This window comes from Mesorhizobium sp. M0045 (genome assembly GCF_040323385.1).
In the GTDB taxonomy this organism is placed as follows: Bacteria; Pseudomonadota; Alphaproteobacteria; order Rhizobiales; family Rhizobiaceae; genus Mesorhizobium.
In genome coordinates, this window is record NZ_JAMYUY010000003.1 from 307,501 (window position 1) to 420,225 (window position 112,725).

The 112,725-nt window shown below is 63.1% G+C and carries 108 protein-coding genes, 1 tRNA gene, 2 rRNA genes and 1 pseudogene (2 of these 112 cut by a window edge); 55 read left to right on the plus strand and 57 right to left on the minus strand.

Translation table 11 applies throughout. The features are described 5' to 3' along the window. The 3 genes from NKJ72_RS06520 to NKJ72_RS06530 all read left to right on the plus strand — a co-directional run. Positions 1-1,418: ribosomal RNA gene (locus NKJ72_RS06520) — 23S ribosomal RNA — on the plus strand (it extends 1,389 nt beyond the left edge of the window). A 96-nt stretch (positions 1,419-1,514) separates the two neighbouring features. Then, positions 1,515-1,629, plus strand: a 5S ribosomal RNA gene (rrf, locus tag NKJ72_RS06525). Between the two features lie 130 nt (positions 1,630-1,759). After that, positions 1,760-1,836, plus strand: a tRNA-Met gene (locus tag NKJ72_RS06530). Between the two features lie 564 nt (positions 1,837-2,400). On the opposite strand, the gene NKJ72_RS06535 is transcribed toward NKJ72_RS06530, so the two are convergent. The 6 genes from NKJ72_RS06535 to NKJ72_RS06560 all read right to left on the minus strand — a co-directional run bounded on the left by NKJ72_RS06535 (position 2,401) and on the right by NKJ72_RS06560 (position 8,367). Then, positions 2,401-2,907 (minus strand): L-2-amino-thiazoline-4-carboxylic acid hydrolase, encoded by a 507-nt coding sequence (locus NKJ72_RS06535; protein WP_254816721.1) that lies wholly within the window; start codon positions 2,905-2,907, stop codon positions 2,401-2,403. Then, complete coding sequence (locus NKJ72_RS06540) at positions 2,904-3,695, minus strand: ATP-binding cassette domain-containing protein (protein ID WP_254816722.1); 792 nt, start codon at positions 3,693-3,695, stop codon at positions 2,904-2,906. The genes NKJ72_RS06535 and NKJ72_RS06540 overlap by 4 nt, the downstream gene beginning before the upstream one ends. After that, positions 3,692-4,678: an ABC transporter ATP-binding protein gene (locus tag NKJ72_RS06545; RefSeq protein ID WP_352476326.1), complete on the minus strand. Its 987-nt coding sequence runs from the start codon at positions 4,676-4,678 to the stop codon at positions 3,692-3,694. The genes NKJ72_RS06540 and NKJ72_RS06545 overlap by 4 nt, the downstream gene beginning before the upstream one ends. After that, positions 4,675-5,505, minus strand: a complete 831-nt coding sequence (locus NKJ72_RS06550; RefSeq protein WP_352476327.1) for an ABC transporter permease — start codon at positions 5,503-5,505, stop codon at positions 4,675-4,677. Before NKJ72_RS06550 ends, NKJ72_RS06545 begins: the two co-directional genes overlap by 4 nt. Continuing rightward, positions 5,502-6,488, minus strand: a complete 987-nt coding sequence (locus NKJ72_RS06555; RefSeq protein WP_352476328.1) for an ABC transporter permease — start codon at positions 6,486-6,488, stop codon at positions 5,502-5,504. The genes NKJ72_RS06550 and NKJ72_RS06555 overlap by 4 nt, the downstream gene beginning before the upstream one ends. A 268-nt stretch (positions 6,489-6,756) precedes the next feature. Continuing rightward, a complete protein-coding gene (locus NKJ72_RS06560) occupies positions 6,757-8,367 on the minus strand; it encodes an ABC transporter substrate-binding protein (protein WP_352476329.1) in 1,611 nt (536 codons plus the stop codon). Between the two features lie 363 nt (positions 8,368-8,730). Here NKJ72_RS06560 and NKJ72_RS06565 point away from each other — a divergent pair, with 363 nt between their 5' ends. Then, positions 8,731-9,918, plus strand: a complete 1,188-nt coding sequence (locus tag NKJ72_RS06565; RefSeq protein ID WP_352476330.1) for a M24 family metallopeptidase — start codon at positions 8,731-8,733, stop codon at positions 9,916-9,918. Positions 9,919-9,924: 6 nt separating this feature from the next. Here NKJ72_RS06565 and NKJ72_RS06570 read toward each other — a convergent pair whose 3' ends face one another. Genes NKJ72_RS06570 through NKJ72_RS06580 form a run of 3 tightly spaced genes read right to left on the minus strand, consistent with a single transcriptional unit; the run spans position 9,925 to position 12,422 of the window. Next, positions 9,925-10,350, minus strand: coding sequence for a cupin domain-containing protein (locus tag NKJ72_RS06570; protein ID WP_352476331.1), 426 nt, complete (start codon positions 10,348-10,350; stop codon positions 9,925-9,927). 24 nt (positions 10,351-10,374) lie between these two features. After that, entirely contained in the window at positions 10,375-11,214 is an 840-nt protein-coding gene (locus NKJ72_RS06575) for a phosphoenolpyruvate hydrolase family protein (RefSeq protein ID WP_254816729.1), read from the minus strand. Between the two features lie 11 nt (positions 11,215-11,225). Continuing rightward, on the minus strand, positions 11,226-12,422 hold the full coding sequence (locus NKJ72_RS06580) for a Tm-1-like ATP-binding domain-containing protein (protein ID WP_352476332.1): 1,197 nt from the start codon (positions 12,420-12,422) through the stop codon (positions 11,226-11,228). 106 nt (positions 12,423-12,528) lie between these two features. On the opposite strand from NKJ72_RS06580, the gene NKJ72_RS06585 reads away from it, so the two are divergent. From NKJ72_RS06585 to NKJ72_RS06620, 8 genes are all read left to right on the plus strand, one after another. Continuing rightward, positions 12,529-13,191, plus strand: a complete 663-nt coding sequence (locus tag NKJ72_RS06585) for a TetR/AcrR family transcriptional regulator (protein WP_352476333.1) — start codon at positions 12,529-12,531, stop codon at positions 13,189-13,191. A gap of 393 nt (positions 13,192-13,584) precedes the next feature. After that, positions 13,585-14,901 (plus strand): ABC transporter substrate-binding protein, encoded by a 1,317-nt coding sequence (locus tag NKJ72_RS06590; protein ID WP_352476334.1) that lies wholly within the window; start codon positions 13,585-13,587, stop codon positions 14,899-14,901. Positions 14,902-14,993: 92 nt separating this feature from the next. Further along, positions 14,994-15,899 carry a carbohydrate ABC transporter permease gene (locus NKJ72_RS06595; RefSeq protein ID WP_254816733.1) on the plus strand — a complete coding sequence of 302 codons (906 nt, stop codon included), beginning with the start codon at positions 14,994-14,996 and terminating at the stop codon, positions 15,897-15,899. A 1-nt stretch (position 15,900) separates the two neighbouring features. Continuing rightward, positions 15,901-16,860, plus strand: coding sequence for a carbohydrate ABC transporter permease (locus NKJ72_RS06600; RefSeq protein WP_352476335.1), 960 nt, complete (start codon positions 15,901-15,903; stop codon positions 16,858-16,860). Beyond that, positions 16,857-17,078 (plus strand): hypothetical protein, encoded by a 222-nt coding sequence (locus NKJ72_RS06605; RefSeq protein ID WP_352476336.1) that lies wholly within the window; start codon positions 16,857-16,859, stop codon positions 17,076-17,078. The genes NKJ72_RS06600 and NKJ72_RS06605 overlap by 4 nt, the downstream gene beginning before the upstream one ends. Then, the gene (locus NKJ72_RS06610) at positions 17,075-18,178 is read left to right on the plus strand and encodes an ABC transporter ATP-binding protein (protein ID WP_352476337.1); all 1,104 of its coding nucleotides are present in this window, start codon (positions 17,075-17,077) and stop codon (positions 18,176-18,178) included. The genes NKJ72_RS06605 and NKJ72_RS06610 overlap by 4 nt, the downstream gene beginning before the upstream one ends. Then, positions 18,178-19,281, plus strand: a complete 1,104-nt coding sequence (locus NKJ72_RS06615) for an ABC transporter ATP-binding protein (RefSeq protein WP_023675181.1) — start codon at positions 18,178-18,180, stop codon at positions 19,279-19,281. Before NKJ72_RS06610 ends, NKJ72_RS06615 begins: the two co-directional genes overlap by 1 nt. A 249-nt stretch (positions 19,282-19,530) precedes the next feature. Continuing rightward, a complete protein-coding gene (locus tag NKJ72_RS06620; protein WP_352476338.1) occupies positions 19,531-19,812 on the plus strand; it encodes a hypothetical protein in 282 nt (93 codons plus the stop codon). A 21-nt stretch (positions 19,813-19,833) separates the two neighbouring features. Here the strand turns inward: NKJ72_RS06620 and NKJ72_RS06625 are convergent, their stop codons facing one another. Continuing rightward, positions 19,834-20,805, minus strand: a complete 972-nt coding sequence (locus tag NKJ72_RS06625) for an AraC family transcriptional regulator (protein ID WP_352476339.1) — start codon at positions 20,803-20,805, stop codon at positions 19,834-19,836. A gap of 90 nt (positions 20,806-20,895) precedes the next feature. Here NKJ72_RS06625 and NKJ72_RS06630 point away from each other — a divergent pair, with 90 nt between their 5' ends. Continuing rightward, positions 20,896-22,119, plus strand: a complete 1,224-nt coding sequence (locus tag NKJ72_RS06630; RefSeq protein ID WP_352476340.1) for an MFS transporter — start codon at positions 20,896-20,898, stop codon at positions 22,117-22,119. Here the strand turns inward: NKJ72_RS06630 and NKJ72_RS06635 are convergent. Next, the gene (locus NKJ72_RS06635; protein WP_352476341.1) at positions 22,116-22,463 is read right to left on the minus strand and encodes a GFA family protein; all 348 of its coding nucleotides are present in this window, start codon (positions 22,461-22,463) and stop codon (positions 22,116-22,118) included. The genes NKJ72_RS06630 and NKJ72_RS06635 overlap by 4 nt on opposite strands. 119 nt (positions 22,464-22,582) lie before the next feature. On the opposite strand from NKJ72_RS06635, the gene NKJ72_RS06640 reads away from it, so the two are divergent. Continuing rightward, complete coding sequence (locus tag NKJ72_RS06640; RefSeq protein ID WP_352476342.1) at positions 22,583-23,878, plus strand: amidase; 1,296 nt, start codon at positions 22,583-22,585, stop codon at positions 23,876-23,878. A gap of 14 nt (positions 23,879-23,892) precedes the next feature. Here NKJ72_RS06640 and NKJ72_RS06645 read toward each other — a convergent pair whose 3' ends face one another. Genes NKJ72_RS06645 through NKJ72_RS06665 form a run of 5 tightly spaced genes read right to left on the minus strand, consistent with a single transcriptional unit; the run spans position 23,893 to position 28,129 of the window. Then, on the minus strand, positions 23,893-24,276 hold the full coding sequence (locus tag NKJ72_RS06645; protein ID WP_352476343.1) for a hypothetical protein: 384 nt from the start codon (positions 24,274-24,276) through the stop codon (positions 23,893-23,895). 40 nt (positions 24,277-24,316) lie between these two features. Continuing rightward, positions 24,317-25,297: a hydroxyacid dehydrogenase gene (locus NKJ72_RS06650; protein WP_352476344.1), complete on the minus strand. Its 981-nt coding sequence runs from the start codon at positions 25,295-25,297 to the stop codon at positions 24,317-24,319. Position 25,298: 1 nt separating this feature from the next. Beyond that, the gene (locus NKJ72_RS06655) at positions 25,299-26,015 is read right to left on the minus strand and encodes a FadR/GntR family transcriptional regulator (RefSeq protein WP_254816743.1); all 717 of its coding nucleotides are present in this window, start codon (positions 26,013-26,015) and stop codon (positions 25,299-25,301) included. 1 nt (position 26,016) lies between these two features. Then, positions 26,017-27,186 carry a mandelate racemase/muconate lactonizing enzyme family protein gene (locus NKJ72_RS06660; RefSeq protein WP_254816744.1) on the minus strand — a complete coding sequence of 390 codons (1,170 nt, stop codon included), beginning with the start codon at positions 27,184-27,186 and terminating at the stop codon, positions 26,017-26,019. A gap of 55 nt (positions 27,187-27,241) precedes the next feature. Next, on the minus strand, positions 27,242-28,129 hold the full coding sequence (locus tag NKJ72_RS06665; protein WP_023675190.1) for a sugar phosphate isomerase/epimerase family protein: 888 nt from the start codon (positions 28,127-28,129) through the stop codon (positions 27,242-27,244). A 392-nt stretch (positions 28,130-28,521) separates the two neighbouring features. Here NKJ72_RS06665 and NKJ72_RS06670 point away from each other — a divergent pair, with 392 nt between their 5' ends. The 3 genes from NKJ72_RS06670 to NKJ72_RS06680 all read left to right on the plus strand — a co-directional run bounded on the left by NKJ72_RS06670 (position 28,522) and on the right by NKJ72_RS06680 (position 31,951). Continuing rightward, positions 28,522-29,577, plus strand: a complete 1,056-nt coding sequence (locus tag NKJ72_RS06670) for a sugar phosphate isomerase/epimerase family protein (protein WP_352476345.1) — start codon at positions 28,522-28,524, stop codon at positions 29,575-29,577. 138 nt (positions 29,578-29,715) lie between these two features. Then, positions 29,716-30,921: a Gfo/Idh/MocA family protein gene (locus tag NKJ72_RS06675; RefSeq protein WP_352476346.1), complete on the plus strand. Its 1,206-nt coding sequence runs from the start codon at positions 29,716-29,718 to the stop codon at positions 30,919-30,921. Between the two features lie 178 nt (positions 30,922-31,099). Next, positions 31,100-31,951, plus strand: a complete 852-nt coding sequence (locus tag NKJ72_RS06680) for a sugar phosphate isomerase/epimerase family protein (RefSeq protein ID WP_352476347.1) — start codon at positions 31,100-31,102, stop codon at positions 31,949-31,951. Between the two features lie 27 nt (positions 31,952-31,978). On the opposite strand, the gene phnE (NKJ72_RS06685) is transcribed toward NKJ72_RS06680, so the two are convergent. The 12 genes and pseudogenes from phnE (NKJ72_RS06685) to phnG form a co-directional block, all read right to left on the minus strand. Then, complete coding sequence (phnE, locus tag NKJ72_RS06685) at positions 31,979-33,346, minus strand: phosphonate ABC transporter, permease protein PhnE (protein WP_352476348.1); 1,368 nt, start codon at positions 33,344-33,346, stop codon at positions 31,979-31,981. A 67-nt stretch (positions 33,347-33,413) separates the two neighbouring features. Further along, a complete protein-coding gene (gene phnE / locus NKJ72_RS06690) occupies positions 33,414-34,370 on the minus strand; it encodes a phosphonate ABC transporter, permease protein PhnE (protein ID WP_254816749.1) in 957 nt (318 codons plus the stop codon). A gap of 53 nt (positions 34,371-34,423) precedes the next feature. After that, complete coding sequence (gene phnD / locus NKJ72_RS06695) at positions 34,424-35,332, minus strand: phosphonate ABC transporter substrate-binding protein (RefSeq protein WP_352476349.1); 909 nt, start codon at positions 35,330-35,332, stop codon at positions 34,424-34,426. Between the two features lie 88 nt (positions 35,333-35,420). Next, entirely contained in the window at positions 35,421-36,269 is an 849-nt protein-coding gene (gene phnC, locus NKJ72_RS06700) for a phosphonate ABC transporter ATP-binding protein (protein WP_352476350.1), read from the minus strand. A 145-nt stretch (positions 36,270-36,414) separates the two neighbouring features. Continuing rightward, positions 36,415-37,124 (minus strand): annotated as a pseudogene (locus tag NKJ72_RS06705) (DUF1868 domain-containing protein). Between the two features lie 553 nt (positions 37,125-37,677). Beyond that, positions 37,678-38,295, minus strand: a complete 618-nt coding sequence (locus NKJ72_RS06710; protein ID WP_352476351.1) for a DapH/DapD/GlmU-related protein — start codon at positions 38,293-38,295, stop codon at positions 37,678-37,680. Next, positions 38,292-38,999 carry a phosphonate C-P lyase system protein PhnL gene (gene phnL, locus NKJ72_RS06715; protein ID WP_352476352.1) on the minus strand — a complete coding sequence of 236 codons (708 nt, stop codon included), beginning with the start codon at positions 38,997-38,999 and terminating at the stop codon, positions 38,292-38,294. Before phnL ends, NKJ72_RS06710 begins: the two co-directional genes overlap by 4 nt. Positions 39,000-39,001: 2 nt before the next feature. Next, complete coding sequence (gene phnK, locus NKJ72_RS06720; RefSeq protein WP_352476353.1) at positions 39,002-39,778, minus strand: phosphonate C-P lyase system protein PhnK; 777 nt, start codon at positions 39,776-39,778, stop codon at positions 39,002-39,004. After that, a complete protein-coding gene (locus NKJ72_RS06725; RefSeq protein WP_352476354.1) occupies positions 39,775-40,686 on the minus strand; it encodes an alpha-D-ribose 1-methylphosphonate 5-phosphate C-P-lyase PhnJ in 912 nt (303 codons plus the stop codon). The genes phnK and NKJ72_RS06725 overlap by 4 nt, the downstream gene beginning before the upstream one ends. After that, complete coding sequence (locus NKJ72_RS06730; RefSeq protein WP_352476355.1) at positions 40,683-41,795, minus strand: carbon-phosphorus lyase complex subunit; 1,113 nt, start codon at positions 41,793-41,795, stop codon at positions 40,683-40,685. Before NKJ72_RS06730 ends, NKJ72_RS06725 begins: the two co-directional genes overlap by 4 nt. 1 nt (position 41,796) lies before the next feature. Further along, entirely contained in the window at positions 41,797-42,408 is a 612-nt protein-coding gene (gene phnH, locus NKJ72_RS06735) for a phosphonate C-P lyase system protein PhnH (protein WP_352476356.1), read from the minus strand. Continuing rightward, entirely contained in the window at positions 42,408-42,869 is a 462-nt protein-coding gene (phnG, locus tag NKJ72_RS06740; protein WP_352476357.1) for a phosphonate C-P lyase system protein PhnG, read from the minus strand. The genes phnH and phnG overlap by 1 nt, the downstream gene beginning before the upstream one ends. Positions 42,870-43,002: 133 nt before the next feature. Here phnG and phnF point away from each other — a divergent pair, with 133 nt between their 5' ends. Continuing rightward, positions 43,003-43,746, plus strand: coding sequence for a phosphonate metabolism transcriptional regulator PhnF (gene phnF, locus NKJ72_RS06745; protein WP_352476358.1), 744 nt, complete (start codon positions 43,003-43,005; stop codon positions 43,744-43,746). An 18-nt stretch (positions 43,747-43,764) separates the two neighbouring features. Here phnF and NKJ72_RS06750 read toward each other — a convergent pair whose 3' ends face one another. The 5 genes from NKJ72_RS06750 to NKJ72_RS06770 all read right to left on the minus strand — a co-directional run bounded on the left by NKJ72_RS06750 (position 43,765) and on the right by NKJ72_RS06770 (position 50,298). Continuing rightward, the gene (locus tag NKJ72_RS06750; RefSeq protein ID WP_352476359.1) at positions 43,765-44,781 is read right to left on the minus strand and encodes a zinc-binding alcohol dehydrogenase family protein; all 1,017 of its coding nucleotides are present in this window, start codon (positions 44,779-44,781) and stop codon (positions 43,765-43,767) included. 70 nt (positions 44,782-44,851) lie between these two features. Next, on the minus strand, positions 44,852-45,817 hold the full coding sequence (locus NKJ72_RS06755; protein WP_352476360.1) for an ABC transporter permease: 966 nt from the start codon (positions 45,815-45,817) through the stop codon (positions 44,852-44,854). Beyond that, the gene (locus NKJ72_RS06760) at positions 45,814-47,367 is read right to left on the minus strand and encodes a sugar ABC transporter ATP-binding protein (RefSeq protein ID WP_352476361.1); all 1,554 of its coding nucleotides are present in this window, start codon (positions 47,365-47,367) and stop codon (positions 45,814-45,816) included. Before NKJ72_RS06760 ends, NKJ72_RS06755 begins: the two co-directional genes overlap by 4 nt. Before the next feature lie 100 nt (positions 47,368-47,467). Beyond that, complete coding sequence (locus NKJ72_RS06765) at positions 47,468-48,463, minus strand: ABC transporter substrate-binding protein (protein WP_352476362.1); 996 nt, start codon at positions 48,461-48,463, stop codon at positions 47,468-47,470. Between the two features lie 329 nt (positions 48,464-48,792). Next, complete coding sequence (locus NKJ72_RS06770; protein ID WP_352476363.1) at positions 48,793-50,298, minus strand: UxaA family hydrolase; 1,506 nt, start codon at positions 50,296-50,298, stop codon at positions 48,793-48,795. A 256-nt stretch (positions 50,299-50,554) separates the two neighbouring features. Here NKJ72_RS06770 and NKJ72_RS06775 point away from each other — a divergent pair, with 256 nt between their 5' ends. The 6 genes from NKJ72_RS06775 to gnd all read left to right on the plus strand — a co-directional run bounded on the left by NKJ72_RS06775 (position 50,555) and on the right by gnd (position 56,365). Next, positions 50,555-51,457 carry a GntR family transcriptional regulator gene (locus NKJ72_RS06775; RefSeq protein WP_352476364.1) on the plus strand — a complete coding sequence of 301 codons (903 nt, stop codon included), beginning with the start codon at positions 50,555-50,557 and terminating at the stop codon, positions 51,455-51,457. A 119-nt stretch (positions 51,458-51,576) separates the two neighbouring features. Further along, positions 51,577-51,933 carry a DUF2946 family protein gene (locus tag NKJ72_RS06780; protein ID WP_352476365.1) on the plus strand — a complete coding sequence of 119 codons (357 nt, stop codon included), beginning with the start codon at positions 51,577-51,579 and terminating at the stop codon, positions 51,931-51,933. A gap of 99 nt (positions 51,934-52,032) precedes the next feature. Beyond that, on the plus strand, positions 52,033-52,569 hold the full coding sequence (locus NKJ72_RS06785) for a copper chaperone PCu(A)C (protein ID WP_352476366.1): 537 nt from the start codon (positions 52,033-52,035) through the stop codon (positions 52,567-52,569). 25 nt (positions 52,570-52,594) lie between these two features. Then, complete coding sequence (locus NKJ72_RS06790; protein ID WP_352476367.1) at positions 52,595-53,110, plus strand: YcnI family copper-binding membrane protein; 516 nt, start codon at positions 52,595-52,597, stop codon at positions 53,108-53,110. Between the two features lie 52 nt (positions 53,111-53,162). After that, positions 53,163-54,800, plus strand: a complete 1,638-nt coding sequence (locus NKJ72_RS06795) for a copper resistance CopC/CopD family protein (protein ID WP_352476368.1) — start codon at positions 53,163-53,165, stop codon at positions 54,798-54,800. Positions 54,801-54,940: 140 nt separating this feature from the next. After that, on the plus strand, positions 54,941-56,365 hold the full coding sequence (gnd, locus tag NKJ72_RS06800) for an NADP-dependent phosphogluconate dehydrogenase (RefSeq protein ID WP_352476369.1): 1,425 nt from the start codon (positions 54,941-54,943) through the stop codon (positions 56,363-56,365). Between the two features lie 192 nt (positions 56,366-56,557). On the opposite strand, the gene NKJ72_RS06805 is transcribed toward gnd, so the two are convergent. The 3 genes from NKJ72_RS06805 to NKJ72_RS06815 form a co-directional block, all read right to left on the minus strand. Continuing rightward, entirely contained in the window at positions 56,558-58,276 is a 1,719-nt protein-coding gene (locus NKJ72_RS06805) for an adenylate/guanylate cyclase domain-containing protein (RefSeq protein WP_352476370.1), read from the minus strand. 416 nt (positions 58,277-58,692) lie between these two features. Continuing rightward, complete coding sequence (locus NKJ72_RS06810; protein ID WP_352476371.1) at positions 58,693-59,121, minus strand: YybH family protein; 429 nt, start codon at positions 59,119-59,121, stop codon at positions 58,693-58,695. A gap of 317 nt (positions 59,122-59,438) precedes the next feature. Further along, on the minus strand, positions 59,439-60,488 hold the full coding sequence (locus NKJ72_RS06815; RefSeq protein ID WP_352476372.1) for a LacI family transcriptional regulator: 1,050 nt from the start codon (positions 60,486-60,488) through the stop codon (positions 59,439-59,441). 393 nt (positions 60,489-60,881) lie between these two features. Between NKJ72_RS06815 and NKJ72_RS06820 the strand changes: the two genes are divergently transcribed. The 8 genes from NKJ72_RS06820 (at position 60,882) to NKJ72_RS06855 (ending at position 69,184) form a co-directional block, all read left to right on the plus strand. Then, positions 60,882-62,120, plus strand: a complete 1,239-nt coding sequence (locus NKJ72_RS06820; RefSeq protein ID WP_352476373.1) for an ABC transporter substrate-binding protein — start codon at positions 60,882-60,884, stop codon at positions 62,118-62,120. Between the two features lie 107 nt (positions 62,121-62,227). After that, complete coding sequence (locus NKJ72_RS06825) at positions 62,228-63,121, plus strand: carbohydrate ABC transporter permease (protein ID WP_352476374.1); 894 nt, start codon at positions 62,228-62,230, stop codon at positions 63,119-63,121. After that, the gene (locus NKJ72_RS06830) at positions 63,114-64,049 is read left to right on the plus strand and encodes a carbohydrate ABC transporter permease (RefSeq protein ID WP_352476375.1); all 936 of its coding nucleotides are present in this window, start codon (positions 63,114-63,116) and stop codon (positions 64,047-64,049) included. Before NKJ72_RS06825 ends, NKJ72_RS06830 begins: the two co-directional genes overlap by 8 nt. A 5-nt stretch (positions 64,050-64,054) precedes the next feature. Continuing rightward, on the plus strand, positions 64,055-65,185 hold the full coding sequence (locus NKJ72_RS06835; RefSeq protein WP_352476376.1) for an ABC transporter ATP-binding protein: 1,131 nt from the start codon (positions 64,055-64,057) through the stop codon (positions 65,183-65,185). A 104-nt stretch (positions 65,186-65,289) separates the two neighbouring features. Further along, the gene (locus NKJ72_RS06840; protein WP_352476377.1) at positions 65,290-66,036 is read left to right on the plus strand and encodes a sugar phosphate isomerase/epimerase family protein; all 747 of its coding nucleotides are present in this window, start codon (positions 65,290-65,292) and stop codon (positions 66,034-66,036) included. 12 nt (positions 66,037-66,048) lie between these two features. After that, a complete protein-coding gene (locus tag NKJ72_RS06845; protein ID WP_352476378.1) occupies positions 66,049-67,197 on the plus strand; it encodes a Gfo/Idh/MocA family protein in 1,149 nt (382 codons plus the stop codon). 130 nt (positions 67,198-67,327) lie between these two features. After that, positions 67,328-68,374 (plus strand): L-glyceraldehyde 3-phosphate reductase, encoded by a 1,047-nt coding sequence (gene mgrA / locus NKJ72_RS06850; RefSeq protein WP_352476379.1) that lies wholly within the window; start codon positions 67,328-67,330, stop codon positions 68,372-68,374. Between the two features lie 117 nt (positions 68,375-68,491). Beyond that, entirely contained in the window at positions 68,492-69,184 is a 693-nt protein-coding gene (locus tag NKJ72_RS06855) for a molybdate ABC transporter substrate-binding protein (RefSeq protein WP_352476380.1), read from the plus strand. Between the two features lie 55 nt (positions 69,185-69,239). Here the strand turns inward: NKJ72_RS06855 and NKJ72_RS06860 are convergent, their stop codons facing one another. Beyond that, positions 69,240-69,569 (minus strand): DUF2934 domain-containing protein, encoded by a 330-nt coding sequence (locus NKJ72_RS06860; RefSeq protein ID WP_352476381.1) that lies wholly within the window; start codon positions 69,567-69,569, stop codon positions 69,240-69,242. Between the two features lie 190 nt (positions 69,570-69,759). Here NKJ72_RS06860 and NKJ72_RS06865 point away from each other — a divergent pair, with 190 nt between their 5' ends. Beyond that, complete coding sequence (locus NKJ72_RS06865; RefSeq protein ID WP_352476382.1) at positions 69,760-70,110, plus strand: hypothetical protein; 351 nt, start codon at positions 69,760-69,762, stop codon at positions 70,108-70,110. 67 nt (positions 70,111-70,177) lie between these two features. Here NKJ72_RS06865 and NKJ72_RS06870 read toward each other — a convergent pair whose 3' ends face one another. After that, positions 70,178-71,272: a S1 family serine peptidase gene (locus tag NKJ72_RS06870; protein WP_352476383.1), complete on the minus strand. Its 1,095-nt coding sequence runs from the start codon at positions 71,270-71,272 to the stop codon at positions 70,178-70,180. Between the two features lie 391 nt (positions 71,273-71,663). Between NKJ72_RS06870 and NKJ72_RS06875 the strand changes: the two genes are divergently transcribed. Further along, the gene (locus NKJ72_RS06875; protein WP_352476384.1) at positions 71,664-72,746 is read left to right on the plus strand and encodes a trypsin-like serine peptidase; all 1,083 of its coding nucleotides are present in this window, start codon (positions 71,664-71,666) and stop codon (positions 72,744-72,746) included. Between the two features lie 151 nt (positions 72,747-72,897). On the opposite strand, the gene NKJ72_RS06880 is transcribed toward NKJ72_RS06875, so the two are convergent. The 3 genes from NKJ72_RS06880 to NKJ72_RS06890 all read right to left on the minus strand — a co-directional run bounded on the left by NKJ72_RS06880 (position 72,898) and on the right by NKJ72_RS06890 (position 76,283). Further along, positions 72,898-73,602, minus strand: a complete 705-nt coding sequence (locus tag NKJ72_RS06880) for a DUF4760 domain-containing protein (RefSeq protein WP_352476385.1) — start codon at positions 73,600-73,602, stop codon at positions 72,898-72,900. Continuing rightward, entirely contained in the window at positions 73,599-73,979 is a 381-nt protein-coding gene (locus NKJ72_RS06885; RefSeq protein ID WP_352476386.1) for a hypothetical protein, read from the minus strand. The genes NKJ72_RS06880 and NKJ72_RS06885 overlap by 4 nt, the downstream gene beginning before the upstream one ends. 102 nt (positions 73,980-74,081) lie before the next feature. After that, the gene (locus tag NKJ72_RS06890; protein WP_352476387.1) at positions 74,082-76,283 is read right to left on the minus strand and encodes a caspase family protein; all 2,202 of its coding nucleotides are present in this window, start codon (positions 76,281-76,283) and stop codon (positions 74,082-74,084) included. 207 nt (positions 76,284-76,490) lie between these two features. On the opposite strand from NKJ72_RS06890, the gene NKJ72_RS06895 reads away from it, so the two are divergent. Further along, the gene (locus NKJ72_RS06895; protein ID WP_023675234.1) at positions 76,491-76,895 is read left to right on the plus strand and encodes a Fur family transcriptional regulator; all 405 of its coding nucleotides are present in this window, start codon (positions 76,491-76,493) and stop codon (positions 76,893-76,895) included. Positions 76,896-77,005: 110 nt separating this feature from the next. Here NKJ72_RS06895 and polA read toward each other — a convergent pair whose 3' ends face one another. Then, complete coding sequence (gene polA, locus NKJ72_RS06900) at positions 77,006-79,954, minus strand: DNA polymerase I (protein ID WP_352476388.1); 2,949 nt, start codon at positions 79,952-79,954, stop codon at positions 77,006-77,008. Between the two features lie 442 nt (positions 79,955-80,396). Between polA and NKJ72_RS06905 the strand changes: the two genes are divergently transcribed. The 5 genes from NKJ72_RS06905 to NKJ72_RS06925 all read left to right on the plus strand — a co-directional run bounded on the left by NKJ72_RS06905 (position 80,397) and on the right by NKJ72_RS06925 (position 86,159). Continuing rightward, entirely contained in the window at positions 80,397-81,782 is a 1,386-nt protein-coding gene (locus NKJ72_RS06905; protein WP_352476389.1) for a M20/M25/M40 family metallo-hydrolase, read from the plus strand. Positions 81,783-81,885: 103 nt separating this feature from the next. Then, on the plus strand, positions 81,886-82,506 hold the full coding sequence (locus NKJ72_RS06910; protein WP_023675237.1) for a ribonuclease D: 621 nt from the start codon (positions 81,886-81,888) through the stop codon (positions 82,504-82,506). Between the two features lie 43 nt (positions 82,507-82,549). Further along, on the plus strand, positions 82,550-82,801 hold the full coding sequence (locus NKJ72_RS06915; protein ID WP_352448348.1) for a hypothetical protein: 252 nt from the start codon (positions 82,550-82,552) through the stop codon (positions 82,799-82,801). Positions 82,802-83,092: 291 nt separating this feature from the next. Beyond that, positions 83,093-85,345, plus strand: coding sequence for a transglycosylase domain-containing protein (locus tag NKJ72_RS06920; RefSeq protein ID WP_352476390.1), 2,253 nt, complete (start codon positions 83,093-83,095; stop codon positions 85,343-85,345). A 61-nt stretch (positions 85,346-85,406) separates the two neighbouring features. Beyond that, positions 85,407-86,159, plus strand: coding sequence for an SDR family NAD(P)-dependent oxidoreductase (locus NKJ72_RS06925; protein ID WP_254816795.1), 753 nt, complete (start codon positions 85,407-85,409; stop codon positions 86,157-86,159). Positions 86,160-86,283: 124 nt separating this feature from the next. Here the strand turns inward: NKJ72_RS06925 and NKJ72_RS06930 are convergent, their stop codons facing one another. Beyond that, positions 86,284-86,733, minus strand: coding sequence for a baeRF12 domain-containing protein (locus NKJ72_RS06930; RefSeq protein WP_254816796.1), 450 nt, complete (start codon positions 86,731-86,733; stop codon positions 86,284-86,286). A 428-nt stretch (positions 86,734-87,161) separates the two neighbouring features. Between NKJ72_RS06930 and cysG the strand changes: the two genes are divergently transcribed. The 6 genes from cysG (at position 87,162) to NKJ72_RS06960 (ending at position 92,900) form a co-directional block, all read left to right on the plus strand. After that, entirely contained in the window at positions 87,162-88,613 is a 1,452-nt protein-coding gene (gene cysG / locus NKJ72_RS06935; protein ID WP_352476391.1) for a siroheme synthase CysG, read from the plus strand. Beyond that, complete coding sequence (locus NKJ72_RS06940) at positions 88,610-88,915, plus strand: DUF2849 domain-containing protein (RefSeq protein ID WP_352476392.1); 306 nt, start codon at positions 88,610-88,612, stop codon at positions 88,913-88,915. Before cysG ends, NKJ72_RS06940 begins: the two co-directional genes overlap by 4 nt. A 73-nt stretch (positions 88,916-88,988) precedes the next feature. After that, on the plus strand, positions 88,989-90,659 hold the full coding sequence (locus tag NKJ72_RS06945) for a nitrite/sulfite reductase (RefSeq protein WP_352476393.1): 1,671 nt from the start codon (positions 88,989-88,991) through the stop codon (positions 90,657-90,659). Further along, positions 90,634-91,398: a phosphoadenylyl-sulfate reductase gene (locus NKJ72_RS06950; RefSeq protein ID WP_352476394.1), complete on the plus strand. Its 765-nt coding sequence runs from the start codon at positions 90,634-90,636 to the stop codon at positions 91,396-91,398. The genes NKJ72_RS06945 and NKJ72_RS06950 overlap by 26 nt, the downstream gene beginning before the upstream one ends. A 208-nt stretch (positions 91,399-91,606) precedes the next feature. Next, entirely contained in the window at positions 91,607-92,143 is a 537-nt protein-coding gene (locus NKJ72_RS06955; protein ID WP_352476395.1) for a DUF934 domain-containing protein, read from the plus strand. 136 nt (positions 92,144-92,279) lie between these two features. Beyond that, a complete protein-coding gene (locus NKJ72_RS06960; RefSeq protein ID WP_352476396.1) occupies positions 92,280-92,900 on the plus strand; it encodes a DJ-1/PfpI family protein in 621 nt (206 codons plus the stop codon). A 149-nt stretch (positions 92,901-93,049) separates the two neighbouring features. Here the strand turns inward: NKJ72_RS06960 and NKJ72_RS06965 are convergent, their stop codons facing one another. Continuing rightward, positions 93,050-94,072, minus strand: coding sequence for a fatty acid desaturase (locus NKJ72_RS06965; RefSeq protein WP_254816802.1), 1,023 nt, complete (start codon positions 94,070-94,072; stop codon positions 93,050-93,052). Between the two features lie 125 nt (positions 94,073-94,197). Further along, complete coding sequence (locus NKJ72_RS06970; RefSeq protein ID WP_254816803.1) at positions 94,198-94,398, minus strand: hypothetical protein; 201 nt, start codon at positions 94,396-94,398, stop codon at positions 94,198-94,200. Between the two features lie 238 nt (positions 94,399-94,636). On the opposite strand from NKJ72_RS06970, the gene grpE reads away from it, so the two are divergent. Further along, positions 94,637-95,272, plus strand: coding sequence for a nucleotide exchange factor GrpE (gene grpE, locus NKJ72_RS06975; RefSeq protein ID WP_352476397.1), 636 nt, complete (start codon positions 94,637-94,639; stop codon positions 95,270-95,272). A gap of 95 nt (positions 95,273-95,367) precedes the next feature. Here grpE and olsB read toward each other — a convergent pair whose 3' ends face one another. From olsB to NKJ72_RS07010, 7 genes are all read right to left on the minus strand, one after another. Continuing rightward, positions 95,368-96,243, minus strand: coding sequence for a l-ornithine N(alpha)-acyltransferase (olsB, locus tag NKJ72_RS06980; RefSeq protein WP_023675251.1), 876 nt, complete (start codon positions 96,241-96,243; stop codon positions 95,368-95,370). Positions 96,244-96,392: 149 nt separating this feature from the next. Next, the gene (locus NKJ72_RS06985) at positions 96,393-98,681 is read right to left on the minus strand and encodes a PAS domain-containing hybrid sensor histidine kinase/response regulator (protein ID WP_352476398.1); all 2,289 of its coding nucleotides are present in this window, start codon (positions 98,679-98,681) and stop codon (positions 96,393-96,395) included. Positions 98,682-98,765: 84 nt separating this feature from the next. Continuing rightward, on the minus strand, positions 98,766-99,755 hold the full coding sequence (gene acuI / locus NKJ72_RS06990; protein ID WP_352476399.1) for an acrylyl-CoA reductase (NADPH): 990 nt from the start codon (positions 99,753-99,755) through the stop codon (positions 98,766-98,768). A 51-nt stretch (positions 99,756-99,806) separates the two neighbouring features. Then, positions 99,807-100,283 (minus strand): signal peptidase II, encoded by a 477-nt coding sequence (gene lspA, locus NKJ72_RS06995; RefSeq protein WP_352476442.1) that lies wholly within the window; start codon positions 100,281-100,283, stop codon positions 99,807-99,809. 26 nt (positions 100,284-100,309) lie between these two features. Then, on the minus strand, positions 100,310-101,173 hold the full coding sequence (locus NKJ72_RS07000; RefSeq protein ID WP_352476400.1) for a TrmH family RNA methyltransferase: 864 nt from the start codon (positions 101,171-101,173) through the stop codon (positions 100,310-100,312). Next, complete coding sequence (locus NKJ72_RS07005; RefSeq protein WP_352476401.1) at positions 101,174-102,235, minus strand: RsmD family RNA methyltransferase; 1,062 nt, start codon at positions 102,233-102,235, stop codon at positions 101,174-101,176. It abuts the gene before it with no gap. A gap of 89 nt (positions 102,236-102,324) precedes the next feature. Beyond that, complete coding sequence (locus NKJ72_RS07010) at positions 102,325-102,810, minus strand: anthrone oxygenase family protein (RefSeq protein WP_352476402.1); 486 nt, start codon at positions 102,808-102,810, stop codon at positions 102,325-102,327. A 123-nt stretch (positions 102,811-102,933) separates the two neighbouring features. On the opposite strand from NKJ72_RS07010, the gene NKJ72_RS07015 reads away from it, so the two are divergent. Further along, positions 102,934-103,617: a helix-turn-helix transcriptional regulator gene (locus NKJ72_RS07015; RefSeq protein ID WP_352468341.1), complete on the plus strand. Its 684-nt coding sequence runs from the start codon at positions 102,934-102,936 to the stop codon at positions 103,615-103,617. Positions 103,618-103,703: 86 nt separating this feature from the next. Beyond that, positions 103,704-104,072: a VOC family protein gene (locus tag NKJ72_RS07020; protein WP_352476403.1), complete on the plus strand. Its 369-nt coding sequence runs from the start codon at positions 103,704-103,706 to the stop codon at positions 104,070-104,072. Between the two features lie 74 nt (positions 104,073-104,146). Here NKJ72_RS07020 and lhpI read toward each other — a convergent pair whose 3' ends face one another. The 4 genes from lhpI to sppA all read right to left on the minus strand — a co-directional run bounded on the left by lhpI (position 104,147) and on the right by sppA (position 106,870). Next, positions 104,147-105,115, minus strand: a complete 969-nt coding sequence (gene lhpI, locus NKJ72_RS07025) for a bifunctional Delta(1)-pyrroline-2-carboxylate/Delta(1)-piperideine-2-carboxylate reductase (protein ID WP_352476404.1) — start codon at positions 105,113-105,115, stop codon at positions 104,147-104,149. Between the two features lie 52 nt (positions 105,116-105,167). Continuing rightward, on the minus strand, positions 105,168-105,500 hold the full coding sequence (locus NKJ72_RS07030) for a LapA family protein (RefSeq protein ID WP_352476405.1): 333 nt from the start codon (positions 105,498-105,500) through the stop codon (positions 105,168-105,170). A gap of 47 nt (positions 105,501-105,547) precedes the next feature. Then, the gene (locus NKJ72_RS07035) at positions 105,548-105,832 is read right to left on the minus strand and encodes an integration host factor subunit beta (RefSeq protein WP_023675261.1); all 285 of its coding nucleotides are present in this window, start codon (positions 105,830-105,832) and stop codon (positions 105,548-105,550) included. An 81-nt stretch (positions 105,833-105,913) separates the two neighbouring features. Beyond that, positions 105,914-106,870, minus strand: a complete 957-nt coding sequence (gene sppA / locus NKJ72_RS07040; protein ID WP_352476406.1) for a signal peptide peptidase SppA — start codon at positions 106,868-106,870, stop codon at positions 105,914-105,916. 305 nt (positions 106,871-107,175) lie between these two features. Here sppA and lptC point away from each other — a divergent pair, with 305 nt between their 5' ends. The 6 genes from lptC (at position 107,176) to ptsN (ending at position 112,425) form a co-directional block, all read left to right on the plus strand. Then, positions 107,176-107,889, plus strand: coding sequence for an LPS export ABC transporter periplasmic protein LptC (gene lptC, locus NKJ72_RS07045; RefSeq protein ID WP_352476407.1), 714 nt, complete (start codon positions 107,176-107,178; stop codon positions 107,887-107,889). Then, on the plus strand, positions 107,876-108,484 hold the full coding sequence (locus tag NKJ72_RS07050) for an LptA/OstA family protein (RefSeq protein ID WP_254816816.1): 609 nt from the start codon (positions 107,876-107,878) through the stop codon (positions 108,482-108,484). Before lptC ends, NKJ72_RS07050 begins: the two co-directional genes overlap by 14 nt. Continuing rightward, on the plus strand, positions 108,484-109,302 hold the full coding sequence (gene lptB, locus NKJ72_RS07055) for an LPS export ABC transporter ATP-binding protein (protein ID WP_023718959.1): 819 nt from the start codon (positions 108,484-108,486) through the stop codon (positions 109,300-109,302). The genes NKJ72_RS07050 and lptB overlap by 1 nt, the downstream gene beginning before the upstream one ends. 197 nt (positions 109,303-109,499) lie before the next feature. Then, entirely contained in the window at positions 109,500-111,026 is a 1,527-nt protein-coding gene (rpoN, locus tag NKJ72_RS07060) for an RNA polymerase factor sigma-54 (RefSeq protein WP_352476408.1), read from the plus strand. Between the two features lie 291 nt (positions 111,027-111,317). After that, on the plus strand, positions 111,318-111,902 hold the full coding sequence (gene hpf / locus NKJ72_RS07065; protein WP_023675267.1) for a ribosome hibernation-promoting factor, HPF/YfiA family: 585 nt from the start codon (positions 111,318-111,320) through the stop codon (positions 111,900-111,902). A gap of 58 nt (positions 111,903-111,960) precedes the next feature. Beyond that, positions 111,961-112,425, plus strand: a complete 465-nt coding sequence (ptsN, locus tag NKJ72_RS07070) for a PTS IIA-like nitrogen regulatory protein PtsN (protein WP_023675268.1) — start codon at positions 111,961-111,963, stop codon at positions 112,423-112,425. 111 nt (positions 112,426-112,536) lie between these two features. On the opposite strand, the gene NKJ72_RS07075 is transcribed toward ptsN, so the two are convergent. Beyond that, positions 112,537-112,725 carry the 3' portion of a BQ00720 family protein gene (locus NKJ72_RS07075; protein ID WP_023675269.1) on the minus strand. The gene runs 69 nt beyond the window's last position, so 189 of the gene's 258 nt are visible here — the last part of the coding sequence; its start codon lies beyond the right edge, outside the window — the gene reads right to left on this strand; its stop codon occupies positions 112,537-112,539.

Here is a 112,725-nt window from a genome sequence, read left to right on the forward strand (position 1 = left end):
TTAGCCGGCCCCTAAGTCGAGGCAGAAATGCGTAGACGATGGGAACCACGTTAATATTCGTGGGCCTGGAGGAAGTGACGGATCATTGAGGTAGTCCAATCTTATCGGATTGAAAGGGCTGCTGCGTGGTTCCAGGAAATAGCTCCTCCTTATAGACCGTACCCGAAACCGACACTGGTGGACTGGTAGAGTATACCAAGGCGCTTGAGAGAACTATGCTGAAGGAACTCGGCAAATTGCATGCGTAACTTCGGAAGAAGCGTGACCCTTTCATGCGCAAGCATGGGAGGGTGGCACAGACCAGGGGGTAGCGACTGTTTATCAAAAACACAGGGCTCTGCGAAGTCGCAAGACGACGTATAGGGTCTGACGCCTGCCCGGTGCTGGAAGGTTAAGAGGAGGGGTGCAAGCTCTGAATCGAAGCCCCAGTAAACGGCGGCCGTAACTATAACGGTCCTAAGGTAGCGAAATTCCTTGTCGGGTAAGTTCCGACCTGCACGAATGGCGTAACGACTTCCCCGCTGTCTCCAGCATAGACTCAGTGAAATTGAATTCCCCGTGAAGATGCGGGGTTCCTGCGGTTAGACGGAAAGACCCCGTGCACCTTTACTATAGCTTTACATTGGCATTCGTAGTGGCATGTGTAGGATAGGTGGTAGGCTTTGAAACCTGGGCGCCAGCTCAGGTGGAGCCACCCTTGAAATACCACCCTTATCACTATGGATGTCTAACCGCGGCCCGTTATCCGGGTCCGGGACAATGTATGGTGGGTAGTTTGACTGGGGCGGTCGCCTCCTAAAGAGTAACGGAGGCGCGCGATGGTGGGCTCAGAACGGTCGGAAATCGTTCGCTGAGTGCAATGGCATAAGCCTGCCTGACTGCGAGACTGACAAGTCGAGCAGAGACGAAAGTCGGTCATAGTGATCCGGTGGTCCCGCGTGGAAGGGCCATCGCTCAACGGATAAAAGGTACGCCGGGGATAACAGGCTGATGACCCCCAAGAGTCCATATCGACGGGGTTGTTTGGCACCTCGATGTCGACTCATCGCATCCTGGGGCTGGAGCAGGTCCCAAGGGTATGGCTGTTCGCCATTTAAAGCGGTACGTGAGTTGGGTTCAGAACGTCGTGAGACAGTTCGGTCCCTATCTGCCGTGGGTGTAGGAATATTGAAAGGATCTGTCCCTAGTACGAGAGGACCGGGATGGACGGATCTCTGGTGGACCTGTTGTGGCGCCAGCCGCATAGCAGGGTAGCTATATCCGGACGGGATAACCGCTGAAGGCATCTAAGCGGGAAACCCACCTTAAAACGAGTATTCCCTGAGAACCGTGGAAGACGACCACGTTGATAGGCCGGGTGTGGAAGAGCGGCAACGCTTGAAGCTTACCGGTACTAATAGTTCGATCGGCTTGATCGTTCTCATTCCTAATGCCCATTTCTGGCGACAATCCTTCGATTGCGCCGAGATGGATGGCACAGAAAACAGCTTCTCGAGCAACGTGCGTTTTGCCGACCTGGTGGTTATGGCGGAGCGGCTGCACCCGATCCCATTCCGAACTCGGCCGTGAAACGCTCCAGCGCTGATGGTACTTCGTCTCAAGACGCGGGAGAGTAGGTCGCTGCCAGGTCTGCCAAGCGCACGTTGTTTAATCTTCTCCTTACAAACAGGCCCGCCAACGGGACTCCGGGCCGCGCAAGCGGCCTTTTCATTTGGCGGAAGCTTGAATACGGTGAGCCAAGGCTTACCTTTAGGGTTGACGCGGGGTGGAGCAGCCCGGTAGCTCGTCAGGCTCATAACCTGAAGGTCACAGGTTCAAATCCTGTCCCCGCAACCAAAATACGAAAACGGCCCGCCTTGTGCGGGCCGTTTTCGTATGCGCTGAAGTGCCGCGACAGGACACTTAGCATTCCGCCGCCAATTTTTCGCGTATGTGCTCCGATCCACCTCTCATACGTCGGGCGAATGGCCGATCGGGATTTACGACGCGCCAAAAGGGCGCGCTGCCGTCTTGACTGATATGCACCAAGTGCCGCCGCACAGTCACCGGGCAGCAGGCGTCTGCTCCGTATTTTGCCGCGAGCTTACGTCGTAGCTCTGCAAGGTCCGACAAGTGGCCAGGTCGTGCAGCCCGGAGCTCGTCAGCGACCATTTTCTCGGTTGGGATCAGCATGCTCTGCGTAAGGGTCTTGCCTTTGCGTCTCGTTTTGACTACCGGCAATGCGCTCATAATTCACCTACAGGAACTCCCCTACAGAAGACGAACAAGGATGCCGCAATCCGACAAATCTCGGATTGATTTGATTGCCGTGGCCTTATGCCGCCGGGAGTTTTTGTTGGCTCCGTGCTGCCCAACGGAACGGAACTCTACGTCTTCGCCGACATGGCTCGAGTTGCAGCTCTAACCGGCATCCCGGTTGGTCAAAGCGATGTGGCAGCAGCCGAAACCGTGGCCCGGTGTCCAGGTGACATTGTCGAAGCGTACCCCGGTGGCCTCGAACAGGCCGCGATCGAAGGCGCCGGCGATGCGGCAGAGCGTGGCGAGTTTCTCGTCGTCGACGCCGGCTTCGAGCCAGGCGTCCTTCAGCGGGCAGCGCCTGACCTTGAAGGCGATGCGGTCCGGACCGCGTTCGACGTCGGTCGGATACATGCGACCGCCATCCGGGCTGACGGCCAGGAACGCCTCGCCGATCGCCGGTGCGTCGTTGGGGCCGAAATCGGCGAAGGCCGCCGCCGCAACTTCCCTGCCTCGCCGTTCAATGGTGCGGATCATGATCGCCTCAGCCTTTTCCGCGCCAACTTCCGCAGTTAGCTCATCGAGCAACAGACGATAGAGATCGGCGCGGTTACGGAAGGCGGAATCGAGTTCGCGCGACAGTTTTTCGGCTCGGGCTTCGGCGTCGGTCATGATGCGTCCCGTTCGATCCTCGACAGTTTTGGCGCTGCCGCCACCAGCGCCTTGCCGATCGCGGATTGCGGCGCGTCGATGACGGTGCGGGCATCGCCGCTCTCGGCAATCCGCCCGCCGTCCAGAATGGCGATGCGGTGGGCGATGGCACGGACGACGCCGAGATCGTGCGAAATGAACAGATAGGCGATGCGCTCCTCGCGTTGAAGGTCGAGCAGCAGCCGCAGGATCTGCGCGCGCACCGAAACGTCGAGCGCCGACACCGCCTCGTCGAGCACGACCAGCGACGGTTTCGTGGCGATGGCGCGGGCGATTGCAACGCGCTGGCGCTGACCGCCGGAGATTTCGTGAATGGCGCGGCCGGCGAGACCGGCGCTGAGGCCGACGCGTTCCAGCAGAGCGACGATACGGCGCGGGCGTTCGGCGCGAGAGGCGATGTGATGGATGCGCAAGGGGTCGTCGAGCACACGCGCCACCGTGGCGCGTGGGTTCAAGGCGGCGAGCGGATCCTGAAACACCATCTGCAGATGAGCGCGCCGGTCGCGCAACGCGGCGCCGTTCAACGACAGGAAATCACTGCCTTCAAATTCGATTCGGCCAGCATCGGCTTCGATGAGCCGCAGTATGAGCCGAGCGATCGTCGATTTGCCGCTGCCGGAAGGTCCGGCCAGCGCCAGCGTCTCGCCATGCTCGATGTGGAAGGAAACATCGTCGGCCGCGGCGATGATCTTGCCGCCGCTACTGTATCGTTTGGTCAGGCCGGAAACGGCGAGCAGCGGACTGGTCATGTTCGCTGCAGCAGCGGCTCGGCGTCGAGACCGAGATTGGCGTCGAGCAGCGCCCTTGTGTACGCGTGACGCGGCGCACTGATCACCTGCGCCGTCGCACCTAGCTCGAGCAGCTCGCCATGCCGGAACACGGCGATGCGCTTTGCCAGTTCGGCGGCCAGCCCGATGTCGTGGCTGATGAACAGCAGCGTCATGCCGTCCTCGGACACCAGTCGCCGGATCAGCCCGACGATCTCGGCCTGCACGATGGTGTCCAGCGCGCTGGTCGCCTCGTCGGCGATCAGCAGTTTCGGCCCGGCCGCGATCGCGGCGGCGATCGCCACGCGCTGCTTCTGGCCGCCGGAGAGCTGATGTGGAAAGGCGCGCAAAGCGGCATCGGGGTCGGGCAGACGGACGCGTTCGAGTAAGATTTTTGCTCTGGCATAGGCGTGTCGCCAGTCAAGTCCGAGATGCGTGCGCGCGACTTCCGCGATCTGCTTGCCGATTGGCATGACCGGATCGAGACTGGCGGATGGGTCCTGGAAAACGAAGCCGATATCACGGCCTCCGGGGGGAACGAACTTAGGCCGGCGTTCCGTCGCACCCCCCTCTATCCTGCCGGACATCTCCCCCTCAAGGGGGGAGATCGGCAGTTCCGCAGCCGGTTCCTTTCGGCCAGCTTCAGTGATTGGCGAAGGCAGAGATGAAAGCGCAATCTCCCCCCTTGAGGGGGAGATGTCCGGCAGGATAGAGGGGGGTGCCTTGGCACCAAACATTGGCGGCGGGCGCAAGAGCCAATCGATATGGCCTTCGATCTTGGCAGTGGCCGGCAGCAGCCCGGCAATCGCCAGCGCCAACGTGCTCTTGCCCGAGCCGCTCTCGCCGATGATGGCGAGGCGCTCGCCAGCGGCGACATCGAAGCTGATATGCTTCAGCGCCGCCACCTCGGCGCCTTCGCGGCGATACGTCACCGTCAGATTGCGGATCGAAGCAAGCGCCGTCACGACAGGCTCCTCCTCACCGATGTCGTCTCGACGACGCCTTCGCCGGCGAGATAGACGCCGAGCACGGTCAGTACGAGTGCTATTCCCGGAACGATCGAGAGGAAGGGCGCGGTGCGCAGCACGGCGCGGCCTTCGGCGATCATGCCGCCCCAGGTAACGCGGTTGGGGTCGCCGAGGCCGAGAAAAGACAATGCCGCTTCGGTGAGAATAGCCGCGGCGACGATCACCGACGACAACGCCAGTACCGGCGGCAGCGCGTTGGGCAGCACCTCGCGAAGGGCGATCTCCAGCGGATGCATGCCGATGACGCGGGCGCCGGCAACAAAATCGCGCTCGCGGATCGACAGCACTTCGGCCCGCGCCACGCGTGCCGGTCCGGTCCAGGCGCCCAGCGCGATCGCAGCGACCACGACGCCGAGCGACGGCCCGACAATGCTGACGAAAGCCAAAGCCAGCAGGAAGGCTGGGACGGTCTGGAAAGCGTCGGTGATGCGCATCAGCACCTCGTCGACAAGGCCGCCGGCAAAACCGGCCAACGTGCCGATTACGGCGCCGATGGCAAGCGCGGTGGCTGCTGCTGCCAGGCCGACCGCCAGCGAGGTGCGGGCGCCGTGGAAAAGCTCGGCCAGCACGTCACGGCCGAGACGGTCGGTGCCGAGTGGCAGCGACCAGTCCTGGAACGGCGACAGCAATGCCGACCCGGCAATGGCCTGCGGATCGCTCGGAAAGAACAAAGGTGCGGCAAGCGCCACGGCAGACAGCGCCGTCAGGATGACCGTGCCGGCGATCGCTTCCGGGGTCCGAAGAAAGCGGCGAAGCGGGCTCACGCGCCGGCCTCACTGGCCCCGACGCGCGGATCGAGGAAGGCGTAGGCGATGTCGACGAGAAGGTTGATGATGACGACCAGGACGGAACTGATGAGAATGATACCGAGCAGTAACGGCGTGTCGCGTGCCGCCACCGCTTCCTGCGCCAGCCGGCCAAGGCCTGGCACGGAAAAGACGCTTTCGATAACGACGCTGCCGCCCAACATTTGCGCGGACTGCAGGCCAAGCATGGTGACCAGCGGCAACAGCGCATTGCGGGCGACGTGAGCGAGCACGATGCGGCGGCGGGAAAGTCCCCTGGCGCGGGCGGCCAGCACAAAATCCTGTCGCCAGACCTCGGCCATGCCGGCGCGCATCATGCGCAGATAGAGCGCGAGATAGATGAAGCCGAGCGCGGAAACCGGCAGGACGAGATGGCGGGCGATATCGGCGGCGCGATCGAGGCCGGTCCGGGCCGAGGCGATACTCTCGATCCCGCCGATCGGAAACCATCGCAGGTCGACGGCAAAGACGATGATCAGCACCAGCCCAAGCCAGAAGCCCGGCACGGCATAGAGCGCCAGCGAACCGATGGACAGAAAGCGATCGCGAAAACTGCCGGGCCTGGCGCCGGCATAGATGCCGAGTGCCGAGCCGAGACCGAAGGAGAGCGCGGTGGCGCTGCCCATCAACAGCAGCGTGTTGGGCAGGCGCTCGAGGATGACGTCGCGGATCGGCCGCGAAAAGGTGACCGATTGGCCGAGATCGAGATGCAGCAGCGCCCAAAGATAATTGGCGAGCCGCGTCAGTTCCGTCTGGTCGAGACCCCAGCGGTGACGCAACAGCTCGATCATCCCGGCGTCGCCGCCGGTCGAGACGATGTAGGCATCGACCGCGTCGCCGGGAGCGGCTTCGAGTAACAGGAAGGTGCCGATGACGACAATCAGCAGCACGAAGATGCTGCCGACGAGACGGCGGCGAACGAGGATGACAGCGCGGGTCATGGCATAACGCCGATAGGAGAGCCAAGTCTTGGGTGCCGCGCTCTACGGCGCCCCCCTCTGTCCTGCCGGACATCTCCCCCACAAGGAGGGAGATTGGCAGCTTCGGCGTTGCCGGCCGTCTTGCAACGCTGGAGATTGGCGAAAGCGACAATGACAGCCGATCTCCCTCCTTGTGGGGGAGATGTCCGGCAGGACAGAGGGGGGCGCGAAAAAGCTCTCATCGTTGAAGCTGAGCACACAAGCGGCGCGCAAGTCTGGAGAGACTTCCTTACCCCTCCAGCCAAGTGTCCGCCCAGTTCGATACCGCCCAGCGCGGATTGTTGGCGATGTTCTTGACCGTATCACGTGCGACGCTGATGAAACTCCATTCGGCGACGTTGATCAGTGGCAGGTCAGCGGCAACTTTTCTCTGGAACTCCTTGTAGAGTCCGGTGCGGGCGGCGGTGTCGAGCGTCTCCGATGCCTTGGCGATCAGGGCATCGAGTTCGGCGTTCTTATAGCCGCCCTGGTTGGAGAAGGGCACGCCGTCTGGAATGCCGCTCTGCACCAGGATGGTGGTCGAGATCGCAGGATCGCCGCGGAACACCGGCGGCCCGACCGCAAGGTCGAAGGCGTGGTCGGTGTAAACAGCCTTGATATGCGCGGCCGAGTCGTTGTTGACCAGCTGAGCGTCGATGCCGACGGCGGCGAGCGCCTGGCGCAGATAGTCGCCGAACTGCTTGGTCTCGTTGAAATAGGGCGCCGGCAGCAGTTTCAGTGAAAAGCGCTTGCCGTCATCGCCTCGGCTGTAGCCGGCCTCGTCCAGCAAGGTGTTGGCCTTGGCGACGTCGAAGGCGTACGTCGGCACGTCGGCGGTGTAGAATTGCGGGTCGTTTTTCGGCACCGGGCCAGTGGCGGTGGCGGCATAGCCGAGAAACACCGTCTTGACGACGAAATCCTTGTCGATGGCGTGAGCGATCGCCTGGCGCACTTTCAGGTCGGCCAGCTCCTTGCGGCGATGGTTGATCTCGACGACGAGCTGGTAGGTCAGCCCTTCGTAGCCTTTGGTGATCACCTTGAGGCCGGGCACTTTGGAGATGCGGTCGAGATCGGCGAGGGGCACGGCGGAGAAGGCGGCGAGCTGGATCTCTTCGGCCTCGAGCGCGCTGGCCGCTGCTGTGCGGTCCGGCAGCACCTGATAGATGATCTCGTCGAGATAGGGCTCGTCCTTGCCCCAATAATCCGTATTCTTCTCCAGCCGGTAATATTCGCCGGGTTTGTATTCGGCGAATTTGAACGGGCCGGTGCCGACCGGGGCGTTGTTGGCCGGGTTGTCCTCGATCTTTCCGGTCTCGTAGATGTGCTTGGGCACCACGCTGCTCAGCGCCGGCAAGGCGTTGCGGATCAGCTGGAACGGTGTCGGCTTGGCGAATTTGAACACGGCGGTGGCTTCGTCCGGCGTGTCGACCGCCTCCAGATCCTTGAACACGGTGCGGCCGAGATTCTGCAGCGGCTTCCAGATATGCAGCGCCGAGAACGCGACATCGCCGGAGGTGAAAGGTTTACCGTCATGCCATTTGACGCCCTCGCGCAGCTTGAACGTCACCGACAGGCCGTCGGCGGCACCTTCCCAGCTGAGCGCCAGGCGCGGATCGAGCCCGTCCTTGCCGTCAAAGGAGGCCTCAGCCAAGGGTTCTACGATCTTGCTCGAAATGAAGAAGACGCCGTTCGAGGCGACGATCGCCGGATTGAGATTGCGCGGCTCGGAATCAGCGGCGACAACCAGTCGTCCGCCCTTTTTCGGCGTCTGCGCCGACCCGATCGTCGGCATCGCGGTGGAGGCCAGCAGCAATGCCGAACCCGCAAGCATCGTACGTCTGGAAATGGTGAACTCTGGCATGATCGAACTCCGTCCTCTCCGCGGACCCGGCCGGGTCCGCCGTACCCCTCGGGCGCTCGTAAGCATCCTGCAAAGCTGATTATGGGCCTTGTGCGGGGTTTCGCCAAAGACGGAATTGGCGCATCCTCACGTGGCTTTGAAATTTCCGTCCGTTGGACCAGTTGTATAGAAACGGTTCGATGCGCGGTTCTGGCAGGACCCAGACTGGAGTAAAGTGCAGCAGGTGGACCAGCTTTGGGCCGGTTCGCCCGTTCTGGCTGGACCAGATCGGGCAAAATGATGCAGATTTAAGCATAGCCGAGGTTCAGAGCCGGAAAAGCCGGTGCCGGCGAGCGGCCAGCTAAGGATTTCAGGGAGAGAGACATGAACATTGCCCCAGGCAAAAATGCCGTCGGCGGCGTGCCGTTCGACCAGTCCAGGGTGGACGGGCTGATGGAGGAGGCCGGCATCGACGTGCTGCTCGCCACCTCCAAGCACAACACGCAATATCTGCTTGGTGGGTACAAGTTCATCTTCTTCGCCGCCATGGATGCGATCGGCCACAGCCGTTATCTGCCTGTCGTCGTCTATGAGAAAGGTGGGCCGGAGCATGCCGCCTATATCGGCAACCGCATGGAAGGCGGCGAGCACCAGAACCATCCATTCTGGACGCCGACACTGCATGCCGCCTGCTGGGGCACGCTCGATGCCGCCAATCTGGCGGTCGAGCATTTGCGAAAGATCGGCAAGGGCAATGCCCGCATCGGCATCGAGCCCGCCTTCCTGCCGTCCGACGCCTATATGCTAATCCGTAACGCGCTGCCGGATGCCAAGCTGATCGATGCGACTGATATGCTGGAGCGCATGCGGGCAATCAAAACCGAGGCCGAGTTGGAGAAGCTGCGCATCGCCTCCGAGCTGATCACCGATTCCATGCTGGCGACCATCGGCTGGGCACGCGAAGGCACGACCAAGAGGGAGATCATCGAACAGCTCAGGCGCGAGGAGACCAATCGCGGCGCGCATTTCGAATATTGCCTGTTGACGCTAGGCTCCAGCCACAACCGCGCCGCCTCGCCGCAGGCGTGGAAACGGGGCGAGGTGATGTCGATGGATTCCGGCGGAAACTACCACGGCTATATCGGCGACCTTTGCCGCATGGGCGTGCTGGGCGAGCCTGACGCCGAACTCGAGGATCTGTTGGCCGAGATCGAGACAGTGCAGCAGGCGGCCTTCTCCAGGGTCAAGGCGGGCACGCTGGGCGGTGACATGATTTCTCATGCCGAAGGTGTGCTGAAGAAGTCGAAGGTTGCGCCCTATACCGATTTCTTCGCGCATGGCATGGGGCTGATCACGCATGAAGCGCCGTTCCTGATGACCAACCATCCGGTGACCTATGAAGGCACCTATGCCGCAAAGCCGCTGGAGAAGAACATGGTGCTTTCGGTCGAGACGACCATGCTCCACCCGACGCGCGGCTTCATCAAGCTGGAGGACACGGTGGCGGTCACCGACACAGGGTACGTGATGTTCGGCGACCGGGGCCGGGGCTGGAACAGGGGCGGGGGTTAGGCGCTTCTATCTCAGTTCCCCGCTTGGCGGTAGCAGCCTGAAATCCGGCAGGTCGCGCAACGCCAGTTCCGGCCCGGCCGGCGAGTAAACGACGAAAAGCTGCATCGGCCCGTCGCCGGTATTAAGCGTCGAGTGGAAGCGGCTTTCCGGCACATAGATGGTGCAGCCGGGGCCGACCTTCTCGACGACCGGGTTGCCTTTCTCGTCCTCGACCATCTGCTCGCCATTGCCTGAGATGACGAAGATGATCTCCTCCGCACCCGGATGGTTATGACGCGTATGGCCCTTGCCCGACGGGAGGTCGACGACACCACCGGAAAATCGCTTTGCGCCGTTCACTTCGGGAGCGACCGTCATCGACAGCCTGCCCCAGTCGAAGCCGAAGACGCTGACGTCTTTTGGATATACGAATACCTTGCTGTTGTCGGTCATCGTCCCACCTTCTTTTGCTGGTCTCTACGCAGCGCCGAACGTGACGGCCTTGAAATCCGCCGTCTGCCTGGCGATCGAGGCTTCCGCCGGCAGCCGCTCCATCGAACTGGCGCCATAGAACCCGTGCAGGCCCTTGCAACGCTCGAGAATATATCTGGCGTCGTCCGGCATCGAGATCGGCCCACCATGGCAAAGCAGAATTATGTCCTCGCGCACTGAGCGTGCCGCTTTGGCGATGGCGTCGATCTCGCTGACACAGTCGTCCAGCGATTTAGCCGACGTCGCGCCGATCGAGCCGCCGGTGGTCACCCCCATATGGGCGACGACGATGTCGGCGCCGGCTGTTGTCATGGCGCGCGCCTCGTCTGGGTTGAAGACATAGGGCGTGGTCAACAGGTCGAGTTTGTGAGCCTCGGCGATCATGTCGACTTCGAGCTCGAAGCCCATGCCGGTTTCTTCAAAACTCCGCCGCATCTGGCCGTCGAACAGGCCGATGGTCGGAAAATTCTGCACGCCGGAAAAGCCCATCGTCTTCAACTCGGCCAAAAGCAGCGGCATGATGACGAAGGGATCGGTGCCGTTGACGCCGGCCAGCACCGGCGTCTTCTTCACTACCGGCAGCACTTCGTAGGCCATCTCCTTGACGATCTCGTTGGCGTTGCCATAGGCGAGCAGGCCGGCGGCCGAGCCGCGCCCGGCCATGCGGTAGCGGCCGGAATTGTAGATGATGATCAGGTCGATGCCACCAGCTTCCTCGGCCTTGGCCGACAGGCCGGTGCCGGCACCGCCGCCGACGATCGGCACGCCATCCGCAATCATCATGCGGAATTTCTCCAGGATTTTCTTGCGCGGAATGGCGGCCATGTCTTGGTGTCTCACTGTCTGGCGATGTCGAGGAAGGCCGTTGTGGCGGCCCAGGCGAATTCCGGATCGTTGATGTGCAGCGGCAGGCGCAGCACGCGCCGCGTTTTGGCGGGTTTGATGGTACGCTCGATCGCCTCGAACAATGCGGCATCGGCTTCAGGGTCGAAGAAGGCGCCGCCTTCGATGTCGAGCGCCGACACGCCTTTCTCCGGAATGAGGAAACGAACCGGACCCGGGCAGAGGCTCAGCCTTCTACCGATCCATTCGCCGATCGTTCTGCTTTCGTCGGCAGTGGTGCGCATCAGTGTGACGTTTGGATTGTGCTCATAGAACAGCCGGCCGCGATAGCGTTCCGGAATTGTCGGCGGCGCCCAGAAATTGACCATGTCGAGCGCGCCCACCGAGCCGACATAAGGCAGCCCGGTGCGGGCGATGGCACCAAAGCGATCTTCGGTCGCCGGCAGCACGCCGCCAAGCAGCAAGTCGCAGACTTCGGTTGTTGTGATGTCGATGACGCCGGACAACAGGCCGCTGTCGGCCAATTTTTCCATGGTGCGGCCGCCGGTTCCGGTGGCATGAAAGACCATGCAGTCATAGGTCGAACGAAGCTCATCGGCGATCGCGGTCACGCATGGCGTGGTGACGCCGAACATGGTCAGGCCTATCGAGGGTCTGCCGTCGGCCGGCGGCGCCGGCTTTGCCGCCATGCCTGATATCGCCTGGGCGGCATTGTGCAGCACGACACGGGAAAGCCGGTTGAGGCCGGCCATGTCGGTCACCGACGGCATCATGATGATGTCGGAGATGTCGACATAAGGTCCGGTGTCGCCGGAAGCCAAGGTCGAAACCATGATCTTGGGCAGGCCGAGCGGCAGCGTGCGCATGCCTGCGGTGATGATCGAGGTGCCGCCACCGCCGCCGATGCCGACAATCCCGGCAATGTCGCTGCGCGATTGAACAAACCGGGCAAAGGCGGCAGCCATTGCCGCCACAGCGGTGCCGCGATCGTCGACGCCGAGCACGGCATTGCGACCCTCGGAATGGTGGCTGGCGACCTCGTCGGCCGAAATGTCGACCGGCACGGTCGCGCCGCGTGTTCCGATGTCGACACGGGCAATCGAAGCGCCGGTAGCGGCGACCGCATCGTACAGAAATGCGAGTTCCTCGCCCTTGGTGTCGGCGGTGCCCACCACATAGATGCGCTTCATCGCGTTTCCCCGGTCTTGGGCGTGTTCGGCGCTGCCGCCCCTTTGCCTGGCCGTTCGATGGGCGAAGGGCCATTGCAATTTTTTGAGACGCGCGTATCGTATTGACATGGATGTCTCACGTCAACAAGCGACAGTGAACGACGACGCCGGCCAAGGCGCCAGCCCGCGGGCTCAGCGCGGGGCCCGCGCGCGCACCAAGCGGCTGATGCTGGAGACGGCGACAAAGCTGATGCAGGCGGGCGCCACGCCCTCCGTCAGCGAGGTGGCGGAAGCAGCGGAAGTCTCGCGCGCCACCGCTTATCGGTATTTTCCGAGCCAGGCGGCGCTGGTGCAGGCGGTGGTCGACGAAGGGCTCGGGCCGATCCTTACCTGGCAATCGAGCTCTGCCGATCCGGAGCGCCGGGTGGCCGAGCTGTTCGACACCGCCATGCCACGCATCGAGGCCTTCGAAGCGACGTTCAAGGCGGCGCTGAAACTGTCGCTCGACCAGTGGGCACAGCGACAGGCAGGCACGCTGGGCGGCGAACCGGCCTTCACGCGCGGCCATCGCATCGAGCTTTTGAAGGATGCGATCGCGCCACTCAAGGGCCAGTTGCCGCCGCGCGAATTCAAGCGGCTCGCGCAGGCGCTGTCGCTGATCTTCGGCGTTGAGGTGCTGATCGTTTTGAAGGATATATGGGGACTGGATAGCCGCCGCATGATGTCGGTCGCGCAATGGGCGGCCGGCGCTCTGGTGCGCGCGGCGGTGACGGAATCGGTGACTGAATGAGATGGGATCGCGCCGACGTCGGCCGCTAGATAACGTCAATCTGGTTCGACCAGATTTTCAACCTGACTATTCATGCTACTACCGATGCAGCGGTCCAAGCAAGGCATTTATGTATCAAAGAGTAGGAAAATTCAGGGAAAACAGGCAGATATCGCAGAAACCAACTTGTCTGCGTGTCTGTCGCCGTCCAAGAAAGGGCTTGACGTTCCTCTGGAATTGGTAATACCAGATCAGGACAAATAAAGCGGATCAAAAGGGTGAAGGCTAATATCCGTTTCGGTCGAACGAGGAGGCTCAAAAACCGGAACGGTGCCGTCACGGGAGGACTACCAGGGCCGGCCTCGCCGCCGGCCCGCATGACAAGGTAGAATGCGCACAAGGGAGGAAATCATTATGCGCAAGACAATGACCAGCTTGCTTGCTGGTATCGGCCTAGTGCTCGCCTGCGGAACGTCCGTCTACGCGCAGGAAAAGGAACTTACAATCTTCTGGGCGGAATGGGATCCGGCCAATTACCTGCAGGAACTCGGCAACGAGTACGAGAAGGAAACCGGCGTCAAGATCACGGTGGAAACCACACCGTGGCCCGACTTCCAGACCAAGGCCTTCACCGAGTTCAACGCCCATGGCGACGCCTACGATATGGTCGTCGGCGACTCGCAATGGCTCGGTGCCGGCTCGACCGGTGGCCACTATGTCGACCTGACCGACTTCTTCAACAAGCACAAGGTCGGTGAAGTGATGGCACCGGCCACGGTGAAATACTATGCCGAATATCCGGGCGGCAGCAGCAAATACTGGGCCATTCCGCTCGAAGGCGACGCCGTCGGCTGGTCCTATCGCAAGGACTGGTTCGAAGACCCCAAGGAAAAGGAAGCCTTCAAGGCCAAGTATGGCTACGATCTCGACGTGCCGAAGGACTGGAAGGCTTTGCGCGACATCGCCGAATTCTTCCACCGTCCGGACCAGAAGAAATACGGCATAGCCATCTACACCGACAATTCCTACGACGCGATGGCGATGGGCTTCGAAAACGCGCTGTTCTCCTTTGGCGGCGAGTTGGGTGACTATAAGACCTACAAGGTCGATGGCTTCATCAACTCCGACAAGGCGATCGCGGCGCTCGACGCCTACAAGGAACTCTACAAGTTCACGCCCCCGGGCTGGGCCAAGTCGTTCTTCGTCGAGGACAACCAGGCGATCACTGAAAACCTGGCCGCAATGAGCATGAACTACTTCGCGTTCTTCCCCTCGCTGATCAACGAGGCGTCGAACCCGAATGCCAAGAACACCGGTTTCTTCGCCAATCCTCCCGGCCCGAACGGGGACCAGTTCGCCGCACTCGGCGGTCAGGGCATCTCCATCGTTTCCTACTCGCAGAAGCAGGAAGAGGCGACGAAGTTCCTGGAATGGTTCATCAAGGACGAGACCCAGAAGAAGTGGGCAGCGCTCGGCGGCTACACCTGCAGTGCCGCCGTGCTCAAGTCGCCCGAATTCCAGAACGCCACGCCCTACAACAAGGCGTTCTACGAGACCATGTTCAAGGTAAAGGACTTCTGGGCGGTTCCGGAATATGCCGAACTGCTGCAGCAGCTCAATCAGCGCATCTATCCTTACATGATCGGCGGCCAAGGCACCGCCAAGGAGACGCTGGACGCACTGGCAGCCGACTGGAACGCGACCTTCAAGAAATACGGCCGCGGCCAATAAGCATGGAGTTTCACGGAGGAGGCGCTCGTGCCTCCTCCGTTTCTTTTTCTGATTTTTGAAATCTTTCTGATTTCTGAACTGGGAGCAGGGTCTTGGCGACCACAATGATCACCACGCTGGACAGGTCCTCGCGGGCCGCCGCTCGCGGTCTAAGCGACATTTCGATCCGCAATCTCTTCATCATCCCGACGATCCTGTTTCTGATCGTCTTCAACATCTTCCCGCTGATCTATTCGCTGGGCTATTCGTTCACCGATTTCCGGGCCTCGACCAGCGCGGCGGCGAATTTCGTCGGGCTGCAAAACTATCGCGACCTGCTCAGCGATCCCTATGTCTGGTCCAACTTCGCCATCACCGCGAAATACGTCATCATCTCGGTCGCCGGCCAGCTGCTCGTCGGCTTCGGCGTGGCCATGCTGCTCAACCGCGACATTCCGCTCAAGGGCCTGCTGACGACGCTCCTGTTGTTGCCGATGATGCTGTCGATGGCCGTCGTTGGCCTGTTCTGGAAGCTGCTCTACGATCCGTCCTTCGGCATCATCAATTATGCGCTGGGCCTCGGTACCTTCGAATGGCTGTCGAATCCGAAAATGGCGCTCTACGCGGTCGCGCTGACCGACATCTGGATGTGGTCGCCCTTCGTCATGCTGTTGTCGCTGGCCGGCCTGTCGGCCGTGCCCAAGCATCTCTACGAGGCAGCCGCGATTGACAGGGCCGGGCCGTTCTACACCTTCTTCCGCATAACGCTGCCGTTGGTTGCGCCGATCCTGATGATCGCGGTCATCTTCCGCACCATGGAGGCGTTCAAGACCTTCGACCTCGCCTACATCCTGACCAGCCAGCCGACGGCCGAGCTGATCTCGATCCGGCTCTACAAGATGGCGTTCCAGGAATGGCAGACCGGGCGTTCCTGCGCGCTCGCCTACATCGTGCTGATCATGGTGCTGGCGATCACCAACATCTATGTCAAATACCTCAACAAGGTGAAGGAGCGCTGAGATGGCCGCAGTCCGCACTTCTTCCGAAATCACCTTCAACCGGGTCGCCATCGTCGCTGTCCTGCTGGTGACGATCATCTTCCTGGCGCCGATCTACTGGATCGCCTCGACGGCGTTCAAGCCGCGCAACCTCGCCACCACCATTCCACCGACGGTGGTTTTCCAGCCGGAGATATCGCCCTTCGTCAAGTTGTTCACCAAGCGTTCGCAGCTGCGCAGCCCGCCGTCGCCGGAGGAGTATGCGGCTGCGCCGTGGTGGGAGCGCGTCGTCTTCAATGGCGGCGAAAAGATCGTGCGCGACGGCAAGGGCCAGGTTCAGTGGTCGGGCTATCCGAGCCGTTTCATGAACTCGCTGATCGTCGCCATAACCTCGACCGTCCTGGCCGTCGGCATGGGCACCTTTACCGCCTATGGTTTCTCGCGCTTCAAGGTGAAGGGAGAGGCGGATCTGCTCTTCTTCATCCTGTCGACGCGCATGCTGCCGCCGGTGGTCGTCGCCATCCCAATGTTCCTGATGTACCGGGCGGTAGGGCTCAACGATTCCCATGTCGGCCTGATCATTCTCTACACCGCCTTCAACCTGTCTTTCTCGGTCTGGCTGATGAAGGGCTTCATGGACGAAATCCCGAAGGAGTATGAAGAGGCGGCGCTCGTCGACGGCTACACGCGCATGGAGGCCTTCTTCAAGATCGTGCTGCCCGAGGCCGCCACCGGCATCGCCGCCACCGCCGTGTTCTGCTTCATCACGGCGTGGAACGAGTATGCCTTCGCGCTGATCATGACCAGCCGCCGCGCCCAGACGGCACCGCCCTTCATTCCCAGCCAGGTCGGTTCCGGCCTGCCGGACTGGACGGTGATCGCCGCCGGAACCTTCCTGTTCCTGCTGCCGGTCGCGATCTTCACCTTCCTGCTCCGCAACCACCTGTTGCGCGGCATGTCCTTCGGAGCGATCCGCAAATGAGCTTTCGCGACATCAACCAGAAATATCTCGAACCGGGCAGCCAAGTGCTGATGGTGCTCGGTATCATCGCGCTCTGCCAGCCGTGGAACATGCTGCTGCACAGCTATGGCGTGACCATCATCCTGATCGGCCTGATCGGCTTCAACGTCACCTCCAAGATCGCGCCGGAGGAGAAGGCCGGCACCGGGCAAGGGGCAAATCCGGGGGCACAGCATTGACCCAGATCGAGCTTCGCGGCGTCCAGAAATATTTCGGCGCCGTCCAGGTCATCAAGGACCTCAACCTGAAGATCGACGACAACGAGTTCATCGTGCTGCTCGGCCAGTCGGGCTGCGGCAAGACGACGACGCTCAGGGCGATTGCCGGGCTGGAGACGATCGACGGCGGCGACATCCTCATCGACGGCAAGCCGGTCCAGCACCTCAAGGCCGCCGACCGCGACATCGCCATGGTCTTCCAATCGTTTTCGCTCTATCCGCATATGAGCGTTTACGAGAACATCGCCTTTCCACTGAGAGCGACGCGCAAGAGCAAGGCCGAGATCGACAGCGAGGTGCGCTCGGTCGCCAAGACGCTGCAGATCAGCGATCTCCTCGCCAAGAAACCGTCGGCGCTGTCCGGCGGCGACATGCAACGCGTGGCGATCGGCCGGGCCTTGGTGCGGCGGCCGAAGGCGATGCTGATGGACGAGCCGATCGGGGCGCTCGATGCCAAGCTGCGCGAGGAGATGCGGGCCGAGATCAAGCGGCTGCACATCAAGCAGGGTTCGACCAGCATCTACGTCACCCACGACCAGATCGAGGCGATGAGCCTCGCCGACCGCATCGTCATCATGCATGAAGGTGTGCTGCAGCAGGTCGGCTCGCCGGACGAGGTCTATTCGCATCCGGCGAATCTTTTCGTCGCGCAATTTGTCGGCAGTCCGGTGATGAACGTCGCCGATGCTTCGGTGACCGAGAAACCCTCATCGGCCTCGGTCACGGTCGGCGATGCGGCCGCTGGCTTCGAATTCCCGCGCGCCTTGCTGTCGAAGCTCAACGGCCATGCCGGCAGCCAACTCGCGCTCGGCATCCGGCCGGAAGGCGTCCTCGTCCGCCGCGAAGCCGCCGAGGGGTTCCTGCCGGTCGACACGCAGATCGTCGAGCCGCTCGGGTCCTTCGACATCGTCGACCTCAAGGTCGGCTCCAAGATGCTGCGTGCGCGCACCAAGAGCGGCTTCATCAGCGGCCCCGGCGAAAGGGTCTTCGTCAGAATCGATCCCAGCCAGGCGCATTTCTTCGACACGGCGAGCGGCAAATCGCTGGGAGTGAGACTCTGATGGCCCACATCCAGCTCAAGAACATCTCAAAGAAGTTCGGTAACCACACCGCCTTGACCGGGCTCGATCTCGACATCGCCGATGGCGAGTTCTTCGTCCTGCTTGGCGAGACCGGCGCCGGCAAGACGACGACGCTGCGCATGATTGCCGGCCTGGAAAAACCGAGCGAAGGCCAGGTCTTCATCGATGGCGTCGATGTCGCCGACTGGGGCGCGGCCGAGCGCGACGTGGCGCTGGTGCTGCAGCAATATTCGCTCTATCCGCGCTATACGGTGCGCCAGAACCTCGAATTTCCGCTGAAGCCGAAGATCCGCCGGCTGCCCGATGCCGAGATCAAGGATCGTGTCGACCGCGCGGCCAGGACGCTGCGCATCGAGCATCTGCTCGACCGCAAGACCGACAGGCTTTCAGGCGGCGAGATGCAGCGCGTCTCGATCGGCCGCGCCATCGTGCGCAAGCCGCGGGTATTCCTGATGGACGAGCCGTTGTCGGCGCTCGACGCCAAATTGCGCGAGGCGCTGCGCACCGAATTGAAGAACCTGCAGATGCAGCTTGGCGCCACCTTCCTGTTCGTGACGCACGATCAGATCGAGGCGATGTCGATGGGTGACAAGGTCGGCGTGCTCAACCATGGCCGCATCGTCCAGACCGGCACGCCGTACGAGATCTACAACAATCCGCGCGACACCTACGTGGCAAGCTTCGTCGGCTCGCCGCCGATGAACCTCATCGACGGCAAGCTCGTCAACGGACGCGCGGTGATGGCGCCGCTCAATTTCGAATTGCCGTTTGCGGGGGGTGCCAAGACTTCGGGGGGTGCCAAGACGGGCGCGGCGACCGACGGTCGCCCGCTCGTCTTCGGTATTCGTCCCGAGGACGTCTATCTCGAGACCGGCGCGCCGGTCGAGGCGCGGGTCCACGATGTCGAGAACCATGGCGTCGAGAAGATCCTGACGCTGCGGGTCGGCGACGCCATGCTGCGCGCCACCGTGCCGGCCAGGACCGACGTCCAGATAGAGCAGCCGGTGCGCTTTGCCTGGAACCCGGACAAGGTGGTGCTGTTCGACAAGGGCAGCGGAATAAGCCTGCGTCACGCCGGCTAAGTACAAGCCTCTTTACTGCAGCTTGGGGCGGGATGCGTTCAACGCGAACCGTGTTTCCTGCTCCATCTATGTGTTTTAGCCGCATTTGTGCGACGCTGCGTGATTCCATTTGGTGCGAAATGCTCGAGTCTTCCCGTCATCTCCCCCGTGCGGGGGATGCGGATGCGCCGATTTGTCGAATAGGCTGATCCTTTGGTCCCAAACGGGCTTTGCAAGCGCAATTTGGAGACCCGAAATGGAGGGTTGGCTATGGGAAATCTGTTCCGCACATTTGCGACGATCCTGGTTGTCGCCGGTATGGGATTGTTGGCGGCGCATCTGGGCGAGGCGCAGGCAGCCAAGAAAGTCGTCGCCGGTGCGAAGGTCGACGCCAAGAAGATCAAGGGCCTCAACGGCACGGTCAATCTGTCCACCAGCGACTGCAAACTGTTGTTGAGCGGCACCGTCGTCGAAGTCTCGGATGGCAGGTGCGGGGCCTCCGGCAAATATTGCAAGAGCAGTGCCGGCTCGGCCTGTATCACCGAGCAATAAGCCGGCCAACGTTTAGCCGGCCTAGCGGATCTCCGCCTGTTCCTCGGCCCGGAAATGGCTGGGCGGCGATCCGATGACCCGTTTGAAGGCGCGGCTGAAGGAGGCGTCGGATTCGTAGCCGAGGCGCGCCGCCACGACGGAAATCTTGAGCCGGTCGCGGACCAGCCATTGCCGCGCCTGGTGCATCCGCACCTGCGTGACGTACTTTGCCGGTGTTTCGCCGACAATGGTGGCGAAGCGATCGGCGAAACCCGATCGCGAGGCACCCATCATCTTCGCCAGAGCCTCCACCGTCCAGTCACGGTTCGGTTCCAGGTGGATCGCGGCCAGCACCCGGCCGATCTCGCGATCCCTGACCGCCGCGATCCATCCGGAAGAGTCGCCGCAGCCGCGCTCGACCCATGAGCGGATGACGGTCGCGGCAAGCACATCGGCCAGCCGCGCCAGGATGCCGCCGGAGCCGACGCGCTCCATCGTCACCTCGCGGGCCATCGCTTCCAGCAAATGTGGGATACCTGGTTCATAGGCTTCCAACTCATGTGCGCGCATCACGTCCGGCATCATGCCGAGCAAGGGGTGCAAGCCATCGAGATTAAAATACATGCTGCCGAAAAACAGCAAGGTCCCCGGACGGCAGCCGGGCACGCCGTCATTCGACATGCAATAGACATTCTTGCAGATTTCCTCGACCTCATAGCCGTGGATCGGCGCCGCCTCGACACCCGGCTCGCTCGCCAGCGTGTGAGCTGAGCCGCGCGGCAACAAGGCAGCGTCGCCCGCCTTGAGCTCGACCCATTCGCCGGACGGCTGCAGCAACCAGCAGCCTTTGCGGCCGATGAAATGAAACCGTGCCGCCGCCTGAGCCGGAAAATGGATGCCCCAAGGCTCCTTCATCTCGCAACGGCCGTAATCGACGCCTTCGAGGCGCAATCCACGCAGTATGTCCGTCAGCGGATCGCCGGTTACGGGGATTTTGGACGAACGGTCAAACATGATGGTGTTTCTAGCATGGAAACTCCAGCTGGTCACTCCTTATGTTGCATCGCAGTCAAATGCTGCGCTGCAACAGACCGGAGATCCCTCATGACCGAACCCGCGACAGGCGTCATGGACGCCGTTCTCGATCCATCGGAAACTGGCGAACGATCCGAGCCCGCATGGGGGGCGGTGGTCTCCCTGGCGCTCGGAGTCTTCGGCCTGGTGACCGCAGAATTTCTGCCGGCCAGCCTGTTGACGCCGCTTGCGCAGGATCTCGGCATCACCGAAGGCGCCGCCGGGCAGGCGGTAACGGCAACGGCCGTCATTGGCGCGATTGCGGCGCCGACCATGGCTATTGTCACCAAGCGGCTGGACCGCAGGCTGGTCATGTGGGCGCTGACGGTGCTGCTTGTGCTGTCAAACCTGGTGGCCGCGTTTGCGTCGTCGCTTCCCGTTCTTCTGATCGCCCGCATCATGCTCGGGATCAGTCTCGGCGGCTTCTGGTCGATGTCGGCGGCCATGGCGATGCGGCTCGTTCCGATGCGGTTGATGCCGCGCGCCATGTCGATCATCCTCACCGGCGTTTCGGTGGCGACGGTCTGTGCTGCTCCGGTCGGCGCCTATGTCGGCGACATCTGGGGATGGCGGACGGCGTTCATGATCGCCGCCGTGGTCGGCGCGCTGGCGCTTCTGGTGCAGGTGGCTACCATCCCGCGACTGCCGCCGGCAGGTACGGCAGGTTTTCGCACGCTGCTGGAGGTGATGAAGCGGCCGATGATCAGAGTAGCGCTGCTGGTGGTGCTGCTGGTCGCCTCGGGACACTTTGCCGGCTTCACCTATGTCCGCCCGTTTCTCGAGAAGGTGCCCGCGCTGGACATCGAGACGATCTCGCTTGTGCTGCTCGCCTACGGCATTGGTGGCTTTTTCGGCAATTTTGCCGGCGGCTTCATTGCCGAACGCAGCCTCAAGGCAGCCGTCAGCCTGGCGCCTCTGCTGATCGCGTTTTCGGCGCTCTTGCTGCTGGTCGTCGGAGGCTCACCCGTGGTGGCTGCAATAGCAGTGGCTAGCTGGGGCTTTGCGTTCGGCGCCGTCCCAGTCGGGCTGCAGACCTGGCTGGTGCGGGCCGCCCCCGATCAGGCCGAAAGCGCCGGCGGGCTCATGGTTATGACGTTCCAGGTCGCCATCGCGTTGGGCGCCGTCTTCGGCGGCCTGCTGGTCGACAATGCCGGCGTTGCCAGCGCCTTCGCCTATTGCGCGGCGGCGACATTGCTTGCGGCACTGGCGGCGTTCTTCCTTGGCCCCAAGCCGATCGACGATCCCAAGGCCTAGACGGAACGGCCGTCGAAGTCGAAGACCGGCACGGCGGCGACGTCCAACGCCTCGATACAATGAATATTGATATAGGCACTTCGCCCGCTCCCTTCGCCGACATCCTCGGCGAAGGGGTGAATGCCGCAGCTGCGGCAGAAGCGGTGCGCGATGACATGGTTGCCGAAGCTGTAGCGGCCGAGATCATCGCCCCAGGCAAGCACCCGCATACTCTCATGCGGCACTGCCCATAGCAGTGCACCCTTGCGCGAGCAGATCGAGCAATTGCACCGTACGGCTCCGGTCAGCTCGCCTTCGACCTCGAACGCGACCTTGCCGCAGTGGCAGCTGCCTTGGTAGAACATCGGGCCTTCCTCCTTCGGTTCGACAGGTGCAAATCCGACCGTGCCGGGCTATGTCTCCTGCGGCCAGTTTCCGGCTGCTACCTTAAGACGTCGCAAGCGTGCGGAGTCCGACACCGAAAATGCAATCAGCCCGTGATCGCCTCGAAGCAATTCTTTCGCGTCTTGCCGCTCGCGTCGACGATGAAAGCGTTTTCGTAAAGCTCTACCCGGAAGCCGCACGGGCGGCGGCCGACGCCGCCGATGCGCGGCGAAAAGCCGGCGTCACGCTCGGGCCGCTCGATGGGGCGATCGTCTCGATCAAGGATCTGTTCGATGTCGCTGGCGAGCCGACCACGGCGGGCTCCCTGCTGCTCGCCACCGCAGCGCCGGCGCTGCGGGATGCCATTGTCGTGCGACGGCTGCGTCAGGCCGGTGCAGTCATCCTCGGCAAGACCAACATGACCGAGTTCGCCTTCACCGCGATCGGCGTCAATCCGCATTACGGCACCCCCGGCAATGCAAGCGATGCCACCCGTATTCCGGGCGGCTCGTCCTCAGGCGCCGCCGTTTCGGTCGGCGAAGGCACCAGCCAAATCTCTATCGGTTCCGATACGGGTGGTTCGGTGCGCATTCCGGCATCGCTGAATGGCGTCGTCGGTTTCAAGCCGACCGCGCGGCGCGTGCCGCTCGCGGGTGCGTTTCCGCTGTCGGCCACGCTGGACTCGATCGGTCCGCTGGCCCGCACCGTCGCCGAATGTGCGGCGGCCGATGCAGTGATGTCGGGCGAAAACCTGGCAGCACTGTTGCCGCTTCCGCTGGACGGCCTGCGCATCGGTATTGCGCGCGGCGTGCTGTTCGATGATACGCAGGAAGAGGTCGCGACGACATTCGACTGGTGTCTTCGCAAGATGGAGCTTAGCGGCGCACGGCTTGCGGAACTGTCGATCGACGACCTGCTTGCCGAGTTGCGCGCGGCAACCAAGCGCGCCTCAATCGCGGCGATGGAAGGGGCGGAGATCCATGCCGACTGGCTGGCGACGGGAGCGGCGACGCCGGTCGACCCGCGGGTAAGCGGACCATTGTCGCGCGCCGCCGCCATTCCGGCCACGGTCTATATCAGGGCAATGCGCCGTCGCGCAGCACTTGCCGCCGCAATGGATGAGCGGCTGGCAGGGGTAGACGTACTGGCCCTGCCGACCACGCCGGTGACGGCGCCGACGATAGTCTCGATGACCGGCGACGAGGCCCTCTGCAACAGGATCGAGGGTCTTCTGCTGCGCAACACGCAGGTCGCCAACCAGTTCGATCTGTCAGCAATCTCGCTGCCCATGCCGGGAAAGGCGCGCCCGGCCGGGCTGATGCTGGTGGCGCGCAATGGTCATGACCACCACCTGCTGCGCATCGCAGCCGGCGTGGAGGCGCTGCTTGCAAATTGATCCGACAGCGCGTGTCAGCGCGACGAGCAGTGGCCGCGTTCGCTGTCCTTGGCGGCGCGTTCGATGCCGGTGGCAACCAGCCAAGGCAGGGTGTACCGCTTGCCGTTGAAGGTCCGGGTGCGGTTCTCGATCGATCCGACAACAACGACCTCGCCGGCATAGAGCTTGTCCGAAAGATTGAGGGCTTTGTCTTGCTGCGGCAGGCGATCAATGTCGATTGAAACGCCTTTGATGAGCTTACCAGTAGCGAGGTCGAGTGCGCTGTTCGATGGACAGGGTGCCGCCACGCAGCGCAAGCCGTTGTCGCAGAACACGTAGCTGCCCTGTCCGTTGGCGAAGACTTGCGCCGTCGCCACGCAGAAGCCAGCGGTCAGCAGGAATTTTGTGACGTTTACCATGCCGGCACCATCGCCGGCGAGTTCGGGAAAATTGAGGCGCTCAGAGATCGACAGGGAACCGCCGCCGGTAGTGCTCGACCACTTCCGGGTTGCGCAGATTGACCGGTAATCTGTTGGCCAGCACCAGCAAGGCTTCGCCAGCCGCGCCGACGCCCATGCGCATCATCGACTGCTCGGTGATCCCAGCCATGTGCGGGGTGACGATGACGTTGTCGAACCCGAAATAAGGATGGTTGGGCGGCAGCGGTTGTGTTGCAAAAACATCGAGTGCGGCGCCGCCGATGCGGCCCTTCTGCAAGGCCTCGATCAGCGCGTCGTCGTCGATCACCGGCCCGCGCGAAACATTGATCAGCAGCGCATCCGGCTTCATCCGGTCAATGCGCTCGCGGCTGATCAGCCCCCGTGTTTCGGGCGTCAGCGGGCAGCACAGAACGATGATGTCGCTCTGTTCGATCAGCGCATCGATCGACAGGAAGCCGACCCTGTCCGGCGCCGGCCGCATGCTGCGCGTCGTCGCCACCACATTCAGATCGAACCCATGTGCCGCGATGTGGCCAACCGCCTGGCCGATCGCGCCGAGGCCGACAATGCCGATCGTCTTGCCCGCTAGCTCGCTGGCCACCACCGTGTGTTCGCGGCCGGCCAGCCAGCCCTTCGCACGCAGGTCGCGGTCCAACACACGAAAGCGCCTAAGCAGCGCCAGCGCCGCGAACATCACGTATTCGGCGACGGATCGCGCGTTCACCCCCGGTACGTTCGCCACCAGCACGCCGGCCGCATTGGCCGCTTCCATAGGTACCATGTCCAGCCCGGCGCCGTGGCGGATCGCGGCCCTGAGCCTCCTCGCTCCTTCGAAAAGCGACGCAGGCAAGGGAGCGCGAACGATGATGACATCGGCGTCCCTTGCCTCGGCGGCAAGCGTATGCGCATCGAGGGCGGAAGCAACGACGAGTTCGCCGGTCCCTGTCAGCATGGAAGAGGCACGGGGGTGCAGTCTGTGTGTCGACAGGATCTTGGGCATTTCAGGCCTTTTCGAGCGCTGGGCTTTGCGGTTCCGCCCCACGCCCCTCGATCAGCCCCTTCCAGTAGCTTTCGGCGCCTTGCAGATGGGCGCTCATCAGCGCCTGGGCGAGATTGCCGTCGCGGCGCAGCAGCGCCTCGTAGATCTGGATATGCTCGGCATGGGAGCGCACGCTGCGTTCGGGATCGTTGAAATAGATCGGCAGGCGCAGCTCACCCATCATGTAGTAGACGCTGCAGATATTGTGGAAGACGCTGTTCTTGGTCGCCCGCACGATCTCGAGGTGGAACTCGCGGTCTTCCCGGGCAAGGCCTTCACCGGCGGCGATGCGATCCTCGGACGCCTTCAGGATCTCGCGCAGCCGCTCGAAATTCTCCTCGGTGGCGCGTGAACAGGCCAGTTCGGCGGCCTTGATCTCGTGGATCTTGCGCAACTCGACCGTCTCGTAGATCTGGACGGGATCGAGCGGCAGGCCCGCGCGGGCGAACAGCGCCATCGCCTCGACGCTCGCCTGCTTCGTATCGATGTAGATGCCGGATTTCGCCCGTCGCTCGACGATGCGCATCGCCTCGAGAATGGCCAGCGCCTCGCGGATCTGTCCGCGGCTGACGCTGAAATGCTCTGCCAGTTCGCGCTCCGACGGCGTGCGGCCCGTCTCCTTGTCGGAATGGGAGAACAGATAGGCGGCAAGTTCCGCGAGAAGGTTCTTTTCTTTCATGTCAGCCGTGTTGCGCGTGCGCCTCCAGGAACCGCTCCGAAATGGTGAATCCCAGCCCGGGTCTATCAGGGATCGCTACCATACCGTCCTTTGCTTCGACAGTCTCTTCGATCAGATCGTGGATCATCGGGTTGGCGCCGAGCGAATATTCGACGGTGAAGCTCGCCGGCGAAGCGGCGCAGACATGCAGCCCGGCAAAGAAGCAGGGCGCGCCGGCCCAAAGATGCGGCGCAAAGCGCAGATTGAAGGCGCTGGCGATGGTGCCGATCTTCATCGCCTCGCTGATGCCACCGCAAAAGGCCGGATCCGGCTGGAAGATATCGGCGGATTTGAGCACGGCGAGGTCGCGGAAGGCATAGCGTGTCGCCTCGCTTTCGCCGGTGGCGATCGGGATCGAACCGCAGGCGCGCACCTCGGCCATGCCGGGCTTGTCGTCGGCGATCACCGGCTCCTCGAACCAGGCGAGATCGAGGTCGCCGGCGAGATGGATGAAGCGCTTGGCTTCGGCCACCGTGTAAGTGCCGTGCGCGTCGACCATCAGGTCGATATCGGGACCGAGCGCCTGTCTTGCGGCGCGGACGCGAGCGGCCGAGATATGTGGGGCGCCGTCCATCGCGCCGACGCGCATCTTCAGCGCCTTGAAGCCGCCCTTGGCGATGTAGGACTGCAGCTGGTCGCCGATGGCTTCCGCGGTGGCCCAGCCGCCGGAAGCATAGGCCGGCATGCGGTCCAGCTTGCGGCCGCCGAGCAGCCGCCAGACCGGAACGCCGAGCGATTTGCCGAGAATGTCCCACAAAGCGATGTCGACGGCGCTGATGGCGGCGATGCTCATGCCCCGTCGTGCCAGTTGCGGCATGGCATGGCCGGCGCGAGCGGCACTGTCGTGGCGCGTGCCATTATAGAGCATCTCCCAGATGACGCCGATGTCGGCCGGGTCGCGGCCGACCAGCTGCGGGCCGACCTCGTAGTTCAGCAAATGGACGAGAGCGCCGTAACTGCCGGCGCTGCCGGCGGCATTCTTGCCTTCGCCCCAGCCGACCAGCCCGTCGTCGGTTTCGATGCGCAGGATGGCGGCGTCGAACGTCGCCACCTGACCGAAGTCGCTGCGGTGCTGCTTCGCGACTTCGATCGGTATGCGGACCCACCAGGCTTGGACCGTTTTGATGCGCATGTTCATCCTCGGCCCGGCCGCGGTGAGGCGGAAGGGCTCTTTCCAAACGGCTCGGCTACTTGATCAGCGGCAGCAGCGTTTCCGCGTTGATGCGCATCTGGTCGGTGTAGAATTTCTCCGTGAGCACGCTGGAGCCGTGGTCCTGAATGAACTTCAACTGCTCCGGCGAGATGTCGACGGGGTTGCGTTCGACCATGTCGGGATAGGGAGCAGCCGGCGTGCGGTCGACGGGGGCGACGAATTCATTGGTCAGCGCGCCGTCATAGCCGATCTCCTTCAGCGTGCCGACGATCTTCGGCCAGTCGATCTGCCCGAGGCCGGCGGCGAAGCGGTTGTTGTCGGCGACATGGAAATCGTACAGGCGCTTGCCGACCTGCCGGATCGCGTCGTAGACGTTAAATTCTTCCATGTGGATGTGGTAGGCGTCGAGGCAGACGCCGCATTCGGGGCTGACCGCATCGGCCAGCGCCAGTGCCTGGGCGCCGCGGTTGAACAGATAAGTCTCGAAGCGGTTGAGCGGCTCAACCGCGATCTTGACGCCGACTTTCTTGGCGTGGGTGAAGCATTCCCGGGTGGCGTCGACCACCCATTTCCATTCCTCTTCCTCGGTGCCGTCCGGCACGACCTTGCCGACGGTGGCGGGAACCAGCGTGATAATCTCGCCGTCGAGCTCGCTGACCATGGTCAGCACGTCCTTGACGTACTGCACCGACCGCTCGCGTTGGCCCTGGTCCTTGGCGGCGAGATTGCGCTCGCCCAGCATCAGCGTCACCGCTCCCCAGCAGCGAATGCCGTACTCGTTCAACAGTGCGCGCGTCTCCTTGGGCTTGTACTGTTCGGGTTCGCCGGAAATCTCGATCGACTCATAGCCGAATTTCTTGATGCGCTTGAGCGTCGTTTCCAGCGGCTCCGCCCGCATCCAATTGTGCGTCGAAAGATGCATGGTCTATCCTTCCCAGAATCGCCTGTACCAGTTTGCCTGCGGCGCACTCTGCCGAAGCCGCCGCATGATTCCTCCCCAAGCCGTCCCAGCATTTTTTTGCAAACTGGTTCGACCAATTGGGCTTGATGGGAGGTCTACAGTAATTTCATCTGGACGGCAAGAAGTGCTGCCATCAAGCGTTGGCTCCTGTCTATGCTATTGATTATACTTAAACATGTGGCTTAACTCGGCATGGTTGCAGGACTGCGGCAGCGCGTCAAATGGCTTGACCAGATTTCGGCATTTGGTAATACCAGAATAGTGGCGCTGAGCGCGCTGTGCAAAGAGACCAAAGACGCTGGCCCTGTTTTCAATCGGCGCTATGCTTGGTCGTAAAACATAGGGAGATGCCGATGCCGACGACGATGAAGGGGCCTGGTCTGTTCCTGGCGCAGTTTGCGGGCGACGCCGCGCCGTTCAATTCGCTGGCCTCGATCACCAAATGGGCGGCCGGTCTGGGCTACAAGGGCGTGCAGATCCCGACATGGGACGCCCGATTGTTCGATCTCGAGAAGGCAGCCTCCTCCAAGGCCTATTGCGACGAGGTGAAGGGCATCTGCGCCGATGCCGGCGTCGAGATCACCGAACTGTCGACGCATCTGCAGGGGCAATTGGTGGCGGTGCATCCCGCCTATGACGCGCAGTTCGACGGCTTCGCGCCGGCTGCGGTGCACAACAATCCAAAAGCCAGGCAACAATGGGCGGTCGAACAGATGAAGTTCGCCGCCAAGGCGTCGAAGAATCTCGGGCTCAAGGCGTCGGTGTCGTTTTGCGGAGCGTTGGCCTTCCCCTACCTCTACCCCTGGCCGCAGCGGCCGGCGGGATTGATCGAGGAGGCATTTGCCGAACTCGGCAAACGCTGGACGCCGATCCTCGACGTTTATGACGACAACGGCGTCGATGTCGGCTACGAAATTCATCCGGGCGAGGACGTGTTCGACGGCGCGACATTCGAGATGTTCCTCGATTCGGTCGGCGGCCACAAGCGCTGCAACATCAACTATGACCCGTCGCACTTCCTGCTGCAGCAGCTCGATTATCTCGACTTTATCGACATCTACCACGAGCGGATCAAGGCGTTCCACGTCAAGGATGCCGAATTCAATCCGACCGGGCGGCAAGGCGTCTATTCCGGTTACCAGAGCTGGACCAACCGTGCCGGGCGTTTCCGCTCGCTCGGTGACGGGCAGGTGGATTTCGGCGGCATCTTCTCCAAGCTCACCCAATACAATTACGATTCATGGGCGGTGCTGGAATGGGAATGCTGCCTCAAGCACCCGGAGGATGGTGCGGCCGAAGGCGCTCCCTTCATCCAGCACCACATCATCAGGGTGACGGAAAAAGCATTCGACGACTTCGCCGGCGGCAAGACCGATACAAAGGTGCTGCGCGGCATGATGGGGATCTAGCACAGATATCCCTCCCCCTCGAGGGGAGGGTCGATCCGCGCAGCGGATCGGGGTGGGGTCGCTGGGCGTAGGGCTCGGCATGAACCGACCCCACCCGGCCCTGCGGGCCACCTTCCCCTCAAGGGGAGGGGTATTTCAATGACGAGGGAGAAAATCGTGGTTGGCGCATCGAAGACGGAAACGGGAGGCGGTCCGATCCGCTACGGCATGGTTGGCGGCGGACAAGGCGCCTTTATCGGCGCGGTGCACCGCATCGCGGCACGCATGGACAACGAGTTCGTGCTGGTTGCCGGCGCCCTCTCGTCGAATCCGGAGCGCGCCAAGGCCTCGGCGGCCGAGCTTGGGCTCGATCCGGCACGCAGCTACGGCTCCTATGCCGAGATGGCCAAGGCGGAGGCCAAGCGGCCGGATGGCATCGAAGTGGTGGCCATCGTCACGCCGAACAATGTGCACGTGCCGGCCGCCAAAGCTTTTCTCGAGGCCGGCATCCACGTCATCTGCGACAAGCCACTGGCGACGACGCTAGCCGAGGCAAAGAGGCTGGCGGCGCTGGTCGAAAAGACCGGCAAGGTGTTCGTGCTGACGCATAACTACACCGCCTATCCGATGGTGCGGCAGGCACGCGAGATGGTCGCCAAGGGACAGCTCGGCGATATCCGCATCGTGCAGTCGGAATATCCGCAGGACTGGCTGACCGAAGACCTGGCCGCCACCGGCCAGAAGCAGGCTGCGTGGCGCTCTGACCCGAAGCAGGCGGGTGCCGGCGGTGCACTGGGCGATATCGGCACGCATGCCTACAACCTTGCCCGTTTCGTCTCCGGGCTGGAGCTCGATTCGTTGTCGGCCGATCTCGATGCCTTCGTGCCGGGGAGGCTGCTCGACGACAACATCAATGTGCTGCTGCGCTTCAAGCCGGTCGGCGGGTCGCACCCGGCCAAGGGAATGATCTGGGCAAGCCAGGTGGCGCCCGGCCACGAGAACGGGTTGAAATTGCGCATCTACGGCTCGAAGGGCGGCCTCGAATGGGTGCAGGCCGACCCGAACTATCTCTGGTACACGCCGTTCGGCCAGCCGAAGCAGTTGATCACCCGTAATGGCGCCGGCGCGCTCCCCGTCGCCGGGCGCGTCAGCCGCGTTCCGCCAGGGCATCCGGAAGGCTATCTCGAAGGTTTCGCCAACATCTATCAGGAAGCCGCGCGGGCTATTCGTGCAGCGCGCCGGAAGGGCGGGAAGCCGGCCAAGGATGTCGTCTTCCCGACCGTGCAGGACGGGGTCGAGGGCATGGCCTTCATCGAGGCCTGCGTGAAGTCGTCGAAGAAGAATGGGGCGTGGACGAAGCTCTGAAGGGTGGTGGTGATAGTCAGGTGAGACCGGCCTGCAAATGGCAGTTTCCTGCGCTTCCGGTGCTCATGTACCAAAAGCACGCTCCGCTCCGGTTCTCGGAACCCACCATTTTCGGCTCGGCCTGACCTGAATCTCACCACTCCTCCGGCGATCGAGCGAATGAAGGGAGGGGGCGTCGATGAAAATCGGCATGTGCATGTTGTTGTGGACGACCAGTGTCTCGAAAAAACACGAGCCGTTGCTGAGGGACATCAAGGCGACCGGCTTCGACGGCGTCGAAATACCGGTCTTCTCCGGCACGCCGGACAACTACAGGAAACTCGGCGAACTGCTCGACCGTATCGGGCTGCAACGCACCGCCGTCTCGGCGATGGGCGATCCGGCGATGAACCTGATCTCGCCGGATGCCTCGACGCGCAAGGCCGGTATCGACTACATGAAATCGGCGATCGACTGCGCTCAGGCGCTTGGCGCGAACACGTTGAGCGGCCCGCTCCATTCGACACTCGGGGCCTTCTCCGGCAGCGGGCCGACAGCGGCCGAGAAAAAACGTTCGATCGCTTCGCAACGCGCCATTGGCGACTATGCCGGCAACAAGAGCGTCACCATCGGGCTGGAGGCGCTCAACCGCTTCGAATGCTATCTGTTCAACACGATGGACGATTTGTCGGAGCATATCGACGCGATCGACCGGCCGCACATCAAGGCGATGTACGACACCTTCCATGCCAACATCGAAGAAGCCGACCCGATTGGCGCCTATACGCGCAACCGCAACAACATCGTCCATATCCACATTTCGGAGAACGATCGCGGGGTGCCGGGCCGTGGCCATATTCCCTGGAAGGAGACTTTCTCCGCCATCCGCAAGAGCGGCTACGACGATTGGCTGACGATCGAGGCGTTCGGGCGTTCGCTGAAGGACTTGGCCGCGGCCACCAAGGTGTGGCGCGACTTTTCCGAAGGCCCGGAAGCTGTCTACCGCGACGGCTACAGGCACATTAAGAACGGGTGGAGGAAAGCTGCATAATGATCGGCCAGCCCGATGCCGCACCCGTCACCCCTGCTCAGCCTGGATCCTGTTGTAGTCGTGGATCGTCCTGCTCAGCCGGCGGCGCAGGAAATTGGAAATGTTGTCGAAGATGAAAACGACGAGCAGGACCAAGAGCACCATGTAGAAGACATTGGCCCAGTTGGAGTTGGTGCGCATCGCTTCCCAAAGCTTCAGGCCGATGCCACCAGCACCGACGGCGCCGATGATCGTCGCGCCCCTGGTGTTGGATTCCCACTGGTAGAGCGTCTGGCTGATGAAGACCGGGATCACTTCCGGCAGCACGCCATAGCGCTGCACCAGCAAGCCGTTGGCGCCGGTCGACTGGATGCCCTCGCGGGGCTTGTCGTCGATGTTCTCGAGGCCTTCCGAATAGACTTTGCCGAGCGTGCCGATCTCGGTGAAGAAAATCGCGGCGCTGCCGGCCAGCGGGCCCGGGCCGAAGGCGCGGGTGAAGAACAGCGCCCAGATCAGCATGTCGACCGAACGCATGAAATCGAAGAACCGCTTGAGCACCTGGCTGAGGAGGCCGCTCGGGGTGATGTTGCGGGCGGCGAAAAAGGCGAGCGGGAAGGCGACGATGCCGCCGAGCAAGGTGCCGAGAAACGCCATGACGATGGTCTGGAACAGCTTCGTCCAGACGTCGCCATGCTGCCATTGGGCGTTGTTCCAGATATTGTCCGCGGCCAGCGCAATGTTCGATGTGCCCGGCTTGAGCTGGGGTCCGGACATCAGCAACGAGACCACCTCGCCGGGCGACTTGCCGAAGAAGGGCGAGCGTGTGTCGAAGACGAAATTCGCCCAGCCGAGGAAGCGCTTGCGGACCTTGACGCGATCGACGGTTATGCGAACCTCGCCGGCAAAGCCCATCCGGGCGACGATTTCATCGTCATGCGCGGTGATCCAGTCCGGCACCGGGCCGGTTATCACCGGCTTGCCGCTGGTCAACGACACCGGCACCGCCTGGCCATTGGCGACAAGCGTTGCCTCGGCCTTGTCGAAGGTGACGGATTTGGCTCGGCCGTCGATCAGAACGGTGTAGGAGCCGTTGGCATTGGTGATGACCCAATCGGGATGCGGGTCTTCGCCAAGTGCAGAAAAACGCGGGTATTTGGGGGTGATCTGAGGCTGATCGAGACGGAATTCCGGCTGCAGATCGTAGCTGATCCATTGCGTCAGGAAGAGCGGCAGGCGCTCCCAGTGCGATTGCCTCAGCACTTGCGGCAGGCTGAAGAACCACAAGGCATAGACGAGGTAGAGCAGGATGCCGGCGAACAGCACCAGCGGGCCGAAGCGTTTGTACAAGGGCCGTCGGAACACTTGGGGAAAGCGCTCCTCTATCGCCTGCATCTCATCGGCGGTCATCGCGGTCATGGGCAGTCTTCTTGTTGATTTGCCAAGATCTTTTCCAAAAACCGGAATCCACTTTTTGGGATCATGGTCAGGCGCCCATCATGAAGGCCTGCTCGCCGACGAGCTTGCGACGAAGCCAGGCGGAGAACTGGTCGACGAGGAAGATGGTGGTGAACAACAGCAGCACCAGTGCCAGCGTCTTGGCGCCAAAGCCGCGTGAGATGGAGAGCTTCAGCTCCTCGCCGATGCCGCCTCCGCCGACCGCGCCGATGATGGTCGAGATACGGACATTGATCTCGATCCTGAGCAGCGCATAGGACATGAAATTGGGCAGCACCTGCGGCAGGCCGGCGAAGCGCACGCGCTCGAACCAGTTGGCGCCGACCGCGCGCAGGCCTTCTTCGGCGCGCATGTCGATGTTTTCGTTGATCTCGTAAAAGAGCTTACCGAGGGCGCCGATCGAATGCAGGCCGATGGCGATGATGGCCGCGACCGGGCCAGTCGAGAGGATGGCTGCGAACAGGCCGGCAATGACGATCTCGGGGAAGGCGCGAAGCAGTTCCATGAAGCGCTTGACGACGAGCCTGAGCACCGGACTGGGTGTCAAATTGCGCGCGGCGATGAACGAGAACGGCACCGCAAAGACGAAGCCGATGAAAGTGGAAACCAGCGCCACGTTGAGCGTGGTGAGCATCAGCTCGAAATATTCGGGTAGGTAAAAACCGCCCCAGAGATAAACGCGGCCAAGCGGGAAGTTGAACTCCTGGCTGCCCTTGTCGTGCGGCGATGCGATGTCGAACAGCGCCCGCCAGACGTCGTTCCAGTCTTTGGGAACAAGCCAGCTAAGGAAATCCAGTATGTGCGGCAGCCGATCGAAGAAATGTCCGGCATTGGCCTCGTCGGCAAACCACATGGCTGTGCACATGGCGATAAGCAGCAAACCGATGCCGAGCGCCGTGTAGAACCGGCGCAAGGACGTCTGCCGTCGCCAGGAGTCGGCTGTCCGCCGGGTCGCGTCTGAACGGATCGTGGCTGAGATGGTCATGATCGGGCATGCAAAAAGGGCGGCGCTGATAAGGCCGCCCTTTGCAACTGCATTCAGCCGCCGATCGCGGCTTTGCGGGCTTCGACGATGACGCTGTAGAAGTCCGGCTTCACAGGAACGTAGCCAGTGAAATCGCCGCCTTCGATGGCCTCGAAGCAGGGCTTGTCCTTGGCCGGCAGGCTGGTGAAGAAGTTGGCGAGCTTGGCGCTCATATCGCCACCGAGCGCGGTGCGCACGACCAGCGGGCCGTTCGGGATCAGGCCGGAGCGCCAGACTTCGACGAAATCGTTGGGGTCGACGGCGCCCTTGGCGACTTCCTTGTGGAAGGTGCCGGAGGTGTAGCCATTCTTGAAGTCGCCAATGCCCGAGGAGTCGTCAACCGCAACATCGACCTTGCCGTCGCGAACGGCGAGGAGGTTGTTCTCGTGGCCGCCATTGAACTGGGTCGAGGCGAAGAAGGTTTCGTTCGAGGCGCCGGTGTCCTTCGGAATCTGGGTCAGCGGGATCAGATAGCCGGAGGTCGAATCCGGGTCGGCATAGCCGAGCTTCTTGCCCTTTGCCGACTTGATGTCGGTGATGCCGGACGACTTCAGCGCCAGGCCGATCGAATAATAGCCGGTCGCGCCGTCGGTCTGCTGGGTGGTGAGGATCGGGGTCACGGCGTTCGGATCCTTGAGGTAGACGCTGGCATAGCCTGACGCGCCAAGCTCGGCGAAATCGAGGGTGCCGCCGAGCAGGCCCTGGATTACGCCGTCATAGTCGGCGGCCGGGAACAGCGAGACCTTCTCGAAGCCGAATTCGGACTTCAGGTGATCGGCGAGGCACTGAAAGTTGCGCAGCCGGTCCGCTTCATTTTCACCACCAAGGATGCCGATGCGGAATTCCTTGATATCCTGGGCGTGAGCGGCACTTGTTGCGATGGCGAGCAATGAAACCGCGCCAAAAACCATCTTCCTGAACATTATCTCTCTCCTGTTGGTTCCGGCTTCGCGCCGGAGCGTTCGAACTTTTGACGAGTGCCTTTGACGCGGGCGGGCGATCAGGCCGTTCTCAGTAGCCAGGGAATACGGGCTCGAGCGGTCCGGCGGATGCAGCGATTTTCTGTTTGATGGCGACGCTGGTCGAGGTGATGGCCTCGGAGATTTCGCCGCCATTGCTGTCGGCGCCGTAGACCATGCGCACGGCCTCGCGGTTGAGGTCTTCGGGCGGGCCGTCGAAGACAACCTTGCCGGCGGCCATGCCGATGATACGGCTGCAATAGTTGCGGGCCGTATCAAGCGTATGCAGATTTGTGATGACGGTGATGCCTTCGCGCAAATTGATGTCCTGCAGCGAATCCATCACCACCTTGGCGTTGAGCGGATCGAGCGAGGCGATCGGCTCGTCGGCCAACAGCACCTTCGGCTGCTGCATCATGGCACGCGCAATCGCAACGCGCTGCTGCTGGCCGCCGGAAAGCGTGCCGGCGGGCTGCAGTACGGTGCGGGCGATGTCGAGACGCTCAAGGGCCGCAACAGCCTCGGCGCATTCACTGCGCGAGAACATGCCGAACAGGTTGGACAGCGTCGAGCGGTGGTTGAGCCGGCCGAGCAGCACATTGGTCAGCACGTCCAGGCGCGGCACCAGATTGAACTGCTGGAAGATCATGGCGCAGTCGCGCTGCCATCGCCGGAGCGGCGAGCCGCGCAACCCGGAGACTTCGACGCCGTCGAACAGGATGGATCCCTGGCTGGGATCGATGAGGCGGTTGATCATGCGCAGAAGCGTCGATTTGCCGGCGCCGGAACGGCCGATGATGCCGACCATCTGACCGTGCGGGATCGCGATGTCGACATTGCTGACGGCGGTGTTCTTGCCGAACCGGCGGGTGACGCCGCGGATTTCGAGCGTAGCTGACATGGTGCAGGCTCCAGTCCAATCGCAATTGAAGGTCTGTTAACCCTCGCTAGCGCAGCCGCATGAACCTGCGGTGTCGGAACGATGTTAGTTTTGTTACTGCCCACAGGTACGCCTCGCCCGGGGAATTCATCCGCGCGCCTTTGGATCAGCCCAGGACAAGAAGCTCCTCGAAATGCTTCATGTCCTTGAAGCTGCAAAATGCCGGAGGCAGCAGCTCGATCACTGGAGTCTGACGGACGGCAGCGAGAGGCAATCATCGAATAGTTGTTGCCATTGCGTTATCCTTTCATCGTCGAGACGGCGGATCTGATAGGCGAAGGTTATGTGGAACGTGTAGCTGTCGTGGTCGGGATGCCGATATCCGAAGGGCGCCGACAAGGCATCGCGCCATGCGCGCAGGATACGCACGTCCTCATCGGTTGCGCCGGCAACGGTCAAGCCCGTCGGCACGACATCGACAACCCTGATCTTGAAGGCGCCGCGGCCTTCGAAGCCGTTCAGGCGTTCCTGATAGAGGCGGGTCATGTCGTCGATGCTGGTGTCGAGGGGCGCATCCTCAGGCCAATAGGGAAGCCGGCGCCGATATTCGATGATGCCCTGGAACAGCGTCATGTGGAGGCTGGAGACCGGCGTGAAGGCCAGCCGGTCGGTATGGGGCATGGCGCGCATCCGCTCACGCACTTCGACCACCACTGCCTCGGACGGCGAGCCGTCGACGAGATGGCAGACGACCGTGTTGCCGGGCTCGGTCAGGAAATTGCCAGAGGTGTCGTAGCGCCTGCCGAGATGCAGCGGAGGGGTCAGGTTCGAGCCGGCAAAGTATCCGGCGAGCGAAGGTTTGACTGAAACAGGCATTGCGATCTCCAGAGGAAAGGCCGCGTTCTGCCCCGACGACGTGTCAGGGACATCAAAACCGTGCCAAGAAGTAGAATATCAAAGGCAGGACTCGCCAAGCGATTCTGCCGGGGTTTGCACATCATCAAGATTGAAATAAAGATTCAAACTCGTATCAAAGAGAGGCTTCCTAATTGCTACGTTGGCGCCAGTGGTTGCGGCTGTATGCTGCAGGGGTAGTCGCTGCGATAAGTTTCACAGTGGCCCTGGTTTTGATGTCCGTATATCGGGTTGGTAGCTTGAACCACCCAATACCGGGATACTTGTACAATTATGGAAATGGGCGCGACGCGGCCATTATTATAATGATTCTCATTTTTTTAATTGCGCTAGTTACGATAAATTTTGCAAATAAGATTGAGGAAAAAACCCAAATCGCTTGTAGATATTGGTTATGACAAAAAAATTATAGAACTTATCAGGTTAAATCAGACTGGTGGTGCTATTCTTATCACGTTAGGATTTCTTTCTATTATTTTGGACATTTGCCTGAGCGGCTGACTTATTCGGGACGTCAACCCCCATGCTTCTCCAAAAACTGATTGGCCGACAGTTCCCGAAAATCGTCGAGCGCGGCGCGCAGCCGGGCGTGATCCCAATCCCACCAGGCGAGCGCCTGGTAGCGCTCCGCGGTGCGGCGGTCGAAGCGTTCGCGGATCGGCTTGGCCGGTACGCCGGCGACGATGGTGTAGGGCGCGACGTCCTTCGACACCACTGCGCCGGCGCCGACTGCCGCTCCATCGCCAACAGTAACACCGGGCAGGATGGTCGAGCCATGGCCGAGCCAGGTGTCGTGGCCGATGGTGACGCGTTTGGCGCGGCGCTGGGCGAAGAATTCGCTCTCGTGCTCGGCGTCGTCCCAATAGTCGGACGCGCGATAGGTGAAATGGTGCAGCGTCGGCCGCCAGGTCGGATGGTTGGTGGCGTTGATGCGCACATTGGCGGCGATGTTGGCGAATTTGCCGATCGTCGCGCACCAGACGCCGCAGTCCTGCATCATGTAGGAATAGTCGCCGAGCGTGCTTTCGGAAACCCGGCAGCGCTCGGCGATCTCGGTCCAGCGGCCAAGCGTCGAGTTCTCAACTTGCGCCGTCTCGTGGATCAGCGGTGCCTCCGACAGTTTCCTCGTCATGCGGCGATTTTTCCGGCGGCGAAGGCGGTCACGTCGATGATACGGTCGGCCACCGCCTCGCGCACGTCGTGGTCGTGGAAGATGCCGAGCAAGGCGACGCCCGAGGCCTTCTTGGCGGCGATCAGGGAAATCACCACGTCGCGGTTCCTTGCGTCGAGCGAGGCGGTCGGCTCGTCTAGCAGCAGGATCGGATGCTCGGTGATGAAGCCGCGCGCGATGTTGACGCGCTGCTGTTCGCCGCCGGAGAACGTCGCCGGCGGCAGCGCCCAGAGTTTTTCCGGCAGGTTCAGCTGCGCCAGCAAGGCACGTGCCTTGCCGCGCGCGACCTCACGCTCCTCGCCGCGCTCGACCAGCGGCTCGGCGACGACATCGAGCGCCGAGACACGCGGCACGGTGCGCAGGAACTGGCTGACATAGCCGATGGTAAGCCGGCGCACGGCAAGCACGGTGCGCGGGCTGGCAGTTGCGAGATCGATGAGCCCGCCCTCGTGCTGGACGATGATCTGGCCTTCATCGGCGGCATAATTGCCGTAGAGCATTTTCAGGATCGAGCTCTTGCCGGCGCCGGACGGGCCGCCGAGCACGGCGCATTCGCCGGCCCTGATCGCGAACGAGACGCCGGCGACGACCGGCAATTTGATGCCGTCGCGCAGATGCATGGTGAAGCTCTTGGCGACGTCGGAGACAACGAGCGGGGTTGCCATAGTCACACCTGCAGAATGGAAGAAACGAGAAGCTGGGTGTAGGGCGCGCGCGGATCGTCGAGGACGCGGTCGGTGAGGCCGCTTTCGACGACGCGGCCGTCCTTCATCACCATCATGCGCTGCGACAACAGCCGCGCCACGGCGAGATCGTGGGTGACGACGATGGCCGCCAGGCCGAGATCGGTGACCAGGCCGCGCAACAGATCGAGCAGGCGCGCCTGCACCGAGACGTCGAGGCCGCCGGTCGGCTCGTCCATGAACACCAGCCGCGGCCCGGTGACGAGGTTGCGGGCGATCTGCAGGCGCTGGCGCATGCCGCCGGAAAAGGCGCGCGGCTCGTCGTCGATGCGGTCTTCGTCGATCTCGACGCGCGACAGCCAGTCGACCGCCGTCGCGCGGATTTTGCCGTAGTGACGGTCGCCGACCGCCATCAGCCGCTCGCCGACATTGGCGCCGGCCGACACCGTCATGCGCAGCCCGTCGGCGGGGTTCTGATGGACAAAGCCCCAGTCGGTGCGCATCAAAAAGCGGCGCTCGGCCTCGCTCATGCGATAGAGCTCGCGGAATTGGCCGTCGCGCATGCGGTAGCTGGCGGTGCCGGAGCTGGGCAGTAGCCTTGTCGACAGGCAGTTGAGCAAAGTGGTCTTGCCGGAGCCGGATTCGCCGACCACCGCCAGCACTTCACCCGGCCAGAGGTCGAAGGTGACGTCCTCGCAGCCGACGCGCGAGCCGTAGAATTTGGACAGCGCCGAAACGCGCAGCAGCGGTTCGTCGGTCATTGTGCCGGCTCCGTTTTTTCCAGGGCAAGAGGGGTTTCAGGCGCAAGATGGCCGCGATGGCCTTCGGCCCGCCGCTTCTCGCAATGATCGGTGTCGGAGCAGACGAACATGTGGCCGCCATGGTCGTCGAGGATAACTTCGTCGAGATAGACGTTCTCGGCCGCGCACAGCGCGCAGGGCTGGTCGAAGGTCTGCACCTCGAACGGATGGTCCTCGAAGTCGAGGCTGACCACATCGGTGAAGGGCGGCAGTGCATAGATGCGCTTTTCGCGGCCGGCCCCGAACAATTGCAAAGCCGGCGAACGGTGCATCTTCGGATTGTCGAATTTCGGCGTCGGCGACGGGTCCATGACATAGCGGCGCTCCACCTTGACCGGATAGGCGTAGGTGGTGGCGATGCGGCCATGTTTGGCGATGTCCTCGTAAAGCTTGACATGCATGAGCCCGTATTCCTCCAGCGCATGCATCTTGCGCGTCTCGGTTTCGCGCGGTTCGAGAAAGCGCAACGGCTCGGGGATCGGCACCTGATAGACCAGCACCTGGCCGGCGCTCAGCGGATATTCAGGGATGCGGTGGCGAGTCTGGATGATGGTCGCCTTCGCCGTCTCGGTGGTGACAGCGACATTGGCGACCTTCTTGAAGAAGGCGCGGATCGAGACGGCATTGGTGGTGTCGTCGGCGCCCTGGTCGATGACCTTCAGCACATCGAGGGGACCAATGATCGAAGCGGTGACCTGCACACCGCCGGTGCCCCACCCATAGGGCATCGGCATTTCGCGCGAGGCGAACGGCACCTGATAGCCAGGGATGGCGATACCCTTGAGGATCGCCCGGCGGATCATCCGCTTGGTCTGCTCGTCGAGATAGGCGAAGTTGTAGGTGGCGATGTCGGTTGGTTGTGCGGTCATTCCGCGGCCTCTCTCTTCTCTTCGGCCTTGCCGGCGTTTTCGCGGGCGTCGTGCTCGGCGCGCATGCGGCGCACGAGGTCGAGCTCGGCTTGGAAATCGACATAATGCGGCAGCTTCAGATGCTCGACGAAGCCGGTCGCCTGGACATTGTCGGAATGCGAGATGACGAACTCCTCGTCCTGGGCGGCGGCGACGACATCCTCACCCAACTCCGAGGCACGCAGCGCGCGGTCGCATAGCGCCATGGCCATCGCCTTGCGCTCGCTCTGGCCGAAGACAAGGCCGTAGCCGCGGGTGAATTGCGGCGGCGCCTTGGCCGAGCCCTTGAACTGGTTGACCATCTGGCACTCGGTGACGCGGATACTGCCGAGCGGCACTGCGAAAGGCAGTTCCGGCACGTCGAGCTCCAGCTCGACCTCACCGATACGGACCTCACCGACGAAGGGATGGTTGCGCGCATAGCCGCGCTGGGTGGAATAGCCGAGCGCCAATAAAAACCCCTCATCGCCGCGCGACAACGCCTGCAGGCGGATGTCGCGCGCCATCGGGAATTCGAGCGGCTCGCGGGTGATGTCGCCGGGGACATGATCTTCAGGCATGTCGCCGTCGGATTCGATCAGGCCCTCGCGGGCGAGGATCGCCGACACGCGCGGCATGGCTTCCGCTTCGCCGGCACGCTGCTCCGGCTCGGCGACTTCGCCGCCTGCAGCAAGCTCGGGATCGAGCAGCCGGTGGGTGTAGTCGAAAGTCGGGCCGAGCAACTGGCCGCCGGGCAGGTCCTTGTAGGTGGCCGACACGCGCCGCTCGACCAGCATCGTGCCGGTGTCGACCGCCCTGGTGTAGCCGAAGCGCGGCAGCGTGGTGCGGTAGGCGCGAATGAGGAAGATCGCCTCGATCATGTCGCCGCGCGCCTGGACGATGGCGAGTGCCGCCAATTCCGTGTCGTAGAGCGAACCTTCACTCATCACCCGGTCGACGCCGAGCGCCAGCTGCTCGACGATCTGGTTGAGGCGAAGTGCGGGCACCGAACGATCGCCGCGCCGGCGGTCGGCGAGCAGTTTGTGGGCGTTGCGAATGGCCGCTTCGCCACCCTTTACCGCGACATACATCCTATGCCTCCATCATCTTGATGCGCGTCGTGCGCGGCAGGCAGGCAATTGCTTCGGACGTGGCGAGGATGATGTCGACGCCACGCGGAAAGCGCTGGTTGTTCTGCTTCCATTGCTCGACGAAATGGCGCGGCATTTGCGCCGGCGCGATCGTCGCCGTCTTCTCGATGCCCGGGCCTTCGAGCAGCAGCGGAGCGCCGGAGACAAGATCGCTGACCTCGAGGATCAGCGTCGTGGAGCGATCGGGATAATCCTGGGTGCCTTGCGAAAACCCGTCGAGCGCCATCATCTCGGCCGGGGTGGCGATCAGCGCGAAATGCGCGTCGGCCGATGTGTTGGCCAGCGGCGCGCCGGTATGGAAGCCAAGCCAGGATTTCACCGTCGCTGAAGCCTGCAAGGCGGGGTCGAGCCAGAGCGGCGTGTCGTTATCGCACAGCGCCAGCGCAATGGCGCCCGCGGTGGCTGACAGCGGCGTCGGTGGATGGGTAAAGACCGGCAGGGGCTGCAGTGTGCCCGGCCGCGCCATCGCGTCCATCACTGCGCGGAAGACCGTCTGGGCGTCGAACACCGGATCGGCAAAGCCGCCTTCGATCGCTTGGGTTGCGATGTCCATCAGTCTTCTCCGCGTACCATGGTGAAGAAATCGACCTTGGTCGCCGCCGTCTCGGCGCGGCGCTGGTCACGGGCCTTGGCCAGTGCCGCCCGCAAGGGCGCGACGAGCCTGGCCTCGACCTCGTTGCGGTGAGCCGGGTCCTGCCAGAGCGCGTCGGCGATTGCCGCCAGCCTTGCCTTCTGCTTGTCGCGGCCGAGCGCATAGCAGTGGCCGACCTGTCCGGAGGCGAGCCTGACGGTGGCGCGGGTGACCGTCGCCTCGCCAACGTTGAACGGCGCGCCGCCGCCACCGATGCGGCCACGCACGGTCACCAGGCCGGTTTCGGGGCCGCGCAGGAGTTCCGCCTCAGAAGGCAGGCCGGCTTCGTTCCACAGACGGACGATATCGTCGCCGGTCGATTGCGCCAGCGTTGTCATAACGGCCTTGCGCTCAGCCTGATCGCGCGCTTCCTGTCCTCGCATGGTTAACACTCCCTTGCATCGACACTTGTCTATTGATATAGACAATTATACAAATTATACCTATTATCTAATGCGTGTCTATGACGGGTGCATGACAGGGCGAGAAGAGGGGGCGCAAAGGTTGGGGCAGAAAATGATCGGACAAGCCAACAGCATCGAGCGGCGCAGCGGTGTCGCGCTGTGGCGGCAGATCGCCGATCAGATCCTGCATTCGATTGCCGTCGGCGATTTTCCCGAAAATGCGGCGTTGCCGCCGGAGGTGGCACTTGCCGAGCGCTATGGCGTCAACCGCCACACCGTCCGCAGCGCCATTGCAGCGCTGGTGCAGGAGGGTGTGCTCAGGGCAGAGCAGGGGCGCGGCACCTTCGTGCTGTCGCGCAGGCGGCTGTCATATCCGATCGGCGCCCGCACCCGCTTTTCCGAAGGATTGCAAGGACAGGCGTCCGAGCGGCATATCACCTTGCTTGCATCATCGGTCGAGCCTGCCAACCGTCGTGTGGCAGAGAGCTTAGGCCTTGCAAAGGGGGCCGACGTGATACGTCTGGAAACGCGCGGCGAAGCCGATGGAATGCCGGTGTCCCGCGCTGCCGGCTGGTTCGATGCCAGGCGCTTTGCCGGCATCGATGCTGCCATGGCGGAAACCGGTTCGATCACCGCATCGCTGGCACGTTTCGGCATTGACGACTATCTGCGGCAATCGACGGTGCTGTCGGCGCGCCATGCGGATGCCGCCGACCTTGCGGACCTCGACCTGCAGCCCGGCGCCATCGTGCTGGTGACGGTCGCCGTTAACGTCACGCCCGACGGTCAGCCGATCCAGTTTTCGGAGTCGCGCTTCCCGGCCGAGCGGATCGAGCTCAAACTATCGGCGCTCTGAGATGCGCCAGCCCTGGCATCATCCGACCTGGATAACCGCCTTGATCAGGCCGGACTTCTCATGCGCCCAGCGGGCAAGATCGTGCGGCGTTTCGCCAAGCGTCGTGCGGTGCGTGACGAGCTTTGCCAACGGCACCGCGCCGTTGCGGATCGAGGCGGCGACATGGTCGAAATCGGCACGCAGCGCGTTGCGGCTGCCGATCAGCATCATCTCGCGCTTGTGGAATTCGGGATCGGAAAAGGCGATGTCGTCCTTGACGACGCTGACCAGGACCAGCGCCCCGCCATGCGCGACATGGGCGAAGGCCGACTGCACCGACTGGGTGTTGCCGGTGGCATCGAAAACCATGTCAAAGCCATCGCCGTCGGTTGCTTGCCGCACCAGGTCCGCAGCAGCGCCCTGCGAGCCGTCGAGGGTCGCGAAGCCGAGTTCGCTTTCGGCGAAACTCAGCCTCTCCGCACTCATGTCGAGCAGCGTCACGTCGAGCCCGGCGATGCGGGCGAACAGCGCCGTGCCGAGCCCGATGGGGCCCGCGCCGATGACCAGCGTGCGCGCACCTGGATCAGCCAGCGAGCGCCGCACGGCATGCGCGCCGATCGCCAGGAATTCGACGGCAGCAGCATCGGCCAGCGACAAGCCGTTTGCCGGATAGAGATTTTGCGCCGGCACCAGAATTTGCTCGCACATGGCGCCGTCGCGGTGGACGCCGAGCACCTCGATCTTAACGCAGCAATTCGGCTTGCCTTGCCGGCAGGCGATGCATTTGCCGCAGGCGAGATAGGGATTGACGACCACCGGTTCGCCGATTGCCAGATCGACGCCCTCCCCAACCTCGATCACGGTGCCGGAAACTTCGTGGCCCATGATGCGGGGATAGGCGAGGAACGGGTGCTTGCCTTCGAAGATGTGATAGTCGGTGCCGCAGATGCCGACATGGCTGACGGCGACCAGCGCCCAGCCGGCCGGGGGCGCGCCAGGCGCCGGACGATCTTCGAGGACAAGTTCGCCGGGCGAGCGGCAGACGACGGCTTTCATGCTTCAATCCAGTCGGTTCATGGCACCGCCGGCTCTGCTGTCGCGAGGCCGGCGGTTGTGGGGAGGCGGTCTATTTGCCGCGGCGGCGCAGCCCGTCGAAATAGACGATGACGATGATCAGCACGCCGGTGATGATGCGCTGCCAGAAGGCGTTGACGTTGAGCAGATTGGCGCCGTTGTTGATGGTGGCAAGGATGAAGGCGCCGAGCAGCGGCCCGTGAACTGAGCCGACAGCGCCGAACAGCGAGGTGCCGCCGATCACCGAGGAGGCGATCGCCTGCAATTCCCAGCCCTCGGCTTGTGTCGGATTGCCGATGCCGATGCGCGAGGCAAGCAGCACGCCGACGAATGCCGCACACAGCCCCGACAGCGTGTAGGCCATGTAGATGGTGCGCTGGACGTTGACGCCTGACAGGCGCGACGCCTCGGCGTTGGAGCCGACCGAGAACAGATAGCGGCCCCAGCGGCTGTGGTGCAGGAAGATGTAGGCCGGGATGCCGACCAGGATCACCATCCAGAACAGATTGGGGACGCCGAGGAAGGAACTGCGCGAGAACGTCTGGAAGGCGTCGTTGTTGATCGAGATCGAGTTGCCGTTGGTCATCAACAGACCGATGCCGCGCAGCGAGGTCAGCGTCGCCAGGGTGATGATGAAGGGCGGCAGGCCCATCTTGACGATGCCGAAGCCGTGGAACATGCCGATGGCGACGCCGACCAGCAAGGTGATCAGGATGGCCAGGAAAACCGGTGTTCCGGCGTTGATCAGCATCGCGACGATGACGGTGGCGAAGCCGACCACGGCGCCGACGGAAAGGTCGATGCCGCCGGTGATGATGACGAAGGTCTGGCCGACCGCCAGGATGGCGATCATCGACCCTTGCCGCAACAGGTTGGAGATGTTGTTGGCCGAGGCGAAGCTCGGCGTCGCCACCGACAGGATGACCCACAAAAGAACCAGCAGCGCCAGCAGTGTCAGCCCGAAAAGGGCGTTGTAGTTGCGTTTCGGCCTTTCGGCAGCGATCGCCTCGGTGCTCATATCCGTCCTCCCGGTCTTTCTTGTTTCTCGGCCAGCGCCTGGGTGAGGATCTCCTCGTGATCAGCGGTCCGAAACCCGTGCGTAGCCACCAGTTTGCCGCGCCGGAACACATGCAGCGTGTCGGCGAGTTCATAGACCTCGGGCAGGTAGGACGAGATCAGGATGATGCCGGCTCCTTTGGATAGCAGCGCGCCGAACAGGCGGTAGATCTCGGCCTTGGTGCCGACATCGACGCCAACAGTAGGCTCGTCGAAGATGAACAGCTTGGCGCCGTGGGCGAGCCATTTGCCGATGACGATCTTCTGCTGGTTGCCGCCGGACAGGCTGGAGGCCAGGGCGCTGCGTGTCGGCGTCTTGATGCGCAGGTCGGCGATCTGGCGATCGGCTTGCGCCTTTTCCTGCGCGCGCGAGATCAGCAGATTGCTCGAGATGCGCTTGTAGATCGGCAGATTGAGGTTGAGCCCGACCGGCAGGTTGAGGCAGAGGCCCTGGTCGCGGCGGCTTTCGGGGGCCAGCGCCATGCCGAGCCTGATCGCGTCATGTTCGGAATTGACCTTGACCTCCTTGCCCTCCCAGAGGATCTGGCCGGCCGATTTGCGGTGGCGCCCATAGAGCGTGGTGACGAACTCGCTGCGCCCGGCGCCGATCAGGCCATAGAGGCCGACGATCTCACCGGCACGGACGGACATCGAGACATTCTCGAAGCCCTTGCCTGACAGGTTCCTGGCTTCGACGATGGTCGCGCCAGGGGTGAAATGCTCCTTGTGGTAGACCTGCTCGATCGAGCGGTTGATCATCATCTTGACCAGCTCGGCGTCATTGGTCTCGGCAATGTTCCTGGTGCCGACCAGCGTGCCGTCGCGCAGCACCGAGACGCGGTCGGCGAGCTCGAACACTTCTTCCATGCGATGGCTGATGTAGATGATGGTGACGCCTTCGCCCTTCAGCCGGCGGATCAGCGTGAACAGCTGGTCGGCCTCCTTGCGGGTGAGATAGGCGGTCGGTTCGTCGAAGATCAGGAATTTGGTGCCGCGCACGGTGGCGCGGGCGGCGGCGATCAGCTGCTGCTGGCCGATGGTCAGGTCACCCAGCATGACATGCGCGGGCAGGTCGAAGCCTAGGTCGTCGATGATCTTCTGCGCCTGCCTGACCATCGCCCGCTGCTGCAGGATGCCGAAACGTGCATCCTCCTCGCCGAGGAACATGTTGGCGGCGACGGTGAGATGGCGGCACAGGACCACTTCCTGATGCACGGCATTGATGCCGAGTGCCATCGCCTCATGCGGCGTTGCCAATGCGGCAGGCTTGCCCTCCCAGATGACGTCGCCGGAGGTGCGCGGCATGACGCCGGTCAGAAGCTTGATCAGGGTGGATTTGCCGGCGCCGTTCTCGCCGACGATGGCGTGGATCTCGCCGGCTTTGAAGGCGAGGTCGACCGGCTTCAGCGCGTGGGTGCCGGGATAGCGTTTTTCCAGGCCGCGGAGTTCGAGGATGGTCCTGCCCGGTTCCAGCGTTGGGGCCGGATGGAGTTCCTGCGCCGTCGACATCATGACAATCCTCCCAGATTGGCCCGCCAGATGGCCTGACGATTGGCGCGAGTGGGATGTTTCCGGGGCAAAGGCCCCGGAAACAGTTCACTTGTGGCGATGCTCAGTCGAGCTTGGGGTTGAGCAGCGCGTCGATCTTCGGATCCTTCATGTTGGCTTTGGTGACCAGGTTGGCGCCGGTGTCGACATTGGCCTCGACCTTCTCGCCCTTCGAGGCGGCGAGCGCCGTCTTGATGCCGTCATAGCCCATCCGGTACGGATCCTGAACGACGAGAGCCGAAATGACGCCGTCATTGAGGAACTTGATCAGCTTCTCGTCGCTGTCGAAACCGACCAGCGCGACCTTGCCGGCAAGATTGTTCTCGGCGATCGCCTGACCGACGCCCTGCGCCATGATCAGATTGGAGGCGAAGATGCCCTTGAGGTTGGGGTTGGCGGTGATCAGGTCGGTGGCGATATTGAGGCCGGTGGTGGCCTGGCCGTCGGCGTATTTGTCGGCGACCAGCTTGAGGCCGGGATATTTGGCCGCGAGCTGTTCCTTAAAACCCTGGGCGCGCTGTTCGAGCGAGCCGGCGCCCGGAAGTGCGGTGATCAGGGCGACGTCGCCCTCGATCTTGCCGCCATTGGCTTCGCCGATGGCTGCGGCAAGGCCGTCAGCAGCGACGCGGCCGCCCTGGATGTTGTCGGTGGTCAGGAACGAGGTGAAGGCCTTGGAGTCGGCGCCGGAGTCGATACCGATGATCTTGACCTTGGTGGCGGCCTCGTCGATCGGCTTGCCGAGCGCCTTGGCTTCGGTCGGCGCGATGACGACGGCGGCCGGGTTGCCGGCGACGGCATTCTCGAGGATCGAGATCTGGCCGTTGACGTCGGTCTCGGCCTGGGCGCCGAGCTCCGGCACGTTGACGCCGAGATCCTTGCCGGCCTTGCGGGCGCCGGCCAGAACGATCTGCCAGTAGAAGGACGTGGTGTCCTTGACGATGATCGGAATGGTCACGTCGGCCGCGGATGCCGGAGCCGAATGCATCACGCCGGCAAGCATCGACGCGGCTGCGAGTGCCACGAAGGCGCGGCGGTTGAGAATGCTGGTCACGAATTTCATTAGGAGTCCTCCCTAAGTCGCCCGGTGAATGTTACGGAAGCTCCATTCGGATGGCGCGGCCCAAACGGAACTTTATCAATAAAAAACATTTACCGTATTTTGATAGTGCATCATCTCGGTCGGCGCAAGCGCTGTTTGATGGCCGCTTCGAATGGCTGGATGGAAGATATTTTCTGTCGGAACTCCGCTGCCAATCTGCTTCAATATCCAGCATGGAATATTAATTCCATCAACCAGTCAATATGGAATGTACATTCGTTTTTGGCGGTGTACGAACTGTGACACCTGGCGCTCACGTCAGGTGCTCGCGACTTCCCGGGTGCTAAGGCTTAGAGCGTCGCGCCGAGATGCCACGGCACGAACTCGTTGTCGCCGTAGCCGAATTCCTCGCTCTTGGTCTTGCGGCCCGAAGCTGTCTCGACGATCAGCTCGAAGATCTCGCGGCCCATGCCGGCAATGGTCTTTTCGCCCGAGGCGATGACGCCGCAATTCACGTCCATGTCCTCTTCCATGGCGTGGTACATGGTCGAGTTGCTGGCGACCTTGATCGACGGCGTCGGCCGGCAGCCGAAGCAGGAGCCGCGGCCGGTAGTGAAGACGATGACGTTGGCGCCGCCCGCCACCTGGCCGGTGGCCGAGACCGGGTCGTAGCCGGGCGTGTCCATGAACACCAGCCCGTGCCCGGTGACCTTCTCGGCATAGCCGAAGACACCGTTGAGCGGCGTCTGGCCGCCCTTGGCGACCGCGCCGAGCGACTTTTCCAGGATGGTGGTCAGGCCGCCGCGCTTGTTGCCCGGTGAGGGATTATTGTCGATCGATGCGCCATGTTTGGCGACATGGTCTTCCCACCATTTCACATAACCGTCGAGCTTGGCGGCGATCTCGGGGGTTGCGGCGCGATAGGCGAGCAGGTGCTCGGCGCCGTAGATCTCCGTCGTTTCGGAGAGGATGCCGATGCCGCCGACGCCGGCCAGGATGTCAACCGCGGCACCCAGCGCCGGATTGGCGGTGATGCCGGACATGCCGTCGGAGCCGCCGCATTGCAGGCCGACGACGATCTCGCTGACCGGGATCGGCTCACGCTGAAGCTTGCCGACCTCTTCGGCGATCTCGGCCAGCACGACCAGCGCCTTCTCGACCGATTTGCGCGAGCCGCCGGCTTCCTGGATGTTGAAATGACGTTTTCCCGCGGCAACGCCCTTCTGGCCATAGAGGGTGAGCTGGTTGACCTCGCAGCCGAGCCCGACCATCAGCACGCCGCCGAAATTCGGATGACGGGCATAGCCGGCCAGCGTGCGGTGCAGCACCATCATGCCGTCGCCCGTGGCGCTCATGCCGCAGCCCTGGCCGTGGACGATCGGGACGAAGCCGTCGATGCCGGGATATTGCGGCAGAAGCGTGCGGTTCGCCGCGTCAGCGATGGCGTGGCAGACGGTGGCCGAGCAATTGACGCTGGCGAGAATGCCGACGAAGTTGCGCGTGCCGGCGCGGCCGTCGGCGCGCCGGTAGCCCATGAAGGTGCGGGCGCGGTCGGCCTCGGTCGCATGCACCGCCTCGCTCGGCGGCACCACCGGCAAACGCCCGCTTTCGAAGACCAGATTGTGCGAATGGACATGCTCGCCAGCCGCGATGTTCTGCGTGGCGCGGCCGATCGCCTGGGCGTATTTGACCACGGCTTCGCCGGCCGCAATCGGCTTGATCGCCACTTTGTGGCCCGGCTCGATCAGCGCGGCGGCGACGGCGCCGCCCGGCAGCACGGTGCCGATCTCGATGCGGCCATTGGCGACCGCGACATTGTCGGCGGGAGACAGAAGAATGCTGTTTGCGGCGTTCACGGGAGCTTCCTGGGTGTGTTCCTGGGTGCGCGAGCGGATTGACACGCGGCTCTTAACATATAATGTCTTTTATCGTGAAAAAACATTTTTGCGTCAATTGTTTTTTCGCCAGAGCGCGACGCGTCTTTTGGATGCGTGAAGTAGGCTCTACAACCAAGACTAGCGTTGCGCACGGTGTTTTGCGAAGCGATTCCGATTTCATGCGCGCGAAACGCTTCAAACCGGCCGCAATCGCCAATGCGCCACGGGGCAGGGGATGTCGAAGAGCAACAACGTTTACAAGGACGCTTATAATCGCGGTCTGAGGCTGCTCGACGAAACCAGGAGCCTGCCTTCGGAGCCGGAACTGGGTACGCTGCTCGGCGTCAGCCGCACGACGGTCCGCACTATCCTTGCGCGCATGGAAGAGACCGGGCTGATCGACTGGAACAAGCGCAGCAAGACGGTTCTGCGCGAGCCGCGGCCGGATGATTTCTTCCCCGAGGAAGAAACCGACACGCTGGCCGAGATCATCGAGCGTTCCTTCATGCGGCGGCTGCTTGCCAGCGGTGCCGAAGCCGGAATGCAGATCAACGAGCTCGAGCTGGCGCGCGAGATCGGCGTCGGCACTACCAGCGTGCGCGAATTCCTGATCCGCTTCTCGCGCTTTGGGCTGATCGAGAAGCGCCGCAACAGCCACTGGGTGCTGAAAGGCTTTACCCGCGCCTTCGCGCTGGAGTTGACCGAGATCCGCGAAATGTTCGAACTGCGCTCGGCCGCAGCCTTTGCCGCTCTGCCCGAGGACAGCCCGGTGTGGGCCGACCTCGACCGCCTGGAGGACGAGCATCGCCTGCTGGCGCGTGAGATCGCCGTGCGTTTCAACGAATTCTCCGAGCTCGACGAGCGCTTTCACCGGCTGATCCACCGGGCGTCGCACAACCGCTTCATCGTCGATTTCTACGACGTCATCGCCATGATCTTCCACTACCACTACCAGTGGAACAAGGCGCAGGAGCGGGAGCGCAACGAAGTCGCGGTCCAGGAGCATCTCGCCTATATCGCCGCGCTCAAATCGCGCGATCTCGCCAAGGTCGACGCCGCCTGCCGCAAGCACCTGAAATCGGCCCGCCACACGCTGCTGACGTCCATTCCCGAGGGCAGGCAGCCGCAACGCGCGTGATTGTGTTGCGTTGCCGCAGCAACGTTTTGGCGATTTTCCGGCCGCCGGCTCCGTGCTAGAGAGCTGACGTTGCTGCGTGAAGAGGCTGGTTCTTGACCATACGCCGGAGACGATGGAGCATGCCGGTCGCGTTCGCCGCGGCGTGGCTTTTCGTGCTCCAGTCGATGTTCGGCGCGTTTGCTTCAGGCAGCGAGCCGAACGCCTCGCAATTGGATGCTTTCGGCAACACGATCTGCACCCATGACGGTGCGGCGCAACTCCCCGCCGGCGATCCGCATCAGCAGCACATGCCGGCTTGCTGCATGCTTGGCTGCAACCTCGCTTCGGCGGTCTACGCCCCGCCCGATGCCGCCGGGAGCCTGGCTCGCAGCCTCTCCGTCGAAACCATCGCCTTTTTCCTGCCGGCCTTCCGGCATCGCGATTTCGCCCGCGCCCGCACTCCGTCCAATCCGCGCGCACCACCGGCGACGGCCTGATCCGTTCTGGTTCGCGCCGCGCAACCCTTTGCCGGCGCGTTTATCGACATCGTTCGCGACCGGCCATCGGCGCGGTCCCTTAAAATCCACGGAGCAATCATGTCTCATTATTTTCGCGCTGCCGCATCCAGTCGCAGGCGCTTCGTACTGGGTCGTTTCGAGCAGCGTCTCGGCGTCGCCCTTTGCGTTCTTGCCCTCCTGTTCGCCAGCGTCCGGATCGTGTTGGCACACGAGTTCAAGCTTGGCGATCTCGAGATCGGGCACCCCTGGTCGCGCGCCACGCCAGCCGGTGCCAAGGTAGCCGGCGGCTACTTCACCATCACCAACACCGGCAGTGCGCCGGATCGCCTGCTGTCGATCACCTCCGACATTTCGGCCAAGGCCGAATTGCACGAGATGGGCGTCAGCAATGGCGTCATGACCATGCGGCCGGTCAGCGGCGGCCTCGAAATCCCGGCTGGCGGCAAGGTCGCATTGGCGCCCAACGGCTATCATTTGATGTTCATGGATTTGAAGCGGCAGCCCAAGGAGGGCGAAATGTTCTCCGCAACCCTGACCTTCGAAAAAGCCGGGCCCGTGCAGATTGAATTCGCCGTGCAGGGCATCGGCAGCGCGGCGCCGCAGGACGACCACTGACTTGGCCGCTTCGAGAGGTACCATCATGAAGAAATCTCTTTTGCCCGGCTGCGTGCTTTTCGTCCTCGGGACTGGCGCGGCCTTTGCCCACATCACGCTCGAAACGCCGGAGGCGGCGGTAGGCTCGACCTACAAGGCGGTTCTTCGGGTGCCGCATGGCTGCGAGGGCAAGGCGACGACCGCGCTGCGCGTGCAGATCCCGGAAGGCGTGCTTTCGGTCAAACCGATGCCGAAGCCGGGTTGGACGCTGCAGGTCAAGAACGGCAAATACGAGAAGTCCTACCAGCTCTACGGCCAGGCAGTGACCAGCGGCGTCAAGGAGATCGACTGGAGCGCCGGCAGCCTGCCGGACGAATTCTACGACGAATTCGTCTTTCGCGCGACGCTGGCGTCCGACCTGCCGGCAGGCCAGACGCTGCATTTCCCGGTGGTGCAGGAATGTGACGGCGTTGCCGATCGCTGGATCGAGATTCCGGCGGCCGGGCAGGCTGAGGACGCGCTGGAATTTCCGGCGCCCGGCCTCAGGCTGCTGCCGAAGTGAGCTCCAGCGGCGCGCTTTGGCAGATGAGCGCGCCGCTGCCCTTGGCGGTGAGATGAGCGCGGCATCCTTCCTGCGGCAAGCTTGCATGGCCGGCAACTGTTCTGGCCGGCTTGTGGCTGGCCTGCTGGCCGCCATCGTGCTGCTCGCCGCAATTGCCATGCCTTGTCCCGCCTTCGCCCATGCAGCGCTGATCAAGGCCGAGCCGGCTGACGGTGCGGTGCTGGGGCAGAGCCCGTCGCAGCTGTCGCTGACTTTCAGCGAGCCGGTTTCGCCGCTGGTGCTGACGCTGGTGCGGCCCGACGGCACGGCGGTCCCGCTGAGCTCCTTCCGGCTCAGCGGCCAGACCGTCGAGATCGACAATCCGCAGGCGCTGAAATCGGGCACGCATGTACTGAGCTGGCGGGTAATCTCCGCCGACGGCCATCCGGTCGGCGGCTCGGTGCTGTTCTCGGTCGGCACACCGAGTGCTGCGCCGGCCGCCTCCGATGCCGTTGACCGGGGGCTTCGAACGGCGATCTGGATCGGCAAGGTTTTTCTGTATATCGGCCTGTTTTTCGGCGTCGGCGGTGCCTTTGCGCAGGCCTGGCTGGCGCAAGGCGGGCGATCCGGCCGGAACATGATCGTCGCTGCGATCCTGTGCGGGTTGGCGGCGGCACCGCTGTCGCTCGGTTTCCAGGGGCTGGATGCGCTCGGTGCACCGCTTGCCCGGCTGGCGCAGCCGGTCATCTGGCAGACCGGGCTCGGCACCAGCTTCGGCTGGACGGTGCTGATCGCGCTGATGGCGCTCGGCCTTGGCCTGTTGTCGCTGGTCGTGCCGCCGGCCGACGCAAAGCCGCTCGCCTTGGCCGGACTGGTTGGCGTCGGCGCAGCACTTGCCGCCAGCGGGCATGCCAGTGCCGCCGAGCCGCAATGGCTGACCCGGCCGATGGTGTTTCTGCACGGGACTGGTATCGCGGTCTGGGCCGGGGCGCTGGCGCCGCTCGGTCTTGCCTTGAAACGGCAGCCGGCCGAAGCCGGGCCATTGCTGCGCCGGTTTTCGCGAGCGATCCTGCCCGTCGTGGCGGTGCTTGCGGCAGCCGGCATCGTGCTCGCCGTCATCCAGGTGCAAACGCCGTCGGCGCTGGTCCATACCGCTTACGGCCGGCTGCTGCTGCTCAAGCTGGTGCTGCTCGTCTTTCTGTTCACGCTCGCCGCCGTCAATCGCTTCAAGCTTACGGCCCCGGCTGAGGCGGGCGAAACGGAAGTCCAGCGGCGGCTGGCCCGCTCGATCTTTATCGAGCTGCTGATCGTGCTGGCGATCTTCGGCGTTGCCGCCGGCTGGCGCTTCACGCCGCCGCCGCGCGCGCTGGCGATCGCCGCGGCACAGCCGGCGTCGGTGCATATCCACACGCTGCAAGCCATGGCCGACCTCAGTATTGCGCCCGGCCATGCCGGGCCTGTTGCCGCTTCGATCTTCATCATGACCGGCGATTTCGGCCCGCTCGACGCCAAGCAGGTGACGCTGGTGCTGTCAAAGCCCGATTCCGGCATCGAACCCATCAAGCGCCCGGCGACGAGGCTTGGCGACGGCACCTGGCGCGTCGACGATCTCGTCATTCCGGTCGCCGGCCGGTGGACGGCGCGGCTCGATATCCTGGTCTCCGATTTCGAGATGGTGAAGATCGAGGCACCGATCGACATCAGGCCGTGACGAGAGCGCTGGTCCACGCAACACAATTCGACGAGGCGGTTGACGCGGCCGCGAACCCCCGTCAATCATCGCCATCAAGAATGGGCGTCCAACCCAATCGCGGGCTCAAAGCAACAAGATCCGAAAGCAGGGAAGAAACAATGGAAAAAGCCGAAATCGGCCTGATCGGCCTTGGCACGATGGGCTCCAACCTGGCGCTCAACATCGCCGAGAAGGGGCACCGCATCGCCGTCTTCAACCGCACGGCGGCGCGCACCGATGCCTTTGTCGAAAATGCCGGCGCGCTCAGGGATAGGGTGGTGCCCTGCTACAGCCTCGAAGAACTGGCCGCCGCGATCCGGCCGCCGCGGCCGATCATCATCATGGTGCTGGCCGGCAAGCCGGTCGACGAGCAGATCGCGGCATTGCGCGGCGTGCTGTCGGCCAACGATATCGTCATCGACGCCGGCAACGCCAATTTCCGTGATACGATGCGGCGCTTCTCGGAGCTTACCGATTCGGGCCTGACCTTCATCGGCATGGGCGTGTCCGGTGGCGAGGAGGGCGCACGCCACGGTCCCTCGATCATGGTCGGCGGCACCGAAGAGTCCTGGAAGCGCGTCGAAAAGGTGCTGACCGCGATCTCGGCCAAGTTCAAGGGCGAGCCTTGCGCGGCGTGGCTTGGCACCGACGGCGCCGGCCATTTCGTCAAGACTATCCACAACGGCATCGAATATGCCGACATGCAAATGATCGCCGAAATCTACGGCATCCTGCGCGACGGCCTGGGCATGGGGCCGAAGGAGATCGGCGAGGTGTTTTCGCAGTGGAACACGGGCCGGCTCAATTCGTACCTGATCGAGATCACCGCCAAGGTGCTGGCCGCCGACGATCCCAAGACCGGCAAACCGGTGGTCGACATCATCCTCGACCGCGCCGGCCAGAAGGGCACCGGCAAATGGTCGGTGATCGAGGCGCAGCAACTCGGCATTCCGGCCACCGCGATCGAAGCCGCGGTGGCGGCACGCGTGCTGTCGTCGATCAAGGACGAGCGGCTGGCCGCCGAAAAGGTCTATGGAGGCGGCGTGAGCAAGATTTCCCGAGACAGGGACGCCCTGCTCGGCGATCTCGAGCTGGCGCTGTTTGCCGGCAAGATAGCCGCCTACGCGCAAGGCTTCGCGGTGATGAGCGGCGCGTCGAAGGAATTCAACTGGAACCTGCCGATGCCGGTCATCGCCAAGATCTGGCGGGCCGGCTGCATCATACGCTCGCAATTGCTGGATACGATGGCGGAGGCCTTCGGCGCCGGCGGTGCGGCCACCAACCTGTTGATGGCGCCGGCTTTCGTCTCGTTGATGCAGGAGGCACATCCGTCGCTTCGCCGGGTCGTGGCAAGGGCGGCCGAAGCCGGCTCGCCGGTGCCGGCCCTGTCATCCGCACTTGCCTATTTCGACAGTTACCGGCAGGGCCGCGGCACTTCGAACCTGATCCAGGCGCAGCGCGATTTCTTCGGCGCACACGGCTTCGAGCGCATCGACGGGCAGGGTGCTTTCCATGGCCCGTGGGGGAGCGGCGCGGCGGGTTAGCGCCCGGTCTCGGCCGTAGAGATCGGCTTCGCAGTTTCTTGAAAGCGGACCTTGCTGGCGATCACGCTGGAGATCGTGGTTGCGCCATCAACGGACATTGATCGAGGGAACCCACGGGCATTTGCCCTCACAGCCAAAAGACGAGCCTATGTCCTGACGAGAGCAAGCCGGCGATCCAAAGCGATGCGCTCTTTAGTCGGGAAGGCCAGCCTTGCGGTAGCCTTCGACGAAGCGCTGGAGCACTTCCTCGTCGTCGAATGGCTGCGATGTCGCCCAGTGCCTGATGCTGAAATGGGGATTGCTCATCATGAAGAACTCCGCCTCCTGACGGGCTTCATCCAGGCGTCCGAGCTGCGCGAGGGCTGCCGCAAGCATGCGCCGCGACGTGGTGCGGTAGGTTTCCGGCTTGCGTAAAGCCTCGACCGCGGATTGATAGTCGCCGAGCGCATAATAGGCTTGGCCCGCCATCCAATGGTACCACCCCGGAGGGCGCGGATTGAGCCGCAACGCCCGCTTCACGAATTCGACGCCCTTGACCGCATCGCCCCTCAAGGTGATGAGATCCGAGCGCATCGCCCAGGCATCGGCATGATTGGGATCGAGCTTGAAAGTCGCCTCGAACTCTGCATCCGATTCCGCGAAACGCCGTTCGTGACCAAGTATGATGCCCAGCACCCACCGGTTCCCGGCATCGTTAGGGTCGAGCGCCACTGCCTGCTGCGCTTCCGCGAGCGAGCGAGGTTGGTTGGTTTCCTTCGGCTCGTTCCAGAACAGCCAGCCGAGCCAAAGATTGAGGGCCAGCAAGCTATGCGCTTCGGCATAGTCGGGATCGAGTCTGATCGCCTTCTCCAGCAGCATGCGCGCTTCCTGCGCGCCTAACCCGGTCTGAAAACTGACGCCGCGGGCTTGTACACAGAGGTCATAGGCTTCGAGACTCGTCGGCCGTTTGCGCGCCGGCTGTCCGGCCAATCGGCCGACCAGGGCTTCGACGATCTTGGCCGTGACCTCGTCCTGCACTGCAAAGATATCCTCGAGGCTGCTGTCGTAGCGCTCGGCCCAGATATGATCGCCGCCGATCGCGTCGATCAGCTGCGCATTGATGCGCACGCGCCCCGCGGCGCGCCGGGCGCTGCCTTCAACCACATAGCGCACCCCAAGATCACGCGCGGCCAAACGCACATCGACCGACCGCCCTTTGTAAGCAAAGGTCGAGTTGCGTGCGATGACGAAGAGGCCGGGGCAGCGAGATAGGTCGGTGATCAGGTCTTCGGTCAAGCCGTCGACAAAGGTTTCCTGCTCCGGATCGTTGCTCATGTTGGTGAAAGGCAAGACCGCGATCGAGGGCTTGTCGGGCAATTCCAGCGATGCCAGTCGCCCGACCTGAGCGGCTCTCGGAAGCTGCAGGTTGACGCGATAGCAGTATATCGGCTCGGCTATGTTCTTCACCCGCTGCTCGCCCATAGGCTCGAACGCAAACGCCAGCTTCTGCCTGACCTCCTTGGACACCTTCTCCGAAACGCAGATGCCACCGGGCTCGGCGAGTTGTTGGAGGCGCGACGCTACATTCACGCCCTCGCCATAGCGATCGTCCCCTTCGACGATCACTTCCCCAAGGTTGATTCCGATCCGAACTTCGAAGCGCTGGTCTTCGGCGACGCTCGCGTTACGTTCCGTCATGCCGCGCTGAAGCGTGACCGCGCATTCGACCGCATCCACCACGCTACCGAACTCCGCCAGCAGGCCGTCTCCCATAAGCTTGAAGATTCGCCCGTGTCGCGTCGCGATTTCCGGCTCGAACAACTCTTTGCGGCCCCGTTTCAGCCGGTCGAAGGTGCCCGCTTCATCCACCTCCATGAGCGCCGAGTAACCGACAACATCAATGGCAAGGATGGCAGCGAGCTTCCGCTCCATGTTGAGCCTCAGTTCAGATTCGCGACACGCCAGGCGCAGGTCAGAGGCAAGTAGGACCGGCGCCTCCGGCGTGCCCTCACCGGCCTCTATACCACAGATCACGCTTCTTGAGAGTATGACTCGCGCGACGCCTTGGCTCTCCTGCGCAGCGCCACTGACGAGCGAGTCCCATCTATCCCTACCGCTTGTTCGCGGCAGTTGCCTCTCAACCGGACCCGTGACCGCTTCGGGTCAGGTCACGACGATGCCCACGCCGACCTAAATGTCCGCAATTAAAGATCTGCGGCCCGGAGCTGCCAATCCGCTTTCGGCCCCAAGATTGACTGTCAGCAACGGGCCGCCAATTCGACCGTTCGCCTACGAACCCTTGCCGCGTGAAGCCGACATCCCTGTTGAGGACGTTAGGCGTTCCGGAACTACGGCAAGAGATCCGTCACAGCGCGCCCACTTCCGTCCATTGCCATAGGGAAGCTGGCATGTTCGTGGATGATTTTCCAAGAACCGCCGATGCGCCTTAGCACGATGGTTCGCCGGCTCCAGGAGTCGACCTCTGTGCCATCCGTCTTAATGCCAGTCATGCGCGACAGCCCGAAGGCCACTGCAAGATCGCCGTCGATCATGAGCTGCGGGTCAGCCATGTGAACGGTGACGCCGTTGCGCCAAGTTGCAAACCAAGCATTTATCCCTTCGATGTCGCGTGCCTGTTCGCCTCTATAGGCAAGCGGCGGCGGCAGATCGAAAACCACGACATCCGGGTCCATGGCATCGACGTTGGCGCGGGCGTCCCCCTTGGCAGTTGCGTCTTCCTGGCCCCGGATGACAGACAAGACTTCCTTTTCAGACATATCGTTGCTCCTTCATTTTCTGGAACGACGAGGCCGGGGCGATCAATCCGACATCGACACTATTCGTAACAAATATGGCCGGTCCAAGCTGCTGTTGCATCGTGGAGAGTGATGAGCCCCTTAGTCCCGAAACGTGACTGCCGCGTGCTCCTACGGCCGCTCTTTGGTGATCTCGTCCCCATATCGGACGGACAGCATTCGGTCCCAAGGTTGCCGTCGGCAGCGCACATTTTCCAGCCAAGTGGAATCACTTGGCGTCGCAGAAATGCGGCGAAGGCAAATAGATGGAGCCCAGTTCAATTTGAACGTATACCGCTCTACTCGGGGCGGCGATAGGCCTGCACTTCGCCTGGCTCGCTCAGGCTTTGCAGGGTGCCGGGTGCGGCGCCGCCGATCCAGCCCAGCACCGAGCGGGCGAGTTCGGCGCCGGCCAGCCGGAAGTTTTCGTTGACGACCAGCAATTCGCTGCGGAACAGGTGCAGAAGCTCCGACGATTGTTTGGACACCACATCGACATCGCGGCCAAGCTTGAGGCCGGCGTCTTCGATGCCGGCGACGATGGCGAGCGTCGCGGCGGCGGCGCTGCTGATGAACCCGTCCGGCCTGACATCGCGGCGCATCAGCTGCGCCGTCCGCATTCTGATCTGCTCGATCGAATGGTCGATCGAAACGGTGTTGAACGGGATCTCGCTGGCGCCGACCTCGCTCAGCGCATCGGCAAAGCCGGCGAGCGTGTGGCCGTGATAGGTCAGCTCGACCGGCGGCGCCAACAGCGCTAGCCGGCGGCGGCCGAGGCCGGCCAGATGGCGCACAGCCTCGGCTGCGAAAGCGTAATTGTCGAAATCGTGATAGGGATGGATCAGCCCCATGTCGGTTCGGCCATGCGTGGCAAAGGGGATGCCGCGCTCCAGCATATAGCGGGCCCTCGGATCGTTCGGCTGCGTGCGCGAAATGATGACGCCGTCGGCTGAACCGGTTTCCACAAGGTAACGGATCGGGTCGAGCGGATCCTGCGAGCGCGAATAGGGCGTCACGATCAAATGGTAGGGCGTGTCGGCGATGACTTCCGAAACGCCGTAGATGATGTCCGAGACAAAGCTCATGATCTCGTGCTCGGTGTTGAGCACCAGGCTGATGACATTGGTCTTGCCGGTGCGCAGGCGGACGCCGGCACGGTTGGGGCGATAGCCGATCTGCTTGGCGACAAGCTGGACGCGCCGCCTGGTCTCGGCGCCGATCTCGGGGGCGTCCTTCAGCGCGCGCGACACGGTGGTGACGCCCAGCCCGGTCATGAAGGCGAGCGTCTTCAGCGTCGGCCGGCCCTGGCCCGACGCGTCGTCGGCCTTCTCTTTTTGATGCCTGTTCATTCGTCCCGCCCCGTCAGGCGCATAACAGTTGCCGGACAGCCCGGCAATCGGCCGGCCGCGGGCACGCCGCGGCCTTCACCGAATGAGACCGCTATATACTGAAACGTTACAGATTGTCACGACCATTGCCACATCACTGGTGACAGATGCAGAATGAGCGGCGCTGCAATCGGCGCAGAACCGCGATTGGAACGGGCTTTTCCGATCTTTTTGGCGTCGCAGCATTCTATTTTGCAGCGCAACCTCTCTGGTTGCGATGCGGCAGGCCAGCGAGCCGCGCGATTTTATTCGCGCTTCGAAAAAACTTGATGCCACCTTCGCCTGAGGGGTTGCGCGCCTCAAGCAATTGCCGTATCGAAAATCTGTAACGTTTCAGATTCTGGGAGGAACGAAATGCGATACCAACTCATGACTGCTGCGCTGGCTGCGACGGTCGCGCTGCAATTTGCCGGCCCGGCGGCCGCGACGGATCTGGAAGTCACCCATTGGTGGACCTCCGGCGGCGAGGCGGCAGCGGTCGCCGAACTCGCCAAGGCTTTCGACGCAACCGGCAATCACTGGGTGGACGGCGCTATCGCCGGTTCCGGCGGCACGGCGCGGCCGATCATGATCAGCCGCATCACTGGCGGCGACCCGATGGGCGCGACCCAGTTCAATCACGGCCGGCAGGCGGAAGAATTGGTGCAGGCCGGGCTGATGCGCGACCTCACCGATCTCGCCACCAAGGAAAAGTGGACGGAAATCGTGCAGCCGAAGAGCCTGCTCGACGGCTGTACCCTCGACGGCAAGATCTATTGCGTGCCGGTCAATATCCACTCCTGGCAGTGGCTGTGGCTGTCGAACGCCGCCTTCAAAAAGGCCGGCGTGCCGGTGCCGAAGAACTGGAATGAATATGTCGCTGCGGCGCCCGCGCTGGAAAAGGCAGGCATCCAGCCGCTTGCGGTCGGCGGCCAGCCCTGGCAGGCCTCCGGCGCTTTCGACGTGCTGCTTGCGGCGGTCGGCGGCACCGACGCCTTCCTCAAGGTCTACAAGGACAAGGACGCCGAATTCGCCGCCGGGCCCGAAGTCGCCAAGGTCTTCAAGGCCGCGGACGACGCCCGCAAGATGGCGAAGAACACCAATGTGCAGGACTGGAACCAGGCCACCAATCTGGTCATCACCGGCAAGGCGGGCGGCCAGATCATGGGTGACTGGGCGCAAGGCGAGTTCCAGGTTGCCGGCCAGACCGCCGGCAAGGACTATACTTGCCTTCCGGGCCTCGGTCTCAACGAGATGATCGCCACCGGCGGCGACGCTTTCTACTTCCCGCTGCTGAAGGATCCCGAAAAATCGAAGGCACAGGAAGTGCTGGCCCACACGCTGCTCGATCCCAAGACGCAGGTCGCCTTCAATCTCAAGAAAGGTTCGCTGCCGGTGCGCGGCGACGTCGACCTCAAGGCGGCGAACGACTGCATGAAGAAGGGGCTCGAAATTCTCGCCAAGGGCAATGTCATGCCCTGGACCGACCAGTTGCTTTCGCAGGATACGCAGAAGCAGAAGGAGGATCTGTTCTCCGAGTTCTTCGCCAAGCAGGACATGACCGTGGAAGATGCGCAGAAGCGCTTCGCCGCCATTGTCGGTTCGGCCGATTGAGCGATCGACCAACCGCCTCACTCCCGCCCCTGCGAGCGCAGGGTCGGGAGCTCGGGTCAAGACCTCTTGACCCTCCGGCCCTTACCCGATCCAGCGCGGCTGTGCAGATGAGCAAGAGCGAACGCCCTAGCCAACTCTTTCGCAACCTCAATGCGAAAGTCGCTTCGATCCCGATGATTTTCACCGCGCTGGTGATTTTTGTCGGCGGCACCCTCTGGACCGTGTTGTATTCCTTCACAAATTCCAAGCTGCTGCCGCGGCTGCACTTCGTCGGTCTCGACCAGTACTATCGGCTGTGGGCGACGCCGCGCTGGCTGATCTCGATCGAGAACCTGCTGATCTACGGCGTGCTGTCGCTGGTGTTCTCGTTGGTCATCGGCTTCCTGCTTGCAGCCCTGCTCGACCAGAAGATTCGGTTCGAGGACACGTTCCGGACCATTTTCCTCTATCCCTTCGCCCTGTCCTTCATCGTCACCGGTCTGGTCTGGCAGTGGCTGCTCAACCCCGAATTCGGTGTCCAGGCAGTGGTGCGCAGCCTCGGCTGGACGAGCTTCAGCTTCAATCCGCTCTATGATTCCAGCATCGTCATCTACGGCATATTGATCGCCGCTCTCTGGCAAGGCACCGGGCTCATCATGTGCCTGATGCTGGCCGGCCTGCGCGGCATCGACGAGGATATCTGGAAGGCCGCGCGGGTCGACGGGATACCGACCTGGAAGACCTATCTGTTCATCATCATACCGATGATGCGGCCGGTCTTCATCACCACGCTGGTCATCGTCGCCTCCAACATCGTTCGCGTCTACGACCTTGTCGTCGCCCAGACCAGCGGCGGGCCCGGCATCGCCTCCGAAGTCCCGGCCAAATATGTCTATGATTACATGTTCTTCGCCCAGAACCTCGGCCAGGGGTTCGCCGCCTCGACGATGATGCTGCTGTCGGTGATCATCGTCATCGTGCCGTGGGCCTATCTCGAGTTCGGAGGCAAGAAGCGTGTCTGACCATACCGTTTCATTGCCCGCCATTGCCGGCGCCGGCGGCCTCGAAGCCTACGGGCCGAGCGGGCCGAAGCCGCGCCACACATTCTCGCGCCGCAACATCTTCCTCTACGGCACGCTGATCGTGGTGGCGCTCTACTATCTTTTGCCGCTCTACGTGATGGTGGTGACATCGCTCAAAGGCATGCCCGAGATACGCCTCGGCAACATCTTCTCGCCGCCGATGGAGATCACTTTCGAGCCGTGGGTCAAGGCCTGGTCGAGCGCCTGCACCGGGCTCAACTGCGACGGGCTGTCGCGTGGCTTCTGGAATTCGGTGCGCATCACCATCCCGTCGGTGATCCTGTCGATCGCGCTCGCCTCGGTGAACGGTTATGCGCTTGCCAACTGGCGCTTCAAAGGCGCCGACACTTTCTTCATCATCCTGATCGTCGGCGCCTTCATCCCCTATCAGGTAATGATCTATCCGATCGTCATCATCCTGCGCGAGGTCGGCCTTTACGGCAGCCTCAGCGGCCTGGTGATCGTCCATTCCATCTTTGGCATGCCGATCCTCACACTTTTGTTCCGCAACTACTTTACCTCCATGCCGGAGGAGCTGTTCCGGGCGGCGCGTGTCGACGGCGCCGGCTTCTGGGGCATTTATTTCCGCATCATGCTGCCGATGTCGCTGCCGATCTTCGTCGTCGCCATCATCCTGCAGGTGACCGGCATCTGGAACGACTTCCTGTTCGGCGTCGTCTACACCCGCCCCGACACCTATCCGATGACGGTGCAGCTCAACAACATCGTCAACTCGGTGCAGGGCGTGAAGGAATACAACGTCAACATGGCAGCCACCATCCTGACCGGCCTGGTGCCGCTAATCGTCTATTTCCTGTCCGGAAAATTGTTTGTGCGCGGCATCGCCGCCGGCGCGGTGAAAGGATGATGGCGATGAACGCAAACGGCAGCATTGCGGCAAACGGCAGCAAGGGGGCAAACGGCACCAGCGTCTCGATCCAGAACCTGTCGCTGAATTTCGGCGCGATATCGGTGCTGCAGACGCTCAACCTTGATGTCGCCGAAGGCGAGTTCATCGTGCTGCTCGGCCCGTCCGGCTGCGGCAAGTCGACCTTGCTCAACTGCATTGCCGGGCTGCTCGACGTTTCCGAAGGCCGCATCTTCATCAAGGGCAAGAACGTCACCTGGGAAGAGCCCAAGGATCGCGGCATCGGCATGGTGTTCCAGTCCTACGCGCTCTATCCGCAGATGACGGTGGAGAAGAACCTGTCGTTCGGACTGCGCGTTGCCGGTCTCGCCAAGGACGAGATCGCCAAGCGCATCGCCCGGGCCGCCGAGATCCTGCAGATCGAAGCGCTCTTGCATCGCAAGCCGGCGGCCCTGTCCGGCGGCCAGCGCCAGCGCGTGGCGATCGGGCGCGCACTTGTGCGCGACGTCGATGTCTTTCTGTTCGATGAGCCGCTCTCCAACCTCGACGCCAAGCTGCGCGCGGAATTGCGCGTCGAGATCAAGCTGCTGCATCGCAAGCTCGAGAACACCATGATCTACGTCACCCACGACCAGATCGAGGCGATGACGCTGGCCGACCGCATCGCGGTGATGAAGGGCGGCGTCATCCAGCAACTCGATGCGCCGCAGACCATCTATAACCGGCCGGTCAACCGGTTTGTCGCCGGCTTCCTCGGCTCGCCGGCAATGAATTTCCTCGACGGCAGGCTGGAGCAGGCGGATGGCGACTGGCACTTCGTCGTCGAGGATGTGCGGATCCCGCTTGCCACCTATGCTTTCGAGAAGGACCCGGTGCCGGGGCCGGCCGTGTTCGGCATCCGCCCCGAGCACGTGGCGTTCAACAGCGGCACGGGATGGCCGTTCGCAGCCACCGCAAATGTCGAGGTCGTCGAGCCCATGGGTTCCGACACGCTGGTCTGGCTGAAACTCGCCGGCCAGAATTTCACGGTACGGGTGACAGCCGAGCGCACGCCAAACAACGCCGAGGCGGTCGGCATCGGTTTCGACCCGATGCGCGCCTCGCTGTTCGACGCCGCCACAGGTAACCGCCTCTAGAGCCTGATTTAGCCTCCCAAGACTCTTCCATTCCCCCCAAGACTCATCCCCCAAGACTCTCATCCCCCCAAAAACTAACCATCCACACGAAACGGACAGAGACGATGAACTGGTCATTCCAACTTTACAGCGCCCGCAATTTCCAGCCCTGGGAGGGCGTGCTCAAAATGCTGGGCGAGCTTGGTTACAGCCAAGTCGAAGGGTTCGGCGGCGTCTATGACGATCCCAAGGCGTTCCGTGCCGAGCTCGACAAGAACGGCCTTGCCATGCCGACCGGGCATTTCTCGATCGACGCGCTCGAGAAGGATTTCGACGGCGTGCGCAGGACGGCCGATGCGCTCGGCATGACGCTGCTCATCTGCCCGTTCCTCAACGCCGAGTTCAGGCCGGCCGACGCGGCCGGCTGGCGCGGCTTCGGCGAACGCCTGGCCAAGGTCGGCGAAACGGCCAGGAAAGCCGGCTATGGTTTTGCCTGGCACAATCATGATTTCGAATTCAAGGCGCTTGCCGACGGCTCGGTGCCGCAGGACCATATCCTGTCTTCCGCACCCGACATCGGCTGGGAGATGGACGTCGCCTGGGTGGTGCGCGGCGGCGTCGATCCGCTGCCCTGGATCGAGAAGCACGGCAAGCGCATCGTTGCCGTCCACGTCAAGGACATGGCCAAGCCGGGCGAAGGCCTCGACGAGGACGGCTGGTCCGACGTCGGCCACGGCACCATCGATTGGCCCGGCCTGATCAAGGCGCTGCGCGCCAAAAGCGCTGCGAAATACTACGTCATGGAACAAGACAATCCCAACGACATCGAGCGCTTCGCCCGCCGCTCCATCGCAGCCGCCAAGACCTATTAGGAGCACATCAGCATGGCAACAAAACTTGGCATCGGCGTGATTGGCTGCGGCAACATCTCGAAGGCGTATTTCTCGCTGGCACCGCTGTTTCGCGGCATCGAGATGCGCGCCTGCGCCGACATCAACATGGAAGCGGCGAAAGCGCGGGCAAAGGAGTTCAAGCTGCGCGCCGAGACTGTCGAGGAGCTGCTCAAGGCCGACGATATCGACATCATCGTCAACCTGACCATTCCGGCGGTGCATTACGAGGTGTCGAAGCAGATCCTCGACGCCGGCAAGCACGTCTATTCGGAGAAGCCCTTCGTGCTGTCGGTCAAGGAAGGGCTCGACCTGAAGAAACGTGCGGAAAGCAAGGGGCTGCGCATCGGCTCTGCCCCCGACACCTTCCTCGGTGGCGCGCACCAGCTTGTCCGCGACCTGATCGACACCGGCAGGCTCGGCAAGGTCACCAGCGGCACCTGTCATGTGATGAGCCATGGCATGGAGCATTGGCACCCCAATCCGGACTTCTTCTTCCAGCCGGGCGCCGGGCCGGTGCTCGACATCGGACCCTATTACATCACCAACCTGATCCAGCTGATCGGGCCGGTGAAGCGGGTCGCCGCCTTCGCTTCGATCCCGATGACGGAACGCATCATCAGCTCGAAGCCGCGCGCCGGCGAAAAGATCCCGGTCTCCACGCCGACGACGATCCATGGCGTGCTGGAATTCGAGAACGGCGCCGTGGTGACGCTCAACACCAGCTGGGATGTCTGGAGCCACGGCCACGCGCCGATGGAGCTCTATGGCGAGGCGGGCACGGTGTTCGTGCCGGATCCGAACTTCTTCGGCGGCGAGGTGCGCTACACCGAAGCCGCCAAGCCGGTGAAGAAGCTGCCGAAATGGCCGCATCCGTTCGGCGTGCCCAACGAGATGCATTCGCAAGGCATGATGGCCAACTACCGCACCGCCGGTTTGGCCGACATGGCGATCGCGATCAGAGAAGGCCGGCCGCACCGCTGCTCGATGGAACTGGCGCTGCATGCCGTCGATGTCATGACCGGCCTGTTGCGTTCGGGCGAGACCGGAAAGTTCGTCGCCATGCAGACCAGCTGCGAGCGGCCGGCGGCACTCGGCGTCAAGGCGGCGAAGGAGCTGCTGGCGAAGAAGAAAACCAAGTAGTCGGCGCACCTCCCAAGCACCGCAAAAAGCCTCTCCCCGTTTGCGCGGGGAGAGGCTAAGGGTGGGCCGGACTCGACTTGCCCGTCATCGCGGCGGCAGCTGTCGGCTCGTTTCGATTTGAGGATTTCCCATGCCCTATGTTCCCGCCGAAAACCGCTACGAAAAGATGGTCTACAATCGCTGCGGGCGGTCCGGCCTGAAGCTGCCGGCGATCTCGCTTGGGCTGTGGCACAATTTCGGCGACGACACGCCGCATAGAACCAAGCAGGCGATCACGCGCAGGGCCTTCGATCTGGGCATCACGCATTTCGATCTCGCCAACAATTACGGCCCGCCGCCCGGCTCGGCGGAGCGGGCGTTCGGCGAGATCCTGCGGACGGACTTTGCCAGTTATCGCGACGAGCTGATCATCTCGACCAAGGCAGGCTACGAAATGTGGGCAGGGCCCTATGGCGAATGGGGCGGCCGCAAATATGTGCTGGCCAGCCTCGACCAGAGCCTGAAGCGGATGGGGCTCGACTATGTCGACATCTTCTATTCGCACCGCTTCGACCCCGACACCCCGCTGGAGGAAACGATGGGCGCACTCGATCACGCGGTGCGCTCGGGCAAGGCACTCTATGCCGGCATTTCCTCCTATAATTCGCAGCGCACCCGCGAGGCCGCCGATATTTTGAAGCAGCTCGGCACGCCTTGCGTGATCCATCAGCCGAGCTATTCGATGCTCAACCGCTGGGTCGAGGATGATGGCCTGCTCGATACGTTGGAGGGGCTTGGCGTCGGCTCGATCGTGTTCTCGCCGCTGGCGCAAGGCATGCTGACCGACAAATATCTCGGCGGCATCCCCGATGGCAGCCGCGCCAGCCAGGGCAAGTCGCTGCGCCCGGCATTCATCAACGACAAATCGATCGCCAATATCGAGGCGCTGAACGTCATCGCCCGTCGCCGCGGCCAGACGTTGGCGCAGATGGCGCTGGCCTGGGTGCTGCGCAGGGGCAGGGTCACATCGGCGCTGATCGGCGCCAGCCGGCCGGAACAGGTCGAGGATTGCGTCGGCGCGCTTGAGGCGCTCGACTTCAGCGATGCCGAGCTCGCCGAGATCGACACCTTTGCCCGCGAGTCGGACATCAACCTCTGGGCGGCATCGGCCGAGCGCAAGGGGCCGCCGAGGAAGTAGGCGACGACCGCATCCGGTCGCCAAACAGCGACGGCTTCCGCGACGCTGAGCATGGAATGGCCGGGCAGCTGGATGGGTATTGCAAGAAGGTCGTTTAGACCGATTCGGGGTTAGGCGATGAATCAGGAAATCCGGCTTTTTGGCGCTATCGCGGTCCGCCCCGCCGTCCTAGCCCTCATACCCCAGTTCGAAACGGCCACAGGATTCACGGTTGCGGTCAGGTGGGAGCTCAATCCGACAGTAAAGAAGCAGATTGAAGCTGGGGAAGCTTTTGACCTCGTCATCACCAATCCGGACCTGGTTCAGGATCTGACTGCCTCGGGAAAGGTCAAGGCGGGGAGCCAGGTGGCGTTTGGCCGGATAGCAATGGGGGTGGCAGCCAAGGCAGGCAGTCGACCGCTCGATATCGCGTCCGTGGAAGCATTCGAACAGGCGTTGAAGAGCGCCAGATCGATCGCCTACGCCAGTGAAGGAACCAGCGGTGGCTACTTCTTCGGTTTGCTGGAACGTTTGGGGATAGCGGATGAGGTGAAGCCCAAGCTGGTGGCCATACCAGGAGGGCAGACAGCGCAAGCCGTGGGCCGTGGGGAAGCCGAGTTGGGGGTCGTTCCCGTGACTTCGATTTTCGCGGCCGCTCCCGAGGTCGTGCTTGTCGGTCGGTTTCCGGCAGAACTCCAAAGTTACGTCGACTTCGCCATTGGCATCAGTGCCGGTTCAACGAACGCAGAAGCTGCCGGGCAGCTGTCGGAATTTCTGATGTCGGCAGCCGTTGACGACATGCTGGCGGCAAAGGGTGTCGAGCGCCGCTAAGAGCGTGCGATGAATCACGCCAGAGGCACGTTGGAGATTTCTCCTCAAACAGGCTCTAACTTTCGGCTGCCTTGATGTTCCGCGCGGCTTGCTCGAGCGTCGCCCTGTCGTTGCCAAGCCTGTCGATCAACTCTTGCGCCTGATCACCGGTTATCCCGGTGCGCATCGCCAGTGCCTCGACCGTCAGAACGTCGGAACTGGCGATCGTTCCAGTGGGACCGTGCTCGGCCGCGTCATCATCAGCCTGACCGGTCGTCGTCTCATCATAGCCAAGCTCTTGCTTCGCCTGCTGCCAATGACGCTCATGCGCGCCATCCGGGCGGCCCTCGCGGATCCAGATTTCATAGGCTCGCTGCCGAATCTTTTCATGCCGATCGTTGTCCATGACGGTTCCTCCCTTGTGGCGTTTTCACCAACGCGGGGAGCGCCGGAACGATCCTATGTTCAGGCCGATTTCGCACACATGCCGGACAAAACCCGGTCTCTCATCGAACAAACACCGGACAGATGCGTTTTGCGGAGGAACCTAGATAGCGGGCCGGCCGTTGAGCCGAACCTGAGCAAAGGAGATTACCATGGCCGACGAACCGAACGAATCCGCAACACCGAAGATGACTCAACGTGAAGCTCAGGAAGCCCTGGAGAAGCAGGTCGCGCAGCTGAAGCGCGAGATCAGCAAGATCAATCGGACCTTGGCCGAACGCGCGGAAGAGGCGATCGAAGACGCCGGCGATTGGTATGACAGCGCTGCCGAGCGCGCCTCGCGGACGGCACAAGCGCTGCGCAACAGGGCGCAGACGGTGTCCGGGGTCGTCCAGGAGAATCCCGGCACAGTATCGTCCGCATTCATACTCGGAGCGGCCCTAGGGGCGCTACTGGGCCTCACCTTGGCCGCCACAGACCAGCGCCGCGATCGCTGGTTCTAGTCCCAACCTAAGGTTCCGGGCAGAAACGGCGGGATTGCTCCCCCCGTCATTCAGCAAATGACGCCGGTCAGGGTGTGTCTGGCTTCTGGGCCGTGCCGAGGGCTTTGGACGCTGCGGGTGCAGGCGCTGCCGTCTTCATCTTCTCCTCGATCCAGCCGGTGTAATTGGCCAGCCGCGTGTAGATGCCGTAGGCGTTCTTGTGGCCGCAGGCGGTGCTGCCGTCGGCCGGACCTTCGCCCCAGCTGACGACGCCAACCTGCACCGGACCATCGGCGCCGGTCATGAACAGCGGTCCGCCGCTGTCGCCATTGCAGGCGTCGCGCTCGCCGCTGGCGGTGCCGGCGCAGATCATGTTGCCGGTCAGCGGATCGGCCATATCAGCAGCAATTGCATTGGCGGCCGCCTCGATGCTCCTTTCCGAGTAACGCATGCGGCGGGCGAGCTCGCCGAGCGCAGCCTTCAAATCACGCGCATAAATCGCCTTGATGCCGTTGTTGCAGGTTGCGTTCGGCTGGAGGTCCAGGTCGGCAACCATCAGCGCGGTGGGAAATGTTCCGTCCTGCATCTTGCCCCAGCCGGTGACCGTGGTCTTGCCGGCGTCGGGGGTCGGCTCACGGGCAATCTTGATGGCCGGGGCATCGGCCGGCTCGGCCAGCCGGATCAGGCCGAGATCGTTGTCCAGCGTCTGCTCGCTGTAGCCCTCGTTGACGATGATTTCTACCGCCTTGTAGCGCTTGCCCTCGCTGAGATCGGTGGCGCCGGTGAGCACGGTGACCACGTCAGGCGAAATCGGCTCGCCGTCGTCGTTGAGGCAGTGCGCCGCCGTCAGCACCCATTGCGGCGCGATCAGGCTGCCGCCGCAGAACTGCGCATTCGCCTGCGAGGCCGGACTTTCGTCCAGTTTGCCGGTGGTCAGCAACGCCACCTGGAACGGATAGGCGCCCTTCTCAGCCTCTTTGCCGCCGTAGACGCGATCGGCGCCGCCGGGGTTCTCCGCCTTGGCTTTTGCCCTGGCCTCGGCCACGCGTTTCATCGGCGAGATCGCCGCCTCCGGCCGGGCGGCCGCGTCCGTGGCATGAACGGAATTGACGACCGGCAAGGCCGCCGCGATGGCAAGCAGCGAGGCTGCAGCAATCGGTCTGAACCTAAGGATGATCTTCACCTCGAGCCCCCTGAGACGATGTTCCGACAGATCAGCCTAGACGCGGGATCCACTGAGAGGGGAACCGACCGGTGAGCCGATCATGCGCCGATGTGGAGCGTGATCCGTCACAAAACCGAGTACCACTTTTGCTAAATCGTGGTGTCGAGCCAAACCCGCCCAAATCTATAACCCCCACGGGCTATGTGGAAGCAATTTGTCGTTGCCAATGTTGGATTATTTTAGGCAGTATACCGTTGCGGCCATTTTTGGCGGGGACCTAAACTGGCTGCACTGAATAATGGCCTGGTAAAGGCGCCGGCAACCAAATTCATTTTTCGGCGCCACCACGATCTCGACAATATTTCTATATCTTGATCCAGTCCTTGCTGACTTTTGGGAGAGTCTCACCATGACAAAACTGACACAGTGCATTATTGCGTCTGCGTTGCTTTCCACCGCAATGTGGGCGGTTCCTGCCTTGGCTGCCGAGCCAGGTTCCGCCAATGCCGGCAACGGCGAAAGCATGCGTGACGTGACATCGGGCGATTACAAGCCTGGCCGGGCGAAACCGATCGCCCCGCCGAAACTGACAGAGGACGAGGCCAACCGTGCCGCGCCGCTCACCGACGAAGCAACGGCCGTCAAATCCTATGGCATCGTCGGCCGCTCCGCCGATGGCAAGGACATCAAGATCGATCCGAACGAGACGCTGAAGGACCTTGTCATCAAGGAAATGAACGCGCCCGCCGAGGGACAGAAGTCCGAGAATTCCGGGCTGAGCGGAGGCGAAGAGGCCGGCCGCCAGGTGTTCGGGACGGACGACCGGGAGCAGATCAAGAATACCAAAACCTACCCGTTCACCGCGATCGGCTACCTCGAAGGCAAATCGAAGAGCGGCAGCTATGGCAGCTGCTCGGCGACGCTGATCGGCCCGCGCACGGTGCTCACCGCGGCGCACTGTCTCTACAGCCACGAAGACAAGGCCTGGCTGGACGATATCCTGTTCGTGCCGGCTCTCAACGGCAAGACGGCCGACGACGCACCGTTCGGCGCCTTCACCTATGAAAGCGCCTATATCGTCCAGGGCTTCATCGACAATTATCAGGGCTTTTACGGCTCGGTCGTGCCATGGGATCTCGGCATCGTCACCTTGAAGCAGGATGTCGGCACCAACCTCGGCTGGCTGGGCTATGCCAATTATGTGGATCTCGGCGACTTCACCGCCAACATCGTCGGCTATCCCGGCGACAAGCCGATGGGCACGATGTGGAAGGCGACCTGCGAAGTGCTCGCCGAACACATCGCCATCGAGTATTTCCAGTATGACTGCGACACTTATCCGGGATCGAGCGGCAGCTCGGTCTACGCCTATGACAATGGCTCCAAGCAGCGCGTCATCACCGGCGTGAACGTGGCCGAGAGCCCGGATGCCAACACCGCCGTGCGTCTGAACGCCATCAACGTCCAGTGGATCAACAGCCTGTACAAATAGGCCTGCAGAGTTCCCGCCGCGATCATCGGGGCGGGTTATCTATTCAGCTGCATTTCTGCGACGCCAAGTGTAGTCACACTCGGCTGCAAAAATGCTCCAATCAAAGGCGGCGGCGGAGCATTTCCGTCGCCGGCTTCGCATTTTTCGGGGATTATCTGGGCTGGTCTGAGGGTGGCGCCTGGCGGACATAGTTCTCGATCGGCTGGGCGAAAGTCGGTGACCCGGCCTTGCGCTCCTTGTCGATATAGCCGGCAAAATAGCTCCAGAAGGAAGCGGCATAGTCGCGGAAATAGGAGTCGGCGACCTCACGCGAGCACAGCCCGCCTTCGACGCAGGAGGAAAGGCGGTTGAGGAAATAGACGATGCGGTCGAAATTGTCGCTGAACTCGGCGAGCGGCATGTCGCCGCCGGTTGCGCTCATCGCTTCGATGCCGATGCGCTGTCTGAACACCTGTTCCTCGGTCGGCGTCGGAGTGGCACTGAGCAGATTCCCGTATTTGGCGTTGAGCGCCGCCAGGCGTTGCTTGAGGGCCCGTTGCGCCTGCTGGTAATCCTTGCTTTCCCAGAGCTCGACCAGCGACATCGTTTGCTCGACGCGCTTCTGCTCCTGGTTCGCCAAGAACTGGTAGACCGAAAAGATCAAGGTGAAGATGATCGCCAGGCGCACCAGCAATCCGGACCAGGCATAGACGAGCATGCGCCAGTCGCGATCGGTGAACGGGTTCGCCTCCTTCTTGACCTCGTGATTGCTCACCCACGGCAGGCCTTCGACGGTTTCCGGCAGCGACACCGGCTTCTTTTGCGGCACCGGCGCCGTCACTGCCTGCTGCGTTGCGTTGCCCTCCGCTTTCGTCATCCGCAGCTGTCCAGTTCTATGGTGGCGGACGGGTCGAGCACGATGCCCGGCGTCTCCAGCTTCTTCTTCAGGCAATCCAGCTGCGCCCGCGAAACGATGAACTGCACGTCAGGCGCCACCTGCGCCTTGCCCGGCGACGGCAATGGTTCGACCACGCCGCGTGAGGTGCAGCTGCTGAGATCGACGATGACGGCGGCGTTGCCGGATTTGGCGATCTGGTCGTACTGGTCGAGAAAGCAGCTCGCCAGTTCGGAATTGATGACGACCTCCCTGGCGCAGAGGCCGCAAGCCTCGTCCGCCGAAGCATTGGCGGCCAGCAGCAGCCCGGCGACAAGACCGGCGGTTGTTGCGCGCCACGAAAATACGATCCTGTTCACGAACGCCCTCATCCGTTCCGTTCGGCCGCCGACAGCAGCGGTCGAAGAATGTTCATTATCAGCCGATTAGGCAAGAGGCCCGGCCGGGCACCTGACCCCGCCTCAGGCGCGCGGCACCGTCTCCATCGGGAAAATCATCACGGCGCCCTTCGACCCCTTGTCGTCGGTGAGCCGCATGGCCGAACGCGTCGCCGGCGCCATGCCGATATCGGCCAGCATATCGGAGAAGTTTGGTTGTCCAAGTCCGCGCGTTACAGAGACAGCGCCCTCTTGCGCCAGGAAACTCAGATCCTGCTTCTCGCTCTGCGGCGGTGCTTCGGTCAAGACGGCGATCATCCGCTCCATGCCGAAGCTGGTGTCGGTGAATTTGAACAGGCCTTCCTCGAGCACGGCGCCTTCGGTCAGGCGCTCGGCAAGAAAATGCTGGATGGAATAGTCGGAGCCGACATAGAGCACGTTGATGTCGACCAGGTTGGTCGAACCATTCCTGGCCAGCACGTGGACCTGATCGTCGGGCGAAACACGCGGCACCGTCGACGGTTCGATCGGCTGCAGCGTGTCGCTGTCAAAACGCTTGATCCGGAAGTCGACGCTGACCTCTTCCGGCCGATAATCGGAAGCGGCGGCCAGCCGCGACAGGCCGATGGCGCGGAAGATTTTCGTCAGGTTCTTGGCCGCGGCATCGACCAACTTTTCGCGGCCGTCCGGATGAATGACGATCAGCGGCGGCTTGCTGCCGCCCTTGAGCGTCATGTCGCCCGAAGCCGGTAGGAACCACAGTGCCGGCGCGTCGGTGGCATCTTCGGCGGCGCCGGCGATTGCATTCTCGCGCAGCACGGCGAGACGCAGATCGGCGCTCTTGCCCGGCTCGACCAGCGCGATGTGGAAGCCTGAGTTCTCCCTGGCCGCCAGATCGTCGAGAACCGAGTTCGCCAGCGCGGCCTCTTTCTCGAGGCCTTTGGTCGCCGCCGGCCGCGCAATCACGAGCTTGTAGTCGACGGCGAGCTCGGCGAGCCGGGCATAGGCATTGGCGGGGATGTCGGCCAGCTTGAGCGCCGGCTTGCCACCGAACTCGACCGGCTTGACCCGGCTTTCCAGGTTTTTCGCCGACTGTACCTGGAGATAGCCAAGCGCGTCGGACAGCGGCGACAGCGCCGAGGGCAATATTGCGAGCCTGCTGCCAGGGGTGAGCCGATGCAGCAGTCCGGCGCCGATCGTGGCTTTGTCGTTCTCGATGACGATCGGCCATTGCATGACCGCGTCTGTCTTGTCGGTGCCGAAGACGCGGGCGTCGAGTTCCCCTTCGAACAGCGGCGTCGGCCGGGTGCGGCCGTCCGCCGAATATTGCTGCAGCACGGCCTGGCCGAGCTGGCGGTAGGTGATGTTGGGGTTCTCGGCCAGTTTCGACAGGATTGTGAAGGTGAACAGCCCGAAACGCGGCGCATCGGCCGCGCCCTTGGGCAGCGGCATCTCGGGCGTCGTCTCCACCGTCTGCGCCGCGTAGAAGGCGACCAATTTGCCCTTGGTGGTCGGCTCGGCGCCGGTCGGCGTCAGCTTGAAGGCCGGCTTGCGCTTCCCGTCCTCGTCAAAGCCGCGCGGCGCGGCCCACGCAATCCCGTCATAGGCTTTCACCGCAGCCGCCCTGGCAGCGTCGTCGCCGCCGACCAGATCGGCGAACTCGACCTTGCGTTCCAGCTCATCGTCGACCTCGGCGGCGCGCGTCGCAGTGCCGGAATGGCAGCAGTCGAATACGGCCCAGATAAAGGCGCCCTTGTCGCGGATAGCGTCGAGCGCGGTGCCGATCTCGTTGTCGACCAGCGCATTGGGCACGCCCGTTTCGCGGTTGACCCATTTGTCGATGTCGGACGGCAAGAAAATCTCGTCGAGGCCGTCCGTCTCGTCGCCCTTGTTCGCCGCCGGCTGCTGCGCGCCGTGACCGGACAAATGCAGGTAGACGAAATCGTCACGCTGGACCTTGGCGGCAAGGTCAGCGAGTGCTGCCTTGATCGCCGCATGTGTCGGCGGTCCGTTGGCGCCTTCGACATCCTTGGCGAGCAGCGCGACGTTTTCGGCTGAAAACTTCACCTGCGCGGGCGTGTACTTCAGGAGGTAATCGCGCACCAGGCCGGCATCGTTCTTCGGTCCGATCAGCCAGTTCTTCTTCGGCAGGTTCGGATAATCGGTGCAGGCAACAAGCAGCGCATGGTAGGTGCGCGCCGCTGCGAATGCCCGAAACGGCACCAGGCCGGCAGCGGCCAGCGCGGACGTGCCGGCAAGCAGCGTCCGCCGCGTCACTTTGATCATGATTGCTTCCCCAAGCCCGATCGAATTTCCAAGCACGGCCAGCCTGGCCGAGGATGTCAGTATTTTGAATATGGCGTCGCCGGTCTGCCGACCATCGGCTGCGATACAAACAGTAGCAAAAAAGGCAGTTCGTCGCTATCTCAGTGGAAGAGGCCGGATTGCATGCCTAATGGCAGCGATCGGCACGGAGCGGCTTGGAACGGGATCATGGCGGCAAGGGATGTACTGACGAAGAACCAGCTTTGCGTGCTCGAGAAACTCGAGGCCGCCAGCGGACCGCTCAGCGCCTATACTTTGCTCGACCAATTGCGCGAGCGCGGTTTTCGCGCGCCGCTGCAGGTCTACCGGGCGCTCGACACGCTGGTGAAATCCGGCTTCGTGCACAGGCTCGAAAGCCTCAATTCCTTCGTCGCCTGTGCCGAGCCGCACGACCACAGCCATTCGATGACGGCGTTTGCTATCTGCGACACCTGCGGCCAGGTGACCGAGTTCTCCGACCACGATGTCGGCCACCGGCTCGACGAATGGGTGCGTTCGACCGGCTTCGCCGCCAAGAAGGCGGTGATCGAGTTTCGTGGGACATGTGCGAAGTGTTTGGCTGAAGCGGCTTGAAGGCCGGTTAGGCCGCAACATAGCGGTGGCGACCTTTTGATGTCGGCAGGACAGAGGGGGCGCGAAAGATCGCTACAGATTACAATTGGTCGGCCGCGGACGTCCGCACGCTAATGCGCCTCTTCCCAGTTGTCGGCGGCGCGGGCGTCGACGTGCAGCGGCACCGACATCGACACCGCCGGCATGGCGGCGTTCTCCATGACGTGGCAGACGACCGGGATCGTCGCCTCGACCTCGGCTTCGACGGTCTCGAAGACCAGCTCGTCATGCACCTGCAGCAGCATGCGGGCGGAAAGCCTGGCTTTGTCCAGGGCATCGTCCATGCGGATCATGGCGCGGCGGATGATGTCGGCCGCGGTGCCCTGCAGGCGGGCGTTGATCGAGGCGCGCTCGTTGAAGGCACGGACCGAAGGATTTGACGATCTGATTTCCGGATAGTGGATGCGGCGGCCGAAAATGGTTTCGACATAGCCGTGCTCGCGGGCATAGGCCTTGGTCGCATCGATATAGTCGCGGATGCCGGGGAAACGCTCGAAATATTTCTTGATGTAGTCGCCGGCTTCCTCGCGCGCGATCGACAGCTGGTTGGCGAGGCCAAAAGCGGAAATGCCGTAGATGATGCCGAAATTGATCGCCTTGGCACGGCGGCGCACTTCCGAAGGCATGCCCTCGACCGGCACGTTGAACATTTCAGACGCGGTGATCGCGTGGATGTCGGCGCCGTCGGCGAAGGCCTGCTTGAGCTGCGGGATTTCGGCGACGTGGGCGAGCACGCGCAGCTCGATCTGGCTGTAGTCGGCGGAAACCAGCTTGTTGCCCTTTTCGGCAATGAAGGCCGTCCTGATCTTTCGGCCCTCGACGGTGCGCACCGGAATGTTCTGCAGATTGGGATCCGAGGACGAAAGCCGCCCGGTCGTCGTCGCGGCAAGCGCGTAGGAGGTGTGGACGCGCTTGGTGTCGGGATGGATGAAGCCGGGCAGCGCATCGGTATAGGTCGATTTCAGCTTGGTCAGCTGGCGCCAGTCGACGATCTTGCGCGGCAATTCATGGCCTTCGGCGGCGAGGTCTTCGAGAAGCTGCGCCGAGGTCGACCACTGGCCGGTCTTGGTTTTAGAACCGCCGGGCAGGCCCATCCTGCCGAACAGGATGTCGCCGAGCTGTTTTGGCGAGCCGATGTTGATGCGTTCGCCGACCAGCTGGTAGATTTCGTCCTCGAGCCGTGCGGCACCCTGTGCCAGTTCGCCGGAGAGCCGCGACAGAATCTGCCGGTCGACGGAGATGCCGCGCTGTTCCATCCGCGCCAAGACCGGCACCAGCGGCCGTTCCAGCCGTTCATAGACCGAGACCAGGCCCTTGGCGGCAAGCCGTGGCTTCAGCACCTGCCAGAGCCTGAGCGCGACGTCGGCGTGCTCGGCGCCGTAAGCCGTCGCCTTGCCGAGGTCGGCCTGATCGAGGCCGACGAAGCTTCTTCCCGAACCGGCCAATTCCTTCAGCGGAATGGTCGCGTGGCCGAGCCATTTATCGGCCAGCGCCTCCAGGCCGTGGCCACCGTGGGTGCCGGCCTCGAGCACGTAGGAGATCAGCATGGTGTCGTCATAGGGGCCGATCTCGATGCCGTGACGGCTCATGATGACTAGGCGGTATTTCATGTCGTGCACGATCTTGAGGACGGATTTGTCCTCGAGCAGCGGCTTGAGCAACGCCAGCGCGTCGCGGACCGGGACCTGGTTTTCGACCGCGCCGCCGCCGAGCAGGTCGCCATTGCCGTTTTTATGGGCAAGCGGCACATAGGCGGCATGGCCAGGCGCGACGGCCATGGCAAGGCCGATCAGTTCGGCCCGCATCGGATCGGGCGAGGAGGCCTTAACGTCGAAGGCGACGATGCCTCTCTCCATCGCCTCGGCGATCCAGACCTTCAGCGTCGCGGCATCGCGGATGCAGGCGTAGGCGCTGGTGTCGATCTTGCGGGTGGTGGCAGCCTCCAGGCGAAGCGCCGAAAGCAGGGATGGGGTGTCGCCTTGCTTGGCTGCAGCCGGGGCTTCGAGCGCCGCTTCGTCCGGCGGCGGCGCGCTCTCGGCGGCGGCGGGCAGGCCAAAACCCATATCGGGGCCATGCGCGGTATCGGCACGCTCTATGGTGACGGGAGTGGCTGGAACATCGCCCGCGTCGGTTCCGGTCGCTTCGGCCACGCGGCGGGTCAGCGTCGAGAATTCCATGGTCTTGAGAAAGCCGATCAGCCTGGGGCCGTCCGGCGCATGCAACACGAACTCGTCAAGCCCTTCGGTCACCGGCACGTCGTTCTTCAACCTCACCAGGTCACGCGAAATGCGCGCCTTGTCGGCATTGGCGATGATCGATTCGCGCCGCTTGTCCTGCTTGATCTCGCCGGCGCGGGCAAGCAGCGTGTCGAGGTCGCCGAACTGTTCGAGCAATTGCGCCGCCGTCTTCGGCCCGATGCCGGGCACGCCGGGCACATTGTCGACCGAATCGCCGGTCAGTGCCTGCAGGTCGATCATCTTCTCCGGCGGCACGCCCCATTTCTCGATCACCTCGGAAACGCCTATCTGGCGGTCCTTCATCGGGTCGTACATGGCAACCGTTGGGCCGACCAGTTGCATCAGGTCCTTGTCAGAGGAGATGATGGTGGTGTCGGCGCCGGCTTCGCCGGCAAGCCGGCAATAGGTGGCGATCAAATCGTCGGCCTCGTAGCCTTCCGTCTCAAGGCATGGCAGGTTGAAGGCCCTGGTCGCCTGGCGGATCAGGCCGAATTGCGGGATCAAATCTTCCGGCGGCGCCGAGCGGTTGGCCTTGTATTCGGGGTAGAGGTCGTTGCGGAAGGTCTTCGACGAATAGTCGAAAATCACGGCGAAATGCGTCGGCACGATGCCGACATCGGTGTTGCGGGCGTCCTGCGTCAGCTTCCAGACCATGTTGCAGAAGCCGAGCACGGCACTGGTCGGCAGCCCGTCGGACTTGCGGGACAGCGGCGGCAGCGCGTGATAGGCACGGAAGATGTAGCCGGAGCCGTCGACAAGGAAGAGATGATCGCCTTTTTTCATGGCACGAGGGATAGCGCGGCGCAGCGCCGCGGTCCATGCCAAAGGCGGCTTGCGCCAAGGGTTCCGGCAACACCCTGACAAATGGCGTGCGAGCTTGGCCGGCCCTGGCGCTTGGCCGCAGCTTTGTTCGCTCACGCCTATGTTACAAAAGTGTAATTTTTGTGCCCTTGAATCGCCACGTTCGCAGACACAGATAAAACGCATCGGCAGTTTTCGCTGAAGTCCGGAGCAAGGCCCGTCCCCCGCCTATCCCGGACACTTGCGGCAGCCTATCCCCCCTCTCCGGGCTGCCGCATCGTTTCGAGTAAAGGCCGCCGTGGTTCCCCTCCACCACGGCGGCATTTTTTTGCCGTTGGACAGGAAGCTGTGGCCCAACGGTCGCGGGCTTTCCGTTTCGCCGCATGGGCTCTAGATTTGCCGCCAGAATCGAAAGGCCCGCCAGATGTCCGCAGTTTCCCCTGTTCTCGACCGCCTAGACAAGAACTTCGACCAGAGCCTGGAACGGCTGTTCGGCCTGCTCGGCATCAAGTCGATCTCCACCGATCCGGACTACGCCGCCGACTGCCGCAAGGCCGCCGAATGGCTGGTCGCCGAGCTCAAGCTGATCGGCTTCGACGCCAGCTTGCGCGACACGCCGGGGCATCCGATGGTGGTCGCGCATCACGATGGGCCGGCGGGCGCGCCGCATCTGTTGTTTTACGGCCATTACGACGTCCAGCCGGTCGATCCGATCGAGCTGTGGGAAAGCGACCCGTTCGCGCCGGCGGTCAAGGAGATCGGGCCCGGCCACAAGGTGATCACCGGCCGCGGCGCGGCCGACGACAAGGGCCAGCTGATGACCTTCGTCGAGGCCTGCCGGGCGTGGAAGCAGGTGCATGGCGGATTGCCGTGCCGAATCACAATCCTGTTCGAGGGCGAGGAGGAGTCCGGATCGCCGTCGCTGAAGCCGTTTCTCGAGGCGAATGCGGATGAGCTCAAGGCCGATTTCGCGCTCGTCTGCGACACCGGCATGTGGGACCGTGATACGCCGTCGATCTGCGTCTCGCTGCGCGGGCTGGTCGGCGAGGAGATCACGGTGACTGCCGCCGACCGCGACCTGCATTCCGGGCTCTATGGCGGTGCGGCCGCCAATCCGATCCGCGTCCTGGCAAAGATCCTGGCCGACATCCACGATGCCGATGGTCACGTCACCATTCCAGGTTTTTATGACGGCGTCGAGGAAACGCCGTCGCAGATATTGCAGTCGTGGCTGTCGCTCGGCGAGACGGCCGAGACCTTCCTCGGCCCGATTGGCCTGTCGATTCCGTCCGGCGAAAAGGGCCGCTCGGTGCTCGAGCTCACCTGGGCGCGACCGACGGCCGAGTTCAACGGCATTATCGGCGGCTATACCGGCAAGGGCTTCAAGACGGTGATCGCCGCGCAAGCCTCGGCAAAAGTCTCCTTCCGCCTGGTCCACAAACAGGATCCGGAAAAAATCCGCGCCGCCTTCCAGGCATTTGCCAGGCAGCGCGTGCCAGCGGACTGCTCGGTCGAATTTCATCCGCATGGCGGCTCGCCGGCAATCCAGCTTTCCTACGACTCGCCCTTCCTGGCCAAGGCCAAGCAGGCGCTGTCGGACGAATGGCCGAAGCCGGCGGTAATAACCGGCGGCGGCGGCTCGATCCCGGTGGTCGGCGATTTCCAGACCTATCTCGGCATGGAATCGCTGCTGGTCGGTTTCGGCCTCGACGATGACCGCATCCACTCGCCGAACGAGAAGTACGAGATGAGCTCCTTCCACAAGGGCCAGCGCTCCTGGGCGCGCATTCTCGAGGCGCTGACACGCTGAAATTGCGCCAGACTCAAGTTTTTGTTGATTTTTCGCCGGATCGCGGCAAGGACGGGCACGGTCCGTCGCGCATCGCTGCACGGGGCCGCGACCGGAGAAGACGATGAGCGACATACGTTTCCACAAAAACGATCTGCCCGGCCTGCTGCATTACGATGTCGGGGCGGTCGCCATCGATACCGAGACGCTAGGGCTGAACCCGCATCGCGACCGGCTCTGCGTCGTGCAGATCTCGCCGGGCGACGGCTCGGCCGACGTCATCCAAATTGCGCCCGGCCAGAAGAAGGCGCCGAACCTCGTCAGCCTGCTCAAGAACCGCAGCATCACCAAGCTTTTTCATTACGGCCGCTTCGATCTCGCCGTGCTCTACAACGCCTTCGGCGTCATGCCGGAGCCGGTGTTCTGCACCAAGATCGCGTCGCGGCTGACGCGCACCTACACCGACCGGCACGGGCTGAAGGACATCTGCTTCGAGCTTCTCGGGGTCGGCCTGTCGAAGGCGCAGCAATCATCCGACTGGGCAGCCGAGACGCTGTCGCCTGAGCAGCTCGAATATGCCGCCTCCGACGTGCTCTATCTGCACCGACTGCGCGACGTACTGAGCGCGCGTCTGGCGCGCGACAACCGGACCAGGGAGGCCGATGCCTGCTTCCGCTTCCTGCCGACGCGTGCGAAACTCGACCTGATGGGCTGGGATGAAGAGGACATCTTCGCCCACAGCTAATGGCCTTCTGGCACTTTAACGCCGTCGGCCGGGAGGAATTGAAATGGCTGCGCGAAAACCAATCGAGACGGCACCCAAGGACGGTTCCAAGGTCACCGTCTACTGGCAGGACAGCGACGGCGTGATGAACGAGAGCATCGCGCAATACCGTTCGCTCGACCGGCTGAAGGCGGCCGGCGGCGACTGGGACGAAAGCGATGCCGGCTGGTGGGCCTATACCGACGGCCATACGCAAAGGAAGATCGAGCCAATCAGCTGGCGGCCGGCCTCCGACGATCCGGACGCCGACGACTGAGGGTTGTCGCAACCGCCGAACTGAAGTGATTATTCTGAGGCAAGGCATATTTTGTTCTTGCTTTGTGCCGGCAGCTATGCTACTAATCTCGCTATGGTGCTCATTGGCTCCAAGGACCCGTCCGCCGAGGCGGGTTTTTCATTTCCGGCTTTGGCGCTGTCGCGGGCCGCGCCTGTTCCGCAAACGGTTGAATACACTTTACTTCGATTTTTCCCGGCTTAACCCGCCCTTAAATCGCCGCATCTAGTCTTCAACCCGAACGCCATAGGCATCGGGAAGACAGCACAGCGCATGGCGAACCGGAAAGACAGCCGCATCGAGCCCAGCTTCGAGGCATCGCCGGGGGCGAGATCTTCGGCCGGTTTTTCGGTGAGCGAGGAGGACCGCGTCGTGCCGAGCAACCGTAAAGCCGCTGCAAAGCGCAAATCGACCAAGGCCAAGCCGTCTCGTGGCGGGCGCGGCAAAAGCCGGCGCGGCGTGTTCGGCGTGCTTGGCCGGCTGTTCTACTGGTGCTTCGTGCTGGCCATCTGGGGCGGCATCGCCACTGCCGGCATCGTCGTCTATTACGGCGCGAAAATGCCGGCGGCCACCACCTGGGCCATTCCCGATCGCGCCCCCAACATCAAGATCGTCTCGGTCGACGGTCAGCTGCTTGGCAATCGCGGCATGAGCGGCGGCGAGGCCGTCGGCCTGCACGAAATGTCGCCCTATATTCCCGAGGCCGTCATCGCCATCGAAGACCGCCGCTTCTATTCGCATTTCGGCATCGACCCGATCGGCCTTTCCCGGGCCATGGTGACCAATGTGCTGGGCGGACATTTTTCGCAGGGCGGCTCGACGCTGACCCAGCAGCTGGCCAAGAACCTGTTCCTGACGCCGGACCGCACGCTGGAACGCAAGGTGCAGGAAGTGCTCTTGGCGCTCTGGCTGGAGCACAAGCATACGAAGGACCAGATCCTCGAAATGTACCTCAACCGGGTCTATTTCGGCTCTGGCGCCTATGGTGTCGAAGCAGCCTCGCGCCGTTATTTCGGCAAGAGCGCGCGTGACGTCACGCTGTCGGAGGCGGCACTTCTCGCCGGCCTGCTCAAGGCGCCGTCGCGGCTGTCGCCAGCGCGCGACCCGAAGGCGGCCGAGCAGCGCGCGCAGCTGGTGCTCGCTGCGATGCGCGACGAGGGCAAGATCAGCGCTAAGGAGCAGACCACGGCGATGAGCGCGCCGGCGACACGCGCGCCATCCTACTGGACCGGCTCGGAAAACTACGTCGCCGACACCATCATGGAAGAACTGCCCGACCTGATCGGCGACGTGCGCCGCGATATCGTCGTCGACACAACAGTCGATCTGACGCTGCAGAAGCTCGCCGAGCAATCGATCCGCCGGCTGATCGACCAGAGCGGCAAAAAACTCAATGTCAGCCAGGGCGCGCTGGTGTCGATCGACAATTCCGGCGCGGTGCGCGCGATGGTCGGCGGTTACGACTATTCGACCAGCCAGTTCGACCGCGCCTCGGAAGCGCGCCGGCAGCCGGGCTCGGCGTTCAAGCCGTTCGTCTATATGGCGGCGCTGGAATCCGGCCGCACGCCCGACAGCGTGCGCAACGACGCGCCGATCAAGATCGGCAACTGGACGCCCGACAATTACGGCGGCAAATATTTCGGCAAGGTGACGCTGGCGACGGCGCTGGCAAAATCACTGAACTCGGTGGCCGCGCAGTTGACCATGGAAGTCGGGCCGAATGCGGTGGTCGAGGCGGCGCACCGCATGGGCATTCAGTCCGAGCTGACCGCCAACACCTCGATCGCGCTGGGCACCTCGGAAGTGACGCCGCTGGAACTGACCTCGGCCTATGTTCCCTTCGCCAATGGCGGTTACAAGCCGGACATCCATTTCATCCGCCGGGTCACGACGAGCGACGGCAAGGTGCTCTACGAAAACAATGGCGGCGGTGCGCCGCGCGTCGTCAAGCCCGATGTCGTGGGGATGATGAACTCGATGATGACCGGCACGGTCGAGATCGGCACTGCCAGGAAGGCGGCGTTCGCCTGGCCGGCGGCCGGCAAGACCGGCACCAGCCAGAATTCGCGCGACGCCTGGTTCATCGGCTATACAGCCAATCTGACCACCGGCGTCTGGTTCGGCAACGATGACGGCAGCGCGATGAAGAAGGTCACCGGCGGCGCGCTACCGGCGCAGGCCTGGCACGAGTTCATGGTCGCCGCGCATGAGGGCGTGCCGGTGCGGCCGCTGCCTGGAACCTGGAAGTCGACGCCGCCCGACACCATCGTGCCGGACGAGATACCGTCCGATACGGCGCCGCCGGCGCCGGTCGCTTCCGTCGGCCAATCGGCGCCGCCAACAGCAGCTACCCAGCCGGCCTCGCGTCCCGTGCGTCCTGCCGAGACGGTCGATGCCGGCGGCCTGGCCATGCCGGGCGTCGACAGCGCCACCGCATCGATCAAGCACCCGGTGCCGCCCGGCGAAGTCGGCGGACCGGTCAAGAAGCGGCAGACCTCGATATTGGATATTCTGACAGGCGGCTGAGGCTGATCCCCCTCGCAACCGCGACCGCGTTCCGCTACATGTCCGCCTGGAGACAAGCGACATGGCTGAACTCGACACCAGAAAGACGATCGTGCTGACCGGCGCCAGCCGCGGCATCGGCCATGCCACGGTGAAGCGCTTTTCACGCGAAGGCTGGCGCGTCATCACCTGCTCGCGCCAGGCATTTGCCGAGGACTGCCCGTGGCCGGCCGGCCCGGAAGACCACATCAAGGTCGATCTCGCCGACCAGGAGGATGTCGGCATCGCCATATCCGAGATCCGCCACCGGCTGGAGGCGCATGGCGGGCAGCTGCACGCGCTGGTCAACAATGCCGGTATCTCGCCGAAGCTCAAGGACGGCAACAGCCGCATGAACTCGATCGACACGCCGATGCATGTCTGGCGCGACGTCTTCCAGGTCAATTTCTTCGCCCCGATCATGCTGGCGCGCGGTCTGTTCAAGGAACTGGCATCGGCCAAGGGCTCGATCGTCAACGTCACCTCGATCGCCGGCACCCGCGTGCATCCTTTCGCCGGCACCGCCTATGCGACATCGAAGGCGGCGCTCGGCTCGCTGACGCGCGAAATGGCGCATGATTTCGGCCCGCACGGCATCCGCGTCAATGCGATTGCGCCGGGCGAGATCGATACGGCGATCCTGTCGCCGGGCACGGAAAAAATCGTCGAGACGATCCCGCTGAGGCGGCTGGGCACCACGGCGGAAGTTGCCGACATCATTTTCTTCCTGTGCTCGCAGCAGGCGTCCTACGTGACCGGCTCGGAAATTCACATCAACGGCGGCCAGCACGTTTGAGCGGCTGAGTTTTATCAATCGTCGGCGCTCCCTCCAGCGCTGGCGACCCCCTCTCCCTATCCTTCACGGGAGGACCTGCCCCAGCCTGGGATTAGTAAGGAAATTGCACGCCGCCGATGCCCGATCAGGTCGCCTGCAGCAGGCTCTCGATATCGGGTATGCTGTGGTTGGTCAGCGTCTTTGGAATTTCGGCCGTTAGCTTGTCGGTGACCTCCTTGTGCAGTTTCCTGCGCATGTCGCCCAGCACCGGCGGCGGCGCGATCAGCACGATCTCCTTGAATGTGCCGCGATGCGCGAGCTTGTAGAGCCTGTCGGCAATCTCTTCGGCAAAACGCTCCTTGCCGAGACGGTGCCAGTCGGTGTCCTCGACCGCACTGCGGTGGACGGAAGGGCCGTCGCTGTAGCGGCCGGGGCGGTCCGTGCCTTGTTCTCGGGTTGCCGGATTTTCCTGCTCCATCTCGTGCACGACTTGAAGGTCGGGATATTGGACGTCTCCACGGTTCTCGAGGAACAGCGCCTTTTCGCCATCTGCCACCACGATCCACAGTCCGCGTTTCAGTCTGACGTTGCTCATGGGGCGCTCCTTTTTGATTTTCGCCGGGCCTTTGCTGCAGGGGTGTGACCGGCCCGGGTCCATAGGGCAAACGCGTACCGAGGCGGGAATGTTCCGGCACTCGGACCCGGTGCTCCGACAGAGGTCGGCGAGAGTGCGGGGCCGCCGTCGATTGCTCGGTCAGCATCCGGCGGCTTAATCTACTAAATTGATAGAATTTAGAAAAATCTGGTTTGTGGTTAGCTCCTCCGGCCGCTAAAAAGGCAGCGGATCAAGGGCTGCAACAGCGGCTTCAATCTGCTCCGCCTTTGAATGTGGAATATTTTTCTCTTGGCCTTCGTGCTTGCAGAAAAGAGATTGCCTGCTACGAAGCGATGCGCGAGTGGGTGCCTTCTGGTTTTTCGCGCCCCCGCGTAGAACTGACAAACGGTTCCAGGATTCCGCTCGTCATGCCGCAAGCCACGCCCAAGCTCAATGCCTTTCCCGTCTTCATGCGGGTCGAGGGCGAAGCCATAGCCATCGTCGGCGGCGCAGAGGAAGCGCTGGCCAAGGCGCGGCTGCTCGCGCAGTCGAGCGCTGTGCTGCGCATCGTCAGCGATGAAACAAGCCCGGAGCTGCTGGCCTTTATCGCCGAGACGGGGGCCGCCCACATTGCCAGCGCCTATGATGCAGCACATCTCAACGGTGCGGTGATGGTGTTTGCCGCCAGCGGCGACGAGGCGCTCGATCGCCGCGTTGCCGGGGATGCGCGCCGGCTGGGCATTCCGGTCAATGCCGTCGACCGGCCGGAGCTATGCGATTTCTTCACGCCGGCGCTGGTCAACCGCGCGCCGGTCGCCATTGCCATCGGCACGGAAGGTGCCGGCCCGGTGCTGGCGCAGATGCTGCGCAGCCGCATCGACCGCATGCTGTCGCCGTCGCTCGGTCCGCTCGCAGCGCTCGCCGCCTCGTTTCGCGATACCGCCGAAAGACTGCTGCCGAAGGGCAATGCCCGCCGCCGCTTCTGGAGCGATTTCTTTGGCGGCGCGCCAGCCCGCGCTGTCGAGGCCGGCGAGCTTTCGCAGGCGCATGATGCGGCCGTCGGCCTGCTGCTTTCGAAGGAACCGGCATCGGGCCATATCGCGCTTGTAGGCGCCGGTCCAGGCGCCGAGGACCTTTTGACGCTGCGCGCCCATCGCCTGCTGATGGAAGCCGACGTGATCGTCCATGACGCGCTGGTGCCGGAGGCGATCGTCGCCATGGGCCGCCGCGATGCGGAGCGCCTGCCGGTCGGCAAGCGCAAGGGCTGCCATTCCAAGAGCCAGGCCGAGATCAATGCGCTGCTGGTCGAGCTTGGCCACGCCGGCAAGCGCGTCGTGCGGCTGAAGTCCGGCGACCCGCTGGTGTTCGGCCGGGCCGGCGAGGAGATGGCGGCGCTTCGCGATGCCGGCGTCGCCTACGAAGTGGTTCCGGGCGTCACCGCAGCCTTTGCCGCCGCCGCCGATTTCGAACTGCCGCTGACGCTGCGCGGCGTGTCGTCGTCGATGGTGTTCACCACCGGCCATGACCTCAAGGGCAATTCGCTGCCCGACTGGGCAAAGCTCGCCATTTCCGGCGCGACGGTCGCCGTCTATATGGGCCGCTCGGTCGCCGCCGAGGTCGCCGGCCGGCTGATCGAAGCCGGCCTGTCGCCGGATACGGCCGTCGCCGTGGTCGAGAATGCCAGCCTTGCCAACCGCCGCCGTTTCCACGGCACACTCGCCGACCTGCCGTCGTTGGAGGCGCGCGCCGACCTTAGCGGCCCGGTGATGACCATCATCGGCGACGCGGTCGCCGGCGCCAATTTCGAACGGTCCGAGCCGCTGGCGGCACACAGGCAGGAAAGCGTGCTCCGGTCTGCCGCGCATGGAGTGAGCCAATGAAAGTCCTGACCGCGAACCGCCTCGCCGACGGCATAGCCGTCTGGTACGCCAATGGCGGCTGGGCCGAGACCATCGACCATGCCGACATCGCCCATGACAAGGCGGCCGAGGACCGGCTGGAGGCGATCGGCGCCAAGGCCTCCGCCGCCAACGAAGTGGTCGACGTCAACCTGATAGACGTGACCGTGGCCAACGAAACGGTCGAAGCGGTCCGGTTGCGCGAAAAGATCCGTGCCGCCGGCCCGACCACCCGCAACGATCTGGGCAAGCAGGCCCGTCTGCAAGCCGCACGCGCGGCATAGATGACACAAGCATGATCCCGATCATGCTCGAACGAAGAAAATAACGGGCGGACGCGCCCGGAAAGACCTGAATATGTACCGTTACGATGAGTTCGACCACGATTTCGTCAAGGCCCGCGTCGCCGAGTTCAGCGACCAGGTCGCGCGGCGCCTTGCCGGCGAGATCACCGAGGACCAGTTCCGGCCGCTGCGGCTGATGAACGGCGTCTATCTGCAGCTGCATGCCTATATGCTGCGCATCGCGGTGCCCTACGGCACGCTGAACAGCAAGCAGCTGCGCATGCTCGGCCACATCGCCCGCAAATACGACAAGGGCTTTGGGCATTTCACGACGCGCCAGAACATCCAGTTCAACTGGCCGGCGCTGTCGGACATCCCGGCGATCCTGGCCGATCTGGCAAGCGTCGAGATGCACGCCATCCAGACCAGCGGCAACTGCATTCGCAACGTCACCGCCGACCACTTCGCCGGCGCCGCCGCCGACGAGGTTGCCGATCCGCGTCCCTATGCCGAAATCCTGCGGCAATGGTCCTCGGTGCATCCGGAATTCTCGTTCCTGCCGCGAAAATTCAAGATCGCGGTGACCGGCGCCGAGCGCGACCGCGCCGCCATCCAGACGCATGACATCGGCCTGCACCTGAAGAAGAACGCCGCCGGTGAGCTTGGTTTCGCCGTCTATGTCGGCGGCGGCCAGGGCCGCACGCCGATGGTGGCCAAGAAGATCCGCGATTTCCTGCCCGAAGCGGATCTGTTGTCCTACTGCACGGCGATCCTGCGCGTTTATAACCTCTACGGCCGTCGCGACAACAAGTTCAAGGCGCGCATCAAGATCCTGGTCCATGAGACCGGCGTCGAGGAGATCACCCGCCAGGTCGAGGCCGAATGGCAGGAGTTGAAGGACGCCGAGCTGAGGCTGCCGGAAGAAGACATCCGCGCCATCGATGCCTATTTCGCGCCGCCTCCGCTTGTCGACCGGCCGGAAGGCGACGAGGCGGTCAAGCTTGCCCGCCTCGACTCCAAGAGCTTTTCCGAATGGCTGGACCAGAATGTGGTCACCCATCGCCATCCCGACTACGCGGCGGTGACCATCTCGCTCAAGGGCATCGGCGAGACGCCGGGCGATGCCACCGACAGCCAGATGGAAGCGGTCGCCGACATTGCCGAAAAATATTCATTCGACGAGCTGCGCGTCAGCCACGAGCAGAACCTGATCCTGCCGCATGTCGCGCGGGCCGACCTCAAAGCGGTCTATGACGCGCTTGTCGATATCGGGCTGGCGACGGCCAATTCGAACCTGATCAGCGACATCATCTCCTGCCCCGGCCTCGATTATTGCGCGCTGGCGACGGCGCGCTCGATTCCCGTGGCGCAGGAAATCTCGCGGCGCTTCGCCTCACTGGAGCGCCAGCGCGAGATCGGCGAATTGAAGCTGAAGATTTCCGGCTGCATCAATGCCTGCGGCCATCACCATGTCGGCCATATCGGCATCCTCGGGGTCGAGAAGAAAGGCGCCGAGCTCTACCAGGTAACGCTCGGCGGCTCGGCCGACGAGAACACCTCGGTCGGCGAGATCATCGGCCGCGGCTTCAGTTCGGAAGAGATCACCGATGCCATCGAGCAGATCGTCGAGACCTATCTCGGGCTTCGGCTGGACAGAAACGAAAGATTCATCGACGCCTACCGCCGTGTCGGTCCTGCGCCGTTCAAGGAGGCGCTCTATGCTGGCGAAGCCAAGGCCGCTTGACCGTATTGTCGACGTCGAGGCCGGCATCGCCGCCCAAGCGGCGGGTCTCGACGCGCTCTACGGCCATCTGAAGCCGCTGGAGATCATCGAGTGGTCAACCCGGGAATTCTTTCACGGCGAAATCGCCGCCGTCTCGTCCTTCGGCGCGGATTCGGCGGTGCTGCTGCACATGATCGCCGAGATCGACCGCACGCTGCCGGTGATCTTTCTCGACACCGGCAAGCATTTCGAGGAGACGCTCGGCTATCGTGACGCGCTGGCCGCCGATTTCGGGCTGACCGATATCCGGGTGATCAGGCCCGACGATGCGGCGCTGGCAAGGATCGATCCGACCGGCAATCTGAACGAGACCGACACCGACGCCTGCTGCGAGGTGCGCAAGGTCGAGCCGCTGGCGCGCGGCGTCGAGCCGTTCCGCGCCTGGTTCACCGGCCGCAAGCGCTTCCAGGCGGCGACCCGGGCAGCGCTCCCGGTGTTCGAGGCGGTCGGCTCGCGCATCCGCATAAATCCGCTGGCGCACTGGACGACATCGGACCAGGCCGGCTACATGCGCGCACATGCGCTGCGTGAAAACCCGCTGGTCGCCTATGGCTATCTGTCGATCGGCTGCTTCCCATGCACGCAGCCGGTGCAACCGGGCGACGACGCGCGCAGCGGCCGCTGGGCCGGGCACGCCAAGACCGAATGCGGCATCCACTTGTCGGGGTTGGAAAGGTCGCTGACTGACGCCTCACTTTAGGGTAGATTGATATTCAGCCGGCCTGCAAACGGCGGATTCCTGCGCTTCCGGTGCTCACGTACCCAAGAGTACGCTCCGCTCCGGTTCCTGGAAGCCACCATTTTGGTCGCTTCGCGTCCGCCTTCGGCTCCGGCTCGGCCTGACCTGAATCTCAACGCACCCTGAGGTGTTTTGCACTTTAGAATCTTTGGACTTGGGAATTTTCTTGATGAGCGACTTGATAGCCGAAAACGCCATGCGGCTGTGGACACCGGATGGGTTCCGAGAGGACGAGTGGGTTCATGCCGAAAGCGCCGAGGCGCTGGGCGGCAATGGCCGTTTCATCCTGCCGTTGCAGGCGTTTCTCGGCTTTGATCCGGAGGTGCGGCGGTCGGCGAAGGAACGCATCGGCGTGCTGCTGCAGCCCGGCGACCAGCTCGACAAGATCGCCGGCCTGCTCGACCAGCTGTCGTTGGTGGCGCTGGCCTTTCCTGCGTTCAATGACGGCCGCTCCTTCTCCAAGGGCGAATTGCTGCGCAGCCGTTACCACTTCACCGGCGCCATGCGCGCCACCGGGCAGGTGCTTATCGACCAGCTGCCGCATATGCTGCGCCTCGGCTTCGACGAATTCGAGATCTCGCACCCGGTGCTGCTGAAGCGGCTCGAGCAAGGCCGCACAGGCGGACTGCCGCTGTTCTATCAGCCGGCGGTGAAGCCGGAGCCCAAAGGCCCGAAATATTCCTGGCGGCGGGTGCGCCCCGGCTGATCCCCTCCAGAGGGCCAGAAGCCTATCTGGTCGGACCACATCCTGATTCCAGCCTTTTATTTTGCGCCTATCCGCCTTAGGATAGGCCCATTATTTCGCGATCAGAATAAATGTGGCCACAAGGGAGGAACCGGGTATGGCTGGCAAGAAGATATTGATGCTCGTTGGCGAGTTCAGCGAGGAGTACGAGATTTTCGTCTTTGAACAGGCCATGCATGCGGTCGGCCATACCGTCCATGTCGTTTGCCCCGACAAAAAGGCCGGCGATATCCTGAAGACCTCGCTGCACGACTTCGAGGGCCACCAGACCTATACGGAAAAGCTCGGCCACGACTACATCCTCAACAAGACGTTTTCCGAGGTCAATCCCTCCGACTACGATGCCGTCTACGCGGCGGGCGGGCGCGGGCCGGAATATATCCGCATCGACAAACGCGTGCAGGCGCTGGTGCGGCATTTCCATGAGACGGGAAAGCCGATCTTCACCATCTGCCACGGCGTGCAGATCCTGATCGCAGTCGACGGCGTGGTGCGCGGCCGCGAAGTCGCGGCACTGCAATATTGCGAGCCGGAAGTCACGCTGGCCGGCGGCATCTATATCGATGTTGCGCCGACCGGCGCCCATGTCGACGGCAATCTGGTGTCGGCCAAGGGCTGGCCGGGCCTTGCCGCGTTCATGCGCGAATGCCTGAAAGTGCTGGGCACCGAGATCCGCCAAGGCGAGATCCTGATGCGCGACCAACGCCAGGCGGCTTAAGCTCGGAATTTGGAGCCTGCCGCACCCCTAACGCATGTCGCGCAAAAGTGTGTTCAGCGGTTTTGTGATAACGGCATGCATAAACAAGAACCTAGAGCGCGTCGCATGAGGCTGGTCGAGCGCGACGCGCCTTAGGTGCGGCGGTGCGCCTACACGGCCATCCGCGCTTCGCGGAACGATACCAGCTTGCTGCGGGTCTCGTCCCACAGCGCCAGCTTGACGCAGCGCAGGCTGTCGAGGAGCGTGACGCGGCCGATCTCACGCAATTCCGGATAGTCCCTCAGCACTTCCGGAAGCCGGTAGCACGGCACCTTGGCCGAAAGGTGGTGCACGTGGTGGACGCCGATATTGCCGGTGATCCAGTTCAGCACCGGCGGCAGGTCGTAATAGGACGAACCGTGCAGGGCAGCGTGCTGGAATTCCCACTCGGAGTCCTTTGTCCACTCCGTCTCCTCGAACTGATGCTGGACATAGAACAGCCAGATGCCGGCCGATCCGGCGAGGATGACGATCGGCAGATGCACGACCAGAAACGCGCCGGGGCCAACGAACCAGATGAGCAGCGCGGCGATGACCGCAATGGCGAGGTTGGTCGACATCGACGACACCCAGGGGGTGAAACCGCCCCGCATCATGCCCAAGGGCAGTCTCTGCTCGAACATGAAAATCCATATCGGGCCAAGGCCGAACATCACCAGCGGATGGCGATAGAGGCGATAGGCGAGCCGGCCCCGCCACGACAGTTGCCGATATTCAGCGACGGTCAGTGTCTTGATGTCGCCGGTGCCGCGCTCGTCGAGATTGCCTGCGCTGGCGTGATGGGTTGCGTGGGCGCGGCGCCAGCAATCGTAGGGCGTCAGCGTCAGCACGCCAAGCACACGGCCGATCCAGTCGTCGGCATAGCGATTGGCAAAAAAGGAACCGTGGCCACAATCGTGCTGGATCATGAAGATCCGCACCAGAAAGCCGGCTGCCGGAAGGATGAGGACCAGACCCCACCAATGGCCATAGGCATAGGCGGCCGAAGACAGTGCCCACAGCGTGGCGAAGGGAATGAGGGTGATGGCGAGTTCGACGGCGCTGCGACGCCTGTCGGGCTTTTTATAGCGCGACAGGATTTTCAACCAGGCGCGCTTGCTGTTTGCCACAGCTTCGGGGGAAATCATGTTCATCATGAAACATAGGCGGAGCAGGGCGCTGCCGCAAGACGAAGATCACGCAAAGTTACTGCGGGTAAATGTCGCGCGATGCGACGAATTCCGGCCACAGTCGCCGGGCGCGTCGCCGGCAACGGCGCCTATCGACGGCGCCCGCCTGCGACCATGTTGGTTTCGATGCCATCCAGGCGGTCGAGCAATTTCTTCAGGCGGTCGGGAATATCCGTCTCCGTGCGGAATGCCGGCAGGGTGCGCAGGAAGCGCTTGGTGGTCTCATTGCCGAGCTGGCGCCGGATATCGACGGCGAGCGCGTCGTGCTTTTCGCCATTGGTGCGGGACATCTTCCAAAATCCTGTGTCGGCTTCGAAACTCCTCCAGGAGAGAAATGGTTCCCGCATTGTAGTAGCCTGGCAAGCAAAGCCGTCGGATACGGTAAAGTTTGAATTAAAATCGAAAAGTCTCCGCTGTTCGCCTTCCAGCCGCGGCAGCGGCTGCAGTAGCGCTTGCCCCTTGATTTTTGGCCGCCAAACCTCGATATCGGGCGCAAATCCACACCATCGAAAATGACGGGAAACGGCGATGAGCGACCAGGCAAAAGACGAACGCGCGCCCGATGAAGCCGAGAAGACCGAGGCTGCCGCGGAGCCAAGGGAAAGCGGCGTCGACAGCGACTATGAAGCGCTTGTGCGGCTTCTGAAGGAAAACGAAGAGCTGAAGGATCGCGCGCTGCGCGTCGCGGCCGACATGGAGAATTTGCGCCGCCGCACCGCCCGCGACGTCCACGATGCGCGTGCCTATGCGGTTGCCAACTTTGCCCGCGACATGCTTTCAGTGTCAGACAATCTGCGCCGTGCTCTGGATGCCATCCCGGAGGAGGCCAAGGCTTCGGGCGATGCCGGTTTCAAGGCGCTGATCGACGGCGTCGAGATCACCGAGCGCGCCATGCTGTCGGCGCTGGAACGTCACGGCGTGAAGAAGCTTGAGCCCGAGGGCGAGAAATTCGATCCGAATTTCCACCAGGCGATGTTCGAGGTGCCCAATCCCGACGTACCGGCCAACACGGTCGTGCAGGTCGTGCAGCCCGGCTATTCGATCGGCGAGCGTGTGCTGCGGCCGGCCATGGTCGGCGTCGCCAAGGGCGGCCCCAAGCATGTGGCGAGCGAAGCGCCGGTGGAGCCGGGGCCGGTGAATGAGCAAGCTGAGAAGGATGCGTAGGTTAGGGGAGTAGGGGATCAGGGATTAACGCTACGTCGGATAAAGTAGAGCAATTGCCTACTCCGGCCGTTACCTTCTCTCCCCTACTGCCCTACTCAGGCAGCAAACCGCTGCGCTTCTCCGCCATAATAATTGACGTAGCGGGCACCGATCTCCTTGACCGGCATCACCACGAACACGTCGACCGTCGAGAATTCACGGTCGATGACGCAGCCGTCGCCGATGCGCGCGCCGACGCGCAGATAGCCCTTGACCAGCGGCGGCATCGCGGCGATCGCCGCCTTGGTGTTGACGGCCTCGATCGGCATCAGGTCCATGGAACAATAGCGCCCGGCGACGGCGCGCACGTCCCAGGATGAATTCGTCCGGCAGTGGTGGGCAAGATAGGTCAGCGCCTCCGCATGTGCCGCCGGCACGGTGCCGTGGAACGACGCGCATCCGGTCATCACGCCGATGCCGTAATGGTTGATATAGGCCCAGATGCCTTGCCACAGCGCCTCGATGGTGCGCTTCGAGCGGTATTCCGGCAGAACACAGGAGCGGCCGAGCTCGAGGAAACGCTGGCCGGGATGCCGCGCGATCAGCTTGGTCAGCTCGAATTCGCCTTCGGAATAGAAGCCGCCGGCCGCCGCGGCAATCTCCTGCCGCAGCAGGCGGTAGGTGCCGACGATGCGGCGATGCTCGGGGCCGGAAAGCGAAGTATCGAACACAAGCAGATGATCGCAGAGGGGATCGAAGCGATCGGCATCGCGGCGGTCCTGCATCTGGAACAGGTCCTTCCTGGCACCAAGCTCGTCGTAGAACACCCGGTAGCGCACTTCCTGCGCGGCAGCGATCTCGGCCTCGTTGCGGGCGAGCCGCACTTCGAGATTGCCGATGCGGCCGAGCGATGCGCCTTTTATGACGGCATCGGCGTTCCGGCCGACGAGCAAAGGCCCGCTGGCGTTCGGCCGAGCATCACATTCCGGCATGACTGTATGCACGAGTGATTCTCCTTCGAGCCATCCCTCTTGGCACGGGGATACGGTGTAGGTGCAACAGGATTGTGACAGTACCGTGATACGGCTCTGCGGGCAATACTTCGTCGGCTGGGTAATCTATCAACCGTCTATGTTGTGCCTCAGGCGGCCACTTGCCCCTCGACGGCATGAACCAGGGCATCGGGGTCGAGCGGCTTGGTGACGAAGCCGCTGGCACCGTGAGCGAGCACGGCATGGCGGGTCTTTTCCTGGCTGTCGGCCGACAGCACCATGATCGGCACCGGCGGCACCGCGGTCTCCTCCTCATGGCGGCGGATGGCGGCGATGGCGTCCAGGCCGTCCATGACAGGCATGTGCAAGTCCATCAGCACCACGTCGTAGCGGTGCTTGTGGCCGGTGCTGATGACCGCCTCGACCGCGGCCTTGCCGTTGCCGACCACTTTCACGCGATGCCCGGCCTTCAGCAGCGTGGCGCGGGCCAGCATGGCATTGATGTCGTTGTCCTCGGCGATCAGCACCGACAGGCCCTGCTGGCGGGCGCCAATGGCATGCCCGGCCTGCGCGCCGCGCCTTTGCAGTTGCGGCTCGGCGATGACCGGTGCATGGCTGGTCAAAAGCACGCGCAGCAGTGTCTCGCCGCGCACCGGCCTCGCCAGGAAGGTGGCGTAACCATTGGCACGGAACTCGCCAAGCATGCCGCGGTCGGTCGGCGCGATCAGCGTCACTGCCTCGCACTCGGCAAATCCGCTCTGGCGCAGGCGCCTGAGCAGCCTGCCGTCGCTTTGCTCCATGGCAGCATCGATCAGCAGCACGTCACAGCCCTCGGCGAAAGCGGTGGCCTGGGCGGCGGCGGTGGCCAGATCGACCGTGCCGCCATTGGCGCGAATGGTGCGGGCGATGGCTTCGGCCTCGACCGGGTTCTTCGACACGATCACCGCATGCCGGCCCGACAGCGGGTTCTCGCGGATCTGCGGCGCCTCGACGGCGGAAATAGCGGGAATCTCGAAGACGAATTCAGATCCCTGGCCAAGGCGGCTCGAAACAGAGATGGTGCCGCCCATGGCGGTCACCAGGCGCTTGGAAATGGCAAGACCGAGGCCGGCACCGCCATGCGCACGGGTCGAGGTGCCGTCAGCCTGTTCAAAGTCCTCGAAGATACGCTCCATGTCCTCCTCGCGCAGACCGGGGCCGGTGTCGGTGATGGTGAAGCGGATGCGGTCGGTGGTTTCGGTGCGGACGCGGGCGATGCTTGCCAGGACGCCGCCGCTGTCGGTGAACTTGACGGCGTTGCCGATGAGGTTGAGCAGCACCTGCCTGACCCTGCCGGGGTCGGCGGTGATCAGCTGCGGCACGTCGGGTTCGACATGACAGCCGAGGCCGATATCCTTGGCAAAAGCCCGCGCCGCCAAAAGCTCGACGACATTGTCGGCGATCTCACGCACCGACATCGGCTGCGGTTCGGGGTCGAAGCGGCCGGCCTCGATCTTGGAGTAGTCGAGCAGGTCCTCGATCAGCGCCAGCAGCGCGCTGGCCGAGGTCGAGATGGCGCCGACATAGGTCCGCTGCTCGGGCGAAAGGCTAGTGTCGGCGAGAAGCCGGGCCATGCCCATGATGCCGTTCATCGGCGTGCGGATCTCGTGGCTGACGGTGGCGAGGAAACGCGATTTGGCCTGGCTCGCATATTCGGCCCGCTCGCGGGCGGTGATCAGCGAGGATTCGGCGCGCTTGCGGGCGGTGATGTCGCGGGCGATGGCGCGATGCGAAACGGCGCCGCTGTCCTTGTCGCGCACCGACAGCTCGATCCAAGAGAACCAGCGTGGACCGTCCGGCGTGCGAATGGCGACGTCGGTGGAACTCAGGCATTCATGGTCGGAAAAGGCGGCGTCGGGGACGATTCCGACATCGATGCCTAGTTCGGCCAGGGTCTTGCCGGCCAACTCGCGCTGGTCGGTTTCGACAAGGTCGGCGAAAACCTTGTTGGCGTAGACGATGTGGCCGTCGCGGTCGCGGTGGACGACGAGATCGCCGAGTGCATCGATCAGACCGCGAAAGCGCTCCTCGCTCTCCCGCATCTCCCACATGCGGTCGGCCAGCGTCTCGATTTCGGCGCGGCTGCGGGCGGTGGTGGCATCGAGCAGGGCCACCGCGCGGCGCTCGGTGCGCCTGTTGCGCAGATGCATGGCGAGCCCGGCCATGGCTGTCGCCAAAAGGCCGATGGTGATGAAGATCGGCGCTCCGGTCAAATGCGACAGGCCCGCCAGCACGACGATGGCGACCAGCGTCAGGAAGGACAGGCCTTCGCGGTTGGCGTCGGGTAATTCCGGCGCCAGCGGTGGCGCGGCGACAAGCTGCCGTGCTGGCGCCTCGGGGGCCGGCCCGTCGGCCCGTTCGGCTGGTTCCGCCGCTCTGATGCCGGGTTCCGCAATCATACGGAACTCCTGCCAGACAGAGCTTATCGAAGGTTGTGATTGATCGTTCGAATTTTAGCGGTCGCGCTCTTTTTCCCCGGGGGCTCACATGTCCACCACCACACGGCCGCGGATCTTGCCCTCGACGATGTCATGCGCGGAGCCGATGATGCCGTCGAAGCCGATGCTCGTCGACAGACTGGCAAGCTTTGCGTGATCGAGATCGGTGCCGATGCGGCGCCAGGCCTCGAGGCGGACCGCCTTGGGTGCCATCACCGAATCAATGCCGAGCAGCGAGACACCGCGCAGGATGAACGGGGCGACGCTGGCCGGCAGGTCCATGCCGCCGGCGAGGCCGCAAGCGGCGACGGCGCCGCCATAGGAGGTCATCGACAGAACGTTGGCCAGCGTGTGGCTGCCGACGGCATCGACGCCGCCGGCCCAGCGTTCCTTGGCGAGCGGTTTTGCCGGCTGGGCAAGCTCGTCGCGTGAAATCACTTCCGCGGCGCCGAGGTCGATCAGATAGGGGCTTTCGGTAGCGCGGCCGGTCGAGGCAATGACGTGATAGCCGAGGCTGGACAGGATCGAGATCGCGACCGAGCCGACGCCACCGGCAGCGCCGGTCACCACCACCGGACCACGATCGGGCACGATGCCGTGGCGCTCCAGCGCGATGACGCAAAGCATGGCGGTGTAGCCGGCGGTGCCGATCGCCATCGCATCATGCGGGCTCATTCCGTCCGGCAGCGGCACCAGCCAGTCGCCCTTGACGCGGGCGCGCCCGGCAAAGGCGCCGAAATGCGTCTCGCCGACGCCCCAGCCGTTCAATATGACCTTGTCACCCTTGCGCCAGTCAGGATTGGAGGACGAGATGACGGTGCCGGCGAGATCGATGCCCGGCACCAGCGGCCAGCGGCGGATTACCGGCGCCTTGCCGGTAATCGCAAGGCCGTCCTTGTAGTTCACCGTCGTCGCCTCGACCGCGACGGTGACGTCGCCCTCCATCAGGTCTGCCTCTGTAAGCTCGGTCACCGCGACCGACTGGTTTTTCTCGGCGTCGCGCGAAACGAGGATGGCTTTGAAGGTTTCGGGCATGTTTTCTCCTCGGGCTTGCAGATCAGAATGTGCGGCGCCAGGCGAGTGAGGTCAATCGCTCGACATTCCGCGCCGCCAACCAATGAGCTCATCGAAGACGACCAGCACGGCACCAACGGAAATGAAGGCGTCGGCGAGGTTGAAGACGGCGAAGGACCAGACCGGCGTATGGAACAGGACATAGTCGATGACATGGCCGTAGATTGCGCGATCGATCAGGTTGCCGAGCGCGCCGCCGACGATCAGTGCGAAGCCGATGCGGGCAAGCAGGTGGCCGGGCGGCGTGCGGGCCGCAAGATAGAGCACGAAAGCGACCACCAGAACCGCGACGACCACCAGGCCGGTGTCGCCGAAGGACGAAAACAGCGAGAACGCGATGCCGGTGTTGTAGGTGCGGTACAGCGCCAGGAACGGCAGCAGGTCGAGCCGTTCCTGAAAGGCAAGGCCGGTTTCGACGAGGTATTTCAGCCACTGGTCGAGCGCTATCGCGGCGATGACCAGAAGAGCGTACGGCCTCCAGGACTTCATGGTTTGCAGTTTCACGGTTTGAGATGTCACGATCTGGCGTCCTCCGGGCCGAGCTTCAGCGCGTCGCGCCGGATCTCGAACAGCATGACGCCGGTGGCCACCGCAAGGTTGAGTGAATCGGCGCGGCCGGCCTGCGGTATCCGCAGCAGCTTGTCGCAGCTTGCGGCAAGCTCGTCAGGCAGGCCTTGCTGCTCGTTGCCCATCACCAAAAGCACCGGGCCTTTTGAAAAATCGACCGAGCGGTAGTCGACCGCACCCTTCAGATGGGTGCCGGCGACGAGGCCGGGAAAGCTCGTTCGCCAGGCGAGAAAAGCCTCGGGCGACGCCTTGGCGACGGGCACGGCGAAGATCGAGCCCATTGTGGCGCGCACCGTCTCGACCGAAAAGGGATCGGTGGTCTCGCCGACCAGGATGACGCCCCTGGCGCCGACAGCGTCGACCGTGCGGATGACGGTGCCGAGATTGCCGGGGTCGCGAACGCGGTCGAGTGCTACCCAGACATCGCTGTCCTCGACGCGGATGTCCTTCAGCGACAGCAATTTCTGCGAGAACACGCCGACGACCATTTGCGGATTGTCACGGCGGGTGATGGCGACCAGCACCTTTTCCGAGACTTCAAGTACCGTGCCGCCGGCGGCGACCGTGCGCGCCGCGACCTTTTCGACTGCCGCGTTGCCACGTCCGGCCTTGGCGAAGACCAATGTCCTGATCGACCAGCCGAGATCGAGCGCGTCGATGACCAGCTTCAGGCCTTCGGCCATGAAGGCATTCTGCTGGTCACGGAATTTCTTCAGCGCGAGCGCCTTGATGTCCTTGATCAGCGGGTTGGCGAGGCTGGTGACTTCCTTCACCTGCCCTGGCGCGCCTGCGTGCCGTTCGTACGCACTCATTCAGGCCACCCAGCGCGAGAACAGCGAGGTCGAAAGCGCCCGACCGGCAGATTTCTCGCGGATGATCAATTCGCCCGACTCGACCGTGCCGCCCATGCCGGCGAAGGTGTCGCGCATCAGGGCATGGATCGCGAAAAAAGAGGCGCGGATCGAATAGGCGGTCAGTACCACGGCGAGCGGCTTCGGCGTCAGGATCGCGCGGCAGATGTCGGTCAGCGCCGGCAGGTCCTCGAACAACTGCCAGACCTCGCCTTTCGGTCCGCGGCCATAGGCGGGCGGGTCGAACAGGATGATGTCGTAGCGGCTGCCGCGGCGCTCCTCGCGTTCGGCGAATTTCACGGCATCGTCGACGATCCAGCGGATCGGCTTTTGCGACAGCCCAGCCATCTCCTGGTTTTCGCGTGCCCAGCCGATCGCCTTCTTGGAAGCATCGACATGGGTGACCTCGGCGCCGGCATGCGCCGCCACCAGGGAGGCAAGGCCGGTGTAACCGAACAGGTTCAGCACCTTCACCGGCCGTTTTGCCGCCGCGATCAGTCCGGCCATGTGGTCCCAGTGCGAGGCCTGCTCGGGAAAGACGCCGACATGGCGAAACGAAGTGAAGCGGCCGAGATAGTCGATGCCGTCATGCTTCATCGGCCAGGTCTCGCCGAGCGGCGTCTTGGGGAAGCGCCAGCGGCCGATGCCTTCCTCGTCGGTATCGCCGGTGAAAATGGCGTCGGCGCGTTCCCAGTCCCTGGCCGCCAATGCCTTTTGCCAGATCGCCTGGCCCTCCGGCCGAACGATGCGGTAGGGGCCGTATTGCTCGAGTTTTTCTCCGGCACCACTGTCTAGCAGCGCGTAGTCCTGATTGGGGCCGACTTCGAGGATCAGCGGCAAATGTTCGGCAGGCAGCGCGCCATCGCGGCGCGAGAGCATGCGCGGCGCGGCTTTTGGCTCGGACCGGTCTTGCGGTCTAGGCTCCGGACCGGCGGTTGGGCTGGCGTCGCGCCGCCGGACATGCTCCGCCCCGCCTTTTGCGGGCGGTCGGCTATCGCGGCGTCTGTCGCGAAAAGGTTTCAAGAAGGCGCATCTCCGGACGGCGGCTTGGCCGCTTCTGCCACAGCACATTGACCGGCGCAACAAAAGGGCTGCCGACGTGCGCAGCCGGATCAGCCGCGCCTGATCGACAGCAGGCCGATTGCGAGCGCTATGAAACCAACGGCCTTGAAGCCGGTGACGACCATATGGCCGGTTTCCCAGCGGCTCCGGATAGTTTCGAAATTGTCCGGGATCGGTCCAGGTACCCAGGTGGCCAGGACATCGTTTGCCGGTTTGACCAGCGCAAACCACGCCCCAAGCGCTATCAGGTAGAGCACGGTGGCGGCCAAGACCCACCAGAATGCCGGGCGATCGCTGCGCAGCATCCAGGCGAGGAGGCCCGGACAGACGATTGCCGCCAGGTCCAGCGGTGCGCCGACAATCGCGAAGAATTGGAACTGAGCGTTAAAGACAGTGGTTTCACGCCAGAGCGAAGGCGGCCATCTGGTCAGCCGCGGCACCGATTCCAGCACATGGGCGAAAGACGGCCCAAGGCTGAGCGCCGCGACGATGGCGGTCAAAACCGACCAGAACAACAGAAAACCGCGTATATCCATAATGGCCAGACAACGACGTCAGGGCGCAGACGTTCCGGTCGGCGATCGTCTTGCTTGCCGTCGAAAGGGCAGGCGCACTATCGTCCATTCAAATTGGACATCCATCAAACCGGGTTGCGATCCATGTCCCGCGCCGAACGCCTGCTCGACCTGATCCAGATCCTGCGCCGGCATCGCCGGCCGGTCAGCGGCCGCAGCCTCGCGGGCGAAATGGGTGTGTCGATCCGCACGCTCTATCGCGATATCGCCACGCTGCAGGGGCAGGGTGCGCCGATCGAGGGTGAGGCGGGGCTGGGTTACGTGCTCAGGCCAGGTTTCATGCTGCCGCCCTTGATGTTCACCGATGAGGAGATCGAGGCGATCGTTCTCGGTTCGCGCTGGGTGGCCAAGCAGCCGGACTGGCGGCTTGCGAACGCCGCCACCGACGCGCTGGCCAAGATCGCGGCGGTGCTGCCGGACGATTTGCGCGAGGAACTCGATGCCTCGACGCTGCTGGTCGGGTCGCGCACCGAGGTCACAGAAGGCATCGATCTCGGCGTGGTGCGGCAGGCCATCCGCGAGGAGCGCAAGCTGAGCTTTGTCTATCGCGACGCCGGCGGCGCTGCCTCCGAGCGCACCGTCTGGCCGTTCGCACTCGGCTTCTTCGACAAGGTGCGCGTCGTCGCGGCCTGGTGCGAGATGCGCCAGGATTTCAGGCACTTTCGCGCCGATCGGATATCCGGCCTCAACGCCACCGAGATGCGCTATCCGCGCCGCCGTCAGGTGCTGCTCAAAGAATGGCGGGCGACGCTCGACACGCCAAGCTAAGGCTGCTGCTCAGTTGAGACTGCTGCCAGAATCTGGCAGTGGCATACGCTATGCTCCTCCAGTCGAAACCATCTGGAGAGCAATTCATGACACCGCCCAATTTCGTCATCCTCTATGTCGACAAGCCTGAGCAAAGCGGCGCCTTCTATAGCGCGCTGCTTGGGCGGCAACCGGTCGAGACCTCGCCGACCTTCGTGCTGTTCGTGCTCGACAACTGCTTCAAGCTCGGCCTCTGGTCGCGTCACACCGTGGAGCCGGCTGCCGCGGCAGCGGGCGGCGGCGCCGAGATCGTCTTTGCACTGGACACGTCCGATGCGGTCGACGCCACCCATGCCGATTGGGCCGGGCGCGGCCTGAAGATATTGCAGACGCCGACCGACATGGATTTCGGTCGTACCTTCGTCGCGCTCGATCCCGACAATCACCGGCTGCGCGTCTACTGGCTGCAAGAATAGGAGAGTAGGGCAGTAGGTGAATAGGAAAGCATGATTGGCACGAAGCCGCACCATTGGTGCGGCTCCCTACTGCCCTACTGCCGCTTAAGCGCTTTGTAGACGGCGATGCCGGCGGCGAGGTCCTCGAGGGCCGCGCCGACTGATTTGAACAGCGTGATCTCACCGGGGCTCTGGCGGCCCTTCTTCTCGTCGCGCGTCAGTTCATGCAGGTCGGCGATGATCGCTTCCGGCTTCAGCACACCGGAGGCCAGCGGCTGGACGATGTCGCCGGCTTCCTTGGTGGCGCCGGCGCGGGTGTCGACATAGACGCGGGCGCGTGCAATCGCATCGTCGTCGCTTTCGCGCATGTCGGGCGTGAAGCCACCAACCAGGTCGACATGGGTTCCCGGCCGCAGGAGGGCGCCCCTGATCAGCGGCGCGGTCGTGATGGTCGCCGACGACACGATGTCGGCCTGGCCAAGTTCGGCGTCGAGATTGCTGGCGGCTTCCGCCGCAAAACCTTCGGTGCGCAAATTTGCCGCAACTTTTTCGGCATTGGCAGGCGTTCGGTTCCAGATACGGATGGTCTTGATTGGTCGCACCGCCGAATGTGCCTTGGCGAGAAACGGCGACAGCGCGCCGGCGCCGACCACCAGCAGCCGTGATGCATCCTCGCGGGCCAGATAGGAGGCAGCCAGCGCCGAGGCACAGGCCGTGCGCCACTGTGTCAGCCTCTGGCCATCGATCAAGGCCTGAGGCTCGCCTGTGGCGCCGTCGAGCAAGAGGTAAAGCCCCATCACCGCGGGCTTGCCGACGGCATTGTTGTCAGGCGACACGGTGACGATCTTGACGCCGATATGGCCATCGGCCGAGGTGCCGGCTGCGTTGAAGTCGGTCCAGGCCGGCATCAAAAGCAGCGTCGAGGCGGCGCCATCGGGCCGCTCGACAGTGTGATGGTGCCTGACCGGCTGCACGGCGCCATCGCGAAAGGCGGCGCGTAACGTCTCGACCAGCCCGGAAAAGGTCAGCGCGCGGTCGACCTCGGCGGCGGAAATGGTCAGCATGAAAGGCTCCGTGGAGAACTAGGCCGGTTGTGCCTCAGGCCCGAGCCGCGGCTCAGTTCGTCGGCTTCGGCAAGACTGGGCTCTGCGACGCGGTGGGCGCGCGGCTGACCGCCTGGCGCAGGTTCTCGGCCTCGGCGCCGCGCTGGCGCGCCAGCATGCGGTAGCGGCCCTGCTTGATCCAGGTCGCCAGGCTGCCGACGATCATGCCGATAGCCAGCGCCAGGAACAGGAAAATGAAGAGCGGCACGGTCAGCGTCAGCGCCGGATTGCCGGGATTGAACGGATCGAGTGTGAAGGCTACCGGTTCGCGGTTCGCGACGGCCAGCGCAATCAGGATGACGGCCAGCGGCACGAAAACCACGATGAGAATGAAGCGATTGAACATGTTTTTCCGTTCGGAAGAAAAGGCAGGAGCGGTGGCGCGTGCCGCGCCTATTTGCCTCCGTTCAGCCTTTCACGCAATTCCTTGCCGGTCTTGAAGAACGGTACCCATTTCTCCTCAACCTCCACGGATTCGCCGGTGCGCGGGTTGCGGCCGGTGCGGGCAGGGCGGTTTTTCACCGAAAACGCGCCGAAGCCGCGCAACTCGACCCGGTTGCCCTCGGCAAGCGCGTCGGTGATTTCATCGAAGATAGCGCTGACAATGTTTTCGACGTCGCGCAGGAAAAGATGCGGATTACGCGTGGCGATGATCTGAACAAGTTCGGATTTGATCATGAAAAGGCTCCCCGTGAAAGCAGTGCCGCCGAAATTATCAGAATGATTTTATTTGGTTTTTCACTCGTCCCAAGCGGTTCCTCAAGGGTGCCAGACGGAAACGAGACCGTCAAGAAACAAGCGGTCCACTCCAATTTCGTGAAGGACGTCGCCGCCATGGCCGGGCAGGCCAAGCGCAGCGCCGACGGTCTGCGCCATCGCCTTGGAGAACAGGAAACCACCGCGTTTTTCCGTGTCCTTCCATTCCACCACCTTGAGCTTGGCATCGACACCCTTGCCTGCAAGCCAGTCGATCGCTTCGGCTTCGCCGCCCACCGCGTCGATCAATCTGTTGGTGACCGCCTGCCGGCCGGTGAAGATCGACCCGTCAGCGAGCGCGAGCGCCTCCGGTTTGGTCATGTTGCGGCGCTCGGCGACGATGCCGACGAACCAGTCGTAGCTGTCGAGGATGAGCTTGCGGACCATGGCGCGCTCATCGTCATTGGTCGGCTTGAAGGGAGAAGGCGAGGCCTTCAAGGGCGAGGATTTCACCTCCTCCAGCTTGACGCCGAGCTTGTCCATGAGGCCGCTGACGTCCGGGTACTGGATCAGCACGCCGATCGAGCCGACGATCGAGGATTTGCGTGCAACAATATGGTCGGCCGCAGTGGCGATCATGTAGCCCGCCGAAGCCGCGAGCGTGCCGACCTCGGCCACCACCGGCTTGTCGGCGGCGAGCTTGCGCACTGCCTCATAGATCGATTCGCCACCGACGGTGGTGCCGCCGGGTGAATCGATCGACAGGATCACAGCCTTGACGCGCGGCGACTGACGGATGGCCTCCAGCCGCTTGATCAGTTCTTCGTCTTCGGTGATGGTACCTTCGATCTTGACCTTGGCGATGTGGTCGACTGCCGCGCTGGTGAAGTCGTCACCATATATCCACGCCGAAAAGGCGATCAGCCCGGCTGCGGCGACGATAATCGCCGCGATACGCCAGAATGTCAGCTTGCGGCGCAAGCGGCGGCGGTCGATCAGGTCGTCGGCTCTCAATGCCATGGTCAGCCTCGTAGTCGGTGGGAGCAGATGCTTTTAAAGCAACCATTCGCGCCCGGCTACCGTTTCCTGACGGCCTTGCGACAAAGGCCTTAGGCATTCGCGGCAAGCCTCAACCTGTCGCGTTCCACAGGCTCTAACACTGTGCGCCTATATCTGGTATGAGGTACAGGCTGCGCTGGGGCCATTTTCGTTGTACAGGGGCGGCTGTCACATTTTTGCGGTTTTCCTCGGCTTGTGCTTGCTTGAGGGCGCCGGCATCCCACCTATAGGGCGGCCTGGCGGGCAGGGGTTTAGAAGAAGCAGTCATGTTAGCGGGACCAATCGAACCGACCAACACCGAGACGGAGTTGGCTCCCAAGGCCGCAGGCCGGGCGCGGGTCGACGCGTTTGACATTGCGCAGCGTCATTCGCGCCGGGTCCGGATCCTCAAGCTGGCCGTACCGCTGGTCGCTGCCGTGATCGCGGTCGCGTTTCCGGTCTATTCCTATCTCATGGCACCCGCTGCAATCGAGGTGCAGGCCGACGGCGGCGCCTTTGCCGATGGCAAGCTGGTGATGGCCAATCCCAAGCTCAACGGCTTCACCAAGCAGAACCTGCCCTATTCGATGACAGCCCTGCGCGCCATACAGGATGTCAGCAAACAGGGCATCATCGATCTGGAAGGTATCAAGGCCAAGCTGCCGATTGCGGCCGACAACACCGCCGCCATCGGTGCTGCGCACGGCACCTACGATCGCGACGGCAACACATTCAGCCTGACCAGCGACGTGACCGTGTCGACCACGGATGGCGTGGTGGCAAAATTCAAATCAGTCTATCTCGACATGGCCGAAGGCACTATGAAGACAAGCGAACCCGTCGATGTCAGCCGCGGCGGGTCGCGGATCAGGGCGGATTCGATGTCGGTCCAGGACAATGGCAAGGTCCTGATTTTCGAGAACAAGGTGCGCGTCGACATCGATCCCGCCAGTTTGAAGGCGGCAGAGGCAAAGAGCGGAGAGACCAATGCGGTTCAGTAGTTCGGCACGGCGCCTCGCCGCGATCTCGGCGTTAACGCTTGGGTTGCCCTTGGGGCTGACCTTCGGGACGGCGCCGTCGCTGGCGCAATCCAGTGCCACCAGCCAAATGTCCGGCCTCAGGCTGTCGGGCGACAAGCCCATCCAGATCGAAAGCGACAAGCTCGAGGTGCGCCAGGCGGAAAGCGTCGCCGTCTTCACCGGCAACGTCAACGTCGTCCAGGGTCCGACCGTGCTCAAGGCCGGCAAAATGACGGTCTATTACGTCAGGGATGCAGGCGCCGCCAAAGGCGCCCAGCCCGCGGGTGCCGCGGCAATGACCGGATCCGCCAACATCGACCATCTCGAGGTCGACGATAAGGTCTACATCAAATCGGACGATCAGGTTGCCACCGGCGACCGGGGCACCTTCGACATGAAGACCGAAGTGCTGGTGCTTTCCGGCAGCAAGGTCGTGCTCTCGCAAGGCGACAACGTGCTTGTCGGCTGCAAGCTTACCGTGCAGATGAAGAGCGGCCTTGCCCAGGTCGACGCTTGCGGCGGCCGCGTCATGATGTCGATCACGCCGCCGGCGAAGTCTGGAGCAGCGAAACCCTGATGACCGGCATATCGTCGCTGCTGGCGCGTCTTCCAGGGCGCGCCGCCAGCAAACTTGCGGCACCGGCCAGGGTCACCGTCGAAGCGGCAAAGTTCAAGGGAACCTTGATCGCCAAAGGGCTGACCAAAAGCTACAAGGGCCGCAAAGTCGTCAGCGGCGTGACGCTGGGCGTGCGCGCGGGCGAGGCGGTTGGGCTGCTCGGCCCCAACGGCGCCGGCAAGACGACCTGTTTCTACATGGTGACCGGCCTAGTGCCGGTCGATGAAGGCACCATCGAAATCGACGGTTTCGACGTCACGTCGATGCCGATGTATCGCCGCGCCCGTCTCGGCATCGGCTACCTGCCGCAGGAAGCGTCGATTTTTCGCGGCCTGAATGTCGAGCAAAACATCCGGGCCGTGCTCGAAGTGGTCGAAAAGAGCCGCAAGGAGCGTGAGCGGCTGCTCGACGAATTGCTCGAGGAATTCCACATCAGCCATCTGCGCAAGGCTCCGTCGCTGTCGCTCTCCGGTGGTGAGCGGCGACGCCTCGAAATTGCCCGTGCGTTGGCAACCCGCCCTGCCTACATGCTGCTCGACGAACCGTTCGCCGGCATCGATCCGATCGCCGTCGCCGACATCCAGCAGCTCGTGCGCCACTTGACGGCACGTGGCATCGGCGTGCTGATCACCGACCACAATGTCCGCGAGACACTTGGCCTGATCGACCGCGCCTACATCATCCATGCCGGTCAGGTGCTGACCCATGGCCGGGCCGACGAGATAGTCGCAAATGCCGATGTGCGGCGGCTTTATCTCGGCGAGGGATTTACGCTCTAAATGCAAAATTCCGGTTCGAACGGGATTTCCGGCGTAGTCCAGCAGCTTTTTCTTCAATTTTCTGCCTGAAAACGCGCTGGCAGGCGAGTTTTATCGCTCCTCGCCTTGACAAGCAAAAGCCGGGCCAGTTTCTATGCTGGCCTGGAAAATTCCTTCCAGCAGTGCGGGTGCGTAGACGGGGCGTTTGAAACCGAACCATGGCGTTGGCGGCAAAACTACAGCTACGACAGTCGCAGTCGCTGGTGATGACGCCGCAGCTGATGCAGTCGATCCGCCTGCTGCAGTTCACCCACCTAGAGCTGGAACGCTTCATCGACGACGAGATCGAACGCAATCCACTGCTGGAACGTGCCGAACCGCAGGAGGACGCCGCCAGCGACCAGGCGCAGAAGGGCGACGCTGCACCGGAACCGGCTGCCGACGGCGACTGGTTCGAAGCGGAGACGGCGTGGAGCGCCGAGGCGATCTCGGAAAAGCTCGATACATCGCTGGAAAACCTGTTTCCCGATGATCCTGGTACGAGCGAGCGGCTCGGGCCCGACCTGACGGCGCAATGGAAATCGGCGTCCGGCAACGGTTCCACCTCTTCCTCCGACGGCTTCGACGTCGCGGACATGGCGGCGGCTGCCATCACGCTGCGCGACCATGTCGGCGAGCAGGTAGCGCTCGCCTTTGCCGATCCGGCGGCGCGCATGATCGCCAGCGAGCTTGCCGACGGTCTCGACGAGGCCGGCTACATGCGTGCCGACATGGCCGAGATCGCGGCCCGCCTCGGCACGAACGCTACGGCGGTGGCAAGGGTCCTGGCGGTCTGCCAGACATTCGAGCCCGCCGGCATCTTCGCCCGCGACCTCGCCGAATGCCTGTTGCTGCAGCTTGCCGTGCGCGACCGGCTCGATCCGGCGATGAAGGCGCTGATCGCCAATCTCGAACTCCTGGCACGGCGCGATTTCCAGACTCTGAAGCGGATTTGCGGTGTCGACGAGGAGGATCTGCTCGACATGCTGGCCGAGATCCGGGCTCTCGACCCGCGGCCAGGAATGGCGTTTTCGCGCGGTGCCAGCGACGCAATCGTGGCCGACGTCGAGGTGCGCGCAGCCAATGACGGCAGCTGGACGGTCGAGCTCAATGCCGAGACACTGCCGCGCGTGCTGGTCGATCACATCTATTTCGCCCAGGTCACGCCACATGCGAAAAACCAGGCGGAAAAGGATTTCCTCGCCGAATGCCTGCAGAACGCCAACTGGCTCACGCGCAGCCTCGACCAGCGGGCGAAGACCATTCTCAAGGTGGCCTCTGAGATCGTGCGCCAGCAGGACGCTTTTCTCGTCCACGGCGTGCGGCACCTGAAGCCGCTCAACCTGCGCACGGTGGCGGACGCCATCGGCATGCACGAATCAACGGTCAGCCGGGTCACGGCAAACAAATACATGCTGACGCCGCGCGGTGTGTTCGAACTGCGCTATTTCTTCACCGCCTCGATCGCTTCGTCAGGTGGCGGCGATGCGCATTCGTCGGAAGCGGTGCGCGACCGCATAAAGCAGCTGATCGACGAGGAGAAAGCCGTCGATGTGCTTTCCGACGATGCCATCGTCGACATGCTGCGGGAAAGCGGGGTCGACATTGCCAGACGCACGGTGGCCAAATACCGGGAAGGCATGAACATACCCTCTTCGGTGCAGCGACGGCGCGAAAAACGCGCTTTGGCCAGCGCCGGTCGTTGAGCTCCGACGGAATTTCCACAGCTTTCGCAGTTCATTGACAAGCGGCAACGAAGTGGCTAGAAGCCCGCCCGCATGAGACGGGCTAGCGAGTGGATTTGAGTTCGCCGATGCCCGCACGAGAGATGGTCCGTCACGACGTAGGCCACGGGACGGCCAAGAAGGCGGCTTGTGATCAACCGGAAAGTTCGGATCTAAAATCGGCGCAAGTGACGCCGCAAAAGCTTGTGCGCGCGGACCACGAGTATAAACTCGGGACAGTTTGAAGCCTGAGCAAGGAAGGTCAGTTTTCAGATGACACTGCGCATATCGGGAAAACACATGGATATCGGCGATGCGTTCCGTACGCGCATCAACGACCGTGTCGGGGAAGTGATCGGGAAATATTTCGATCGGGGCTTTTCAGGGCAAATCGTAGTCGTCAAATCGGGGTCGCGCTACACGGCCGATTGCATGATCCGGCTGGACTCCGGTGCTTCGCTGCAGGCGACCGGCGATGCCCAGGATCCAACGCTTGCCTTCGATACCGCGGCAGATCGTCTGGAAACGCGCCTCAGGCGCTACAAGCGCCGGCTGAAGTCGCACAATTCAGGCAATAGCAACGGCGAGCTCACCGACGTCGCCTATACGGTGATGGCGCCGCTAGCCGACGACGAGGAGGACATACCGGAGAATTTCGCGCCGGCCATCGTCGCCGAATCGACCATGACGCTGCGGACCATGTCGGTGGCGTCGGCGGTGATCGAACTCGACACCAAGGACAGCCCGGTCCTGGTCTTCCGCAATGCCGGAAACGACCATCTCAATATCGTCTATCGCCGGCCGGACGGGAATATCGGCTGGATCGACCCGTCCACGGCCAAGGTCGCGCAGGGGTAAAAACCAGCCGCACGCGAGCGTGGGACTGGCGACGGCAGGCGAACAAGGGATTTCAAGCATGGATCTGAGCGATCTCGTCAGCGTTCCGGCAATCATGCCGGCGTTGAAGGCGAACTCCAAAAAGCAGCTGCTGCAATTGCTGTCCGAACGGGCGGCGGCGATTTCCGGCATTCCGGAGCGAGAGGTGTTCGACACCATCCTGCAACGCGAGCGGCTCGGCTCGACCGGCGTCGGCAACGGCATCGCCATTCCGCACGGCAAGCTGGCCGGGGTGAAGCGGATCGCCGGCGTCTTTGCCCGGCTGGAGACACCGGTGGACTTCGAGGCCCTCGATGATCAGCCGGTCGACCTGGTGTTTCTGCTTTTGGCTCCCGAAGGTGCCGGCGCCGACCACCTCAAGGCGCTGTCGCGCATCGCGCGGGTGCTGCGCGATGCCGACACGGTTGCCAAGATCAGAGGCACGCGCGACGCCGTGGCCATCCACGCGCTGCTGTCGGACACGCAGGCCTCGCACGCCGCCTGAGGTTTTGATTAAATCCCTTGAAGGGCCGCCGTGTGCGGCCCTGTCCGTTTTCAACCAGATCGCTGCGCCATATGTGTCAGTTGATGGCGCCGTTGTCAGTGGATAACGACGTTAGTGGATAGCGACCGGGGTCAGATCGTTTTCCAGCGCGCCAGCCAGTGCCCGGTCGCGAGCGTCCGAAAGCAGGATCGGCTGGCCATTGGCGGCAAACAGGGCCCACAGTTCCAGACCCGGCGCGATTTCGCCGAGGCCCGGGAAACGGCCGCGCAGATCGTCGCTCGACACTTTCCTGAGATAGGC

Bases quoted from the DNA above. Each gene is read 5' to 3' on its own strand.
- NKJ72_RS06535 (WP_254816721.1), bottom strand. From the start codon at position 2,907: ATGACCGACGCCGAAGCCCGAGCCGAAAAACTGTCGCGCGAACTCGAT.
- NKJ72_RS06540 (WP_254816722.1), bottom strand. From the start codon at position 3,695: ATGACCAGTCCGCTGCTCGCCGTTTCCGGCCTGACCAAACGATACAGT.
- NKJ72_RS06555 (WP_352476328.1), bottom strand. From the start codon at position 6,488: ATGACCCGCGCTGTCATCCTCGTTCGCCGCCGTCTCGTCGGCAGCATC.
- NKJ72_RS06560 (WP_352476329.1), bottom strand. From the start codon at position 8,367: ATGCCAGAGTTCACCATTTCCAGACGTACGATGCTTGCGGGTTCGGCA.
- NKJ72_RS06565 (WP_352476330.1), top strand. From the start codon at position 8,731: ATGAACATTGCCCCAGGCAAAAATGCCGTCGGCGGCGTGCCGTTCGAC.
- NKJ72_RS06570 (WP_352476331.1), bottom strand. From the start codon at position 10,350: ATGACCGACAACAGCAAGGTATTCGTATATCCAAAAGACGTCAGCGTC.
- NKJ72_RS06575 (WP_254816729.1), bottom strand. From the start codon at position 11,214: ATGGCCGCCATTCCGCGCAAGAAAATCCTGGAGAAATTCCGCATGATG.
- NKJ72_RS06580 (WP_352476332.1), bottom strand. From the start codon at position 12,422: ATGAAGCGCATCTATGTGGTGGGCACCGCCGACACCAAGGGCGAGGAA.
- NKJ72_RS06585 (WP_352476333.1), top strand. From the start codon at position 12,529: ATGGATGTCTCACGTCAACAAGCGACAGTGAACGACGACGCCGGCCAA.
- NKJ72_RS06590 (WP_352476334.1), top strand. From the start codon at position 13,585: ATGCGCAAGACAATGACCAGCTTGCTTGCTGGTATCGGCCTAGTGCTC.
- NKJ72_RS06600 (WP_352476335.1), top strand. From the start codon at position 15,901: ATGGCCGCAGTCCGCACTTCTTCCGAAATCACCTTCAACCGGGTCGCC.
- NKJ72_RS06605 (WP_352476336.1), top strand. From the start codon at position 16,857: ATGAGCTTTCGCGACATCAACCAGAAATATCTCGAACCGGGCAGCCAA.
- NKJ72_RS06615 (WP_023675181.1), top strand. From the start codon at position 18,178: ATGGCCCACATCCAGCTCAAGAACATCTCAAAGAAGTTCGGTAACCAC.
- NKJ72_RS06620 (WP_352476338.1), top strand. From the start codon at position 19,531: ATGGGAAATCTGTTCCGCACATTTGCGACGATCCTGGTTGTCGCCGGT.
- NKJ72_RS06625 (WP_352476339.1), bottom strand. From the start codon at position 20,805: ATGTTTGACCGTTCGTCCAAAATCCCCGTAACCGGCGATCCGCTGACG.
- NKJ72_RS06630 (WP_352476340.1), top strand. From the start codon at position 20,896: ATGACCGAACCCGCGACAGGCGTCATGGACGCCGTTCTCGATCCATCG.
- NKJ72_RS06635 (WP_352476341.1), bottom strand. From the start codon at position 22,463: ATGTTCTACCAAGGCAGCTGCCACTGCGGCAAGGTCGCGTTCGAGGTC.
- NKJ72_RS06640 (WP_352476342.1), top strand. From the start codon at position 22,583: ATGCAATCAGCCCGTGATCGCCTCGAAGCAATTCTTTCGCGTCTTGCC.
- NKJ72_RS06645 (WP_352476343.1), bottom strand. From the start codon at position 24,276: ATGGTAAACGTCACAAAATTCCTGCTGACCGCTGGCTTCTGCGTGGCG.
- NKJ72_RS06650 (WP_352476344.1), bottom strand. From the start codon at position 25,297: ATGCCCAAGATCCTGTCGACACACAGACTGCACCCCCGTGCCTCTTCC.
- NKJ72_RS06655 (WP_254816743.1), bottom strand. From the start codon at position 26,015: ATGAAAGAAAAGAACCTTCTCGCGGAACTTGCCGCCTATCTGTTCTCC.
- NKJ72_RS06660 (WP_254816744.1), bottom strand. From the start codon at position 27,186: ATGCGCATCAAAACGGTCCAAGCCTGGTGGGTCCGCATACCGATCGAA.
- NKJ72_RS06665 (WP_023675190.1), bottom strand. From the start codon at position 28,129: ATGCATCTTTCGACGCACAATTGGATGCGGGCGGAGCCGCTGGAAACG.
- NKJ72_RS06670 (WP_352476345.1), top strand. From the start codon at position 28,522: ATGCCGACGACGATGAAGGGGCCTGGTCTGTTCCTGGCGCAGTTTGCG.
- NKJ72_RS06675 (WP_352476346.1), top strand. From the start codon at position 29,716: ATGACGAGGGAGAAAATCGTGGTTGGCGCATCGAAGACGGAAACGGGA.
- NKJ72_RS06680 (WP_352476347.1), top strand. From the start codon at position 31,100: ATGAAAATCGGCATGTGCATGTTGTTGTGGACGACCAGTGTCTCGAAA.
- phnE (WP_352476348.1), bottom strand. From the start codon at position 33,346: ATGACCGCGATGACCGCCGATGAGATGCAGGCGATAGAGGAGCGCTTT.
- phnE (WP_254816749.1), bottom strand. From the start codon at position 34,370: ATGACCATCTCAGCCACGATCCGTTCAGACGCGACCCGGCGGACAGCC.
- phnD (WP_352476349.1), bottom strand. From the start codon at position 35,332: ATGTTCAGGAAGATGGTTTTTGGCGCGGTTTCATTGCTCGCCATCGCA.
- phnC (WP_352476350.1), bottom strand. From the start codon at position 36,269: ATGTCAGCTACGCTCGAAATCCGCGGCGTCACCCGCCGGTTCGGCAAG.
- NKJ72_RS06710 (WP_352476351.1), bottom strand. From the start codon at position 38,295: ATGACGAGGAAACTGTCGGAGGCACCGCTGATCCACGAGACGGCGCAA.
- phnL (WP_352476352.1), bottom strand. From the start codon at position 38,999: ATGGCAACCCCGCTCGTTGTCTCCGACGTCGCCAAGAGCTTCACCATG.
- phnK (WP_352476353.1), bottom strand. From the start codon at position 39,778: ATGACCGACGAACCGCTGCTGCGCGTTTCGGCGCTGTCCAAATTCTAC.
- NKJ72_RS06725 (WP_352476354.1), bottom strand. From the start codon at position 40,686: ATGACCGCACAACCAACCGACATCGCCACCTACAACTTCGCCTATCTC.
- NKJ72_RS06730 (WP_352476355.1), bottom strand. From the start codon at position 41,795: ATGTATGTCGCGGTAAAGGGTGGCGAAGCGGCCATTCGCAACGCCCAC.
- phnH (WP_352476356.1), bottom strand. From the start codon at position 42,408: ATGGACATCGCAACCCAAGCGATCGAAGGCGGCTTTGCCGATCCGGTG.
- phnG (WP_352476357.1), bottom strand. From the start codon at position 42,869: ATGCGAGGACAGGAAGCGCGCGATCAGGCTGAGCGCAAGGCCGTTATG.
- phnF (WP_352476358.1), top strand. From the start codon at position 43,003: ATGATCGGACAAGCCAACAGCATCGAGCGGCGCAGCGGTGTCGCGCTG.
- NKJ72_RS06750 (WP_352476359.1), bottom strand. From the start codon at position 44,781: ATGAAAGCCGTCGTCTGCCGCTCGCCCGGCGAACTTGTCCTCGAAGAT.
- NKJ72_RS06755 (WP_352476360.1), bottom strand. From the start codon at position 45,817: ATGAGCACCGAGGCGATCGCTGCCGAAAGGCCGAAACGCAACTACAAC.
- NKJ72_RS06760 (WP_352476361.1), bottom strand. From the start codon at position 47,367: ATGATGTCGACGGCGCAGGAACTCCATCCGGCCCCAACGCTGGAACCG.
- NKJ72_RS06765 (WP_352476362.1), bottom strand. From the start codon at position 48,463: ATGAAATTCGTGACCAGCATTCTCAACCGCCGCGCCTTCGTGGCACTC.
- NKJ72_RS06775 (WP_352476364.1), top strand. From the start codon at position 50,555: ATGTCGAAGAGCAACAACGTTTACAAGGACGCTTATAATCGCGGTCTG.
- NKJ72_RS06780 (WP_352476365.1), top strand. From the start codon at position 51,577: ATGCCGGTCGCGTTCGCCGCGGCGTGGCTTTTCGTGCTCCAGTCGATG.
- NKJ72_RS06785 (WP_352476366.1), top strand. From the start codon at position 52,033: ATGTCTCATTATTTTCGCGCTGCCGCATCCAGTCGCAGGCGCTTCGTA.
- NKJ72_RS06790 (WP_352476367.1), top strand. From the start codon at position 52,595: ATGAAGAAATCTCTTTTGCCCGGCTGCGTGCTTTTCGTCCTCGGGACT.
- NKJ72_RS06795 (WP_352476368.1), top strand. From the start codon at position 53,163: ATGAGCGCGGCATCCTTCCTGCGGCAAGCTTGCATGGCCGGCAACTGT.
- gnd (WP_352476369.1), top strand. From the start codon at position 54,941: ATGGAAAAAGCCGAAATCGGCCTGATCGGCCTTGGCACGATGGGCTCC.
- NKJ72_RS06805 (WP_352476370.1), bottom strand. From the start codon at position 58,276: ATGGAGCGGAAGCTCGCTGCCATCCTTGCCATTGATGTTGTCGGTTAC.
- NKJ72_RS06810 (WP_352476371.1), bottom strand. From the start codon at position 59,121: ATGTCTGAAAAGGAAGTCTTGTCTGTCATCCGGGGCCAGGAAGACGCA.
- NKJ72_RS06815 (WP_352476372.1), bottom strand. From the start codon at position 60,488: ATGAACAGGCATCAAAAAGAGAAGGCCGACGACGCGTCGGGCCAGGGC.
- NKJ72_RS06820 (WP_352476373.1), top strand. From the start codon at position 60,882: ATGCGATACCAACTCATGACTGCTGCGCTGGCTGCGACGGTCGCGCTG.
- NKJ72_RS06825 (WP_352476374.1), top strand. From the start codon at position 62,228: ATGAGCAAGAGCGAACGCCCTAGCCAACTCTTTCGCAACCTCAATGCG.
- NKJ72_RS06835 (WP_352476376.1), top strand. From the start codon at position 64,055: ATGAACGCAAACGGCAGCATTGCGGCAAACGGCAGCAAGGGGGCAAAC.
- NKJ72_RS06840 (WP_352476377.1), top strand. From the start codon at position 65,290: ATGAACTGGTCATTCCAACTTTACAGCGCCCGCAATTTCCAGCCCTGG.
- NKJ72_RS06845 (WP_352476378.1), top strand. From the start codon at position 66,049: ATGGCAACAAAACTTGGCATCGGCGTGATTGGCTGCGGCAACATCTCG.
- mgrA (WP_352476379.1), top strand. From the start codon at position 67,328: ATGCCCTATGTTCCCGCCGAAAACCGCTACGAAAAGATGGTCTACAAT.
- NKJ72_RS06855 (WP_352476380.1), top strand. From the start codon at position 68,492: ATGAATCAGGAAATCCGGCTTTTTGGCGCTATCGCGGTCCGCCCCGCC.
- NKJ72_RS06860 (WP_352476381.1), bottom strand. From the start codon at position 69,569: ATGGACAACGATCGGCATGAAAAGATTCGGCAGCGAGCCTATGAAATC.
- NKJ72_RS06865 (WP_352476382.1), top strand. From the start codon at position 69,760: ATGGCCGACGAACCGAACGAATCCGCAACACCGAAGATGACTCAACGT.
- NKJ72_RS06875 (WP_352476384.1), top strand. From the start codon at position 71,664: ATGACAAAACTGACACAGTGCATTATTGCGTCTGCGTTGCTTTCCACC.
- NKJ72_RS06880 (WP_352476385.1), bottom strand. From the start codon at position 73,602: ATGACGAAAGCGGAGGGCAACGCAACGCAGCAGGCAGTGACGGCGCCG.
- NKJ72_RS06890 (WP_352476387.1), bottom strand. From the start codon at position 76,283: ATGATCAAAGTGACGCGGCGGACGCTGCTTGCCGGCACGTCCGCGCTG.
- NKJ72_RS06895 (WP_023675234.1), top strand. From the start codon at position 76,491: ATGGCGGCAAGGGATGTACTGACGAAGAACCAGCTTTGCGTGCTCGAG.
- polA (WP_352476388.1), bottom strand. From the start codon at position 79,954: ATGAAAAAAGGCGATCATCTCTTCCTTGTCGACGGCTCCGGCTACATC.
- NKJ72_RS06905 (WP_352476389.1), top strand. From the start codon at position 80,397: ATGTCCGCAGTTTCCCCTGTTCTCGACCGCCTAGACAAGAACTTCGAC.
- NKJ72_RS06910 (WP_023675237.1), top strand. From the start codon at position 81,886: ATGAGCGACATACGTTTCCACAAAAACGATCTGCCCGGCCTGCTGCAT.
- NKJ72_RS06915 (WP_352448348.1), top strand. From the start codon at position 82,550: ATGGCTGCGCGAAAACCAATCGAGACGGCACCCAAGGACGGTTCCAAG.
- NKJ72_RS06920 (WP_352476390.1), top strand. From the start codon at position 83,093: ATGGCGAACCGGAAAGACAGCCGCATCGAGCCCAGCTTCGAGGCATCG.
- NKJ72_RS06925 (WP_254816795.1), top strand. From the start codon at position 85,407: ATGGCTGAACTCGACACCAGAAAGACGATCGTGCTGACCGGCGCCAGC.
- NKJ72_RS06930 (WP_254816796.1), bottom strand. From the start codon at position 86,733: ATGAGCAACGTCAGACTGAAACGCGGACTGTGGATCGTGGTGGCAGAT.
- cysG (WP_352476391.1), top strand. From the start codon at position 87,162: ATGCCGCAAGCCACGCCCAAGCTCAATGCCTTTCCCGTCTTCATGCGG.
- NKJ72_RS06940 (WP_352476392.1), top strand. From the start codon at position 88,610: ATGAAAGTCCTGACCGCGAACCGCCTCGCCGACGGCATAGCCGTCTGG.
- NKJ72_RS06945 (WP_352476393.1), top strand. From the start codon at position 88,989: ATGTACCGTTACGATGAGTTCGACCACGATTTCGTCAAGGCCCGCGTC.
- NKJ72_RS06950 (WP_352476394.1), top strand. From the start codon at position 90,634: ATGCTGGCGAAGCCAAGGCCGCTTGACCGTATTGTCGACGTCGAGGCC.
- NKJ72_RS06955 (WP_352476395.1), top strand. From the start codon at position 91,607: ATGAGCGACTTGATAGCCGAAAACGCCATGCGGCTGTGGACACCGGAT.
- NKJ72_RS06960 (WP_352476396.1), top strand. From the start codon at position 92,280: ATGGCTGGCAAGAAGATATTGATGCTCGTTGGCGAGTTCAGCGAGGAG.
- NKJ72_RS06965 (WP_254816802.1), bottom strand. From the start codon at position 94,072: ATGAACATGATTTCCCCCGAAGCTGTGGCAAACAGCAAGCGCGCCTGG.
- NKJ72_RS06970 (WP_254816803.1), bottom strand. From the start codon at position 94,398: ATGTCCCGCACCAATGGCGAAAAGCACGACGCGCTCGCCGTCGATATC.
- grpE (WP_352476397.1), top strand. From the start codon at position 94,637: ATGAGCGACCAGGCAAAAGACGAACGCGCGCCCGATGAAGCCGAGAAG.
- olsB (WP_023675251.1), bottom strand. From the start codon at position 96,243: ATGCCGGAATGTGATGCTCGGCCGAACGCCAGCGGGCCTTTGCTCGTC.
- NKJ72_RS06985 (WP_352476398.1), bottom strand. From the start codon at position 98,681: ATGATTGCGGAACCCGGCATCAGAGCGGCGGAACCAGCCGAACGGGCC.
- acuI (WP_352476399.1), bottom strand. From the start codon at position 99,755: ATGCCCGAAACCTTCAAAGCCATCCTCGTTTCGCGCGACGCCGAGAAA.
- lspA (WP_352476442.1), bottom strand. From the start codon at position 100,283: ATGAAGTCCTGGAGGCCGTACGCTCTTCTGGTCATCGCCGCGATAGCG.
- NKJ72_RS07000 (WP_352476400.1), bottom strand. From the start codon at position 101,173: ATGAGTGCGTACGAACGGCACGCAGGCGCGCCAGGGCAGGTGAAGGAA.
- NKJ72_RS07010 (WP_352476402.1), bottom strand. From the start codon at position 102,810: ATGGATATACGCGGTTTTCTGTTGTTCTGGTCGGTTTTGACCGCCATC.
- NKJ72_RS07015 (WP_352468341.1), top strand. From the start codon at position 102,934: ATGTCCCGCGCCGAACGCCTGCTCGACCTGATCCAGATCCTGCGCCGG.
- NKJ72_RS07020 (WP_352476403.1), top strand. From the start codon at position 103,704: ATGACACCGCCCAATTTCGTCATCCTCTATGTCGACAAGCCTGAGCAA.
- lhpI (WP_352476404.1), bottom strand. From the start codon at position 105,115: ATGCTGACCATTTCCGCCGCCGAGGTCGACCGCGCGCTGACCTTTTCC.
- NKJ72_RS07030 (WP_352476405.1), bottom strand. From the start codon at position 105,500: ATGTTCAATCGCTTCATTCTCATCGTGGTTTTCGTGCCGCTGGCCGTC.
- NKJ72_RS07035 (WP_023675261.1), bottom strand. From the start codon at position 105,832: ATGATCAAATCCGAACTTGTTCAGATCATCGCCACGCGTAATCCGCAT.
- sppA (WP_352476406.1), bottom strand. From the start codon at position 106,870: ATGGCATTGAGAGCCGACGACCTGATCGACCGCCGCCGCTTGCGCCGC.
- lptC (WP_352476407.1), top strand. From the start codon at position 107,176: ATGTTAGCGGGACCAATCGAACCGACCAACACCGAGACGGAGTTGGCT.
- NKJ72_RS07050 (WP_254816816.1), top strand. From the start codon at position 107,876: ATGCGGTTCAGTAGTTCGGCACGGCGCCTCGCCGCGATCTCGGCGTTA.
- lptB (WP_023718959.1), top strand. From the start codon at position 108,484: ATGACCGGCATATCGTCGCTGCTGGCGCGTCTTCCAGGGCGCGCCGCC.
- rpoN (WP_352476408.1), top strand. From the start codon at position 109,500: ATGGCGTTGGCGGCAAAACTACAGCTACGACAGTCGCAGTCGCTGGTG.
- hpf (WP_023675267.1), top strand. From the start codon at position 111,318: ATGACACTGCGCATATCGGGAAAACACATGGATATCGGCGATGCGTTC.
- ptsN (WP_023675268.1), top strand. From the start codon at position 111,961: ATGGATCTGAGCGATCTCGTCAGCGTTCCGGCAATCATGCCGGCGTTG.